The organism is Clostridioides sp. GD02404 (assembly GCF_045898275.1).
Classification (GTDB): domain Bacteria; phylum Bacillota; class Clostridia; order Peptostreptococcales; family Peptostreptococcaceae; genus Clostridioides; species Clostridioides difficile_A.
Map to the genome: position 1 here is coordinate 173,015 of NZ_JBJOCA010000002.1, position 106,800 is coordinate 279,814.

The 106,800-nt window shown below is 29.2% G+C and carries 103 protein-coding genes and 1 pseudogene (1 of these 104 running past the window's edge); 90 read left to right on the top strand and 14 right to left on the bottom strand.

Going from position 1 to position 106,800, the window contains the following annotated elements; genetic code table 11:
• From Q3287_RS02280 to Q3287_RS02380, 21 genes and pseudogenes are all read left to right on the top strand, one after another.
• A protein-coding gene (locus Q3287_RS02280; protein ID WP_054269405.1) for a calcium/sodium antiporter crosses the window boundary here: on the top strand, window positions 1-383 show its 3' end. Its footprint begins 610 nt before the window's first position; the window shows 383 of its 993 coding nt (coding positions 611-993); the start codon falls outside the window, past its left edge; it ends in the stop codon at window positions 381-383.
• Window positions 384-473: 90 nt separating this feature from the next.
• Complete coding sequence (locus tag Q3287_RS02285) at window positions 474-2,096, top strand: DEAD/DEAH box helicase (RefSeq protein WP_219674123.1); 1,623 nt, start codon at window positions 474-476, stop codon at window positions 2,094-2,096.
• A 401-nt stretch (window positions 2,097-2,497) separates the two neighbouring features.
• On the top strand, window positions 2,498-4,483 hold the full coding sequence (locus Q3287_RS02290; protein WP_074179191.1) for a BglG family transcription antiterminator: 1,986 nt from the start codon (window positions 2,498-2,500) through the stop codon (window positions 4,481-4,483).
• 4 nt (window positions 4,484-4,487) lie between these two features.
• A complete protein-coding gene (locus tag Q3287_RS02295; protein ID WP_054269408.1) occupies window positions 4,488-4,922 on the top strand; it encodes a transcriptional regulator GutM in 435 nt (144 codons plus the stop codon).
• 28 nt (window positions 4,923-4,950) lie between these two features.
• Complete coding sequence (locus Q3287_RS02300) at window positions 4,951-5,511, top strand: PTS glucitol/sorbitol transporter subunit IIC (RefSeq protein WP_054269409.1); 561 nt, start codon at window positions 4,951-4,953, stop codon at window positions 5,509-5,511.
• 258 nt (window positions 5,512-5,769) lie between these two features.
• Window positions 5,770-6,270: pseudogene (locus tag Q3287_RS02305) on the top strand (PTS sorbitol transporter subunit IIB); the annotation flags it as partial.
• Window positions 6,271-6,309: 39 nt separating this feature from the next.
• Window positions 6,310-6,729 carry a PTS sorbitol transporter subunit IIB gene (locus tag Q3287_RS02310; protein ID WP_407813854.1) on the top strand — a complete coding sequence of 140 codons (420 nt, stop codon included), beginning with the start codon at window positions 6,310-6,312 and terminating at the stop codon, window positions 6,727-6,729.
• 40 nt (window positions 6,730-6,769) lie between these two features.
• Window positions 6,770-7,135, top strand: coding sequence for a PTS glucitol/sorbitol transporter subunit IIA (locus Q3287_RS02315; RefSeq protein ID WP_054269410.1), 366 nt, complete (start codon window positions 6,770-6,772; stop codon window positions 7,133-7,135).
• A 100-nt stretch (window positions 7,136-7,235) separates the two neighbouring features.
• Window positions 7,236-8,009: a sorbitol-6-phosphate dehydrogenase gene (gene srlD, locus Q3287_RS02320; RefSeq protein WP_407963460.1), complete on the top strand. Its 774-nt coding sequence runs from the start codon at window positions 7,236-7,238 to the stop codon at window positions 8,007-8,009.
• Between the two features lie 266 nt (window positions 8,010-8,275).
• Window positions 8,276-10,363 (top strand): molybdopterin-dependent oxidoreductase, encoded by a 2,088-nt coding sequence (locus tag Q3287_RS02325; protein WP_407963461.1) that lies wholly within the window; start codon window positions 8,276-8,278, stop codon window positions 10,361-10,363.
• An 86-nt stretch (window positions 10,364-10,449) separates the two neighbouring features.
• The gene (gene spoIIAA / locus Q3287_RS02330) at window positions 10,450-10,785 is read left to right on the top strand and encodes an anti-sigma F factor antagonist (protein WP_054269412.1); all 336 of its coding nucleotides are present in this window, start codon (window positions 10,450-10,452) and stop codon (window positions 10,783-10,785) included.
• A gap of 13 nt (window positions 10,786-10,798) precedes the next feature.
• Window positions 10,799-11,227: an anti-sigma F factor gene (gene spoIIAB, locus Q3287_RS02335; RefSeq protein ID WP_407963462.1), complete on the top strand. Its 429-nt coding sequence runs from the start codon at window positions 10,799-10,801 to the stop codon at window positions 11,225-11,227.
• A gap of 22 nt (window positions 11,228-11,249) precedes the next feature.
• On the top strand, window positions 11,250-12,014 hold the full coding sequence (sigF, locus tag Q3287_RS02340; protein ID WP_054269414.1) for an RNA polymerase sporulation sigma factor SigF: 765 nt from the start codon (window positions 11,250-11,252) through the stop codon (window positions 12,012-12,014).
• Window positions 12,015-12,286: 272 nt separating this feature from the next.
• Window positions 12,287-12,724 (top strand): stage V sporulation protein AC, encoded by a 438-nt coding sequence (gene spoVAC, locus Q3287_RS02345; RefSeq protein WP_003418420.1) that lies wholly within the window; start codon window positions 12,287-12,289, stop codon window positions 12,722-12,724.
• Window positions 12,725-12,879: 155 nt separating this feature from the next.
• The gene (spoVAD, locus tag Q3287_RS02350) at window positions 12,880-13,893 is read left to right on the top strand and encodes a stage V sporulation protein AD (RefSeq protein ID WP_054269415.1); all 1,014 of its coding nucleotides are present in this window, start codon (window positions 12,880-12,882) and stop codon (window positions 13,891-13,893) included.
• A gap of 12 nt (window positions 13,894-13,905) precedes the next feature.
• The gene (spoVAE, locus tag Q3287_RS02355; protein ID WP_003418423.1) at window positions 13,906-14,268 is read left to right on the top strand and encodes a stage V sporulation protein AE; all 363 of its coding nucleotides are present in this window, start codon (window positions 13,906-13,908) and stop codon (window positions 14,266-14,268) included.
• Window positions 14,269-14,449: 181 nt separating this feature from the next.
• On the top strand, window positions 14,450-15,466 hold the full coding sequence (locus Q3287_RS02360) for a LacI family DNA-binding transcriptional regulator (protein WP_054269416.1): 1,017 nt from the start codon (window positions 14,450-14,452) through the stop codon (window positions 15,464-15,466).
• A gap of 375 nt (window positions 15,467-15,841) precedes the next feature.
• Window positions 15,842-16,681, top strand: coding sequence for a DUF3100 domain-containing protein (locus tag Q3287_RS02365; RefSeq protein ID WP_021383560.1), 840 nt, complete (start codon window positions 15,842-15,844; stop codon window positions 16,679-16,681).
• Window positions 16,682-16,695: 14 nt separating this feature from the next.
• On the top strand, window positions 16,696-17,160 hold the full coding sequence (locus Q3287_RS02370) for a hypothetical protein (RefSeq protein ID WP_407963463.1): 465 nt from the start codon (window positions 16,696-16,698) through the stop codon (window positions 17,158-17,160).
• Between the two features lie 14 nt (window positions 17,161-17,174).
• A complete protein-coding gene (locus Q3287_RS02375; protein WP_054269419.1) occupies window positions 17,175-18,314 on the top strand; it encodes a M20 family metallopeptidase in 1,140 nt (379 codons plus the stop codon).
• Between the two features lie 48 nt (window positions 18,315-18,362).
• Entirely contained in the window at window positions 18,363-19,298 is a 936-nt protein-coding gene (locus Q3287_RS02380; protein ID WP_407963464.1) for a DUF1177 domain-containing protein, read from the top strand.
• Between the two features lie 165 nt (window positions 19,299-19,463).
• Here Q3287_RS02380 and Q3287_RS02385 read toward each other — a convergent pair whose 3' ends face one another.
• Window positions 19,464-22,154 (bottom strand): transglycosylase domain-containing protein, encoded by a 2,691-nt coding sequence (locus Q3287_RS02385; RefSeq protein ID WP_407963465.1) that lies wholly within the window; start codon window positions 22,152-22,154, stop codon window positions 19,464-19,466.
• 215 nt (window positions 22,155-22,369) lie between these two features.
• Here Q3287_RS02385 and yunB point away from each other — a divergent pair, with 215 nt between their 5' ends.
• Window positions 22,370-23,068 carry a sporulation protein YunB gene (yunB, locus tag Q3287_RS02390; RefSeq protein WP_054269422.1) on the top strand — a complete coding sequence of 233 codons (699 nt, stop codon included), beginning with the start codon at window positions 22,370-22,372 and terminating at the stop codon, window positions 23,066-23,068.
• A gap of 211 nt (window positions 23,069-23,279) precedes the next feature.
• Here yunB and Q3287_RS02395 read toward each other — a convergent pair whose 3' ends face one another.
• Entirely contained in the window at window positions 23,280-24,287 is a 1,008-nt protein-coding gene (locus Q3287_RS02395) for a SpoIVB peptidase S55 domain-containing protein (protein WP_054276077.1), read from the bottom strand.
• A 227-nt stretch (window positions 24,288-24,514) separates the two neighbouring features.
• Here Q3287_RS02395 and Q3287_RS02400 point away from each other — a divergent pair, with 227 nt between their 5' ends.
• From Q3287_RS02400 to Q3287_RS02410, 3 genes are all read left to right on the top strand, one after another.
• Window positions 24,515-25,393 (top strand): N-acetylmuramoyl-L-alanine amidase, encoded by an 879-nt coding sequence (locus Q3287_RS02400; RefSeq protein WP_054269424.1) that lies wholly within the window; start codon window positions 24,515-24,517, stop codon window positions 25,391-25,393.
• A 201-nt stretch (window positions 25,394-25,594) separates the two neighbouring features.
• Window positions 25,595-27,145: an ABC-F family ATP-binding cassette domain-containing protein gene (locus Q3287_RS02405; RefSeq protein ID WP_054269425.1), complete on the top strand. Its 1,551-nt coding sequence runs from the start codon at window positions 25,595-25,597 to the stop codon at window positions 27,143-27,145.
• Between the two features lie 28 nt (window positions 27,146-27,173).
• Complete coding sequence (locus tag Q3287_RS02410; protein WP_407963466.1) at window positions 27,174-27,815, top strand: TIGR01906 family membrane protein; 642 nt, start codon at window positions 27,174-27,176, stop codon at window positions 27,813-27,815.
• A gap of 91 nt (window positions 27,816-27,906) precedes the next feature.
• On the opposite strand, the gene Q3287_RS02415 is transcribed toward Q3287_RS02410, so the two are convergent.
• Window positions 27,907-28,167, bottom strand: coding sequence for a cysteine-rich small domain-containing protein (locus tag Q3287_RS02415; protein ID WP_003418451.1), 261 nt, complete (start codon window positions 28,165-28,167; stop codon window positions 27,907-27,909).
• 207 nt (window positions 28,168-28,374) lie between these two features.
• Here Q3287_RS02415 and hflX point away from each other — a divergent pair, with 207 nt between their 5' ends.
• From hflX to Q3287_RS02435, 4 genes are all read left to right on the top strand, one after another.
• The gene (gene hflX, locus Q3287_RS02420) at window positions 28,375-29,658 is read left to right on the top strand and encodes a GTPase HflX (protein ID WP_054276078.1); all 1,284 of its coding nucleotides are present in this window, start codon (window positions 28,375-28,377) and stop codon (window positions 29,656-29,658) included.
• A gap of 7 nt (window positions 29,659-29,665) precedes the next feature.
• Window positions 29,666-30,343 carry a HEAT repeat domain-containing protein gene (locus tag Q3287_RS02425; protein WP_054276079.1) on the top strand — a complete coding sequence of 226 codons (678 nt, stop codon included), beginning with the start codon at window positions 29,666-29,668 and terminating at the stop codon, window positions 30,341-30,343.
• Between the two features lie 85 nt (window positions 30,344-30,428).
• Window positions 30,429-30,872, top strand: coding sequence for an NUDIX domain-containing protein (locus Q3287_RS02430; protein WP_003437525.1), 444 nt, complete (start codon window positions 30,429-30,431; stop codon window positions 30,870-30,872).
• Between the two features lie 308 nt (window positions 30,873-31,180).
• Window positions 31,181-31,825 (top strand): YigZ family protein, encoded by a 645-nt coding sequence (locus Q3287_RS02435; protein WP_054276080.1) that lies wholly within the window; start codon window positions 31,181-31,183, stop codon window positions 31,823-31,825.
• 97 nt (window positions 31,826-31,922) lie between these two features.
• On the opposite strand, the gene Q3287_RS02440 is transcribed toward Q3287_RS02435, so the two are convergent.
• Window positions 31,923-32,300, bottom strand: coding sequence for a sulfite exporter TauE/SafE family protein (locus Q3287_RS02440; RefSeq protein ID WP_054269430.1), 378 nt, complete (start codon window positions 32,298-32,300; stop codon window positions 31,923-31,925).
• Complete coding sequence (locus Q3287_RS02445; protein ID WP_407811897.1) at window positions 32,300-32,695, bottom strand: sulfite exporter TauE/SafE family protein; 396 nt, start codon at window positions 32,693-32,695, stop codon at window positions 32,300-32,302. Before Q3287_RS02445 ends, Q3287_RS02440 begins: the two co-directional genes overlap by 1 nt.
• A 170-nt stretch (window positions 32,696-32,865) precedes the next feature.
• On the opposite strand from Q3287_RS02445, the gene nadE reads away from it, so the two are divergent.
• Both nadE and Q3287_RS02455 read left to right on the top strand, forming a co-directional pair.
• Window positions 32,866-33,621 (top strand): NAD(+) synthase, encoded by a 756-nt coding sequence (gene nadE, locus Q3287_RS02450; protein WP_054269432.1) that lies wholly within the window; start codon window positions 32,866-32,868, stop codon window positions 33,619-33,621.
• Between the two features lie 82 nt (window positions 33,622-33,703).
• The gene (locus Q3287_RS02455) at window positions 33,704-34,426 is read left to right on the top strand and encodes a YebC/PmpR family DNA-binding transcriptional regulator (protein WP_074179199.1); all 723 of its coding nucleotides are present in this window, start codon (window positions 33,704-33,706) and stop codon (window positions 34,424-34,426) included.
• 138 nt (window positions 34,427-34,564) lie between these two features.
• On the opposite strand, the gene Q3287_RS02460 is transcribed toward Q3287_RS02455, so the two are convergent.
• A complete protein-coding gene (locus Q3287_RS02460; RefSeq protein ID WP_284181706.1) occupies window positions 34,565-35,569 on the bottom strand; it encodes a substrate-binding domain-containing protein in 1,005 nt (334 codons plus the stop codon).
• A 270-nt stretch (window positions 35,570-35,839) separates the two neighbouring features.
• On the opposite strand from Q3287_RS02460, the gene Q3287_RS02465 reads away from it, so the two are divergent.
• From Q3287_RS02465 to Q3287_RS02510, 10 genes are all read left to right on the top strand, one after another.
• Window positions 35,840-36,745 carry a hydroxymethylglutaryl-CoA lyase gene (locus tag Q3287_RS02465; RefSeq protein ID WP_284181707.1) on the top strand — a complete coding sequence of 302 codons (906 nt, stop codon included), beginning with the start codon at window positions 35,840-35,842 and terminating at the stop codon, window positions 36,743-36,745.
• A gap of 46 nt (window positions 36,746-36,791) precedes the next feature.
• Complete coding sequence (locus Q3287_RS02470) at window positions 36,792-38,054, top strand: SLC13 family permease (protein ID WP_167640438.1); 1,263 nt, start codon at window positions 36,792-36,794, stop codon at window positions 38,052-38,054.
• A 76-nt stretch (window positions 38,055-38,130) separates the two neighbouring features.
• The gene (locus Q3287_RS02475) at window positions 38,131-39,324 is read left to right on the top strand and encodes a CaiB/BaiF CoA transferase family protein (RefSeq protein WP_407963467.1); all 1,194 of its coding nucleotides are present in this window, start codon (window positions 38,131-38,133) and stop codon (window positions 39,322-39,324) included.
• Between the two features lie 557 nt (window positions 39,325-39,881).
• Window positions 39,882-40,679, top strand: coding sequence for an enoyl-CoA hydratase-related protein (locus Q3287_RS02480; protein ID WP_407811898.1), 798 nt, complete (start codon window positions 39,882-39,884; stop codon window positions 40,677-40,679).
• Between the two features lie 94 nt (window positions 40,680-40,773).
• Window positions 40,774-42,114: a GntP family permease gene (locus Q3287_RS02485; protein WP_054269435.1), complete on the top strand. Its 1,341-nt coding sequence runs from the start codon at window positions 40,774-40,776 to the stop codon at window positions 42,112-42,114.
• A gap of 137 nt (window positions 42,115-42,251) precedes the next feature.
• Window positions 42,252-43,484, top strand: coding sequence for a CaiB/BaiF CoA-transferase family protein (locus tag Q3287_RS02490; protein WP_054269436.1), 1,233 nt, complete (start codon window positions 42,252-42,254; stop codon window positions 43,482-43,484).
• An 18-nt stretch (window positions 43,485-43,502) separates the two neighbouring features.
• Window positions 43,503-44,645, top strand: a complete 1,143-nt coding sequence (acrC, locus tag Q3287_RS02495; RefSeq protein WP_407963468.1) for an acryloyl-CoA reductase — start codon at window positions 43,503-43,505, stop codon at window positions 44,643-44,645.
• Window positions 44,646-44,655: 10 nt separating this feature from the next.
• Entirely contained in the window at window positions 44,656-45,450 is a 795-nt protein-coding gene (locus Q3287_RS02500; protein ID WP_054269438.1) for an electron transfer flavoprotein subunit beta/FixA family protein, read from the top strand.
• Window positions 45,451-45,463: 13 nt separating this feature from the next.
• Window positions 45,464-46,483 (top strand): electron transfer flavoprotein subunit alpha/FixB family protein, encoded by a 1,020-nt coding sequence (locus tag Q3287_RS02505; RefSeq protein ID WP_407963492.1) that lies wholly within the window; start codon window positions 45,464-45,466, stop codon window positions 46,481-46,483.
• 98 nt (window positions 46,484-46,581) lie between these two features.
• Complete coding sequence (locus Q3287_RS02510; RefSeq protein WP_407963469.1) at window positions 46,582-47,955, top strand: sigma-54 interaction domain-containing protein; 1,374 nt, start codon at window positions 46,582-46,584, stop codon at window positions 47,953-47,955.
• Window positions 47,956-48,115: 160 nt separating this feature from the next.
• Here the strand turns inward: Q3287_RS02510 and Q3287_RS02515 are convergent, their stop codons facing one another.
• Entirely contained in the window at window positions 48,116-48,463 is a 348-nt protein-coding gene (locus Q3287_RS02515) for a hypothetical protein (protein WP_223153301.1), read from the bottom strand.
• Window positions 48,464-48,953: 490 nt separating this feature from the next.
• Here Q3287_RS02515 and Q3287_RS02520 point away from each other — a divergent pair, with 490 nt between their 5' ends.
• From Q3287_RS02520 to Q3287_RS02540, 5 genes are all read left to right on the top strand, one after another.
• Window positions 48,954-49,964: a DUF4116 domain-containing protein gene (locus tag Q3287_RS02520; RefSeq protein ID WP_407814503.1), complete on the top strand. Its 1,011-nt coding sequence runs from the start codon at window positions 48,954-48,956 to the stop codon at window positions 49,962-49,964.
• 135 nt (window positions 49,965-50,099) lie between these two features.
• The gene (locus tag Q3287_RS02525; protein WP_054276085.1) at window positions 50,100-50,588 is read left to right on the top strand and encodes a flavodoxin family protein; all 489 of its coding nucleotides are present in this window, start codon (window positions 50,100-50,102) and stop codon (window positions 50,586-50,588) included.
• A gap of 175 nt (window positions 50,589-50,763) precedes the next feature.
• Window positions 50,764-52,692, top strand: coding sequence for an EAL domain-containing protein (locus Q3287_RS02530; protein WP_407963470.1), 1,929 nt, complete (start codon window positions 50,764-50,766; stop codon window positions 52,690-52,692).
• A 198-nt stretch (window positions 52,693-52,890) separates the two neighbouring features.
• On the top strand, window positions 52,891-53,301 hold the full coding sequence (locus Q3287_RS02535; RefSeq protein ID WP_054269444.1) for a universal stress protein: 411 nt from the start codon (window positions 52,891-52,893) through the stop codon (window positions 53,299-53,301).
• A gap of 21 nt (window positions 53,302-53,322) precedes the next feature.
• Window positions 53,323-53,625 carry a PTS Lactose/Cellobiose specific IIB subunit gene (locus tag Q3287_RS02540; RefSeq protein WP_021383628.1) on the top strand — a complete coding sequence of 101 codons (303 nt, stop codon included), beginning with the start codon at window positions 53,323-53,325 and terminating at the stop codon, window positions 53,623-53,625.
• 114 nt (window positions 53,626-53,739) lie between these two features.
• Here Q3287_RS02540 and Q3287_RS02545 read toward each other — a convergent pair whose 3' ends face one another.
• Window positions 53,740-54,432 (bottom strand): FadR/GntR family transcriptional regulator, encoded by a 693-nt coding sequence (locus tag Q3287_RS02545; protein ID WP_407963471.1) that lies wholly within the window; start codon window positions 54,430-54,432, stop codon window positions 53,740-53,742.
• Between the two features lie 25 nt (window positions 54,433-54,457).
• Window positions 54,458-55,645 carry an MFS transporter gene (locus tag Q3287_RS02550; RefSeq protein ID WP_407963472.1) on the bottom strand — a complete coding sequence of 396 codons (1,188 nt, stop codon included), beginning with the start codon at window positions 55,643-55,645 and terminating at the stop codon, window positions 54,458-54,460.
• A 336-nt stretch (window positions 55,646-55,981) separates the two neighbouring features.
• Between Q3287_RS02550 and Q3287_RS02555 the strand changes: the two genes are divergently transcribed.
• From Q3287_RS02555 to Q3287_RS02600, 10 genes are all read left to right on the top strand, one after another.
• Window positions 55,982-57,859, top strand: a complete 1,878-nt coding sequence (locus Q3287_RS02555) for a beta-glucoside-specific PTS transporter subunit IIABC (RefSeq protein ID WP_054276089.1) — start codon at window positions 55,982-55,984, stop codon at window positions 57,857-57,859.
• Window positions 57,860-57,969: 110 nt separating this feature from the next.
• Window positions 57,970-59,376 (top strand): glycoside hydrolase family 1 protein, encoded by a 1,407-nt coding sequence (locus Q3287_RS02560; RefSeq protein WP_054276090.1) that lies wholly within the window; start codon window positions 57,970-57,972, stop codon window positions 59,374-59,376.
• A 27-nt stretch (window positions 59,377-59,403) separates the two neighbouring features.
• Window positions 59,404-60,252 carry a PRD domain-containing protein gene (locus Q3287_RS02565; RefSeq protein ID WP_407963473.1) on the top strand — a complete coding sequence of 283 codons (849 nt, stop codon included), beginning with the start codon at window positions 59,404-59,406 and terminating at the stop codon, window positions 60,250-60,252.
• A 380-nt stretch (window positions 60,253-60,632) separates the two neighbouring features.
• A complete protein-coding gene (rbr, locus tag Q3287_RS02570; RefSeq protein ID WP_074179207.1) occupies window positions 60,633-61,169 on the top strand; it encodes a rubrerythrin in 537 nt (178 codons plus the stop codon).
• Window positions 61,170-61,200: 31 nt separating this feature from the next.
• On the top strand, window positions 61,201-61,590 hold the full coding sequence (locus tag Q3287_RS02575; RefSeq protein ID WP_054269446.1) for a Fur family transcriptional regulator: 390 nt from the start codon (window positions 61,201-61,203) through the stop codon (window positions 61,588-61,590).
• A 37-nt stretch (window positions 61,591-61,627) separates the two neighbouring features.
• Window positions 61,628-62,014 carry a desulfoferrodoxin family protein gene (locus tag Q3287_RS02580; protein WP_054269447.1) on the top strand — a complete coding sequence of 129 codons (387 nt, stop codon included), beginning with the start codon at window positions 61,628-61,630 and terminating at the stop codon, window positions 62,012-62,014.
• Window positions 62,015-62,140: 126 nt separating this feature from the next.
• A complete protein-coding gene (locus Q3287_RS02585; protein WP_054269448.1) occupies window positions 62,141-63,583 on the top strand; it encodes a glutamate synthase-related protein in 1,443 nt (480 codons plus the stop codon).
• Between the two features lie 185 nt (window positions 63,584-63,768).
• A complete protein-coding gene (locus tag Q3287_RS02590) occupies window positions 63,769-64,584 on the top strand; it encodes an MBL fold metallo-hydrolase (RefSeq protein WP_054269449.1) in 816 nt (271 codons plus the stop codon).
• Window positions 64,585-65,191: 607 nt separating this feature from the next.
• Window positions 65,192-66,382, top strand: a complete 1,191-nt coding sequence (locus Q3287_RS02595) for a hypothetical protein (RefSeq protein ID WP_223153304.1) — start codon at window positions 65,192-65,194, stop codon at window positions 66,380-66,382.
• Between the two features lie 173 nt (window positions 66,383-66,555).
• Entirely contained in the window at window positions 66,556-66,945 is a 390-nt protein-coding gene (locus tag Q3287_RS02600) for a DUF5071 domain-containing protein (protein ID WP_223153305.1), read from the top strand.
• A gap of 222 nt (window positions 66,946-67,167) precedes the next feature.
• Here Q3287_RS02600 and Q3287_RS02605 read toward each other — a convergent pair whose 3' ends face one another.
• Window positions 67,168-68,295 (bottom strand): DEAD/DEAH box helicase, encoded by a 1,128-nt coding sequence (locus tag Q3287_RS02605; protein WP_227832446.1) that lies wholly within the window; start codon window positions 68,293-68,295, stop codon window positions 67,168-67,170.
• Window positions 68,296-68,739: 444 nt separating this feature from the next.
• Between Q3287_RS02605 and nifV the strand changes: the two genes are divergently transcribed.
• The 13 genes from nifV to Q3287_RS02670 all read left to right on the top strand — a co-directional run bounded on the left by nifV (window position 68,740) and on the right by Q3287_RS02670 (window position 81,612).
• Window positions 68,740-69,933, top strand: coding sequence for a homocitrate synthase (gene nifV / locus Q3287_RS02610; protein WP_054269452.1), 1,194 nt, complete (start codon window positions 68,740-68,742; stop codon window positions 69,931-69,933).
• A gap of 24 nt (window positions 69,934-69,957) precedes the next feature.
• Complete coding sequence (locus Q3287_RS02615) at window positions 69,958-71,883, top strand: aconitate hydratase (protein WP_407963474.1); 1,926 nt, start codon at window positions 69,958-69,960, stop codon at window positions 71,881-71,883.
• 21 nt (window positions 71,884-71,904) lie between these two features.
• Complete coding sequence (locus tag Q3287_RS02620; protein ID WP_054276095.1) at window positions 71,905-72,900, top strand: isocitrate/isopropylmalate dehydrogenase family protein; 996 nt, start codon at window positions 71,905-71,907, stop codon at window positions 72,898-72,900.
• A 215-nt stretch (window positions 72,901-73,115) separates the two neighbouring features.
• Entirely contained in the window at window positions 73,116-73,565 is a 450-nt protein-coding gene (locus tag Q3287_RS02625) for a MarR family transcriptional regulator (protein WP_054276096.1), read from the top strand.
• Between the two features lie 25 nt (window positions 73,566-73,590).
• Window positions 73,591-74,085, top strand: a complete 495-nt coding sequence (locus Q3287_RS02630; protein WP_407963475.1) for a GNAT family N-acetyltransferase — start codon at window positions 73,591-73,593, stop codon at window positions 74,083-74,085.
• Between the two features lie 96 nt (window positions 74,086-74,181).
• The gene (locus tag Q3287_RS02635) at window positions 74,182-74,703 is read left to right on the top strand and encodes a nitroreductase family protein (RefSeq protein ID WP_054276098.1); all 522 of its coding nucleotides are present in this window, start codon (window positions 74,182-74,184) and stop codon (window positions 74,701-74,703) included.
• Between the two features lie 188 nt (window positions 74,704-74,891).
• Complete coding sequence (locus tag Q3287_RS02640; RefSeq protein ID WP_054269458.1) at window positions 74,892-75,203, top strand: helix-turn-helix domain-containing protein; 312 nt, start codon at window positions 74,892-74,894, stop codon at window positions 75,201-75,203.
• Window positions 75,204-75,230: 27 nt separating this feature from the next.
• Window positions 75,231-75,926 carry a CPBP family intramembrane glutamic endopeptidase gene (locus tag Q3287_RS02645; protein ID WP_407963476.1) on the top strand — a complete coding sequence of 232 codons (696 nt, stop codon included), beginning with the start codon at window positions 75,231-75,233 and terminating at the stop codon, window positions 75,924-75,926.
• A 234-nt stretch (window positions 75,927-76,160) separates the two neighbouring features.
• A complete protein-coding gene (locus Q3287_RS02650; protein WP_054269460.1) occupies window positions 76,161-77,045 on the top strand; it encodes a fumarylacetoacetate hydrolase family protein in 885 nt (294 codons plus the stop codon).
• Between the two features lie 98 nt (window positions 77,046-77,143).
• Window positions 77,144-78,319 (top strand): phosphoribosylaminoimidazolecarboxamide formyltransferase, encoded by a 1,176-nt coding sequence (locus tag Q3287_RS02655; RefSeq protein WP_054276106.1) that lies wholly within the window; start codon window positions 77,144-77,146, stop codon window positions 78,317-78,319.
• 118 nt (window positions 78,320-78,437) lie between these two features.
• Entirely contained in the window at window positions 78,438-79,292 is an 855-nt protein-coding gene (locus Q3287_RS02660) for a hypothetical protein (protein ID WP_054276107.1), read from the top strand.
• Between the two features lie 43 nt (window positions 79,293-79,335).
• Window positions 79,336-80,571: a glycosyltransferase family 4 protein gene (locus Q3287_RS02665; RefSeq protein WP_407963477.1), complete on the top strand. Its 1,236-nt coding sequence runs from the start codon at window positions 79,336-79,338 to the stop codon at window positions 80,569-80,571.
• A gap of 99 nt (window positions 80,572-80,670) precedes the next feature.
• Entirely contained in the window at window positions 80,671-81,612 is a 942-nt protein-coding gene (locus tag Q3287_RS02670; protein ID WP_054269464.1) for a cell wall-binding repeat-containing protein, read from the top strand.
• 125 nt (window positions 81,613-81,737) lie between these two features.
• Here Q3287_RS02670 and Q3287_RS02675 read toward each other — a convergent pair whose 3' ends face one another.
• A complete protein-coding gene (locus tag Q3287_RS02675) occupies window positions 81,738-82,091 on the bottom strand; it encodes a GIY-YIG nuclease family protein (protein WP_054276110.1) in 354 nt (117 codons plus the stop codon).
• Window positions 82,092-82,370: 279 nt separating this feature from the next.
• Between Q3287_RS02675 and Q3287_RS02680 the strand changes: the two genes are divergently transcribed.
• From Q3287_RS02680 to Q3287_RS02700, 5 genes are all read left to right on the top strand, one after another.
• Window positions 82,371-83,282, top strand: coding sequence for a hypothetical protein (locus tag Q3287_RS02680; protein ID WP_054269466.1), 912 nt, complete (start codon window positions 82,371-82,373; stop codon window positions 83,280-83,282).
• A 244-nt stretch (window positions 83,283-83,526) separates the two neighbouring features.
• Window positions 83,527-83,961: a DUF6323 family protein gene (locus tag Q3287_RS02685; protein ID WP_407963478.1), complete on the top strand. Its 435-nt coding sequence runs from the start codon at window positions 83,527-83,529 to the stop codon at window positions 83,959-83,961.
• Between the two features lie 22 nt (window positions 83,962-83,983).
• Complete coding sequence (locus Q3287_RS02690) at window positions 83,984-85,495, top strand: DUF6179 domain-containing protein (RefSeq protein ID WP_407963479.1); 1,512 nt, start codon at window positions 83,984-83,986, stop codon at window positions 85,493-85,495.
• Between the two features lie 81 nt (window positions 85,496-85,576).
• Window positions 85,577-86,944: a M20 family metallopeptidase gene (locus Q3287_RS02695; protein ID WP_407963480.1), complete on the top strand. Its 1,368-nt coding sequence runs from the start codon at window positions 85,577-85,579 to the stop codon at window positions 86,942-86,944.
• A gap of 34 nt (window positions 86,945-86,978) precedes the next feature.
• The gene (locus Q3287_RS02700; protein WP_054269470.1) at window positions 86,979-87,203 is read left to right on the top strand and encodes a NifU family protein; all 225 of its coding nucleotides are present in this window, start codon (window positions 86,979-86,981) and stop codon (window positions 87,201-87,203) included.
• A gap of 117 nt (window positions 87,204-87,320) precedes the next feature.
• Here Q3287_RS02700 and Q3287_RS02705 read toward each other — a convergent pair whose 3' ends face one another.
• Both Q3287_RS02705 and Q3287_RS02710 read right to left on the bottom strand, forming a co-directional pair.
• Complete coding sequence (locus Q3287_RS02705) at window positions 87,321-87,719, bottom strand: HsmA family protein (RefSeq protein WP_054269471.1); 399 nt, start codon at window positions 87,717-87,719, stop codon at window positions 87,321-87,323.
• 2 nt (window positions 87,720-87,721) lie between these two features.
• Complete coding sequence (locus tag Q3287_RS02710; RefSeq protein WP_407812408.1) at window positions 87,722-88,165, bottom strand: MarR family winged helix-turn-helix transcriptional regulator; 444 nt, start codon at window positions 88,163-88,165, stop codon at window positions 87,722-87,724.
• A 317-nt stretch (window positions 88,166-88,482) separates the two neighbouring features.
• Here Q3287_RS02710 and Q3287_RS02715 point away from each other — a divergent pair, with 317 nt between their 5' ends.
• The 14 genes from Q3287_RS02715 to Q3287_RS02780 all read left to right on the top strand — a co-directional run bounded on the left by Q3287_RS02715 (window position 88,483) and on the right by Q3287_RS02780 (window position 104,258).
• Complete coding sequence (locus Q3287_RS02715; RefSeq protein ID WP_079740278.1) at window positions 88,483-89,469, top strand: ABC transporter permease; 987 nt, start codon at window positions 88,483-88,485, stop codon at window positions 89,467-89,469.
• The gene (locus Q3287_RS02720) at window positions 89,453-90,364 is read left to right on the top strand and encodes an ABC transporter permease (RefSeq protein WP_407814820.1); all 912 of its coding nucleotides are present in this window, start codon (window positions 89,453-89,455) and stop codon (window positions 90,362-90,364) included. Before Q3287_RS02715 ends, Q3287_RS02720 begins: the two co-directional genes overlap by 17 nt.
• A 112-nt stretch (window positions 90,365-90,476) precedes the next feature.
• The gene (locus Q3287_RS02725) at window positions 90,477-92,045 is read left to right on the top strand and encodes an ABC transporter substrate-binding protein (protein WP_407963481.1); all 1,569 of its coding nucleotides are present in this window, start codon (window positions 90,477-90,479) and stop codon (window positions 92,043-92,045) included.
• A 74-nt stretch (window positions 92,046-92,119) separates the two neighbouring features.
• A complete protein-coding gene (locus Q3287_RS02730; RefSeq protein WP_407963482.1) occupies window positions 92,120-93,145 on the top strand; it encodes an ABC transporter ATP-binding protein in 1,026 nt (341 codons plus the stop codon).
• Window positions 93,138-94,082, top strand: a complete 945-nt coding sequence (locus Q3287_RS02735) for an ABC transporter ATP-binding protein (protein WP_407963483.1) — start codon at window positions 93,138-93,140, stop codon at window positions 94,080-94,082. The genes Q3287_RS02730 and Q3287_RS02735 overlap by 8 nt, the downstream gene beginning before the upstream one ends.
• A gap of 212 nt (window positions 94,083-94,294) precedes the next feature.
• Window positions 94,295-96,904 carry a sigma 54-interacting transcriptional regulator gene (locus Q3287_RS02740; RefSeq protein ID WP_407963484.1) on the top strand — a complete coding sequence of 870 codons (2,610 nt, stop codon included), beginning with the start codon at window positions 94,295-94,297 and terminating at the stop codon, window positions 96,902-96,904.
• A 237-nt stretch (window positions 96,905-97,141) separates the two neighbouring features.
• Window positions 97,142-97,771, top strand: coding sequence for a hypothetical protein (locus Q3287_RS02745; RefSeq protein WP_054269482.1), 630 nt, complete (start codon window positions 97,142-97,144; stop codon window positions 97,769-97,771).
• Window positions 97,772-97,841: 70 nt separating this feature from the next.
• Window positions 97,842-98,168, top strand: a complete 327-nt coding sequence (locus Q3287_RS02750) for a PTS sugar transporter subunit IIB (protein WP_407963485.1) — start codon at window positions 97,842-97,844, stop codon at window positions 98,166-98,168.
• 17 nt (window positions 98,169-98,185) lie between these two features.
• Window positions 98,186-99,475 carry a PTS sugar transporter subunit IIC gene (locus Q3287_RS02755; protein ID WP_054269484.1) on the top strand — a complete coding sequence of 430 codons (1,290 nt, stop codon included), beginning with the start codon at window positions 98,186-98,188 and terminating at the stop codon, window positions 99,473-99,475.
• Window positions 99,476-99,498: 23 nt separating this feature from the next.
• Window positions 99,499-99,828, top strand: a complete 330-nt coding sequence (locus tag Q3287_RS02760; RefSeq protein ID WP_407963486.1) for a PTS lactose/cellobiose transporter subunit IIA — start codon at window positions 99,499-99,501, stop codon at window positions 99,826-99,828.
• A 147-nt stretch (window positions 99,829-99,975) separates the two neighbouring features.
• Entirely contained in the window at window positions 99,976-101,304 is a 1,329-nt protein-coding gene (locus Q3287_RS02765; RefSeq protein WP_054269486.1) for a 6-phospho-alpha-glucosidase, read from the top strand.
• A 294-nt stretch (window positions 101,305-101,598) separates the two neighbouring features.
• Window positions 101,599-102,453 (top strand): protein-ADP-ribose hydrolase, encoded by an 855-nt coding sequence (locus tag Q3287_RS02770; RefSeq protein ID WP_054269487.1) that lies wholly within the window; start codon window positions 101,599-101,601, stop codon window positions 102,451-102,453.
• A gap of 173 nt (window positions 102,454-102,626) precedes the next feature.
• The gene (locus Q3287_RS02775; RefSeq protein ID WP_407963487.1) at window positions 102,627-103,607 is read left to right on the top strand and encodes an alpha/beta hydrolase; all 981 of its coding nucleotides are present in this window, start codon (window positions 102,627-102,629) and stop codon (window positions 103,605-103,607) included.
• 201 nt (window positions 103,608-103,808) lie between these two features.
• Entirely contained in the window at window positions 103,809-104,258 is a 450-nt protein-coding gene (locus Q3287_RS02780) for a hypothetical protein (protein WP_054269489.1), read from the top strand.
• Window positions 104,259-104,424: 166 nt separating this feature from the next.
• Here the strand turns inward: Q3287_RS02780 and Q3287_RS02785 are convergent, their stop codons facing one another.
• Window positions 104,425-105,354 carry a substrate-binding domain-containing protein gene (locus tag Q3287_RS02785; protein WP_407963488.1) on the bottom strand — a complete coding sequence of 310 codons (930 nt, stop codon included), beginning with the start codon at window positions 105,352-105,354 and terminating at the stop codon, window positions 104,425-104,427.
• A 192-nt stretch (window positions 105,355-105,546) separates the two neighbouring features.
• Here Q3287_RS02785 and modA point away from each other — a divergent pair, with 192 nt between their 5' ends.
• Window positions 105,547-106,359, top strand: coding sequence for a molybdate ABC transporter substrate-binding protein (modA, locus tag Q3287_RS02790; RefSeq protein WP_407963489.1), 813 nt, complete (start codon window positions 105,547-105,549; stop codon window positions 106,357-106,359).
• Between the two features lie 147 nt (window positions 106,360-106,506).
• On the top strand, window positions 106,507-106,752 hold the full coding sequence (locus Q3287_RS02795; protein WP_407963490.1) for a hypothetical protein: 246 nt from the start codon (window positions 106,507-106,509) through the stop codon (window positions 106,750-106,752).
• The last annotated feature ends 48 nt before the right edge of the window (window positions 106,753-106,800 follow it).

The window sequence follows — 106,800 nt, forward strand, 5'->3', positions numbered from 1 at the left end:
AGAGTGGAGTAAGAATAGCTAGTTTTTTAAATATACCTCAAGGTATAGTAAGTTTAACTATAATAGCACTTGGAACTTCTCTGCCAGAGATAGTTTCGTCGATTACTGCTATAAGAAAAAATCATCATGAAATATCAGTAGGAAATATTTTAGGTGCAAACATATTGAATATAGTATCAGTAATAGCCGTATCAGCAATACCAAATAACATACCAATATTATCCCAAAATAGGCAATTGGATATACCATTTATGATATTATTATTATTAATAGTCATAGTACCAACGCTTAAATCAAACAGACTTAGCAGAATACAAGGGATATTGATGTTATTTACATATTTTCTATACATATCAATTTTGTATTTCATGTATATTATTTAACTATACTGTTAAAAATATTAATTGCAGAATATCCTAAAAAAGTATATAATGGATAGGTTAAGATTAATTGATAACGGAGAGGAATAATATATGAATATAACAAAGTTTGAAGATTTACCAATAAGTGAAGGAATAAAAAAAGCTATAGCTGAAATGGGGTTTGAAGAGCCATCTCCTATACAAGCACAGTCTATACCTGCGATTTTGTCAGGTAAAGACGTTATAGGACAAGCACAAACTGGTACGGGGAAAACAGCAGCTTTTAGTATACCTATACTAGAAACAATAGACCCAAATAATAGAAGTTTACAAGCTGTAGTACTTTGTCCAACAAGAGAGCTTGCAATACAAGTATCAACAGAAATAAGAAAGCTAGCTAAATATTCGCACGGAATAAAGACATTACCTATATATGGTGGTCAACCAATAGATAGACAAATAAAATCTCTAAAGAGTGGAGTACAAGTTGTAATAGGTACACCAGGACGTACAATAGACCATATCAATCGTAAAACATTAAAAATGGATAATGTAAAAATGATTATATTAGATGAAGCAGACGAAATGCTAGATATGGGATTTAGAGAAGATATAGAAATGATTTTAAGCAAGATTCCTGAGGAAAGACAAACAACTTTCTTTTCAGCTACTATGCCAAAAGGAATTTTGGAATTAACTAAGAGATATCAAAAAGACCCAGAACATATAAAAGTTGTTAGAAAAGAACTTACAGTTTCAAATACAAAGCAATACTATATAGAAACTAGGTCATCAAATAAATTAGAAGTATTATGTAGATTAGTTGATGTATATGACCCTAAGTTATCTGTTGTTTTCTGTAACACTAAAAGAAAAGCAGATGAATTAGTAGGAGATTTACAAGCAAGAGGATACTTTGCAGATGCTTTACATGGTGATTTAAAGCAGACTCAAAGGGATATAGTAATGGATAAGTTTAGAAATGGTACAATAGATATACTTGTTGCTACTGATGTTGCAGCTAGAGGTATAGATGTTGATGATGTTGAATGTGTATTCAATTATGATTTACCACAAGATGAAGAGTATTATGTTCATAGAATTGGTAGAACTGGTCGTGCTGGTAGAGAAGGTATGTCATTTACTTTTGTATTTGGAAAAGAAATGAGAAAGATGAAAGATATAGAAAGATATACTAAATCTAAATTGATAAAACATAACATACCAACAATAACTGATGTTGAAGAGAAAAAAGTAGGTACTTTCTTCGCACAAGTTAAGCAAACTATTGAAGAAGGACACTTAACTAAACAATTACAATGGTTAGAAAGCTTCTGTAATGATGAAGACTATGCAATGGTTGACATAGCTGCTGCACTTGTGAAGCTATCTCTAGGTGAAGAAATGAAAGAAGAAATAATAGAAGAAAAACCTAGAAGAGAGCATGGAGAACGAGGAGATAGAAAAGGTAGTACTGGAGCTAAAGATGGTATGATTAGATTATTTATCAATATTGGTAGAAATCAAAGAGTACAAGCTAAGGATATAGTTGGTGCTATAGCTGGAGAAGTTGGAATACCAGGTAAAGTAGTAGGAACTATAGATATATATGATAAGTATACTTTTGTTGAAATACCTAAAAAAGATGCTAAGACAGTAATTGAAAAGATGAAAGATATTAAGATAAAAGGTAATAAGATTAATATAGAAAAAGCGAATAAAAAGAAAAAATAATTTATAGCATGTAAAAATATAATTAGAAAATATATAAAATAATATATTGAATATTTAAAAAGCCTAATGTGTTTTCAAAACAGATGTGTAGAGTCTGTAATAGTTAACAACATAAGGCTTTTATTGTTTTATATAATATTATTATGAGGAGCATTTTAAAAATAATTTATAATTTGACTTAGTAGATGTAAAAAAAATTAAAATCTATAACAAAATAAAAATTAATATATGATTTTCATTTGAGAATACGATTTAATATGTTAATATACATTTTTCCAGTGTGTTATGAAAAAATGTATATTAGTTCCTCTTTTTCAAATCTTATTTGAAAAAGAGAATATTAATTATCTATACAGTTTGGATTATAATAAAAAATGTAAGATAACAAAGGGGAGAAAAAGATGTCAATGACTTATATGGACCCTAGGGTTTTTTTAATTTTAGAAATGGTGTTAAAAGAAGACACAAACACTCTAGAACAGTTTTCAAGTGTTCTAGGTGTCAGTACTAGGACTATCAGAAATTATATAAACCAGATTAATCGAGAATTAAAAGATGGTATTGCTAAAATAGTTAAGAATGAAAAAGGTACATATAGTATAAGAATTGAAGATGAAAGTAAATTAATTGAAATTGTAAATTTCAATAGAGGAAAAGCATCAAATTTTATAAATTTAAATTCACCTGATGAAAGGGTAAATTATGTTCTTGATATTTTAACTATGACTAGCAATCCAATTACTATAGATGATTTGGCTGAAGAGATATGTATAGGAAGAACAACATTAATAAAAGATTTAAAAAAGGCAGATAAGATTTTAGCAGATTACGACTTGGAGTTAAAGAGAAAACCAAATATAGGTATGATTTTAGTTGGCGAAGAAATGGATATAAGGTTATTAGTCCTTGATAGGTTATATGAAAATTATATTGATATACTGGAAAACGTTAATCACATAAGAGTTATTAAAAAGGGTGATATTGAATGTCTTAGAGACGAATTAAAGAAGTTATTTAATCAAGAAGAACTCTATATAACAGAGCAGGTCTTAATGGATGTTGAAAGATATATAATAATATCTGTTTTAAGAAATTTAAATGGATATAAATTTGAAAAGATAGATAAGAGATTTGAAGTCATAAGATGTTCAGATGAATATATTTTAGGATTAAAACTTAAATCTTTATTGGAAAAGATATTTAATATAGTTTTAAATGAAAAAGAAACCATATTTTTGACAATGCCATTAATAGGCAGAAAAGCTCCTAGTACAAAGTTAGCACTTAGTAGCATAAAGATAAATGATAGTGTAAAAGAAGTTGTAGATGAAGTAACTAGTTTTCTATTGGAGACATCTGGGATTGATTTTAAAGAAGATAAGAAGCTCATAGAAAACCTAGAATATCATTTGTATTTTGCACTTAATAGAATGAGGTTTAACATAAGGGTAAAAAATCCATTATTGCAAGAAATAAAGGAGAGATATACATTTCCATACAGTGTAGCAAAGATAGCTGCAATGATAATTGAAGAAAAGTTTGACTTAAAGATATGTGAACACGAAATAGGATATATAGCATTACATTTTGGAAGTTATTTCGAAAAAAGTTCAAGAAAGATTCTAAATGTAAACAGAGTTGCAGTTGTTTGTGGGACTGGTCTTGGGACTGCACAACTCATCAGGATAAAAATAGGAAAAATTCTTGGAGAAAGTGTTGAAGTAAATACTTTTTCTGATATAGAAGCTAAGGCTAATTTGGAGTTATTAAAGTACTATGACCTAGTGTTTACAACAGTAGACTTTAAGACTGACTTAGATGTTCCAATATTTAGAGTAAATGCCTTATTTAATGAAGAAAGTATAAAAAAAGAAATAGAAAATGCCATACTATTGAAAAATAGTATAAATCTTAAATCTATAAAGCATATTGAAAAGAATATTCCTTTTATAGGTAAATTAGTTGAGGAAGATAAGTTTTTTATACTGAATAATGACACATTCATGGAAAATTTAGAAGAAATGTTAGTAAAGCTAGTACATAAAGGAATTATTGATTTGGAGTTTAAGGAAAATGTATTAAAAAGGGAACAGAAATCTTCTACAGCACTAGATAATTACATAGCATTACCCCATTCAGTTAGCTCTAAAGGAGAAAATCTTTATTTGGCATTTGGTATATTAGAAAATCCAGTAATTTGGGATACAAAAGAAATTAGAATAATAATATTAATGATAATTCCAGATAAGAATGTAGAAAGTACAGATTTGATAATAAAAAGCTATGAAGAGGTACTTGAAATAGGAAGAGATAAAAAAATGGTAGAAGCACTTGCTAAAGTAAAATCATTTGATGAATTTTATAAAATAATTACCAAGAGGAGGTAATAATATGGACCCAGTAATTTTTATTATAGTATCACTTATTGCAGTTTATTTATTAAATATTTTTCTTGGATACTTACAACTTAAAGATTTTAATAAAAATTATATTGAATTAAAAAGAAAAGGTAGAGTTGCAATAGGCAGAAAAAAAGGAAGAATATCATCAGGTACAATTGTGCTAATACTCATAGATGAGGATGGTGCAATTGTTGAAACTAGGAAAATGCAAGGTGTTACAGTATTAGCAAGAGTAAAAGTATTTGAAGGGCTAGTAGGAAAAGACTTAGGGGACATAACAAAATCAGATTTAGCTGAGTATAATAAACTACTAAAAAAAGCAATACTAGATGCAGTCAAACAGTACATAACATTTGAAAAAAATAGATGTGAGAGTACAAATAGTACTAGTACTGATGAAGAATGTAATGCAGAAGTAGTTTAAAAATATATATTTATAAGGAGGAGTTAATATGACGCAATTTTTTCAAGTATTAGCAAGTGGTGCAGACAGTTTTATGAATTTATTTAGGGCAGGAGGTCAACAATTTGTAGGGTTTGTAACAGATATAGTTCCACTTTTAGTAGCTTTATTGGTTACAATGAATGCAATTATCAATTTTATAGGTACAGATAGAGTCGAGAGGCTTGCAAAAAAATGTTCTGCAAATATATTTACTAGATATTTAATATTACCAGTACTTGGTACATTTGTATTTGCAAATCCAATGACATTGTCACTTGGAAGATTTTTGCCAGAAAAGTTTAAACCTAGCTATTTTGCAGCAGCAAGTTTTTCATGCCATACAATGAATGGATTATTTCCACACATTAATCCAGGAGAGCTATTTATATATCTAGGAATTGCAAATGGTATAACAACTTTAGGATTTTCAACAGCAGATTTAGCAGTTAGATATTTACTAGTCGGTATAATTGCAAACTTTATTAAAGGTGTGGTTACTGACTATACGACAAAATTTGTAGAGAAGCAACAAGGAATATCATTAAATTCAGATATAAATATTGGATAATTATTTTAAGATATAATTAAATTTATTCTAAGTGAAAGTAAATTGTTCTATATAATAAGTAGATTGTTTTGAATAGTAATTAAATAAATTAATATAAGAAGGTTACATATAAGATAGCAGAAAGTGAACATGAGATGTAAGAAAATAAATAATAGTATTAAAGGACTTAAAATAAGATAACTAAGAAAGAAATGGATAGAATTAGGATTAAGAGAATAACTTAAATAAAAAAATAGTGTATATAGGAGGAGCATTTGTATGTCATTTAATAAAGTTAAAATAGTAAAAGGTTCTGGAGGATGGGGAGGACCATTGATAATAGAGCCAACAGAAAAGAAAAATAAGGTAGTATATGTAACTGGAGGAGCAAAACCAGAAACTGCAGTAAGAATAGCTGAACTTACAGGTTGTGAATTAATAGATGGATTTTCGCAAGGTGTTAAAGATGATGAAATAGCATGTGTAATAATAAATTGTGGTGGTACATTAAGATGTGGTATATATCCTCAAAAGAAAATACCAACTATAAATATAATGAAGACAGGTAAAAGTGGACCATTAGCAATGTTTATAAAAGAAGATATATATGTTTCAGGGGTAAAACCAAACAATGTAGAGCAATTATAATTGTGGATGTAGGAGGAAAAAAATATGGCTTATGATACTAAAAAGAAGATAAGTGAACAGAGTCAAGGAATTGTCGCAAAAATAGGTATAGCACTAGGTAATGTGACAAGTACTCTTTTTCAAGCTGGTAGAGATACTATAGATACATTAATACACACTATATTGCCTTTTATGGCTTTCGTCGCAGTCCTAATAGGTATAATAAATCAATCAGGTGTAGGAAATTGGGTAGCCAACTTGCTTACTCCATTAATAGGAAATGTTGGAGGGCTGGTTGTTTTATCAATAATATGTTCATTTCCATTGTTGTCTCCATTTCTTGGACCAGGAGCTGTTATAGCTCAGATAGTAGGGGTATTAGTTGGGACAGAAATAGGAAAAGGAAATATTCCACCAAGTTTAGCATTGCCAGCGCTATTTGCAATAAATTCACAAGCAGCATGTGACTTTATACCAGTAGGGCTTGGTCTTGCAGAAGCTGAACCTGATACAGTTCAAGTAGGAGTTCCATCAGTTTTATATTCTAGATTTTTAACAGGTGCACCAACTGTTCTACTAGCATGGTTAGCAAGCTTTGGATTATATAAATAAAAGAATACTTTATAAATAATTAGAGAAAGGTTCAGTTGATATGGAATTAATATACAGTACCCAAATAAATAAAATAGGAGACAATGCAAATGAATTTTTAGAACATAACATGTTTGTAACTTTCAAGGATAATGCTCCTCAAGAATTAGAAAATTACTGTTATATACATTCTGAAAATAATTTAGTAAAAGAAATACTTACGAATGATGTGTTATCAATAAATAATGTTGATTATAAAATTACTTCTGTTGGTGAGTTAGTAAATCAAAATCTTTCAGAATTAGGTCATATAACATTTAAGTTTACAGGTGAAAAAGATGGAGCAATTGGAGGGACCTTATATCTTGAAAAAAAAGAAATAGCACCTATTGGCGTAGGTACTATACTAAAAATAATTAGAAAATAAAATTTAAAACTAATCTAATCATATTATAAGTAAATTATAGATAAAAGTCAATTTAACTAATCAAGTTAGCTTCTAATGTGATATAAAAGGGGAAATGAAAATGAGAAAAGTAGCTTTAGTAGTTGGAGGAGGAAGAAGTCTAGGTGAATTTTTATCTAAACATCTAGCTAAAGTAGGTTATGATGTTGCTATTGCGGACTTAAATGAAGATAATGCAAAAAAAGTAGCTGAAGAAATAGAAAAAGAGTTTGATTGTAAATCCATAGGATATGGATGTAATGCCACTGATGAAGAACAGGTTATAAGTATTGTTGAAAAGATTGAAAGTGATTTTGATAGGATTGATTTATTAGTATACAATGCAGGAGTGGCTGTAAGTAAAAAAATAACTGATTTTGGATATAGAGATTTTAAATTTATTGTAGATGTAAATTTAAATGGGTATTTTCTATTTGCAAGAGAAGTATCTAAGGTCATGATATCAAAAGGCATTGAAGGTAGGATAATACAGATAAATTCAAAATCAGGTAGAGTAGGTAGCAAGCATAATTCAGGATATTCAGCAGGTAAATTTGCTGGAGTGGGTCTTACTCAAAGTTTGGCATTAGATTTAGCAGAGCATAAGATAACTGTAAATGCGTTGATGCTTGGAAATTTACTTGATTCTGACATGTTTGAAAGTTTAATTCCTCAATATGCAGTAAAATTGGGGATACCTGAATCAGAAGTTAAGCAAGTTTATATAGATAAAGTACCTCTAAAAAGAGGTTGTAGATTTATAGATGTTGCAAATATGCTTACATTTTACGCTTCTAAGGAAGCTGAATATTGTACAGGTCAATCTATAAATATTACTGGTGGACAAGTTATGTAAAGTTTTTATAACCTTTCAATTTATGTATATCAGAGATATATTAATTGAAAGGTTATTTTTATTATTAACAACTATAGTATTCAAGCAAAATTAGAAGTCAGTCAGTTTTTAGAAGTGAATTTTTCAATAATATTATATTTATGAAGTATTTTTAAATTTAATTTGATAAAATATATTTATGTTTTATATAAAGTAGTTTTGAATATATAAAATTTAATAAATTACAGGAAATATGATAGCTCTTAATAAGGAAAGAAGGATACTTTATGGATACAATAAAAAAATTAAGTCATGGCTGTACACTAGATTGCCATGATTGTTGCAAATTTAATGTTTATATTAAAGGAAATAACATAATAAAAATTGAAGGAGATAAAAACCATCCTTACACAAAAGGATTTATATGTAAAAAAGGATTGGCTCATTTAGATAGACTAAATCATAAAGAGAGGATAGAGACTCCAATGCTTAAAGTTGATGGAGTATGGAAGAAAATCTCTTTTGATGAAGCTATAGAGATAATGGCAGAAAAGCTTATAGACTATAAAGAAAAGTACACATCAAAGTCTGTTATGCACTATGACCAATATGGAAGTGGGTCTGTATTAAAATACATAGGAGATATATTTTTTAACTTTTATGGAGGAGTTAGTAGGCACAAGGGTGGTCCATGTTGGAGTGCAGGAATGCATGCTCAAAAGTATGATTTTGGAGAAGCTAAAAGTAATGCCATAGAAGACATGTTAAATAGTAAAAGCATATTTGTATGGGGAAAAAATCCAGCATATACTACAATTCATACTATGCAAATAATTAAAAAGGCTAAAGATAAAGGAATACAGATAGTAGTAATTGACCCCATGTATACAAAAACAGCTAAAATAGCAGATAAGTACATAAAAGTAAATCCTGGAACAGATGGAGCTTTAGCTATAGCTATGGCAAAAGTTATAGTAGAAGATAAATTATATGATGAAGAATATATAAATTCATATGTTATTGGTTTTGAGGAGTACAAAAAATATTTGCATTCATTGGAATTAAGTTTTTTAATTAATGAATGTGGAGTTAAAGAGAAGGATATAAGAGAACTAGTTGATTTATATACCAACAAATATTCAACTATAAATCTTGGGTATGGACTTCAGAAATATAAAAATGGAGGAAATACAATAAGAGCTATAGATGCTTTAGGAGCTATAACAGGTCAAATCGGTTTTAGTGGTGGAGGTATAAACTATGCCAATAAGGTTTATCCAAATATTCTAAACTCTGACCCCTATAATAGCCAGTCATATGGAGAAGATAGGGAGTTTTATGTAAGTAATATTAGTGAATTTATAGAGAAATCTTTAAAAGATGCATTAAATGAGTCTGATGATAAAGATAGTAAAGCAAATCTTGTATCAAGTGAATTAAATAACTTATCAAATAAATCAATAAAAACTAATGTTCCAATAAAGATGGTTGTTATAACCAAAAGTAATCTGATGAATCAATTGCCAGATTTAGTAAAGCTAGAGAAAGTATTTTCAAAGATTGAATTTAAAGTGTGTTTTGATATGTTTATGACTGATACAGCCACGTTATGCGACTTGTTTATACCTTGTACAAATACACTAGAAAGTGAAGATATAATCTATAGTTCAATGACTAATCCATATATAACTTATAATGAAATAGCAGTAAAACCAAAACATAAATTGATGGATGAATACTATTTCTTTATGGAGTTAGCTAAAAAGATGGGGATTAAAGATTATCCATTTGTTAGAAAAAGCGAATATCTAGAAAAAGTAATTGAACCACTTAGAAAATTTGATAAAAATCTAAATATAGAAAAACTTAAAAATAGCTACTTCACTATACATAATCCTGTTGCTTGGGAAGATAAGAAATTTGAGACTCCATCTGGAAAGTATGAGCTTTATTCAGAACGAATAAAAAGCTTAGGAATAAGCCCAATACCTGTGTATAAGAATCATAAATCTAAAAATACAAAAGAGAAAAATGAAAATACTTATTTTAGATTATTGACTAATCATCATGCAGATACTTTGTTTAGTCAACACTTTATGGATAAGACTTCTATATCACAAGCATATATAAATAAATGCATGGCTAAACAATTAGGTATTAAGGATAAAGACATTGTGACTTTAAACTCAAAAAAAGCAAAAATAGATGTACAAATAAATATAGACGATGGAGTGGGTGATTATATAGTAAAAATGTATGTTGGTTGGTGGAAGAAACATGGGAATCCAAACAGTTTGACAGACTCTGGCATATCAGACTTTGGCGGTCAGGTAACATACAATGAAAGCATGGTAGAAATAATACGACAAAACTAGTTAAATTTCATTGAAGGAATAAAAATACAATTATAGAATTGATTAAAAGTTACTATTTTTACAAAACTATTGAAGGAGGGATTTTGATGGTAAATTATTCCTTAGAACATAAGAATCTATACATAGAATTTATGTGCTCAGAACTAGACCACCATGTAGCCAATGAAATAAGGGAAGAAATAGATAACTTATTAAGTGTAAATCAAGTTAGAAATGTTGTATTTAATTTTGAAAATATTAATTTTATGGATTCTTCAGGTATAGGTGTCATCATAGGTAGATATAAAAAGATTTCTAATGAAGGGGGACGAGTTTCAGTAATTAATATAAGTTCACGAGTTAAGAAGATTTTTGATTTATCTGGGTTAAATAAAATTATTGGCATTTATGATACGTATGAAGAAGCTCTAAGTTCTTTGTAGGGAGGAGTATGTGATGAATAATATTATGGAAGTTAAATTTTCGGCAATATCTGAAAATGAAAGTTTAGCAAGAGTTATAGTGGCATCCTTTGCAGCTAAATTAGACCCAACAGTAGATGAATTAGTGGATATAAAAACTGCTGTCTCTGAGGCTGTTACAAATGCTATAATACATGGATATGAAGAAGATAGTTCTAAATTTGTTTTTCTAAGATGTGAGATAGAGGGAAATACTATAAAAATTACAGTTGAAGATGAAGGGTATGGAATAGAAAATGTGGAGAAGGCAATGGAACCACTTTATACATCAAAACCAGAACTTGATAGATCAGGAATGGGATTCACAGTAATGAAAAGCTTTATGGACGATGTAGAGGTAAGTTCTGTAAAAGATAATGGTACTAGAATTGAAATGTCTAAAAAAATAAATGTGCCTAAATAAAGTCCAAAAGTGAGGTTTTATTATGGAAGTAACTGTTGCCAGAGAAGAAAAAAAACCTCTTCTTAGTCATGAGGAGACTCTAGAACTTATTGACAAAGTTCAAAATGGAGATGAAGAGGCAAAAGAAATATTAATATCAAGCAATTTAGGTCTAGTTAGGAGCGTTGTATCTAGATTTTTAAATATAGGATATGATAGAGAGGATTTATTTCAGTTAGGTTCTATAGGCTTAATAAAATCAATATATAAATTTGACCCAAAATTTAATGTAAAATTCTCTACTTATGCAGTACCTATGATTTTAGGTGAAATAAAGAGGTACTTAAGAGATGATGGTATGATAAAAGTATCAAGGTCATTAAAGCAAATAGCTGTAAAGGCCAAGATGGAAAGTGAGTCATTAACCAAAAAGTTAGGTAGAGAACCAAGTATAGAAGAATTGGCTAAAGCAATTGATGTAGAAAAAGAAGATTTAGTAATGGCTATGGAAGCTAATTTCAACGTTGAGTATTTACAAGGTGTTATTCATGAAGAGGAAGGTTCTCCAATATGCCTTATTGATAAAATAAGCATGAAAGGAGAAAGTGAGGAAGAAAAAGTAGTAGATAATATACTATTAAAAGACATACTTGGAAAATTAGATAAGAGAGAACGTCAAATAATAGTTCTCAGATATTTTGAAGATATGACTCAAAGTGAAATAGGAGAAATGCTCAATATATCACAGGTTCAAGTATCTAGGATAGAGAAAAAGGTGTTGTCTAAATTAAAAGAATATATATCGTGAGAATACTTATGATATATAAAATAACAAAAGATAATAAAAATATTACTTAAATAAACTGTAATAGCTTTTGATATTAGATTTTTAAACTATGATTAAAAATTTCTCAATTAGAATAAAAAATATTAAAAAGTAAGGTGTCTTTATAAAAGAAAATAAATTATTTTCTTTATGAGACATCTTTTTTATTTTTTGATAAAACTTTAAACTGTCAAAATAAATAATAGGTTTATTTTTTTAAAATTAACAAATAATACTTTAGAGAGGTGTTTAGTATGGATAAAAATTATAAAAAATATGTAGACCAAATAAGCCCAAAACCTACATATTTAAAAAACTATACACTTGCATTTATTGTAGGTGGAATTATTTGTATGATAGGGCAAGCAATAAATGATTTATACATGAAAGTTGGAGGTCTTGATAAATTAGGTGCTAGTTCTGCAACATCAATAACACTAATATTTATAGGGGCATTTTTAACTGGACTAGGAGTTTACGACTTAATCGGAAAAAGAGCTGGAGCTGGTTCTATAATTCCAATAACAGGTTTTGCAAACTCAATAGTATCTCCAGCTATGGAGTATAAAAGAGAAGGTTATGTATTAGGTGTAGGTGCAAACTTATTTAAAATTGCAGGACCCGTTTTAGTTTATGGAATAGGTTCTTCTATTTTATGTGGGATTATTTATTATATTTTTAAGATGTTTTAGATGGTTTTTATTTAATTTAAACTCTATTAATTGCAAAATAGCTATAAAAGTTGAAAATTAACTATGAAGCTTGTTAGTTAGAAAATAGTTATGAAGATTTCAATTGATATTAAAAAATTAAATATTAAAATGTAAAATTAAAAAGGTGTGAAAATATGAAAAATAAAAGAATTGGAAAAAGAACAGTAAAGTTAGAAAATAAACCAACAATAATATCAACTGGAACTATAGTAGGCTCTAAAGAAGGTGAAGGGCCATTAAAGGACTATTTTGATATGATTATGACTGATGATTTATATGGTGAAAAAACTTGGGAATTAGCTGAAAGTAAGATGGTAGAGACTGCATCTCAAAAAGCTATACAAAAAGCAGGAAAAAAACTAACAGATGTAAATTACATGTTAGGTGGAGATTTAATAAATCAAATAGTACCAGCATCATTTGCAGCAAGGGAATTGGCAATTCCATTTTTAGGTATATATGGAGCCTGTTCTACAATGGCAGAAGGTCTTTGTATAGGCTCTATGCTTATAGATGGTGGTTTTGCAGATTTAGTACTATCAGGTACATCAAGCCATTATTGTACAGCAGAAAGACAGTTTAGATTTCCTCTAGAACTTGGAAATCAAAAACCAATGACAGCACAATGGACAGTTACAGGAGCAGGAAGTGTATTATTAGCTCCTAATGGAGATGGTCCTAAGATAAAGTATGTTACAGTTGGTAAAGTAATAGATGAAGGTATTGATGATGGTAATAATATGGGACCAGCTATGGCTCCAGCAGCAATAGATACAATATATTCTTATTTTGAAGATACTAATGATGACCCAAATAGCTTTGATATAATTGCTACTGGAGATTTGGGTACTCTTGGAAAACAGATAACAGAGGACTTTTTGAAAGAAAAAGGTCTAGACATATCAAAATGTTATACTGATTGTGGTATAGAGATGTTTAATCTTAAAGAGCAAGATGTCCACTGTGGTGGAAGTGGATGTGGATGCTCAGCTACAGTGTTTGCAGGATATATATATGATAAGTTGAGAAAAAAAGAATTTAATAAAGTAATGCTTGTATCAACTGGAGCATTACTGTCACCAACAAGTACACTACAAAAGCAGACAATACCGTGTGTTGCACATGCAGTAGTAATAGTAAATGAGTAGGAAGTGATATATATGTTAATGGACTATGTAAGAGTGTTTATTGTAGGTGGAATTATATGTTTAATAGCCCAAGTAATGATGGATTACTTTAAAATGCAAACTCCATATGTTATGGTAACATATGTAACAACTGGTGTAGTTTTAACTTTTCTAGGTCTTTACGAACCATTAGTTAAGTTTGCAGCAGCAGGTGCAACAGTTCCTATAATAGGATTTGGATATTCACTTGCTACAGGAGTAATAAAGTCAATTCAAAGTGATGGCTTTTTAGGTATTTTCTTAGGTGGTACAACTGCTACAGCTGGTGGGATAGCAGCGGCTATATTCTTTGGATATATTATGTCAGTAGTATTTACACCGAAAGCAAAGCCATAAATATTACTTAAAAGAATAATAAAATTTAAAATAGTAGCTTTTTATAAAATAGGTAGATATCTTTCAGATTCTGCCTATTTTTTATATAAAGAAACGTTTACATAATTGAAGTTGACAATTATTTACAACATAGTGTAGTATTATATTATCAAAATAAAATGAAGTGAAGTAGGGGATAAAGATGGTAACTATTAAAGATATTGCAAGGAATCTAGGTATCAGTTATTCAACCGTTTCTAGGTGCTTAAATAATAATCCTAATGTATCTGAAAAAACAAAAAAGAAGGTAGTAGAAGAGGCTAACAGACTAGGGTTCCATTTTAATGTAAATGCAAGAAATCTGGCAAAAAAAGAAACAAACAGAATTGGGGTAATCTTTTCAAATAATTTTAATCACCAAGATACTAGAAAGTTTTTTAGTGATATAATGGACAGTTCTATAAATTCTATTGAGACTAATAAATACGATTTTATAATACAACCTAATAATAACATTAGTGGTGACAGTAATGTATATAAAATGGTTAATGGACAAATGGTAGACGGATTAGTAATTGTATCTCAATCAATAAAAAAAGAAGAGTATGAATTTTTAAAAGATAATAATTTTCCACATGTATTTATATATTTTAAACCATCTTTTGTAGGAGAAGTAGACAATTTCTTTTGGGATGATAATGTATATGGTGGTTATATAGCCACTAAGCATTTAATTGACCATGGTCATAAGGATATAATAACAGTAACTTCAGATGATAAAAGCTCAAAAATGCATGAAGATAGAACAAAGGGATATTTGAATGCTATGGAAGAGGCAAATTTAAAGACTGAGGTTATTGAATCTAAAATGGACTTTGAATCTCAAGTTGAGCTATTAGAAAAGCATATTGATAAAATAAAAAAAGCATCAGCTATATTTGTACAACAAGATGTACCAGCAATTTCTATAATACAAGAATTAAAAAATACTTATGGTATAAATGTACCAGAAGATATTTCCATAATAGGATATAATAATATTGAATTAATATCATATTTTAGGTCTCATTTATCAACGATAGATGACCCAAGAGAACAAGTTATAAAAAATGGAGTAGATAGTTTAGTAAATATAATAAATAAAAAAGGAACAGAACATATTCCAAGAAAACTATATCCAAGGTTAATAATACGAAACAGTGTTAAAAGAATAAAATAGTAAATTTTAAAATATCATAAATGTACTAGAAGTATTATAGTTTGTATAAATTAATCTAAAAAATAATATGAATTGAAATTAAAAGGAGTAAGTGTATATCAGTACATTGTACTCCTTTATTTATTTAGAACGTTTTCATAAAATCAGTAAATAATTTTATTAGATTAGTTAATAATTTACTATTTAGATAATATAGTTCAATAAATTATTTGTGTTTTATATCATGAATCTTCAATGTCTTATTTTGATTCATAACTAAAAGTATATAAAAATGATGAATAATATATATTATACATTATCAATGATAGGTTATATAATAAAATCACTAACAATTATATTATAAGAAAATTATAAAAATTACAAGGAGGTATAGAAATGAAAGAAAAAGCAGGGATTAGAAATGCCATAATAGCAGCCTTTATAATCACAATATTGGCGGAATTAATCGGTCCTATTTCATTTAAAGTTATGGGTATTAATATAACTTTACTTAGTATACTATGGGCTATCTTTATAGGGATGGCTGTTTCGCCTCACTTATTAGGACGAGTTATACCAGCTCTAAAAAAATTTATAGGGGATAATGAAATAAATGTATCTCCATATTTGTTGTCTTTAACACTATATCCATTAGGAATAATGTTTGGAATCAATGCAGGTCCTAAAGTCGGTATATTACTTCAAGCAGGACCAGCACTTTTATTACAAGAATTTGGTCATATGGGTACAATGTTGATTGCATTACCTGTTGGAGTTGCATTAGGTCTTGGGAGAAGTGCATTAGGAGGTACTTTTTCATTATGTCGTGACACAGCACTAGGAATTATTGGAGATAAGTATGGGTTAAATTCACCAGAAGGTATAGGGACATTAGGAACTTACATAAGTGGTAGTATATTTGGGACATTATTATTCTCATTTTTGGCACCAGTAGGTGTACTTTTAGGATTTCATCCATATGCTTTAGCAATGGCATCAGGGATGGGAAGTGGTTCGATGATGGGAGCTGCAACGGCATCATTAATGAATACGGTTCCACAGATGTCAGAACAGATTTTAGCATATTCAGCAACTAGTGGTTTAATTACAGCTGTTACTGGAATATATATAGAGTTATTTTTATCTTTACCAGTGGCCAATTATTATTATAGTAAAGTGGCTCCGATTATTGAAAGATTCAGAGGAAGAAAAACAAAAACAAGTAATGACTTATAAAGGAGGGTGTATGTATGGAAAAGACTTTTAAGACTATTATAGAACAGGTAAAAATAGTACTGTTTATATATATTATTATTTGCTTTGGACAAATGATAGCACTTAAGACTCAGGCTAAGGATTTATTAATTGGAAGTCTATTTGGTTTTTTGTTAGTTATAGTTGCTATTATAATTAAGAACTTCGTTAAAAAACCTAATTTGCCAGGTTTTGCATGGGCTACTTTAGTTGCATTCGTTTTATCACTTCCAATATCACCAGTGGGAGATATTATAGCAACTAATGTAGGTAAAATCAATTTTATGTCTACAGTAACACCATTGTTAGCCTTTGCAGGAATTTCTGTAGGTAACCAATTGGATATATTAAAGACTTTGAGCTGGAAGTTAGTAGTTATATCATTTATAGTTATGACATCTACTTACTTTGGCTCTGCCTTTATATCTCAAACAGTTTTAAGATTAAATGGAATGCTTTAAGGAGGTAGGTAAACATGAATGAATTAAAATTAAAAATTAAAGAAGAAATAAAAGTGTTATCTGAAGAAAAGAAGACATCATTTGAAAATGTATCTGATTATTTATTTGCAAATCCAGAATTGGCATTTGAAGAACATAAGTCACAAAAAGCATTATGTGATTTATTAGAAGAAAATGGATTTGATGTAACTAAAGGTGTAGGAGGATTGGAGACATCTTTTGAAGCTGTTTATTCAAATGGTAATGGAAAAACAGTAGCTTTTTTAGCTGAGTATGATGCACTTCCAGGGATGGGACATGCATGTGGGCATAATATTATAGGTACGAGTTCTGTTGGTGCTGGTATCATATTAAAAGAAATAATGAAAAAACACAATATAGAAGGAACTGTAAAAGTGTTTGGAACACCTGCAGAAGAAAGAGTGGGTGGAAAAATAACTATGATTAAAGAAGGTGTATTCAAAGATGTAGATGCTGCATTAATTTTACACCCAAGTGATGCTTCAATGCCTGATGATATATCATTTGCTCAAGTTAATTTAAAATTTGATTTTAGTGGAAAGGCATCTCATGCTGCTGCTTATCCTTGGGAAGGAAAAAGTGCTTTAAGTGGAGTAATCGCATTGTTTAACAGTGTAAATAGCATGAGATTACACCTTAAAGATTATGCAAGAGTACATGGTATTATAACTGATGGAGGTAGCATACATAATATAATTCCTGAAAAATCTACAGCTATATTTAATGTAAGAGCTTTAAGTATAGAGTACTTAAATGAGATTTGTGATATGCTTAAAAATTGTGCCAAAGGAGCAGCAATTTCTACAGGAACTAATGTAGATATAGTTCAATTAGATGAAGTATACAAAGAAATTAAAAATGATTCAGAATTAGTGAATATAGTTAGAAGTAATTTCGAAGTGTTAGGTGAGGATTATGTTGAAAGAGATTTAAGTCAAGGTATTGGTTCAACTGATACTGGAAATTTAACTCATGAGATACCTGCAATACAAGCATATATTAAATTAAAGGAAGATACTGCAACTCATACAGATGAATTTGCTGTTGCAGCTGGTGGTGAGGAAGGCAGAGTAGCACTTATAAAAGCAATTAAGGTGTTAGCAATGTGTGGAGTAGATGTTTTATATAAGTAAATAATATATAATTTTAAAATATATATAAGAAAGGAAATTAGATTAGACATGATATTAAAACAAGTGATAGAGGTTTATGACATTTTAGATAAAGCAACTGCTAATGGAGAAGAAGTTAAGTCTTATTTACAATCTTATGGTGAAGTAGATGTAACAGTTAAAGAATTGTCTTCAAGTAAAGGTTCAACAGATTTAGTCAAACTTACAATACCTGGTAGGAATGGTAAATCAAATGGTGGAGATGCACCTACTCTTGGAATTTTAGGTAGATTAGGTGGGATTGGAGCAAGACCAGAGGTAACAGGCTTTGTATCAGATGGTGATGGAGCATTAGTAGCGATTGCAGTTGCTGCAAGACTTTTGGATATGCAACGAAAGGGAGATATGTTAGATGGAGATGTTATAATCTCAACTCATATTTGTCCAGATGCACCAACTAGAGAACATCATCCTACACCTTTTATGGATTCACCAATCGATATGATGACTATGAATGAAAATGAAGTTGATAATAGTTGCAATGCAATACTTTCAATAGATACTACTAAAGGAAATAGAATAATCAATAATAGAGGATTTGCAATATCACCAACTGTTAAAGAAGGTTACATATTAAAAACTAGTGACAATCTTTTGGATATCATGCAGACTGTGACTGGGAAGGCTCCATTTGTATTTCCACTATCAATTCAAGATATAACACCATATGGAAACAATCTATATCATTTAAATAGTATTTTACAACCAGCTGTAGCTATAGACGCACCCGTAGTAGGAGTAGCGATTACTACAGAGGTGCCTGTTGCTGGATGTGCTACAGGTGCAACTAATTTTAGTGATTTAGATTCAGCAGGTAGATTTGCAATAGAAGTTGCTAAGCTATTTGGTAGAAATAAGTGTGATTTCTATGATAAAGAAGAATGGGAAATGCTTATTAAAAGATACGGTAAATTAAATAGATTTCAGACATTTGGTATACAGTAATTAAAATCAGGTCTATAAATTTGTGATAGAACTGTATGGAATATTTTAACAACTAGGAATAAATTATATGATGTAATCATAAAAAAGGAGTGTCTTATAGATAATTTAAAAAATTATCTATAGGACACTCCTTATATTTTTATTTAAATCTTAGTTTTTGTTAACTTAAGTTGCAGGGGTACCACCACCATCAGGTGTATTGGTAGAGCCACCACCATTATTATTCCCGCCATTATCAGGAGGAGTAGAGCCACCACCATTATTATTCCCGCCATTATCAGGTGTATTGGTAGAGCCACCACCATTATTATTTCCACCATTATCAGGAGGAGTAGAGCCACCACCATTATTGTTTCCGCCATTATCAGGAGGAGTAGAGCCACCACCATTATTACCTGAATTATTGTTGTTGTTATTATCTTCTTCTTGTTGATTGTTATCTGGTTTCTTTGTATCTTCAGATGATGGTTGAGAACTTACTCTAGTAGGAGCAGTACCTTCAATAAATGCTGCTTTAGAGCCAGAAGACTGCTTTCCTCCATCATCTAAATTAATTTTTGTGAAATATACATTTTTAGGAACTTCAAATTCAGTTACTGTTAAGTTAGCATGTATCTTTGACATAATTTTTTCCCATAATTTCGCAGTACTAGTACTTCCACGAGGAACTTCTCTACGTTTTATGGTGTTACCAGAATCATCTTTTCTTCCAGCATCATCTCCGATATAAGTTGCTCCAACATAATAAGGTGTATAACCAACAAACCAAGCATCATATGCACTATTTGTAGTACCTGTTTTACCTGCTACAGGCATTCCATTTGGAAGTGCTGCTATACCACCAGTACCTTCAGTAATTACGCTTTCTAACATATCTGTAACAACATAAGCTACTTCAGGTTCTACAACTTTATGTTCTTCAGGAGCATTTTTAACTAATAATTGACCATCAAAAGTAGTTATAGTAGTGAAAATTGATGGTTCTACATAAACTCCTTGATTTGCTAATGTACCATAAGCAGCAGCCATCTGAAGTGGAGTAATACCATTTGCCATACCACCTAGTGTTAATGATGGGAATTGCCTATCAGTTGCTCCTGATTGACTATTCTTCACAGTTGTTATACCAAAGTTCTTTAAGTAGTCCATCATTATATCTATACATTCATCATAAGAATCTCCAAGCATCTCAGCAGTTTTTACAGCTATTGTATTTGAAGATTTAGCAAGAGCTCTACGTAAACTCATAGAACCATGACCAGCAGTAGTAGTTCTTGGGTTCCATTTAGTATTCTCTTCAAACTTATATCCTCCTCTAGCATCACTTAGAGAAGTTGCTTGTGTAATTTTTAAAGTATCAATAGCTGGTGTATAAATTGCCAGAGGTTTTATAGCAGAACCTGGTTGATGAGGGTTAGTAGCACGGTTTAAAGTTTTTCTACCACTTATATTTCTTCCTCCAGCTAGTGCTCTTATTTCACCATTTTTATAATCTAAGATTACCATTGCAGATTGCGGTTGACTAACTCCATCAGGACCAACCATATGTCCTGGGAAATTGCTATTTTTATCATATTCTTCTTCTAAAGCATCTTGCATTTTAGGGTCTATAGTTGTATTTACAATTAGACCTCCATTGTAGAATAGGTTTTGAGCTTCATCATTTGTATGTCCTTGTTCCATTAGAGCATTTATAACTTCACTTTCAATAAGGTCTTCTACAGATGAAGAAACTTTGTCAGATGATTTAGGTAATTTTATTTCTATTTTAGCTTTGATTGCTTCATCATATTCGCTTTGCTTTATATATCCTAATTCTAACATTTTCTTTAGAACAACTTCTTGTCTTTTCTTAGCTTCTGGATTACTTACAGCTTTTCTTACAACTAATGTACCTGCTTTTAATTGTCTATAAGTATCATTAGATATAAGTTCCCAAGAATTTATTTTCTCAATCATATCAAAGTCTACTTTTGTAGGGTCATCTAAATCATCATCAGTTGTGTTAACAAAAAATAATAATTTATTTTCTAAATCACCCTTAGTTTCACTTCCATCTAATTTAGATGTTTTATAAGCTGAAAATTTTGATGGATTTTTAGTTGAACCAGCAAGAAGTGCTGACTCAGCTATAGTAAGGTCAGATGCAGACTTATCAAAATAACCACGTGCACCAGCCTCAGCACCTGCTAGACCTCTACCAACGAAAAAGTTATTTAAATAAGTTTCTAGTATTTTATCTTTACTTACTGTTTTACTCATCTCATATGCATAGTAGATATCCTTTATTTTACGAGGTAGAGTTTGTTGTTCAGTTGTTAACAACATTTTGGATACCTGCATAGGAATAGTACTACCACCTTGTTTAGTACCTGTAAGAGTCTTTAATACTGACCTAAATAAACCTTTAATGTCGACACCTTTATGTTCATAAAAACGTTCATCTTCTATTGCAATTACAGCATGTTGAAGATGTTTTGAAATCTTATCTAATGGAACAGGTGTCTTTTTATTTACACTTGGAGCTGTAGATAATGTTTTTCCATTAGCGTATTTAATTGTAGTTGTTTGGTTTGTCTGTTTATCCAAGACAGCCTCTGTAACTGGAGAGACATCTCTCAGTGATGCAAATACTAAACCAGCAGTACCAGCAGTACCAACAACTAGTAAAACTAAAAATACTATACCAAATACTCTCAGTTTTCTAAATTTATCGCTTTTTTTAGATTTTTTCTTGTTTTTTGTTGAACGAGTTTTGTTAGCTGAACTTCTATTAATTGGTTTGTTTGTATTACTAGAGGAGCTAACTTTTTTTCTTCTAATTTTATTTCCATTTTTATCATTATCGTTATTCATAAGATTTTAACCTCCTTACTTAATGCAATATTATAACACAAATAGGAGTAGTTTTGTAATTAATAGAAAAAATGAATTTGCTATAATATTCTGTACATTGTAAATATGTATAAACATAATGTATTAAAAAGTCTATATTTTTATTTTATTTATTTTTGACAAATATTATAAAAATTATGCTAAAGCTACATATAAATAAATAGGAGGGGATAATTTTGAATAGAATAGTAGATAGAAAAAAGAAAAATGAATTTAGAAAAATTGTAGCTATTTTTTTGTTAATTCTTTTCTTGTCTGTATTTATAGGCAGTTTTATATATATAGATAAAACTTTAAGACCAACAATAACAGTGTTGGCAGAAACTAAAGCTCTTGAATTAGCAAATAGGTCCATAAATAAAGCTGTTGCTGAAATGGTAGAAGGAAAAATAAACTATGAAGATTTAATGGATATACAGCTTGATAACAATGGCAAAATAACTATGATACAAGCAAATACTATAATGATGAATGAGATTGCCTCTGCAATAGCTTTAGAAATACAGGATGAATTAAAAAAAGCTAAGACAGCAAGTTCTTACATACCTATAGGAACAGCATTAGGAAGTCCTATATTAGCCAAATACGGTCCTAGGCTTGAAGTTTCTATTGAACCTATAGGAACGGTATCAGTAAACTTTAAAACGGAATTTGAATCGTCAGGTATCAATCAAACAAGACATAGAATATATTTAGAAGCTCAGACACAAGTTAAAGTAGTAATACCACTTATAACTTCAACAAAACAAATCAAAGCACAAATACCTATTTGTGAAACTATAATAGTAGGTGATGTTCCAGAAAGTTATGTAAATATACCAGAAAAAAATCTAGGAAATGTTTTACCTAACACTGGAAAGAATGCTAATAAGTAATATAAATTTCCATATTTTTAAATAAATTTGAAAAAGTAGTTTATAAATAAAAATTTTGTAAATAATATTAATATAATTTCAATAAAAAATTATATTTTATACTATGTAAAATATTTAATATATTTGGTCTATGGTGTAAATAGATTACATTTAGACCAAATATATTATTAATCATATATTTAATATTTAAATTACTATTTATCTATATTATTTACAACATCCACTTAATAAATACACCGTAACCTACAGCTGGGTCATTCTCAATTGCATGAGAGACTGCTCCAATTATTTTATCACCCTGAATTATTGGAGTACCACTCATCCCTTGTACAATACCACCAGTCTGAGATAAAAGTTTTTTATCTGTGATTTTAATTTTAAAACTTTTACTTTCTGGATGTTTTTGGTTTTCTATATCTATAATTTCAATATTATATTTTTTACATTCATTAAAATTATCTTGTAAAATTATTTGAGCTTTTCCTGTTTTAACTTCATCTAAAGAAGCTACTTTATATTTTGTTAAATTAGCAATATCAAAGTTGTTAATTTGACCTCTTATTCCAAAATCAGTATTTTCTGTAAAACTACCAATAATATTTTCTCTTTTTGCATTTATACATCCAACACTACCTTTATAAGATTTTTCTATATTAAGATGTTTAGTTGTAGAAATTGAACCAGATTTAATAGGTATCTTTCTTGCACTACCAACACTTATTGGATGACCTACAGCACCAAATTCTGATGTTTCTGGATTAATATATGTTAAAGTGGCAAACCCAGAAAGTAAATTATTAAAACTAATTTTTTCTAATATGTGCTTAGTCGTTTTCATTGTTATAAGTTGACCACCTCTATTTAATAAAATAGATACTGGTTTTTCTTCTGGTAAAGCATTTAGGGTATTTACAAAGTCACTATATCCATCAATCTCAGCATTATTTACTTTTACTATTGCATCACCTAATCTAAGTGGAGATGCTTCACCAGGATTTCTAACAATAATGTTTTTTAGTTCTGCATCAATTTGAAGTACATTTCCAATTGGTATTAAATATTCAGGTTCACTTTTTTGTAAATTTTGTGCATAAATTAAATTATTTGAGAAAAAATATAATAAAAATAAAAAAGTTAAAACAATTGTAAATTTAGACTTAGCTAAGTTAGTTCTTTTATTTAAAGCTTTATCTTTAAAATAAAAATTTTTAAGTTGCATAAAACACCTCTTTCTTATTAAATTATTTTAATAATAGAATTGAAGTTTTCTTGCTGCTTCTGTATTATGTTGTGCAAGAATTAGTTTTTAATGCTTGGAAAACTGACTCAATAACACCTTAGTTTTCATAAAAATAAATAAAATAAAGAGTGTATATGATAAAATAGATACATATTCATATAAATTAAAATAAATAATAACTGTCTATCATTAGAAAGGAGCAAAACATGAAAAAATATAGATTGTTAGTTACTTGTATAATTGCCATGGGAATTATAATTATAGGAACATCAAATCCCGTTAGTAATTTTTACAAGACTACAAATTTAATTAGTTCAGGAACTACTACAAATGAAAAAGCAGATAAAGATAAAAACTCAAATGAAAATACAAAAGATAAAGACAAATCAAATTCAAAAAGCAATAAGGAAAAGTCATCAGAAAATAAATCATCAGATAATAAAAATGAAACTCAAAAAAATAAAAAGTTTTTAATTTGTATAGACCCAGGACATCAGGGAAAAGGAGATGGCAATTTAGAACCAGTAGCTCCAGGTTCTTCCTCTCAAAAAGCGAGAGTATCTTCAGGAACAGAGGGCATTGCTACAAAAAAACCAGAATATGTTTTAAACTTAGAAGCATCTCTTGTTTTAAAAAATATATTAGAATCTAAAGGTTATAATGTAATAATGACTAGAGAGACTCATGATATAAATATAAGTAATTCAGAAAGAGCGATACTTGCTAATGATAAAAAAGCAGATATGGTTGTAAGAATACATGCAGATAGTTTAAATAATTCTTCAAAAACTGGTGCATCCATATTAATTCCTGAAAAGGATGGAAAATATACAGCACCTATATATGAAGATAGTAATAAATGTGCTGAATTTATTAAACAAAATATGGAACAAGCCGGTATACAAATTAATGGAATCGTTCAAAGAGGAGATTTGACTGGATTCAACTGGTCAAAAGTTCCAGCTGTATTAGTAGAAATGGGATTTATGAGTAACTACAATGAAGACCAAATGATGTCAAATCCAGAATATCAAAGAAAAATGATGCAATGTGTTGCAGATGGATTAGATGAGTATTTCAAATAGAGTATAAATAGAGAAAAAGTTGGGTTGGTATTATTTTCCTAATTTTTATCTCTATTTTTTATTGTACATAATATAAAGATAAAGATTATTCTAGTTTAAATTGTTGTAAATATAACTAAAAATATTGGTAATACTTGATTTAAGTTTAAAAAGAATATATTATAGTATAGAATGTGTAAAATTTTTTTGAGAGGTGTTAGAATGCTAGTAGTAGAAAACGTGAGTCATGGATTTGGTGCTAGAACAATATTAGAAAATGTATCTTTTAGACTTAGAAAAGGTGAACATATTGCACTAGTTGGCGCTAATGGAGAAGGAAAATCAAGTTTTTTAAATATAATAACAAAAAAGCTTATGCCAGATGCTGGAAATATAAAATGGTCTTCAAGAGCTACAGTAGGTTACTTAGACCAACATACAGTTCTAAGTAAAGGTAAAACAATAAGAGAAGTGCTTAGAGAAGCTTTTAAGCATATGTTTGATTTAGAGCAAGAAATGATTGCTATGTACGACAAAATGGGAGAAGCTAATGATGATGAGATGAGTAAGCTTCTTGAAGAAACAGCAGAAATACAAACTATACTTGAAAATAGTGGTTTTTATATGATAGATGCTAAGATACAAGAGGTTGCAAATGGTCTTGGTCTTGGAGAGATTGGTCTTGACAAAGATGTAACTGACCTAAGTGGAGGACAGAGAACGAAAGTACTTCTTACTAAACTTCTACTTGAAAATCCTACTATTCTTATATTAGATGAGCCTACAAACTATTTAGATGAAGAACATATAACATGGCTTACTAGATATCTTCAAGAGTATGAAAATAGTTTTGTCCTAGTTTCTCATGATATTGAATTTATAAATAATACTTGTAACGTAATATACCATATGGAAAATGGAGAACTAAATAGATATAAAGGAAACTATGATGAATTTGTAAGACTTAATGACATAAAGAAACGTCAAGAAGAACAAGCTTACGATAAACAAGTTGAAGAAAGAAAAAGATTAGAGGACTTTGTAGCTAGAAATAAGGCTAGAGTAGCAACTAGAGGAATGGCTAACAGTAGACAAAAGCAACTTGATAAGATGGAAATATTGGAAAGACCAAAAGAAAAGATAAAGCCTACTTTTTCTTTCAAAGATGCTAGAGCAGCAAGTAAGATAATTTTTGAAACAGAAAGTTTAATTTTAGGATATGATGAAGCATTGACAAAGCCACTTAATTTCCATTTAGAAAGAGGAAAGAAGATAGCTTTAAAAGGAATGAATGGTATTGGAAAATCTACTTTATTAAAGACTTTACTTGGAATAATAAAACCATTTGAAGGAAGTGTTAAGTTAGGTGATTATCTAGAAGTTGGATATTTTGAACAAGAGAGTTCAAAAGAAAATAGTAATACACCTATGGATGAAATTTGGAGTGAATTCCCAGGACTTACAAACTTTGAAGTTAGACAAGCTCTTGCAAAATGTGGACTTACAAATGAGCATATAACTAGTCAGATGAGAGTACTAAGTGGAGGAGAAGCTGCAAAGGTTAGACTTTGTAAAGTAATGCTAAAAAATATAAATTTCTTAGTACTAGATGAGCCCACGAATCACTTAGATGTTGAAGCGAAAGATGAATTGAAGAAAGCCATAAAAGAATTTAAGGGAACAGTTCTTTTGGTATGTCATGAACCAGAATTTTATTCAGACATTGTTGATGATGTATGGAATATAGAAGATTTTACAACTAAAATAGTGTAGTGCTTTAATTTATTACTGGGGGGATTTCATGAAAAAATTTCTAAATATACTTTTTTCAATATGTATAAGTATAGTTATAATAGTAGGAGTTATTAATTTTACTGTTGGATTTAAACAACTATATTATTTTGATGTTGATTATCTAAATATATCAGAGTTATCTGGTCTATCTAAGGATGATATAAAATTAAACTACAATTATCTGATTGATTATAATCTAAATAAGAATGTGTCTGAGTTTAAGTTACCCACATTAAAATCTTCTCCACAGGGAAAGATACATTTTGAAGAAGTGAGAAATATATTTCAAAACATCAATAAACTAGCTAAAGTACTAATGATAGTATCTTTAATAGGAATTATATTTAATGCAAAAAATAAAAATATAAAAATTTTAAAAACTACATCAATAACGCTTATAATTATGCCATTATTATTGGCAGTTCCAGTTTTATTGAATTTTGAAAAATCATTTATTATTTTTCATAAATTATTATTTAGAAATGATTACTGGATATTTAGTCCAGATTTAGACCCAGTTATAAATATATTGCCAGAAGAATTCTTTTTTCATGCTGGTGTGATGATTTTAATGTTGATTTTATTAGTAAGTATATTACTTTTTGTAATATATAAGTTATGCAAATCAACTAAATTAAAAATGAGATAGACTAAAGTTATACAATAAAAATAGCTATGTAATAATATTTAGACTAAGAGTAGTTAATAAGTATTTGTGCATAGCTATTTCTAATGAGAAATTATTTTTTACTAGTAATTTTAACTAAATCTTGAAATTTCCCCATAATATAATTATAATTATCTTTTTTATGAGGGAGCATGCAACTACTGCAATCTTTGATACCTTTATCTGTATACTTGAAGTTTCCACCACAATTTTCTCCTAAAGCATACAAAGGACAATAGCAAAATAAACAATTAAATTCTTCTGGTTTATTAGTTTTATGACAAGGGAAAAATTCACAATCTTTGTGATTAAAAAACTTATAATTTTCGCCCATATTTTCCTCCTAAATTAAATAAAATTTAAATCTTTTATAACTATATAAGATTTTGGTGATAATATAATTATACTAAATATTTTTATTAATAGTTGATAATATAGTACTATTAATCATAGTATTAATGGTATAATTAGTCAACAGAAAAATAATGTAAATATATTTTGCAATTATAATATGTTTTATAACAAAAAATGAGGTGATTAAGTGAAAGAAATTCAAGAGAGAGCACTTCTTGTAGGTCTTAATTTGACGACAATAGTGAAAAAAAGTGATGATATAGACACTAGTGAATCCATGGAAGAATTAAAGGAATTAACAAAAGCTGCTGGTGCAGAAGTTGTAGGTAGCTTAATTCAAAACAAGCACTCCATAGATGCAGCTTATTATATAGGAAAAGGTAAGGTAGAAGAAATAAGAGCATATAGTGATTCACTAGATGCTACTTTAGTAATTTTCAATGATGAATTATCTGGTGCTCAAATCAGAAATATAGAGAATGTTGTTGGAAGAAAAGTAATAGATAGAACTACCTTGATTCTGGATATATTTGCTCAAAGGGCGCTTAGTAAAGAAGGTAAATTGCAGGTTGAATTAGCTCAACTAAAATACAGATTACCACGACTTTATGGAATGGGTGGTGAGATGAGTAGGACAGGTGCAGGGATTGGAACTAGAGGTCCTGGAGAACAAAAACTAGAAATAGATAAAAGACATATACTTAATAAAGCAGCAGATATAAGACGTGAACTTAGAGAAGTAAAGAAGAATAGAGAGACACAGAGAGTTAAACGTTTAAAATCAAATATACCAATTGTAGCACTTGTTGGGTATACAAATGCAGGAAAATCTACCCTATTAAACGAATTAATAAAGACACACAAGGATTATGAACAAGAAAAAGAAGTTTTTGTAAAAGATATGCTTTTTGCAACTCTAGATGTAACTTTAAGAAAGGCACTTTTACCAAATAAGAAAGAATTTTTAGTAGTAGATACTGTTGGATTTGTGAGTAAGCTTCCCCATGATTTAGTAGAGGCATTTAAAGCAACACTGGAAGAAGTACAGTATGCAGATTTAATTCTGCATGTAATTGATGCAACAAATACTAGTTATGAATTGCAAAAAAGTACAACTGAAGGTGTATTAAAAGAACTTGGTGTAAATGATAAAAAACATATACTTGTATATAATAAGGTTGATAAGCTAGAATTGGATATATATCCTAAAAGTCAAGAAGATATTGTGTATATTTCTGCTAAACAAGGCATAAATATGGATAAGCTATTAAATCTGATAGAAAGTGCTTTAATGGAAAATACTTATTCAGTAAGCTTAATGTTACCTTATGAGAGAGGTGATATATTTAGTAGAATAAAAGATAAATATAATGTGGAGAATTTTGAGTATGGGGAAAATGGTATAGCATTAGATGTAAACTTGGATGAAGAAGATTTTAATATCTATAGAGAGTACATATTAGAAAAATAGGTTGAATATGGATATTAATTGGGAAAACATAGATAATCTCGAAGATTATTTTATAACCTATCTTCTTTATAAAGAATCTAAAACAGTATCTCAAATTAGTAAGATTAGAAATATTTCAAATACTGAAGCAAGCGAGCAACTTATACAAGCAAAATTGAAAATAAAAGAATTGCAAAAAGAGGATTTTGAGGCATCTAAAGATATTTTGGATAAATTTTTAGAATTAGATAAAATCAAGAGACTTGATTTTATGGATAGCTTAGATGACGAAAAAATGGTATACTTTAAGAGAAAGGTTTTCAAAAGAATCCTTGTGGAAAAAAATGCTGAAGATTTAATTGTTTTAATCTGGGCGACAGGTGAGCTAAAAGATGATAGATTCTTAAAATTACTTCATCAGCTCACAAACCACAGACACTCAGATATTAGAAGGATAACTTATTCAGCCATCAGAAAGATTGAATCACCAATTAGTAGAGAAGTATTACAAAAAGGTCTCTATGATAAAAATGCACAAACTAGGCAGTATTGTGCAAAAGCTCTTTCAAAATTAGGAGATGAAAACAGTCTAAAGATTTTACAGCAGTTGAAAGACAAGAATAAGAATTTTGAAAAAGAGTATGTGCTTAGAGCTTATGACGAAGCCATTAAAGCATTGGAAGATGCGAAAAATTTGAAAAAGTAATTTTTTATTAAAGCAATTTGTTTACTTAACGATGTATTTCTAGAGTTTAACAAGGTAATAAATAAATTAATGGGAGGGGTTTCAAATGATAGTAAGACGTTGTGCAGGTGGAGTAGTTTTTTATGCTAATAAAGTACTTATTGTAAAAAATGATAGAGGTGAATGGACACTTCCAAAAGGAAAGATACTTGGAGGAGGACTTCCATATGAGAGTGCTGTTCAAAGAGTTAAAGTAGAAACTGGCATAGATGCTAAAATGATAGATGTAGCTGGCGATACTATGTATGAATTTTTCTCAAGAAGTAGACAACAAGAAGTTTGTAATGCAATAATGTGGTATGTTATGGAAGCTTGTAACACTGATTGTGTACTTGCTCCTGAATTCCAAGAAGGTGGATTTTATAAAGTAAAAGATGCTTTAGAAATGTTGTCACATCACAAAGAGCAAGCTTTAGTAGAAGTATCTTATAAAAAGTTTAAAGAATTAAAAAAATTAGTTTCAGAGGGCGATGATGTTCCAGCAAATTAATAGTGAATTTAGAGAATTCTGAGGAAGGGTTAGCCCCTTCCTTTTTTAATTGAAAATATTTTAAACATAAATTAGATAGTTTGCTTAGATTATAATTTATAAATCTAAATTTTTAGTAATTTATATCTAAAATTAGTGACCTATATTTGAAATAAAAATTAAAAAGTATACAATTTTATTATATAATTGTTTTATAACATTGATTAAAGAAGTGATAAAAATCTATCTATTTTTTAGTAGAATAATTTTATATATAAATACATATTTGATGTATATCTTAGAAAATGATTAAAATAGGAGGAATTATAATGAGCAATTACAGGACATTACATGAATTTGGAACTGATGAAATAACAATTGAAAAGTCTGTTTTTATTGGATATGCTAAGCCTATAAAGAGTGAAGAGGAAGCACTAGAATTTATAAATGAAATAAAGAAAAAGCATAAAGATGCAACCCATAATGTATGGGCTTATACAGTTGGGCAAAATATGAATATACAAAGATACAGTGATGATGGAGAGCCACAAGGAACCGCAGGTATACCTACATTAGAAGTTATAAAAAAAGAAGATTTAAGAGATGTAGCAGTTGTTGTTACTAGGTATTTTGGAGGAACAAAATTAGGTGCAGGTGGTCTAGTTAGAGCTTATACAAAAGGTGCTAAGTTGGGGTTAGAAGCAGGAAAGATAATTTATAAGGTAATGTATCAAGAAGTTAAGATTAAAATAGATTATACTCAACTTGGAAAAGTACAAAATGAATTAATGAATTTGGGGTATTTTATAAAAGATACAATATATGAAGATAATGTTGAGATAATAGTATATTCGAAATTAGAAGATGTGGAAAATTTATCAGAAAAAATGGTTGATATAACAAATGGAACAGGAAAAATAGCTTTAGGAGAAGAATTTTATTTATCTGAACAAAATGGAGAAATATTATTGTAATCTAAAAATATTAAAAGAATTAATTATATTAAACATTCAATTTTTATCTTAAAATGAAATCTTAAAATGAAAAGCCGTTAAATTGTTTTAATCTAAATCAATTTAATGGCTTTTTATTAGATTTTGCACAGAATCCTTTTTTTACTTCAAATAAGCCAACTAGAAGCAGAAATATACCAAATATTCTCTTTAGTATATCTGAAGATAGATAATTAGCTAATAGTGAACCAAATATAGCACCTAAGACCCCAAATACAGCTATGGGTATAACCAATTTAAAAACTACATTTTTATTTTTTATATGTATAGCCAATGCTATAAGTGTCATAGGGATAGATGAAAGTAAATTTACACTTTGAGCTATTTTAGTATCTATACCAGCAAGTAAAACTAGTGCAGGTATAAGGATGGTTCCTCCACCCATTCCCATTCCTCCGATAATCCCTGCAAAAAATCCAATTAAAGCAAATAACATTAGAACACCATCCTTAATGCTGCAATTATCATGATTATTCCAAAAGAAATCCTAAGAAACTTTCCAGTAACCTTATTTAGTAGTTTTGCTCCTATGATACCACCAAGAATACTTCCAACAGCAACCTTTATTGTCAAATTAACGTCGTAAGTACCCTTAGATACATATAAAACAGAACTTGCTGTCGTTAAGAAAATTATTATAGAAAGAGCAGTCGCATGAGATTTATGTTCTTCTACCTTAACGATGTCATTTAATATTGGAACTAAAAGAGTACCTCCTCCAGAACCAAAAACTCCATTTATAAACCCTGTAAAAACTCCAATTATCGTATTTTTCAAATTAAAATCAAGATATTTTTTCTTTAAATCATCAGTTTTTTTCATAAAAATCACCTTCTGAAATAGTTTTACCAAAATAGGCAAATTATATTTATATAAAAGTAAGATTAAATATAATATTTCATATTTACGTAATTTTGCATAAAAAAAAACATATTAAAACAACATATTAATATATGGTATAATATATTAAAACAAAGTAGCAAATTTGAGAGGAGATAACAATGTCAAATATAAAAATACAAATAGACAAAACTGTAGAATGGCTTATAAATAAGGTTAATGAGGCAAATGCAAAAGGATTAATTGTCGGTGTATCTGGGGGAATTGATTCAGCAGTAGTTGCTAATTTAATTAAAAAGGCATTTCCAGAAAACTCTATGGGAGTTATAATGAGCATAAAAAGTAATCCTCAAGATAGAGAAGATGCACTTAAGGTTATAGAAGGTTGTGATATAGAGTACCTTGATTTAGACCTTATAGAACCACAAAGTGCTATATTAGACATGGTAGTAGGAAATTTAAAAGAGAAACATTTATATAGAGAAGAATATTTAAAAATGACAGATGCAAATTTAAGAGCAAGAGTAAGAATGAGTACTATTTATACAATTGCTAACAATCTAGGATATCTAGTTGTTGGTACAGATAATGCTGCAGAAATACACACAGGATATTTTACTAAATTTGGTGATGGTGGAGTTGATATTTTACCAATTGCAAATTTAACTAAAGGCGAAGTGTATGAATGGGCAAAAGAACTTGGTGTTCATGAAGATTTAATAAATAAAGCTCCTTCTGCAGGTCTTTGGGAAGGTCAAACAGATGAAAATGAAATGGGAACTACTTACAATATGATAGATGCTGTGTTGCAAGGTAGATTAGATGAAGTTCCTCAAAGAGACCAAGAGATAATTGAAAGACTTCATAGAATAAGTGAACATAAGAGAAAAACGCCTGCACAACCTCCTAAGTTCTAATTTACTATTTTAAAGATTTGTGATAAAATTTACAGGTGATAAAAATTAGAATAACTAATTGTACGTATTAAGGAGTGGAAATATGGGACGTATAGGTAATATAATTAATAGAAAAGGTAAACAAGATGCTCAAAGAGCAAAAATATTTACTAAACATGCTAGAGCAATAGCAGTTGCTGCTAAAGAAGGTGGAGCAGACCCAGAGTATAATGCAGCTTTAAAGACAGCTATAGAAAAAGCTAAGGCAGATAATATGCCAAATGATAATATAGATAGAGCTATCGCTAAAGGTGCTGGAGCAGGTGCTGGTGATGACTATGAAACTATAGTTTATGAAGGTTATGGTCCTGGTGGAGTTGCAGTTATAGTAGAAACTTTAACTGACAACAAAAACAGAACTGCTGGTAATGTTAGATATTACTTCGATAAAAATGGAGGAAACTTAGGAACTAGTGGATGTGTGTCTTTTATGTTTGATAAAAAAGGACAGATATTAGTTGGTTCAGGAGATGGAATTTCAGAAGAAGAATTGATGGATATTGCATTAGAAGCAGGAGCTGAGGATTTTATAACAGAAGAAGACGGTTATGAAATAATAACTACACCAGAAGATTTTTCTGCTGTACGCGATGAGTTAAAAGCTAAAGGGTATGAGTTTATATCTGCTGATGTAAAGATGATACCTCAAACTACAACTGTATTAACTGAAGAAGCTCATTTAAAAATGATGAATAAATTAGTTGATATGCTTGAAGAAGATGATGATGTTCAAGATATATATCATAACTGGGAAATAGAAGAATAAATGTTCTAATATCTTAGAAATGTATACACCTCTAAATCATGTTTGCATAATAATATGTAAATATGGTTTAGAGGTGTTTTTATATTTATAAAAATTGTTCTATAAAGACTAAAAATGTGTCTTGTAAAACTAATAATATTATAGCAGATTTTGAACAGGACTTGATTGTCTATATATGATTGATGGATATATTACTTGATGTTGAATACCACTTATTCTTCCAGTAACAATATCTATAATCATTCGAAGGCTACGTTCTGCTATTTCCTCCATTTTCAAGTCTATGACTGTTAAAGGTGGTATACTTCTTGCCATTAGTCTTGAAGGACCATTACTTGCTGCAAATATCTGAACATCATTTCCAATAGCAATTCCTGACTCATTAAATGCATTCATCATACCAAGAGCTACTACATCGTGGTTACAAAAGATTACTTTTTTTATAGAGTTTTTTGCAATCATTTTTTGAGCAATATCGTACCCGCTATCTATTTTGTTAGAACAATAATATATAGAATCTGGTAAAGATACTCCATGTTCCTCACATGTCTTTAAAAAAGATTTCCCTCGTAAAGTCATACATGTAAATGAAGATGGATTAAATACGACAGCTATGTCATTTTTGCCATTTTGAATAGCATGTAAGGCAGCTATACGACCAGTCTCTTCATTATCAATAGATACACTTGAAAAACCTTCTATTTCACGATTTACAACAACTACGGGAATTTTGGGTTTGTTTTTTAATAGGTATTCTATATCATTCGCATTGATACCTGTCAAAACAACACCATCATAATAATTATTTGAAAAAAGATATTCATCATCGCATAAATGTCCAACAGTATAAGGTCGTATGATAATATTTACATCTAAATGCTCTAAAGAAATAACATGGTTTATTGCTTGAAATATATTGGTTGATGCCAATTCAAAACCAGCGTCTTGCCAATAAAATGCTATTTGAATATGATTATGTACTCTAGGGGTAGAGCGTTTATATCCAAGCTTATCTGCTGAATTTAAAACCATATCTTGTGTATGTAGTGGAATTCTTCTTTCATTTCCTTTACCACTTAAAACATAGGAGACTGTTGCTGAAGAAAGACCACAATCTTTTGCAATATCTTTGATTGTTGCCATGATAAAAATCCTCCTTTAATAGTTGCTTAAACTTGCTTACATTTATTATCTTAACATATATCCAATCAAAGAACAATATTCTACAATATGCAAATCCTAATGAGTAAAAATAAATAAGTGCTAAAATTTGTTTATTGTGTTGACAAAACTTAACAGATAAGATTATAATGTGCTTAAATAAGCTTATTAATGAGTTAAAATTAAGCAATATTAAGCAATAACATAACAATGCTAGCTTGTTATGTTGCTGTAAATAAAGGGGGCAAAGAGATGAGTAAGATAAATATACTTGAAGTTGGTCCAAGAGATGGATTTCAAAATCTGAAAGAATTCCTAGATACAGATAAAAAACTAGAAATTATTGATGGTCTTATTGATTCTGGTATTAAAGAATTAGAAATTAGTTCATTTGTAAGTCCAAAGGCCATTCCTCAGATGAAAGATGCAAAAGAAATAGCAACTTACTGTATAAAAAATTATCCTGGGGTAAAGCTTTATGCATTAGTTCCAAATTTATATGGTGCTAAGCTTGCGTGGGATAGTGGAATAAGAGATATATCTTATGTTATTTCCTTAAGTGAAACTCACAATAAGAAAAATATAAATAGAACTCATAAAGAATCCATTACAGAACTTAAAAAAATAATAGATTCTTATCCTGAAATGAATATATGTGTTGGAATAGCTACAGTATTTGGATGTCCTTTTGAAGGAATACCAAAGATAGAGGAGGTAGTAGCATTTAGTAAATGTCTTTGGGAAAACGGTGTCAGAAAGATAAACTTAGCAGATACAATAGGTATTGCTGACCCTAAACAAGTTAGAGATACTATTAGTGCACTAATTGAAGCATTACCAGAGTGTAGATGGCAGGTACATATACATGATACTCGAAATATGGGGATGGTTAATACTCTTGCAGCAATTGAGTCTGGCATTACTACTGTTCAATCTACACTTGGAGGTTTAGGAGGATGCCCTTTTGCACCTGGTGCATCTGGTAATACTGCAACTGAGGATTTAGTGTATATGCTTGAACGTATGGGATATGATACAGGAGTAAATTTTAATAAACTTCTCGAATTATCTAAGTATCAAAAGAGTTTTGTAGAAGGGGTATATAGTGGGCATCATGTAAATATAAAATCCGAGATTTCTAATTGTCAATTATCTTGATTAATAAAAATGAGTATTAAAAAATAAATGATTTAGGGAGGATAATATGGATATTATAGCTTTAATTTTGTTTTTAGGTGTTATTGTACTAGCCTTTGTACGTAAGAATAATGCAGGTATTTTAGCTTTAGCTGTTGGTGTCATAGCTGTTAGAATATTTGGTATGGATGAAAAAGAGCTCTATGGAGCTATAAGTAACTCAATGTTTACAACACTTGTTGGAATAACACTACTTTTTGCAATAGTAAATTCAACTGGAGCATTAAAATTAGTTGCAGAGAAAATAGTAGCTGTTTCTGGTAAGCGAGTTTGGCTTATTCCAATAGCAGTTTTTATTGCAGGATTTATTGTTGCAGGTGTCGGTCCAGGTGCAATTCCAGCACTTGCTATAATTCCAGCGATGGCTGTTCCTGTAGCAATAACTGTTGGTTATAATCCTGTAATGCTTGCACTTATAGGCGAATGTGGATTAATGGCAGGTCGTATGACACCTATTACTCCTGAAGGTCAAATCATAACAACTGTTGCAGAAAGTGTTGGAATTGAAAATGTTATGCCTGCTATTTTAGCATGTCAAACCTTATCAACGATTGTATTTTCAATAGTATTGTTCATAATTTTCAAAGGATATAAACTTAAAAAACCTATAAATATTATAGATAGTAAGAGTATAGAAAAGTTTAATGTAAAGCAAATAATTTCTCTTATAAGTATAGTAGTCATGATTGCTTTTATTATATTTTTCGATATGAATGTTGGGCTTGCTGCTTTTTCAGTTTCAGCTGTACTTCTTCTTTTCAATATCGCTGAAGATGGAGAATGCATCAAGGCAATTCCGTGGAGTACAATAGTAATGGTGCTTGGAGTGGGAGCAATGATGACAATTGTAGATGCAGCGGGAGGTATTGATTTGATGAGTAATGCATTATCATCACTAATGAATAGTAAAACTGCTACTCCAATTATGAGTATTTCAGCAGGACTCATGTCTATGGTAAGTTCAGCATTAGCAGTAGTGTATCCAACTATGATGCCTATGTGTGTTGATATAGCTAAATCAGTTGGAGGAGTAGACCCACTAGCACTTATTGCAGCAGTTGGTGTAGGAGGTTCTCTTGCTGGGGTAAGTCCACTTTCTACTGGTGGTGCATTGATTTTGGCAGCAATGGGGTCAAGCAAGAAAGATTTCAATAAAGAAGAACAAAACAAGGTGTTTGTTCAACTTTTCATTATGAGTGCAGTTGGACTACTGGTTATTGCAGTGGTGTCAGTTTTATTCTTTAATGGAATAGCACATATAATGCATTAATTTCGATAATGGGGGAATTTGTTATTAAACTTAACTTTTAATATTGATTAATATAATATAAATTGGAGGTATAGTTATGAAAAAAGGAGCATTAAGCAATATAAAAGTACTTGACCTTACTAGAGTTCTTGCAGGACCATATTGTACAATGATGTTAGCTGATTTTGGGGCACAGGTCATAAAAATAGAAGTACCAAAAAAAGGTGATGATACAAGAAAATTTGGACCTTTTGTAAATGGAGAAAGTTTATATTACGCAAATATAAATAGAAATAAGAAAGGTGTGACTTTAAATCTTAAATCAGAAGAAGGTAAAAATATATTCTTAAAAATGGTAAAAGAGGCTGATGTCGTGGTAGAAAATTATAGACCAGGTGTAATGGAAAAGCTAGGGCTTGGTTATGATGAATTATCTAAAGTTAATAATCAAATAATATATGGAGCTGTGTCAGGTTTTGGATGTTATGGACCATATTCAGAGCGTCCAGGATATGATATTATTGCACAAGCAATGGGTGGACTTATGAGTATAACAGGAAATGAAGGCGGTGAACCAACAAGAGTAGGAAATGCTATGGGAGATGTATTGGGAGGTATGAATTTAACTATTGGTATACTTATGGCACTTAATGCTAGAGCGATATTTGGAAAAGGACAAAGAGTAGACATTTCCCTCGTTGATTCAGTTGTATCATCTCTTGAAACTGGTATACAGAGATATTTTGATTCAGGTCAGCCTGAACTTATGGGAAATAGATATGCTTCTGCTTATCCTTATGATTCTTTTAAGGCAAGTGATGGTAATTTCGTAATAGGTTGTGGTAATGACAAGTTGTTTGAAAGATTGTGTAAAAAGGTACTTTTTAGAGAGGAGCTTTTAACAGATGAAAGATTTAAAACAAATCTTAATCGTTGTGAATACCATAAGGCTCTTAAATCAGAAATAGAAAAATGGTCTATTAAGCACACCATAAAAGAAGCAGTTGATTTAATATCAGAGGCTGGAGTTCCTGCAGCACCTATTTATAGTCTTGGAAATGTCACAACAGATGAACATATTGCAAAAGCGAGAGAAATGATTGTAGATATGAAACATCCTATTATAGGAGATATGAGAGTTAATGGAAATCCAGTTAAGTTGATGACAACAAAATCTCAAATTAATGTACCAGCACCATCTTTAGGAGAAAATAATGAAGAGATTTATAGCAGTTGGCTCGGTTTTGATAGTGAAAAAATAAATGATTTAAAAGAGAATGGAGTTATCTAACTTTAGAGAAAAGTATAGAGATAATATTAATAAAATTAGAAAACAATTCAATACATCCATTGTTAAGGCATTTATGAATATACATAAAGGTTTTAGAATAATATCAAAAAAATGATTAAATAAATATTGCAAGTCAAATCTAAAATTATCAGTAGCATTTAAGATAGAAAAAGCTATTTGGACATTAAGTCTTTGTAGCTTTTTTTATTTTTGTTAAGAAATCTATACTATTGAGACAAATACGTAGTAAAGTATCAAAAATGAGACTGTATTCTCAAAAATGAGACTGGATTTTTTTAGTATTTTCTCGAAAATGAGACAAAAATATGATTTTATGGATTTTATTGTAGAAAAATTCTTTAATAAATTATGATTTAATCAGTTTTAAAGGTAAAACCTATTAAAAATTTAGTGAAATTTATGTATATTTTGTTTATTTCATTAAAAAAAACAATTTTTTAACAAAAATAATGGAATTTAATAGAAGTTGGCGTAGAACTTGCTAATATATATCAACAAGAAATGTAGAAAAAATAACAATGTATAATAGGGGGAATATGATGGGATTTGAAATGGAAAATTTGAAAAATCTTAAGGTAGAACTTAAGGATAAAGTCTGTGTTATTACTATAAATAGACCTAAGGCTTTAAATGCTCTTAATAATGACACTCTTAGAGAGTTATCTCAAGTTATTGATGTAATATCAGAAAACGAGGAAATATTAGGAGTTATTATTACTGGAGAAGGTAAAGTTTTTGTAGCTGGGGCTGATATACGTCAGATGCAAAACTATAAAAGTGAAGAAGGCAGAAGATATGCAGGTTATGCACAAGGGATTTTTGACAAAATTGAAGCTCTTGAGAAAACAGTAATAGCAGCAGTTAATGGATATGCATTAGGTGGTGGATGTGAACTTGCTATGAGTTGTGACATTAGAATTGCATCAGAAAAGGCTATATTTGGACAGCCTGAAGTTAATTTAGGAGTAATTCCGTGTTTTGGTGGAACTCAAAGATTATCAAGACTTGTTGGAACTGGGATAGCCAAAGAATTAATTTTTACAGGAAGGCAAGTAAATGCAGAAGAAGCTAAATCTATTGGTCTTATTAATAAAGTAGTTCCAAGTGATGTGCTTTTAGAAGAGGCAATGAAGATGATGAATCAAATAGTTGAAAAAGCACCAATAGCAATAAGATATGCAAAAGTAGTTATTAATAAAGGAATAGATATGGATTTAAAAAATGCTCTTGAACTAGAGAAAGATATTGCAGGTTTAACTTTTGCTACAAGAGATAAACAAGAGGGTATGGATGCATTTATAGAGAAGAGAAAGCCAGTTTTTGAGAATAAGTAGCTATTATAACCAAATTGGAATAAATGTAGAAAATATTCAAAATCTAAATTTCGTGAAGAAACACACAGAGTTTAATTTTAAAAGGAGTTAATTTATGAATGCGGGAGTAATTATAAGTTTAGTAGGGATTATTATAGCCCTATCCCTTCTAGTTGTAATGGTTATGAAGGGAGTAAATATTTTTATAATAGCAATTGTATGTTCACTACTAGTTGCTATAACAGGAAATCTAAATGTATATAATGCACTCAAGGTGGATTATATGGCAGGTTTTGTTGGATTTCTCCAGGCGAATTTCTTTATTTTCCTAACAGGTACTTTAATGGGAAAAATAATGGAGATTACTGGTGGAGCGAAATCTATTGCTAAGATGATTGTAAGATGGATTGGTAAGGATAAAGCATTACTTTCTATTCCAATAGCTTGTGGAATATTAGCCTATGGAGGAGTAAGTGTTTTCGTTGTAAGTTTTGCAGTGTTTCCGATAGCCTTGGAAATCTTTAAAGAAGCTGATTTGCCACGTCGATTTATACCAGCAGCCTTGACTTTTGGATGTTCGACTTTTGCAATGGTTGCACCAGGAGCACCACAGATTCATAATATTGTTCCAGCGTCAACATTAGGGACAGACATTATGGCTGGTGCAGTAAATGGATTTATATCATGTGCAGTAATGTTTGTTGTTGGAAGCATCATTTTATATAGAATGGTTTCAAAAGAAAAAGCCAATGGTGGGCATTTTATAGCACATGAATCAGATATATTTGATGAAGTAGCAGCAACTAATTCGAAGAGAGGAAATGGTCCTAATGGTCTAATTGCGTTAATTCCATTAATAGTATCAATATTAATAATTAATGTAAAAATTAATGGACAAGCAATAGTACCAATTGAGGTAGGAGTGTTTATTGGAGCGTTATTAGTGTATTTATTGTTAAATAAATATCAAGATAATTCCAAAATAGTTGGACATGTTGGTGATGCATGTAAAACTACAGTAGTAGCAATATGTAATACTTGTGCTGTAGTTGCATTTGGCTCAGTTGTAAAATCAGCAGTTGGTTTTGACTTTATAGTTAATGCTATGACTAATATTCCTGGACCTCCTATTGCAGGAGCTGCCGTTGGAACTACAGTTATTGCAGGTATATGTGGGTCAGCTTCAGGTGGACTTGGAATCGCGGCTCCACTTCTTGGACCAGTATTTTTAGCTAAGGGTGTTTCTGCAGCCGCATTAACTAGAACTATGGCAATTTCATCAGCAGCATTAGATTCACTTCCTCATAACGGATATATCGTTACTGTAACAAATGGTCTATGTAAAGAATCACATAAAGATGCTTATATGCCAATATTCTGGGTGACTGTTTTGACCCCAATTATTGGAACCGTAGTAGCAGTTCTTATGTTTACGATGTTCCCAGGATTACCATAAAAGAAAAGATGAAAAATATACATTATATTTTGATATTGTAAAACTAATTTTCAAAATATGTACAATAAATTTTATGATTTAATACTATAAATAAAATATTTAAAATACCAAATCGACAGTATAAGGAGGAATTAAAAGTGTTAAATAAACCATTAGAAGGTGTTAAGGTAATTGACTTAACATATTTTGTAGCAGGTCCAGGAACTTCTAAAATATTAGCTGACTGGGGTGCGGATGTAATTAAGGTAGAGCCAAGCTTTGGAGACCCGGGAAGAAAGACAGGGGCAACAATGACAATGCCAATAGATGATTATAATAATCCTTTTTACAGTACATATAATTCAAATAAAAGAGGTTTGTCTATAAATCTTAAGAGTGAAGCTGGAATTGAAATTATGGATAAGCTTTTAAGTGAAGCAAACGTGTTTGTTTCAAGCTATAGAACAGGAGCATTAAAAAGGCTAGGTCTTGACTATGAATCATTAAGTAAAAAACACCCACATCTTATCTGGGGACAAATAAATGGTTTTGGTGATTTTGGACCTGCTAAGGACAATGCAGGATTTGATACAGTTGCCTTTTGGGCAAGAAGTGGAGCTATGCTTGATATAGCAGAGAAGGATACAAGTCCAATAAACCCACCTATAGCCTTTGGAGATGCGACAACTTCTTGTAGCTTATCTGGAGGTATATGTGCAGCTTTATACCAACAAGCTAAGACTGGAAAAGGTCAAAAGGTAATGGCATCTTTGTTTGGACAAGCAATATGGAATGCATCATCTTTATTGGCATCTACACAGTTTAGTGATGAGTATCCAAAAACTAGAAAGAATGCCATTTCTCCAGTAATAAATTCTTATCGTTGTAAGGATGGAAAGTGGATATTCTTAAGTATCCTAGAACATGAAAGATATTTTGAGGCACTTTGCAGATTATTTGGAAGAGAAGATTTGATAAAAGAAGAGAGATTTGCATCTTCAGTAGAAAGTAAGAAAAATGCTACAGAGCTTATTAATATTTTAGATGGTGAGTTTGCAAAATTTACTCAAAATGAGATGGTTGAAAAGCTTACTACTGCGGATATAGCCCATGAAAGAATTCAGCATGTTAATGATGTAGTAACTGATGAACAGGCTATTGCTAATAACTATATATATGAACATACAAGTAAAAATGGAAATAAAACAATGCTTGCATCCACTCCAGTTAAGTTTGGAAATATTGAAGTTAATATGACTTGTGATGCCCCACTTATAGGAGAACATTCAGATGAGATATTGAGAGAACTTGGATACAGTGATTCTGATATAGAAGCTCTAATTGAATCTGGAATTGTAGCAATGAATAAAGAAACATGTGAACTATGTTAATAAATAGGAGGAAATTTTATGGATTTTAGATTAACAGAAGCCCAAGTAATGCTTCAAAGAGTAGCAAGAGAATTTGCAGAGAAGGAAATAGCACCAATAGCTGCAGAAACAGATAAAACTGGTATTTTCCCAAGAGAACTTTTTAGCAAAATGGCTAAAATAGGATTTAATGGTATTGGGACACCTGTTGAATATGGAGGTTCTGGTGGAGCAGATATAGAAAAGGTAATTGTTGTTAATGAGGTTGCCAAAAAATGTGCAGCATCTGCAGCAATACTATCAATACACACAATATATGCTCAAGCTATTTTGAAATTTGGTACTGAGGAACAAAAGAAGAAATACCTTCCGATGATGGCTGAAGGTGGGTGTGTAGGAGCTTTTGCTTTAACTGAGCCTAATGCTGGTTCAGATGCTGCAAGAGCTGCAACAACTGCAATTATTGATGAAGCAACTGATGAATATGTTTTAAATGGAACTAAGTGTTTTATTTCTGGTGGAGGTCAAGCAGAATCATTAGTAATATTTGCATTGACAGAACCATCAAAGGGAATAAAGGGGATGTCTGCTATTATAGTTGACAAAGGTACTCCAGGTTTCTCAATAGGAAAAATTGAAGAAAAAATGGGTATACATGGTTCAGAAACTGCAGAGTTAATATTTGATAACTGTAGAGTTCCAAAGTGTAACCTATTAGGAAAAGAAGGAAAAGGCTTCAACATAGCTATGACTTGTCTAGATGGTGCAAGAATTGGAGTTGGAGCTCAAGCTGTAGGAATTGCTGAAGGGGCCTTAGAAGAAAGTATCAAATATTCTAAAGAAAGAGTTCAATTTGGCAAGCCAATTTCAGCTTTGCAAGGTATTCAATGGTATATTGCAGATATGGCTACTATGGTGGAATCAGCAAAATTGTTAGTATATTATGCTGCGGATTTGAAAACTAGAGGCGAAAAACACACTAAAGAAGCTGCCATGGCAAAATACAATGCATCACGTACTGCAAGAGAAGTTACAAATCTAGCTCTCCAAATCCATGGAGGATATGGATATATGAAAGATTATCCATTAGAGAGAATGTACAGAGATGCTAAGATAACAGAAATTTATGAAGGTACTTCAGAAATACACAAGGTTGTTATTTCAAGAGCAGTACTAGGATAGGAGGAAGATTATGAATATAGTTGTTTGCTTAAAGCAAGTTCCAGACACTAATGAAGTTAAAATAAATAAAGAGACAGGTACCCTAATAAGAGATGGTGTACCAAGTATAATCAATCCAGATGATAGAAATGCTTTAGAAGAAGCTTTAAAAATAAAAGATGAACTGGGAGCAGTGATTAAGGTTATAAGCATGGGACCTCCTCAAGCTAAAAACGCTTTAAAAGAAGCTTTGGCGATGGGTGCTGATGAGGCATATTTAATTTCAGATAGAGCTTTTGGTGGCTCAGATACTTGGGCTACATCTACAATTATTGCTGCTGCTATAGAGAAGGTCGGAAAGTATGATGTAATATTCTGTGGAAGACAAGCTATAGATGGAGATACAGCTCAGGTTGGACCAGAGGTTGCAGAATTTTTGGGAGTTCCACAGGTTACCTATGCAAAAGAAGTAAAGGTTCAAGGTGATAAACTACTAGTAACTCGTTATACAGAAACTGGAGATTACTTAATAGAAGCAAAGATGCCAGTTTTATTAACTGCTATAAAAGAGTTAAATAATCCAAGATATCCAAGTGTTAAAGGAATCTTAGAAGCTTACAATAATGGAGATGCAAAAATTACTGTGTTAACACTTTCAGACTTAGATGTTGATACAACTCAAATTGGATTAAAGGGTTCACCTACAAATGTTTACAAGTCGTTTGTACCAGTTAAAGACAAACATAATGAAATAATCGAAGGTATAAATAAGAAAGAAAAAGCTGAAAAGTTAATAGAAATACTATTCGATTTGAAACTAGTATAGGAGTGTTAAGATGATGAGAGCAAAAGTTAATCAAAGTATAAATTTAAATGACTATAATGGAGTTTGGGTAATAGGAGAGCAAAGGGAAGGAAAAATTAATCCAGTTACTATAGAACTTATTGGTGAGGGAAGAAAGCTTGCTGACCAATTAGGAAAAGAGCTTTCAGTTGTAATAGCTGGATATGAAGTAGATAAAGAAGTGAAGGAATTACTTCACTATAGTGTCGATAAAGCATATTATATCAATGACCCTCTTCTTAAAGATTTCACAACTGATGGATATGCAATTTCAATTGCAGATTTAATTGAAGTGAAAAAGCCAGAGGTGGTACTAGTTGGAGCTACTTCTATAGGAAGAGATATTGCACCTAGAATTGCAGGTAAAATTGGAACAGGTCTAACTGCCGACTGTACAAAACTTGAAATAGATTTAACAGACAATAAATTATTACAAACGAGACCAGCCTTTGGTGGAAATTTAATGGCTACTATCGTTTGTCCTAAAAATAGACCACAGATGTCAACTGTTCGTCCAGGGGTTATGGCAAAAGCTATAAGAACTGAATCAGAGAATGGAGTTTTAGAGGTTGTTAATCCAGGACTTACTGAGAAAATGATTAGAACTAGATTAGTAGAAATGCTTCCACAAGAAAAGAAAGCTATAAATCTAACTGATGCTAGAATAATAGTTTCTGCAGGAAGAGGATTAAAGAGGGCAGAAGGATTTGAATTAATAAAGGAATTGGCTGATAAATTAGGGGCAGAGATTGGTGCTTCAAGAGCCGCAGTAGATTCAGGGTGGATAGAGCATTCCCATCAAGTTGGACAAACAGGAACTACTGTTAGACCAGAGTTATATATTGCATGTGGTATATCTGGAGCAATACAACATTTAGCAGGTATGAGTGATTCTAAGTATATAGTTGCTATAAATAAAGATTCAAAAGCACCTATTTTCAATATATGTGACTATGGAATTGTAGGGGATTTATATGAAATCCTACCTGAAATGATAGAGTCATTAAATAGGTAACTTTTAGAAAACATTGAATATATAGAATGGTAAGTCTTATAATATTGTATTGTAAGACTTATTATTTTTGCTGAAGGTTATAGTGGAGGGATGAAACAATGAAAGAGCACTGGTATAAGGATATATTTGCAAGAGTATTATCCATGACTGATGATGGTTTTATTGTTGTAGATAAAGATGGAGTAATCATAGATATTAATGATAAATATTGTGATTTCTTAGGGAAAGCAAAAGAAGATATAATAGGACATAATATACAAATTATTATACCAAATACAAAAATGTTGGATGTTATGAGAGATAAATATTGTGAAGAAGGAGCTATACACCATTACTCAGGTGGAGAAACAAAAGAAAAAAGTGTAATAGTAAGTAGATCTTATGTGGAAAATGACAGTGGAGAAGTGGTTGCAGGTGTAGCTCAAGTTAAATTTAGATTACAATCATTTGATGTAGCTAAAAAGTTAATGTCAGAATATATGGAACTCCAATATTATAAAGAACAGTTTAAGGATAAATGTAGTTTTGATAAGCTCATAGGTGAAAATAAAGATTTCATAGAGCTTAAGAAAACAGGTATGAAAGCTTCTAAAACGAACTTCTCAGTACTTTTGACAGGGGAAACAGGTACAGGTAAAGAAGTATTTGCTAGAGCAATTCATAATAATAGCAGTAGAGCAGACAAACCTATGGTTAGTATAAACTGTGCTGCAATACCAGAAGAACTATTAGAATCGGAGCTATTTGGATATGACGAAGGAGCTTTTACAGGAGCAAAAAAGGGAGGCAAAAAAGGTAAGTTTTTAGTTGCAAATAATGGCACTATCTTCTTAGACGAAATAGGTGATATGCCTTTGACGATGCAAGCAAAACTTTTAAGAGTTCTTCAGGAAAATGAGATAGAACCAGTTGGGGGTCTTAAAACGATAAAGATAGATGTAAGAGTAATCTCTGCTACAAGAAAGAATTTAAGTAAAATGGTTGAAGAGGGATTATTTAGAGAAGATTTATACTATAGGTTAAATGTAATAAATATTCATATGCTGGAATTAAAGGACAGACAAGATGATATTTTGTTGTTAGCAAATTACATATTAAACAAATTAAATTCTGAATATAAGGAATTGAAGGTTTTAAGTGATAAGGTTAAAAATTGTTTTATTAACTATATTTGGCCAGGAAATATAAGAGAACTACAGAATGTAATAAAAAGTGCTTATGCTGTAAGTGATGATATGGTCATTATGATGTGTGACCTTCCATCTAAAATGGATAATATCAGTAGAGTGGCTCAATGTAACGTGGACAGTAATTGCTCAATTCATGAAATGGTGGAAAATTATGAAAAGAGTTTAATTATTGATGTGTTAACGAAGTATAATTGGAAATGTTCCAAGGCAGCAGAAGTTATGGGAATACATAAAAGTCTTTTATATAAGAAAATAAAAAAGTACAAAATTGAATTAAAGTAATTTCAGCATTTAAATATGATTTAATTGTTTTGGGCATAACAAAACCCTCCTAGTTTTAGACAGATTTACGTATTTTAACTGTCTTCTAAGAGGGTTATAGTCCAAATTCAAAGTGAATTTTATCTAGTCTTTACAAAAGCTGTTTTGAATAGGTTGTTATTTAATCATAATTTTCTACTTCTTTATCAAGTTCTTTTCCACAAGAATCACATTTATATATAGCATTATATCCGTAATCATATTCATCAACTATTTTCTTTTGTCTAAATACACCGCCACACTCACATAAGAAACCGATTTTTATAAGTGTAACAATAAATTGTGACTTTATAAATTTTATATCATTACACTTGTCATTAGTATAAAATGTATAAATGTAAGAGTTATCACATTCATCTCTTAATTCAAATTTTTCAATATATGTGCTGTTTTTTAATTCCTCAAATTCTTCTTTAGTCAAGTATGATTTTTGTTGCAATTCCTGTAAGCGTTTAATTTGGTCCATCATTTATATCCTCCCAATAATTTTAGTGTTTTAAGCTTAGACAAGGATTCTAAGTTTTATTAAATTTATCTCAAGGAATTATTTAAATCATATTTAGTTTTATTAATGATAAGATATATAAATTAGATAAAATAAAACTAATTGTAAAAATAATATCCTATGAAAACCTAAATTACTAACCCCTTACTAACCCGAAAACTAAAAAAGAAAAAAGAAAAATATATCCAAACATAAGTGATATATAAATAAAAATATTCTATATAAATTTAACTTTAAATATTCTGACAATAATATATAAAAATATATTATAGTTAAAATATACCACATATTTTGGGTATTGTATACTGGAATTAAGGTAATTAATTTATTTTTTAACATGCAAATGATTGTGTAAAAAAAAACAAGACTCAAAAATTTTTATATTCTTTGATAGAATAAAAATGAGAGTAAATTTATTGAATTTTATAAAATTTATAAGGGGTGAGTTTGGGGTATGCAAGAAAATAAAAATGATATATTTGAATCAATAGATAATGATGATTTTGATAATAAGACAGAAGATGAATATTTAGAAATAGTAAGAAAAAATGGATTGAATTTAATATACATAAAAAATCAAACAGAAGAGATATGTTTAGAGGCTGTTAGACAAAATTGTAATGCAATAAAATGTGTTCAGAATCAAACAGAAAAAATATGTTTAGAAGCAGTTAAACAAGATTGGAGAATGTTAGAATTTGTGGAAGAACCAACAGAAGAAATTTGTATGTTAGCCATTAATCAAGATGGAACAGCATTAAAATACATAGAAAACCAAACAGAGGAATTGTGCTTAAGGGCTGTTGAAAAAAATGGTGCTGCATTGGAATATGTAAAAGAACAAACAGAAGAAATATGTATAGAAGCAGTAAGAAATAGTGAATTTGGGTTAGCTAGGGTAAAAAAACAAACAGAAAAAATATGTATGGAAGCAGTTAAGCATTGCAGTTACAATCTAAAATGGGTAGAAAATCAAACAGAAGAAATATGTATGGAAGCAGTGAGACAGAATGGGCTTGACTTGAAATTTGTAAAAGAGCAAACAGAAACAATCTGTTTAAGAGCAGTAAGACAAAATGGAATGGCGCTAGAATTTGTAAAGGAACAAACTATTGGTATATGTTTAAAGGCAGTGAGACAATACGGAATGGCATTAAAATTTGTAAAAGAGCAAACAGAAGAAATTTGTACAGAAGCTATAAAACAAGATAAAAGAGCACTTAGTTTTGTAAAAGAAAATAAAGAAAAATATAAAGCTTTATGTGATAATAATGAGCCATTTGCAAAACGCTATGTTAGAAATGTAATAGAAAAAGAAAACAGAGCATTGATTAAAAAGGGAGAAGAAAATGCAAAAATCAAAATTGCAGGAAAACTTTACGATAGAGGAATGTCATTTCAAGATATATCAGACATAGTAGAGATTGAAATAAGCAAGTTAAAAGTGAGTTTAGGTATCTTTTAAAGCAATAAATTTAGGTATTTTTTTAATTGAATAGTTAATAAAAAAATAATCAACTAGTTCTTTGTAGTATAGTAAAATTAGTGCTATAATTTGACATATAATAAATTATTTTTATTGAATAAGGGGGAGTTAAAGTTGAAGATTACCATATTATATCAAACAAGAAGTGGAAACACAGAAAAGGTAGCTAAGATGATAGAAGATGGAGCTAAAAAAGTAGATGGTGTAGAAGTTAAACTCATGAGATTTGACAATATTGACTCAGATTATTTAAGTGAAAGTAAGGCAGTGATATTTGGAACACCAACTTATTTAGCAAATACAACTTGGGAAGTAAAAAAATGGTTTGATGAAGATTCAAGAAAAGTCAACTTAGCTGGAAAATTGGGGGCAGTTTTTGCTACATGTGACTATGTATGTGGAGGTCCAGATGTTGCGATACTTACTATAGTAGGTCACTTGATGGTAAAAGGTATGCTTGTGTACTCTGGAGGAGGCTCTTTAGGGAAACCATTCATACATTTGGGACATGTACATTCAGTTGAAGGACCAGAAGTACAAAATGAGAAGGCCATAATATTTGGCGAAAGAATTGCTACTAAAGCAAAAGAACTATTTGCTTAATTTCTATATGCATAATAAGAATTATAATAAATTTAAATTTTTAGTGGGGATTTGGTGTAAAAGTTATAAAATAAAAATTTTTCCATAAAATTACTCAAGATAAATTATGATATAATTATAAATTAATTATATTATTAAAATAATTAAAATTAAACATTAATAGTGAGGGAAGTTTATGGTATGGCATATAGAATATGAAATTTTTTCTGCAATTATAGTTATTTTTTTAATGGTATATTTTTTTAGAAGTAAATTTATACCTACGTTACAAAACAAAATATATTGTGCACTTTTAGTATTCTCATTTTTATTTATAATTTCAAATATTTTAGGCTCATTTTGCCTAAATAATGTAGATGAAATTCCAATTTTTATTACTGCTTTATTGAATCAAGTATATTTATTATTATTGCCAATACCAGCAGCGCTTGTATCGTTTTATGTTATGGCTATTATTTATCAAGATATAAGGTATATGAAAAAAAGATTATTATTTTTATCTATACCACTCATAATTTGTATAATCTTATCTATCACAAATCCTTTTACACATATTCTATTTGGATTGTCAAAAGAAACAGGTTATATACGAGGTTATGGATATGTTGCAACTTTTGCATCGTTTTTCTTTTATGCAATATATTCAGCATTTTTGTCTTTTAAATATAGAAAAGCGATGCATGAATCAAAAATATGGGCTATTAGAGGTTTTCTTATAGTTTCAGTTGTAGCAATTATATTACAGGCAATATTTTTACAGTATCTTCTTACAGGAGCTGCATGTGCATGTAGTTTACTTTTGACATATCTTTCTATGCAGAATCGAGGTCTTATTATTGATGACCTTACTGGTGTACTCAATAGACAATCTTTTATTCAAGAGTTAGATTTAAATATCAATACTGAACAATCAGGATTTATTATTACAATTGCACTTGATGACTTTAAATTTATGAATGAAACTTTTGGGACTAAAAATGGAGATATTGCATTAAAAGAAGTCGGAAAATATTTGATTCACATACATGATGTAAATCATGTATACCGAATAGGTGGAGATATATTTTCTATTGTTGTAAATAGTCAACTAGGTATACAGCCAGAGGAGATTATTAAAAAAATAGAAGAAAGATTCAAAAAACCTTGGTTAGTAGAAGAGATAAATTTTAATTTGGCAACTAGTATTGCTGTTGTTTATTATCCCGAAAATGCTGAAACAACAGAAGATGTCATAGTTGCTATAGATTTTTCTATACATGAGGCAAAGCGTTCTGAGTCAAAGCATGTTATTTATGCAGATGCATCTATAAGTGAGAAGATAAAGAAGAAACATGTGATTAAAAATTGTTTAAAAGAGGCATTAGAAAATGATGGATTTGAAGTGTACTATCAACCAATATTCTCTAATAGTAAAGGTAGGTTTACTTCAGCTGAAGCATTACTTAGGATGGAACATAAAGACTTGGGATTTATACCTCCAGATGAATTTATAACAATTGCAGAACAAACAGGGTTGATTAACTCAATTGGGTTAGTGGTTTTTGAGAAAGTATGTAAATTTATAGCTAGTGATGATTTTAAAGATTTGAAATTAGATAATATAGCTGTTAATCTTTCTGTAGTGCAGTGCATGCAAAAAAACTTGGCTGATGATTTACTTTATCTTATGGATAAATACAATGTATCACCAACTAAGTTTAAACTTGAAATTACAGAAACTGTGGCATTAGGTTCTTTTAATATAATTAAAGAAACGATGGAAAGATTGATTGATTTAGGAGCTAAGTTTTCACTTGATGACTTTGGAATTGCTTATTCTGGAGTTACTAATATGCTTTCTTTGCCATTCTCAATAATTAAGTTAGATAAGAGTTTGATTTGGTCTATGAATGAAGATGACAGGCACAAACTTACAGTTGAAACTATTATAGCTCTTATAAATAAATTGAATATGAAAGCTGTAGCAGAGGGTGTTGAGACTGCTGAATGTGCTGAAGACTTGGCAACTATGGAGTGTGAATATTTACAAGGTTATTATTTTTCTAAGCCAGTTCCAGAAGATATTTTGAAAAATCTATTGAGAGGAAACGTACTTGTAGACTAATATCCTTTATTTTTTTAATTACAATTTTGTTCATTGACACTGTCAGTTATATATTATAAAATTAACACAATAACAAATATTAAAATTATTATACATATTATTAATATTAATTCCTAAAGTAAAGATTTATTATATATTTTTATAACTTAGAATATATATTTTACTTAATTATTCTAAAGTAAGAAAGGAAGATGTGACATGAATAAAAAGAAAATATTAGTACCAATTGATGGGACAGAGAGAAGTATGCATTCTTTGGAATTTATACAAGGAATATTCAAAAAAGATGAAGTCGAAGTAGAAATAATGAATGTAAAAGAACTAGTATTTATTGATGGCATATCCCTGGCTGAAGAAATAAAGAATTCTGAGAACTTAGGAAGAAGAATCCTGGATAAAGCAGCAGAGATAATGGGTGAGTATGATGTTAAAGTACACTTTACTTTTGGATATCCAGGAGATGAAATAATTAGAAAAGCAAAAGAAGATAATGTAGATTTTATAGTTATGACAAAATCTACTAAAAAAGGTCTTACAAGAATTATAGGTTCAGTAACAGCGAGTGTAGTTAAACAAGCAAAGTGCATAGTAATGATTGTACCGGAGTAGAATTAGTGAGGTATTTGAAATATGAATAAAAAGATAGTAGCAGTTTGTGAAAGTGAAAGAAGTTTAAATTCTCTTAAGGAAGCTGCAAATGATTTAGGATTTGATTTAGTTTATGAAATTCAAGAGAATGATAATATAAAAAATGAACTTTCAATTTATGATATAGAAGATGCATCTATTGTATTATTTGTTACAAGCGATTCTATAGAAAGTATAGATAAGATTGACAGATTCATAGATAGAGAATTTTATGAAGTTGATCCAAAATATATAATAGAAGATGCAAAATCTATAGTAAGTGAAATTTTAATAGACTTAAATTAATCGTGGGTGTCGCACTAAAAATAGGGCGACACCTTTTTATGTATTTTATAAGAAAATCCCAACTTATTTAAAATTGAGATTTTCTAAAAAATAGAGTTAAAATAAAGTATAAGCTTAATCATGTTGAAATAACTGAATAACATCTTCTAAATGATTGTACATTGATGTGTAACCTAAGTCAGAATCTTTATTGTCAAATGCTATTATTATATTATTATGATGGCTAATCATATCCTGTAAAGAGTTTCTATATTTAAACCCAAAGTATTGGTTAGAAGACACTGTTTTAGGTATTAACTCATAATATTTTATAAAAATTGGATTATGAGAGGCCAATATTATTTCCTTATGAAATTGTAAGTCAGCATCATAACATTCTTCTATAAAACCTTGAGAAACCTTATCTAGTTCTTCTACTGACTTCAAATAGGCATGTCTTATTTTTTGAAGTTCTTTAGTAGTAGCATTTAAAATTGCCAATCTTGTAGCTTCACTTTCTATAAGTTGTCTTGACCTTAAAGATTCAACATAAAATTCTTGTATGTTGTGATTTTTATATACTTCATTATCATCAAACAGGTCAATTTTTTTGAATCCTTCAACTATAGGGCTTGAGTAAGGTATAGCTCTAAGTATTCCTTCTTTACAGAGTATGTCTATGGCTTTTCTTACAGGGATTCTACTTATATTAAACAAGTCAGCAATCTTTCTCTCACTTGGTAATTTACTATTAATTTTAAAAGTTCCATTTAAAATATTTAATTTAATATAATCAATAATTTTTTCAGTGGCATTTAAGTTTTTCATAAGAACTCCTAAACATATAATTTTTTTATGATTGTATTATATCATAGTTAAGAGTTAAATCTAGTTTTTTATAATATGTATAAGATAAGATAGAAGCCATTATAGCTATAATAGCTAAGGTAAAATAACCATATTGCATTGAAATATAATCTGATATTTTACCAACTAACATTGGAAATATAGACATTCCTATAGCATAAATTGCTTGAAAGAATCCCATTGCAGTAGATTTCTGATGTTTTGGTACATTTTTCATAGACTCACTAGTAAGGTAAGAAAGGAGTATACCTGTAGACATACCTGGGAGTAATTGTAATATAAAAATTATAGTAATATTTTTTACTGTTGGAACTAGAAAACAATAAACTGAAATAAAAAGAAATACTAGAGGAATCCAAAACTTAGGCCCATACTTTGTACAAAATTTAGTAGATGCAAATCCAGAAAAGGCAACAGCACACAACATATAAAATATAGAGGATAGACCTATAAGGGTAGAGCTAGAACCTAAGTCTTTAAGAATTTGAGTAGTAAATGACATCGTTGTAGACATTTGAATACCTTGTTGAATCAATGCCATAAAAGAAAAAAATATAAGTCTTTTATCCATACATATATATATAGAGTCTTTAATAGATATTTTTTTTAGTATATTATTTGAGTTGTGTTCTTTTATATTTAAAGCTAGGATTGTTCCAATAGCTGAAGATGATACACTCATAATACATAGAGTTGTCATTCCAAATTTTTCATAAAATAAAGTGCTCATAACAAATCCAATTAACATCCCTAGATTGTTTACTAATATTATTATGCTTGTAGATTTTTGTTGATGTTTTACAGAAAAAAAGTTGGTGTAGTGGACCATGTAAGAAATCCAAGTTGATGATGATATTCCAGATAGAATATTAGCTATAAGAAAACCACTACCTCCAGGAGAAAAGATTCTTATAAGAGAGGCTAAACCAGCAAAGAAAATTCCTGATAGTATAAATATTTTATGTTTATTTATTGAGTCAGCAAAGACTCCAACAGGAAGTCTTAGTAAACATTGTGAGATTCCATAGGCACCTATTATTATACCTATCATGTTTGTAGACACATTACAGGCATTCAAATATGTATTTTGAAAAGGTATGTATACATATTGCGAAAACCAGAAAAAAGCAACAATAATAAGTAAAAGTAGTTTTTGATTAGATATTTTTTTCATATTATCCTCCAAATGGTATTTTTATAATGCAAATAATATACCATTTAGAATTTTTAATCAAGTATTTTATGATTAAAAAATAAATTAAATATATAATTATTATTTACTAAAAAATTATATTTTATAGTTGAATTAAGAAAACGCTTGTGTTAATATTAAGTTAACAAATTTGAATATTATAACAGTAGACGTGTTACTGGTAATGCAGGCAAGATCGAATCAATTTTTATAGATTATCTATAGGGTACTATGGGTATAATCTATTTATTTGGTTCGATTTTTTTGTTTAAATGGCCATAAAACAAAAAGCCTATAATTTAAAATGGAGGATTTTTTATGGATTATAAAAATATAGCTCAAGAAATTCTACTAAACGTAGGAGGAAAAGAGAATATAAATGAAGTGACTCACTGTATGACAAGGCTTCGATTTAAGGTTAGGAATTCTTCTAAAGTGGATAAAGAGAAGTTATCCAAGACAGAAGGAGTAATAACTGTTGTTGAGAGTATGGGTCAAATACAAGTTGTAATTGGTAATAAAGTAAAAAAAGTATACGACGAGGTCATAAAAATGGTGCCTCAAACAAATGAAGTAAGTAAAAGAAATGAAAATCAGGAAAAACAAGGTATAATGAATTCGATATTATCTGCAGTAGCTGGTATATTCACACCAACAATACCTGCTATAGCAGGAGTTGGTATGATTAAAGGTATTTTATCAGTCCTTGCAATGTATTATATGAATAAAAATGGAGTGGATATAAAAGAAACTCAAAGTTATATCATTTTAAATGCTATGGCTGATTCCATATTTTACTTTATGCCAATTATACTAGGATATACTGCGGCTAAGGTATTTAATGCAAATAAAATAATATCAATGGTACTAGGGGCTACACTTTGTTATCCTGCTTTTACAACTTTGATGGCAGGTGAAGAGACAGTTAGATTTTTAGGTCTGGTAGTAACTAAAGCTACATATACATCATCTGTTATTCCAATAATTATTGCTATATGGGCTCTTTCATATGTTGAAAAAGTATTAGAAAGGTATATCCCTGAAGTAATCAAAATAATAATGGTTCCTACACTATCATTAGTTATAATGCTACCTGCAACATTATTTCTATTTGGACCAATTGGGATATATGTAGGAAATGTAATAAACTTTTCTTATAAGTATATTTATGAACTAAGCCCTGCATTGTGTGGAGCTTTTGTAGGTGGTTTATGGTGTGTGTTGGTTATATTTGGTGCACATAGAGCGCTGTTGCCAATAGGTATAAGTGATGTTGCTCAGACAGGAAGACAAAATTTATTGGCATTTGCAGGAGCTGCTAACTTTTCACAAGCAGGAGCTGCCCTAGGGGTATTCTTCAAAACCAAAAATCAAGGTCTAAAAACAATTTCTATGTCTGCAACTATAACAGCTCTATTTGGTATAACTGAACCTGCAATATACGGTGCTAATCTTAGGCTGAAAAAACCTATGGTATGTGCTGTAATATGTGGTGCAATTGGAGGTGCCATAATGGGAATGGGTGGAGCTTATGGTAACGCATTTGCAAACCAAGGTGTTTTAACTATACCTGTATATGCTGAAGCAGGTACATTAGGATTTTTAAGTTATTTAGGAGGTTGTGCTATAGCATTTTTTGGGTCAGCTATTTCAACTTATATAGTTGGATTTGAAGATTTAGAAGAAGTTTCAAAAGAAGAGAGTTCAGTTATAAAAATAGAAACACAAGATGGTGTTATTGATATAACTTCTCCTGTTGAGGGCGAATGTATAGAGTTATCAGAAGTAAAGGATGATGTATTTGCATCAAAAGCTATGGGAGAAGGTATAGCTGTATTACCTACAAAAGGAGTAATAACAGCACCTACTGACTGTGAAGTAGCTTCCTTATTTCCAACATTACATGCAATAGGATTAAAGCTAGATAATGGAGCAGAAATGTTAATACATGTTGGAATTAATACAGTAGAGTTAAATGGTAAATACTTTACAAAACATGTCAATCAAGGAGATTTAGTGAAGAGAGGCGATAAACTTATATCCTTTGATATAGATAAAATAAAAAAGGCTGGTTATGATGTAACTACACCAGTTATAGTAAATAATACATTTGATTTTGGACAAGTAGTTTCTTGTAAGCCTAGTTATGTATCTACTAATGATAATATTATTTCATTAGTACTAGCTAATAACTAAGTTAATTTAACTAGAAATAAGTAAAAAATGAATAATCAAGTATATTAAAAAAGTGAGCTTACTGCAATGAATTAATAAAGAAAATAATTAATGTAAAAGGAGAAATATTTATGAGTACAGGATTTCCAAAAAATTTTTTATGGGGAGCATCATCTTCTGCATTTCAAGTAGAAGGAGCTTGGGATGAAGATAATAAAGGCAAAACCGTAGCTGACTACAATTCTTTTAAAAAATCTCATTTACAAGCAGATACTAAGATAGCATCAGATTTTTATCATAACTATGAAGAAGATATTGAATTAATGAAAGATTTAGGGATGAAGACCTATCGTTTTTCAATTTCATGGGCTAGAATAATTCCAGATGGTGAAGGAGAGATAAATCAAAAGGGTATAGATTTTTATAACAAGATAATAGATAAACTAATAGAGTGTGATATTGAACCATTTGTAACTTTATACCATTTTGACCTTCCATTTGCACTAGTAGAGAAATACAATGGATGGGAAAGTAGAAAAACTGTTTATGCTTTTGAAAAGTTTGCTAAAATATGTTTTAAGTATTTTGGAGATAGAGTAAAGTATTGGCAACCTCATAATGAACAGAATCTAATTGTTAGAGTAGAGGAGCGAATTAATATATATGATGAAACAGACCCATGGAAGATAGATAAGATGCGTGCTCAGATGGATTACAACCTTTGTCTAGCACATGCATTAGCAGTTAATGCATGCCATGAAATGATAGAAGGAAGTAAAATTGGAGCAGCTGTATCATCATCTGTAACATATCCTCTTACATCCAAGCCAGAAGATGTGTATGCTGCTAGAATGAATGATAACTTTAAAGTGTACTATATGCTTGATATGCATCATTATGGAGAATATCCAGGATATTATATGAATTACCTTGAAAAAAGAAATATAATTCCTCATATGGAAGAAGGGGACAAAGAAATACTTAGAAAATCTAAAATGGATTTTATAGCTGTAAATTACTATAGAACAAATTGTGCAGAAGCCTTACCTGAGGATTCGCAACATCCATTTGGCTTAAGAGAAGGAACTGTTGATTTTAGTATGTATGGATTATTTAAAATGTCGATGAATCCTAATCTGAAAGCTTCAGAATATGGAGCATCAATAGACCCATCAGGTCTTAGGGTAGCTTTAAATGAATATTGGCAAAGATACCACTTACCTGTTATAATAACTGAAAATGGACTTGGAGCTAAAGATGTATTAGAAAAAGGAAAAATTCACGATGACTATCGTATAGATTATTTAAGAAGTCACATAAATGCATGTAAATTAGCTATTGAAGATGGTGTAGAGATGATTGGATATTGTCCATGGTCATTTACAGACCTTTTAAGTTCTTCACAAGGTTTTAATAAGCGTTATGGACTTGTTTATATAAATAGAACAGACCATGAAGTTTTAGACTTACAAAGAATAAAGAAAGATAGTTTTTACTGGTATAAAGAAGTTATAGAGAACAATGGAATAACAAAATAAACATAAATATATATTGAGGGTTTTAGTATGTATATTACAAAGGTATTAAACAATTCATTGCTACTTGCAAAGGATGATAATGGCGAAGAAATAATATTGATGGGTAAAGGTATTGGTCACAATTATAAGGTTGGGTCTGAGTTGAATAAAGAAGATATAGAAAAGACCTTTGTTCTTCATGATGAAAATACAAAAAAGAGTATTATACAACTTGCATCAGAAATAGATGCAGAATACTTTGGTATAGCTCAGATGATAATCGCATATGGAATAGAAAAATATAACTTAAAACTTATGAACCATATATATTTGGCTTTAACTGACCACATCGCCTTTGCAGTGAGACGCTTTAAAGAAGGTATAATGATTGAAAATAACTATTTGTTTGAAATAAAAGAGTTTAACCCAAAAGAATATGATATAGGAAGATATGCAATTACTGTTTTTAAAGAGGTTCTTGGCTTAGAGTTACCAGAAGAGGAAATTAGTAATATAGCAGGTCATTTTATAAATGCACAACAGGATAATCCCTATAGTGATAGAAATAAGAGAAGTGCTAAGATTGTAAATGCTATTTTGCAGATAGTTCATTATCACTTTTCTATTGTATATAATAAAGAGTCATTTTATTATAGGAGATTTGTAATGCATCTAAAGGCATTTTCACAAAGATTTCTAGCCAATGAACCATCAAAAGAAAAGATAGATTTTATTTATGAGCAAGTTCAAAAAAATTGTAAGGAAGAGTATGAATGTGTAAAAAAGATAGGAGCTTATATATACAAGGAGTATTCTAGAGAATTGCCTAAACAAGAGGAATTATATTTAATGATTCATGTTCATAAGATTTTAGGAGAATTAGATGAAAATTGTTAGAATATCTTAGTATATTAGTAATCTGATAACAAAAACAAGAATTAATTAAATTTTAATAAGGAAATTACTTAAAGAGATAGTGAATATTCACTCTCTCTTTGTTTTTATATAAAAGTAGGCAAGGTGAGTAGTTCGTCAAATATATATAACATAATTTTCAAAAGTATTTACATCAGAAAAGAAATAAAAATTGTAGCTAAAAAATATTTCATGGACTGAGAATAAATCTAAAATATATTTTTTTAATAATATGTTAGAAAATGAGAATATTTAAATAAAAAAAAGAATATTATATATAGTTGACAAAATGTGGAAATTAATATATTATATAAATATAGAAATAGTAATCATTACTATTATTGAAAAGGGAGGAATTAATTATGAATTTAAAAGGAACTAAAACAGAAAAAAATTTAATGGCAGGATTTGCAGGAGAATCAGAAGCAAGAAACAAATATACATACTATGCTTCAAAAGCTAAAAAAGAAGGTTATAATCAAATAGCTGCTATATTTGAAGAAACTGCTAACAATGAAAAAGAACATGCTAAGTTATGGTTTAAGCTTTTACATGATGGCATGCCTTCAACAGAAGAAAATTTAAAAGATGCAGCAGCAGGTGAAAACTATGAGTGGACTGATATGTATGCAAAATTTGCTAAAGAAGCTAAAGAAGAAGGATTTGACAAAATAGCTTATTTATTTGAGGCTGTTGGAAAAATAGAGAAAGAGCATGAAGAAAGATACTTAAAGCTTTTAGAAAACTTAAATGAAGGAAAAATATTTAAAAGAGATGAAGAGGTTGTTTGGCAATGTCAAAACTGTGGTCATGTTTATGTAGGTACTGAAGCACCAGAAAAATGCCCAGTATGTGACCATCCAAAGGCTTACTTCAATATAAAAGCTGAAAACTATTAAAAATTATTATAATTAAAAAGGAATGTTAACTATGAAATTTTCTAAACAAAGAGAACTGATTTTAAATGAAATATTAAATAATCCGGTTCACCCTACTGCGGATTACCTATATGAAAATTTAAAAAAAGATAATCCAAATTTAAGCTTAGGAACTGTGTATAGAAATTTAGCCCAGCTGACAGAACATGGCTTTATAAGAAAGGTTAGTATTCCAGGAAATCCAGATAGATTTGATGGTAGAATAGATAATCACTATCATATCATATGTGAAGTATGTGGAGAGGTGTACGATTTAGAATCTGATGTTCTTAATAATTTAAAAGAATCAATAGCAGAGGAAACAGACATAAAAATAACATCTTATAACATAAGTTTTAAAGGGATTTGTAATAATTGTGAAAAGTGTAGCCAAGTAGGTTAACTTTCAAATTCTAAAAAATAATTAATGAGGTGAGTTTATGTGTAGTGAACAAAAATTTTTTATATGTGAGACTTGTGGAAATATTGTAGGAATGATACAAAATAGTGGCGTACCTGTTTTCTGTTGTGGAAAGCCTATGAAAGAGCTTGTTCCTAATACAACAGATGCAGCAGTTGAAAAACATGTACCTGTGATTGAAGTAGAAGGAAATAATGTTACTGTAAAAATAAGTAGTGTTGCTCATCCAATGACTAAAGAACATCATATAGCATGGGTATATCTTATGACTGAGCAAGGTGGTCAACGTAAATGTCTAACAGTAGATGGAGAACCTATAGTTAAATTTGCTTTGAATGATGATGATAAAGTGATTTCTGCATATGCTTACTGTAATTTACATGGATTATGGAAGGCTGAACTGTAATATTTAAATAAATTGAATTTAAAGGGGAGGCTATAAATGTATTTTATACAAATAGCCTCCTATAAATTTATATAAATTCAATTTTTAGTTTTATTTAATGTCAATATAACATAAGGAGAAAATAATATGTCAATTTATAAATGTAGTGTTTGTGGATATATTTATGATGAATCTAAGAATGATAAAACTTGGGATGAATTGAGTGAAGACTGGGAATGCCCTGTATGTACAAAAGGTCGTAGTTATTTTGGAAAGATAAGTACTGTTTACTATGAAGAAGATGAAAAGGGAGCAGAAGATATTGCTGAAAATGAAACTGAGGTAACTAGTGAAAAAACAGGTGATTTAAACTACATAAATACATATTTAAGAAGAGATGATGAAGTTGAGAAACATATGGACATAATCCATGAAATGGCTGTTACAGGGAAGTCTATAATAGAACCTATGAGAACTAAACTACCAGTAATTTCTTGGGATGATATTTTAATTATGGGTGCTCAATTAAATCCATTACCTTTAAATGAGCATGATGAAGTAAATACAACAACAATAATAGGAAAAAAAGCAAAGAAACCTATGATTATAGAAAATCCAGTTTATATTTCCCATATGTCATTTGGAGCTTTGTCTAAAGAACTAAAAATAGCTTTAGCAAAGGGAGCAGCTAAAAGTAAGACAGCTATGTGTAGTGGAGAAGGTGGTATATTACCAGAAGAAAAAGAAGCTTCATACAAGTATATTTTTGAATATGTACCAAATAAGTACAGTGTCACTGAAGAAAATCTTAAAAATTCTGATGCTATAGAGATAAAAATTGGTCAAGGAACAAAACCTGGTATGGGAGGTCATCTTCCTGGCGAAAAGGTTACTGAAGAAATAGCAAAGGTGAGAAATAAGCCTGTAGGTCAAGATGTAATAAGCCCATCTTGTTTTGAGGAAATACAGTCTAAAGAAGACTTAAAGAAACTTGTAGATGAGCTTAGAGAAGTTTCAGAAGGGCGTCCAATTGGTGTTAAAATTTCAGCAGGACATATTGAAAAGGACATGGAATTTATAGCTTATGCGAAACCTGACTTTGTAACTATTGATGGTCGTGGTGGAGCTACTGGCGCAAGTCCAAAATTGCTTAAAGATGCAACTTCAATTCCAACAATATTTGCTCTTCATCGTGCTAGAAAATATATAGATACACATGAATTAGATATAGATTTAGTTATAACAGGTGGACTTCGTGTATCTACTGATTTTGTTAAGGCATTAGCTATGGGTGCTGATGCAATTGCTATTGCAAGTTCTGCTCTTATGGCAGCTGCATGTCAACAGTATCGTATATGTGGTTCTGGTAAGTGTCCTGTAGGAGTAGCTACTCAAGATGAAGAATTAAGAAAAAGATTACATATAGAAAATAGTGCTAATAGAGTGGCAAACTTCTTAAATGTAAGTTTAGAAGAACTTAAGACTTTTGCTAGGGTTTCTGGGCATAAGGATATACATGATTTAAGTGTTGATGATTTGTATACAGTTAACTCTGAAATATCAAATTATACAAATATACAACATGTATAGGTTTTAAGTTTAGAACTATTAATAGATATATATATTTATAAAAATAAGAGTGAATATAGTTTATGTAAGGAGAATTTTACTTTGTAAAGTTCTCTTTATTATTGTGAAAATTAAAAATATTAAATTGTAAAATATTCTGTGATATCGTACTATTAAACTAAATAATATTTTAAGGAGTGATTATCATGGAAAGGTTAAAGATACAAGTTCTTGTTGATAATAATACATACATTGATAGATATTTTGTTGGAGAACCAGCAGTAAGCTATTATATTGAAATTGATGGTAATAAAGTTTTATTTGATTCAGGATATTCAGATGTATTTATATCAAATGCTGAAAAGCTAGATATAGATTTAGGCGACTTAACTCATGTTGTTTTTTCTCATGGGCATAATGACCATACAAGAGGTATTAAGTTTCTGAAAGATAAGTATGATTTATCTAAAGTTGAGCTTGTCGCACATCCCAATTGTTTTATACCTAAAAAAGAAGGCAATGAGAATATAGGTGCTCCATTTTCTGTTGATGAAATTAAACAAATTTTTATATATAATCCTCAAGAAAAACCTTTTAATATAAGTGAGAATTGCATATTTTTAGGTGAAATACCTACTGTACATAATTTTGAAAAAAGAGCTAAAATGGGCAAATATAAAGTAGGAGATTTGTGGGAAGATGATTGTGTTTTAGATGATTCTGCTATAGTCTGTAAAACTGATAAAGGTCTTTTTATTATTACAGGATGTTCTCATAGTGGAATTTGTAATATAGTAGAGTATGCTAAAAAGGTATGCAGAGATGACAGAATCATTGGTATATTAGGAGGTTTTCATCTTTTTGAATTGGATGATAGGTTGGATAGTACAATTCAATATTTAGAGAAAGAAGGAATAAAAATGTTGTACCCTTGTCATTGTGTTTCTTTTAAAGTGAAAGCTAAGATGAATGAAACTTTAAGTGTAAATGAAGTTGGAGTAGGGTTGACTTTAAACATATAAAATTTAAGTTGCTATTTAAAAGGAGTTGAACTTAAAATTTGATTAGAAAAAATCATTTTTAAGATAGCTCCTTTTATTATATTTATTTTTAAAAAAATTAATATAGTATTATATGAAATATTGTAAAAAAATTATTTTTAATGAGATTATATTTTCATTAATAAACAATTTTATCATGTATTAATAATGAGAAAATAAGTAGTAAATAAATTGAATTATTTATATCTATGAATTATTTTAGAAATTATATTGATTATTCTTATTGAATCCAATAGTTTCAATAAAGATGATACTATATCAAACTCAATCTAATATAATAATTATTATATTATTATTAAATAATAATTATGTAATAATAAAAAATAATTTGTATAAAATTTAACATCAAAAAAGACATTTCATAAGAATAAAAAACAAAAAGATTTAAATATAAGTTAAAAAACAAAATAAATATATCAAAAATATTTAATATAAGGTGAAAGATAAACTATAAATGCTAATTTATTGGAAAAATTAGGTTGAATTTAAGAAACAAAAATGTTATTGTTTTATCAAGAAAGTGTTAAAAAATAAACTTTCGTTATAATTTTTAGGGGAGGATGGTTTCATGCAAAAAAATGTAAAAAAAGCAAAAGCAACAGGCTCTATTTTAGCTATTTTTGGAGTTGCAAGTGTTCTTTTTAGCTCTCATGCTGGAGGAGGATTTGCTACAGGGAATCAAGAAACTCAGTATTATGTGCAGTATGGATGGACAGCACCACTCATGGCAGTTTTAGCAATGATTATACTTACTGCTACTATGAGAGAAGTTATTATAATGTATAATAATAATAATTGTAGGAATTATAAGGATTTATTTTGTGAACTTTGGAGTCCATATCCAAAACTTGAAATAATATGGGAAATATATTACTATCTAATGGTTTTAATAGCCGTAAGTGCTGTCATAGCAGGTGCAGCAGCAGTATTCCAAAGTATAGGTATGAATTATTTTGTATCTGTATTTATTATAGGAATCGTACTTCTTGCCTTTACTATATTTGGAGCTATGCTTGTATCTAAAGCAGCTACAGCAATGACAATAGCTATACTAATATGTACACTTACTATTTTTATTGTAGGGATAAAAGCTAAGGTACCAGAAATAACAGGAATATTATCAAATAGAACTAGTTTCACACCAGGATATATCAAGCCAATAATCAATACCTTTATTTATGCAGGTTTTCAGTCAGTTGTTATACCTACACTTGCAGGATGTTCAAGACCACTTCTTAAAAACTCAAAAGAAGCGACTAAAGCAATGGTAGTTTCATTTATTATGAATGCAGTTGCGTTAGGGCTTGCTGTAACTATGTTAATGGGATGGTATAAAGAATTTACTGCTGCTGGTCAAACAACACTTCCTACTCTTTATGTTGCAAGTCAATCTGGAAATAATACTATATATATAATTTATAATGTTGCATTATTCCTTTGCTTAATGTCTACAGGAGTAACTACCATATTTGGTCTTGTAAATAGATTTGAAGACCATAAAGCACTTTCTTTCCTTTCTTCAAAAATGAAAAGAAGGGTATTTACAGCCTGTGCAATAATGATAGTGTCAATGCTTATATCTCTTACAGGATTAAGTAATATAGTTAAATACGGATATGGATATTGTGGTTATTTGGGTCTATTCACTATAGTAATTCCTTTCCTTACATTAGGTCATTATAAGAATAAGAAATTTGCAAAGGAACATCCAGAAGCTAAATGGCCAGCCGAATTAAACGAAAATATTGAAAATTTATAAGGTGAGTAGCACTTTAAATAAAAGAGATAGTTTAATTAATAAGTCGAAAATATAGTCAAAAAAATAGAGTATATTACTATTTAAATATGATAAAATAGGGTTGAAAAATAAATTGATAAATTAAAATTTGGAAAATATAATGAACATAATATATTTATTAGGAGAATTAAGTTATGGAAAATATTGAAGAATTGCTCCCTAAAGATAAATTTGATAATAGTAATATCGAAAAATTAAAATTATTATCTGATGAAGACATAAGGCCGATTTGTTATAGATTATTGGAATGGATGCAAGATTATAACTGGCCTGTTGCAAAAAAAATTTTACCTGTTTTGGCTCTACATCAAGAGTTAATTACTCCATTAATAATGGATGTTCTTTCAGAAGACGATGATGACTGGAAATATTGGATAATTTCATGTCTTTTGCCACTGTTTGTAGATAAAAATCTTGAACCTATAATTCCACTTGTTAAGAGAATTGCTGAGAAGCCAACTAAATGGGAATGTGAAGCAGAGGTAGATGAAATATCAAAAGTATTCTTAAAAAGAATATTATAAATAATAGTTGAGTATATTTATTTAGATTATTTGTAAAATTTAATATTAAACAACTTGGAAATGGGTAATATAAAATTAATAATAGATAGAAAAAGCTGTAATCATAAAGGTTACAGCTTTTTTATACAATATAAAATAGTATTATAATAAAGAAAAAGTTGATACCTACTTTCTGTATATTATAGTGTTTATATACTATTGGCATTTTAAGTAGTCTATATATTACAATTCTATAATTCTTCTACTAATTTTAGATTCTATAGCTGTTTCTATTTCACTTAGCATTCGTTCATTTTTAGGGTCAATAAAAGCACATGTATAGCCTTCTTCGCCAGCTCTACCAGTTCTACCAATACGATGGATATAGTCCTCTGATGTTTCTGGCAAATCGTAATTATATATATGACTAACTCCAGATATATCAAGACCACGAGAAGCAACATCTGTAGCTATTAAGTATTGTATATCTAAATTTCTAAATGATTTCATTATTCTTTCACGTTTTGATTGAGCAATATCACTGTGCAGTTTTTGACAATTGTATCCTCTTATAGCAAGTGCTTCTTCAAGATTGTCAACTCTTCTTTTAGTTCTACAAAATATTATTGCCATAAAAGGATTATCTTCATCTAAAACTTTACATAAAGCATCCAGTTTTTTTCTATCTGTAGTTTCTACTACTTCTTGTTTTATATTATTAAGAGTAATTTCTTCTTTTTGAATAGAAACTATAACTGGGTTTTTCGTATATCTATAAGCTAATTTTTTTACTTGAGAATTCATAGTTGCAGAAAAGCATAATGTTTGCTTTTTGTTTGAAGTTTCTTTTAAAATAGCTTCAACTTCATTTTTAAATCCCATAAGCAACATTTGGTCTGCTTCATCTAAAACAAAAGTTTTTAACTTACTAAGGTCAATCGTTTTTCTATTTAGATGGTCTAAAAGTCTACCTGGTGTAGCTATAATCATATGGATATTTCCTTTTAGTTTCTTTATTTGAGAACCAATATCCTTTCCTCCGTAAGCTGCTAGAATATTTACGTCTTTAGATTCTTTAAGTTTTATAGCTTCTTCTGTTATTTGAATAGCTAGTTCTCTTGTTGGAGAGAGTATAAGTACTTGTATATCATCTATATCTAATGATATATTTTCAAATATTGGAAGCAAAAAAGCAAGTGTTTTTCCTGTACCAGTTTGAGCCTCTGCTATAACATCTTTTCCTTCTTTTATCAATTGAATACTTTCTTTTTGTATAGGTGTAGGTGCTGTTATTCCTGATTTTCCTAGAATATTTATTGTATTTTCACTAATCCCTAAGCTTTTGAAATCCATTATTATCTTACCTTTCATGAAAAATTTTCTTTTTTATTAATCAATTAATAATATCATATTTGTAAGTATTTTTAGTAATTTTTTTGATTATTATTTATATAGTTTAGAAATACATGAAGATACTTTAAAATGGAATGTATCTTAAATTAAATTTTAGTAGGAATTTTATAGGTTTATTTTTAAAGGTTTTTTGAAAATAAACCTATTTAAAAATTAAATTAAAATGCAAGAAAAACATAATAACTTTCATTTTTAAGAAGTTTTCACAAAAAAGAAAAAATATAGTGCAATAAATGATATAAAGTAATATAATAGATTACAAGATATGAAAAGGCAAAAAAATAAATTGCAAATGAAATTAAAATGAATAAAAAATAAAAAAATAATCATAAGTTAGAGGTATCAATGAAAAATAAAAGCGAATGTTTTTAAAATTAAAAGTATACTAAGGGGGGCATTAATATGTGCATTATATCAAAAGATAGAGCAAAGGAAATAAAAATAGTAGATACTACTTTAAGAGACGGAGAGCAAACAGCTGGGGTTGTATTTGCAAATAGAGAAAAAATAATGATTGCTGAAATGTTAAGTGACCTAGGTGTTGACCAAATCGAAGTTGGTATACCTACTATGGGTGGAGATGAAAAAAATGTAATAAAGCACATATGTAGTAGAAACTTAAAATCAGATATAATGGCTTGGAATAGAGCAGTAATAAAAGATGTTGAAGAATCTATTTCTTGTGGCGTTGATGCAGTAGCTATATCAATATCAGTATCTGACATTCATATAGAAAATAAATTGAGAACTTCTAGAGGTTGGGTTTTAGAAAATATGGCTAAAACAGTTGAATTTGCAAAGCAAAATGGATTATATGTTTCAGTAAATGGAGAAGATGCTTCAAGAGCAGATATAGACTTCTTAACTGAATTTATAAAAGTTGGAAAACAAGCAGGAGCAGATAGATTTAGATACTGTGATACAGTAGGAGTTATGAATCCTTTTTCTATAAAGAATACAATAGAAACTCTTTATGAAAGAACTAATTTTGACATAGAAATGCATACACATAATGACTTTGGAATGGCAACTGCAAATGCACTTGCAGGAATAGCAGCAGGAGCAAATTATGTTGGAGTTACAGTAAATGGATTAGGTGAAAGAGCAGGAAATGCAGCATTAGAAGAAGTTTTAATGGCACTTAAGTGTATTTATAAATGTGATTTAAATAACATAGATACTAGAAAATTTAGAGGAATATGTGAGTATGTGTCACAGGCATCAGGAAGAATTCTTCCTACATGGAAACCAGTAGTTGGAGATAACATGTTTATACATGAATCTGGTATACATGCAGATGGAGCATTAAAAGACCCACATAACTATGAGCCATTTGACCCAAGTGAAGTAAATCTTGAAAGAAAAATAGTAATAGGTAAACATTCAGGAAGAGCTGCAGTTGTAAATAAGTTGAGTGAATACGAAATGTATATTTCTCCAGAAAACGCTACCAAACTATTAAATGCTATAAGAGCTACATCAATAAGATTAAAAAGAAGTTTAATGGACAAAGAAATTCTTCAATTATATTGTGATATACTAGCACATGAGAAGGAAACAACAGAAGAAGAAGCAGTTAGAGGTTCATACATTTAAGATATAATTGTTTAGGAGGAAAATATGGGAGATAATATAGTTTATAAAATAATTAAAAAACATATAGTAGATGGAGAAGCTGTTGCTGGTAACTCAATTGGTATAAAGATAGACCAAACTTTGACACAAGATTCTACTGGAACAATGACATATCTTCAATTAGAAGCTATGGGGATAGATAAAGTAAAAACTAAAAGAAGTGTTGCATTTGTAGACCATAATATGTTACAACAAGGATTTGAAAATGCAGATGACCATAAATATATACAAACAGTGGCAGATAGATATGGAGTTTATTTCTCTAAACCAGGAAATGGTATTTGCCATCAAGTATTTTTAGAAAGATTTTCAACACCAGGAGATACACTTTTAGGTTCTGATAGCCACACACCTACTGCTGGAGGTGTGGGCATGATGGCAATTGGAGCTGGTGGGTTAGATGTTGCTCTTGCCATGGCAGGAGGAGCATACTATATAAAAGCACCAAAAGTCTGTAAAGTGAATCTAGTTGGAAAATTAAACAATATGGTATCTTCAAAAGATATAATATTAGAGGTATTGAGAAAACAAACTGTAAAAGGTGGAGTAGGTAAAGTTTATGAGTATGGTGGAGAAGGTGTAAAAAGTTTATCTGTTCCACAAAGAGCTACAATAACAAATATGGGAGCTGAACTTGGAGCAACTACTTCAATCTTCCCAAGCGATGAAAAAACGCTAGAATTCTTCAAAAGTCAAGGAAGAGGAGATGCATGGATAGAGCTAAAACCAGATGCAGATGCAGTTTATGATGAAGAGATTACTATAAACTTGGATGAATTAAAACCATTAGCTTCAAAACCTCATAGCCCAGATAATGTAGATGAAGTTGAAAACATAGGAAAAATTAAAATAGACCAAGTTGCAATAGGAAGTTGTACAAATTCTTCTTATGAAGACTTAATGAAAGTAGCTCAAATCTTAAAAGGAAATAAGGTACATAAGAATGTGAGTTTGGTAATAGCACCAGGTTCAAGACAAGTTATGGAGATGATTGCTAGAAATGGAGCTTTGGCAGATATAATAAGTTCTGGAGCTAGAATATTAGAAAATTCTTGTGGTCCATGTATAGGAATGGGGCAATCTCCAGGTACTGATTCTGTGTCTTTAAGAACTTTCAATAGAAACTTCTATGGAAGAAGTGGAACTTTATCAGCACAAGTATACTTAGTGAGCCCAGAAGTGGCGGCAGTAAGTGCAATAAAAGGAGAACTTACAGACCCAAGAGAATTTGATATTAAATTTACAGACTTAGATGTAAATGAGTTTTTAATAGATGATAGCATGATAATAAAACCTGCTGATGTGGGTAGTGATGTAGAAGTAGTTAGAGGTCCTAATATAAAACCTTTCCCTCTTAATACAGAGTTAAGTCAGTCTATAGATGGAAAAATTATACTAAAGACAGAAGATAATATAACTACTGACCATATAATGCCATCAAATGCTAAATTACTTCCTTTCAGAAGTAATATACCATATCTTGCAAACTATTGTTTTAATACTGTAGATACAGAATTTCCTCAAAGAGCAAAAGACCATAATGGTGGATTTATAGTTGGTGGAGATAATTATGGGCAAGGTTCAAGTAGAGAGCATGCAGCTTTAGCACCATTATATTTGGGTGTAAAAGGGGTAATAGTAAAGAGCTTTGCAAGAATCCATAAAGCTAATTTAATAAATAGTGGTATAATTCCAATGGAGTTCTGTGATGAGAAAGATTATGAAAACTTATCTCTTTTAGATAATCTTGAGATACCAAATATTTTGGATAATTTAGATAGTGGAATTTTGGAAGTTAAAAACACAACTAAAGGAACTTCTTTTAAAGTTAAGGCAGAATTATCAGCAAAAGAAGTTGATGTATTAAAAGCTGGTGGAAAATTAAATTACACTAAAAATCAATCTAATTAGTATGAAAAGAGGGAATATTTAATGTATAAAGTGACACTTATACCAGGAGATGGAATAGGACCAGAAGTTGCGAAAGCTATGAAAAAGGTAGTAGAAGCTACTGGGGTAGAAATAGAATGGGAAGAAGTTAATGCAGGAGAGGCAGTTATTGAAGAATATGGTACTCCACTTCCTGAATATATTATAGATAGTATAAAAAAGAACAAAATAGCTATAAAAGGTCCAATCACTACTCCTGTAGGGAAAGGATTTAGAAGTGTAAATGTAACTCTAAGACAGGCATTAGATTTATATGTTAATTTAAGACCAATTAAAAGTTTTAAAGGCATCAAATCAAGATATGAAGATGTTGATTTAGTAGTTGTAAGAGAAAATACAGAAGACTTGTATGCTGGAATAGAGCATAAAATAGGTGATTACGCAGCTGAAAGTATAAAGATAATAACAAGAGGTGCAAGTGAAAGAATAGTTGATTTCGCATGTAACTATGTTAAAGATAATAAAAGAAAAAAAGTTACAGCTATACATAAGGCAAATATAATGAAAATGTCTGATGGATTGTTCTTAGATGTATTTAGAGAAGTAGCATCAAAACATGATGTAGAGTATGATGATTTGATTGTAGATGCAGCAGCTATGAACTTAGTTTTGAATCCAGAAAATTATGATGTAATGGTAATGCCGAATCTTTATGGAGATATACTATCTGATTTAGGTGCTGGGCTTGTTGGAGGTCTAGGTATAATTCCAAGTGCAAATATTGGTAAAGATTGTGCTATATTTGAAGCTGTTCATGGAAGTGCTCCACAAATAGCTGGTCAAAATAAAGCTAACCCAACAGCGCTTATTCAATCATCAGTAATGATGCTTAGATACTTAGGTGAGTATGAAAGTGCACAAAAGATAGAAACAGCTTTAGAAAAGGTATTTCTTGATGGAAGTAAATTAACTGTGGATTTAGGCGGTTCAGCCTCAACTACAGAGTTTGCAGATGAAGTGTGTAAATACATTGGATAGATGATGTTTATAATAAAAATATAATGTGTATTAAAAGAGAGCTGTTAATTGTTTTAGAGACGATTAACAGCTTTTAAGTTTGTCATTATTTAATAAATAGAAATAGTAATATTAAAAAATTTATTTTTTTTAATTGAACTTTCAACCAATATATGGTAATATTTAAATAAAGTTGAACTTTCAACTAAAAATAAATACATTTATTGGAGGTGTGTTTGATTAAGCATTTAGAAAGTAATATATTAAGAGAAGTAGGGGCTTTATCTAGAGCTGTAAATTCTATAAATGATATAAAGTACAAGGAATTAAAGTTGCAAAAAGGACAATTTACATTTTTGACACGAATCTGTGAAAATCCTGGTATGAACCTTGTTGAATTATCAAATATGTTGAAGGTAGATAAGGCTACAACAACCAAAGCAATACAAAAACTAATAAAAGCAGGATATGTAGATAAAAAGCAGGATGAGTTTGACAAAAGAGGGTATAATTTAACTCCTACTGATAAATCTTTAGAAGTTTATGAGCTGATAATTGAAGAAGAAAATAGAAGTATAGAGATGTGTTTTGAAAATTTTACAGAAGAAGAAAAACAAATAGCAACTAAAGTATTAGAAAAAATGAGCAAGAATGTGGAAAAAGAATGGTTTAAAGTAAAGAGATAGCAAATTAATATAAGGAGATATTTTTATGATTAGAAAAGCTAATATGAATGATTTAGAAAAAATTATGAAAATTATAAAAGCAACAGTAGAAGAAATGAAAGATTATAATAATACACAATGGGATGAAAATTATCCATCAGATAAAGACTTTGTTTCAGATATTAAGAAACAAGATTTATATGTAGATGAAATAGATGGAGATGTAGCTGGATTTATATGTCTTAACTATGAGGAGCCAGAGGAATATGTAGATTTAAATTGGTCTTCTAATAAAAAAGCTATGGTAATACATAGAATGGCCGTAAATCCAAGTTTTAGAAAGAAAGGAATAGCATCTAAATTAGTTGACTTTGCAGAAAAATTAGCTGAGGAAAATAGTGTATCATATTTAAAAAGCGATACATATTCAATAAATTCAAAAATGAATGCATTTCTTGTAAAGTGTGGTTTTATTAAAATTGGAGAAATGAGTTTCTTAGGAAAGGAGAAATCTTTCTATTGTTATGATAAAATATTATAAAAGGATTTATCAAATAAGGAATAGAGGATATATTTTCAATGCCAATGGGCATGTTATATAGACTTAGTGTATGATATTATGAAAGGGATGGTTTAGATGATAGAACTTCTAAAGAGAAGAAGAAGCATTAGAAAGTATAAAAATATCGAAGTAGAAAAAGAAAAACTAGATAAAATATTAAAAGCTGCTCTTTTAGCGCCATCATCAAAAGGTCTTAGAACGTGGGAATTTATAGTGGTAAATGATAAAGAGAAGTTAATTAACTTATCTCAATGCAGAACTAAAGGTGGTGGATTTTTCTTAAAAAATGCACCTTTAGCTATTGCAATTATTGGAGATAAAGAAAAAAATGATGTTTGGATAGAGGATGCAAGTATTGCTGCATCATATATACAACTTCAAGCTCATGAATTAGGATTAGGTTCTTGTTGGGTACAAGTTAGAAACAGGATGCATGATGATGATATAGAAGCTGATAAGTATATTAGAGAAGAACTTAAAGTACCTGATAAGTACAGTGTAGAATGTATAATTTCTATAGGATACCCTGATGAAGAAAAGAAAGCATATAGTGACTCTGATTTGGAGTATGAAAAGGTTCATTTTAATAAGTTTTAATGTATAATGTGTTGTATTAAGACATTATATTTTTTGATATTGTTAATATATACTTAAAATTGTAAAAATATATCTGAATTTTACTAACTTATCTAGTGGTTATGTACAAGGATTTTAGAGATAAATATAGAAATTAATGTTTATAATCGATACATAACTTGAGTAACAAAATCTAAGGAGGTTAAAATATGGGTATATTTAAAACAAAAATTGATGAGGACTGGAAAGTAAACTACATTAAAGAATTTAATGAAATGAGAGATTCTTATGAGAGTAAACTTCAAAAAAAACAGTTTGAGGTAGAAAGTTTAAAATCCGAATTGGATAGACTAAGAAGTTACAAAAATAGTCTTAAGCCAAAAGAAAAGCAAATTACTGATGATGATATAAACAATATAAAGAATTTAAGAAGAGATGGCTTAAGTTATAAAGAAATTTCAAATGAAACAAGTTGGAGTAAAGCAACTGTAAGTAGAGTATTAAATGGACTTTACGATTAGCATATACATGGGGTGATTTAAATTGGGATGAAGTATAGTTATAAAAAATGTATAATAGATTCTATTTTATTGATGTTTATAGTTCAAATATTGAGGATGATTTTGAATTATATACTTCTAAGTCAATTTGAATTTACTCTTGAAAATTTTAATATTATAAACTTAATTTCTTTTACATTAGTTGGTTTATCATTAATTCTATTTTTGAATGATAATTCTTTGTATAACAAAATAAGAAATAGAAAAATAACAGAAGCTTTTAAAGAAAATAAAAATAATCTACTTATTAAAAAATTTAAGCTAATATTTTTTATAGTAGTTTTGTCTTTAGCAATAGTATCAACCTATTGCAGAGAAGGCTATTTATTCTTTAACATAACTATGATGATTTTGTCTGTATTGATAGTTCCTGTATTTGAAGAGTTGTTTTTTAGAGAGTATCTGTGGAACTATCTAAGTAATTTTATAAGGTCAAAGAGTAAAATTATATGCATAACATCTATATTATCAGGGATTTATAATATAGGATATATGGATGTTATAAGAAATTATATAATTTTGTATAATAATTCTAGTTATACATTTGAAGTAATTATCTCAAAAATTATGATAGGTACCGTTTTTGGTATTATACTTGGGATTGTTAAATCAAGATTCAAAGATGTAGGTCTTTGTGTACTATTGAGAAGTCTATTTGCTATATTTATTAGACAGATAATTTAATTAAATAGAGTGGATGTTTTATAAGGTTGATTTAAAATTAATTTTAAATCAACCTTATTTTATTTATCTTTTATAGAGAAATTGTGTAAAAATATTTAATAAATCTCATGAAATTATTTGAATATTTTTAAAATACATAAATATATATTGACATATAAATATTATCTATTACAATTTATATAAACTGATAAAAATTAAATAATATTAATCAACTTATTGAATGGAGGAATAAAAATGAAATTTGTGACTTTTTGTAGTAGTAATGAAGAAAAAATAGGTGTATTTAATTCAGAAACAAATAGTATATATGAAATAAATAGTTTAGGGTTAAGTAGAATCTATATGGATATGAATGATTTTATTGAAAATGTATCTACAGAAGAGTTAGAAACAATAAAGAAGAATTCATTTGAAAATGTTAAGTGTTATAAATTAGAAGAAGTGAAATTATGTTCTCCAATTGTAAGCCCTAAAAAAGATATAATATGTCTAGGTCTTAACTATAGAGACCATGTCAACGAAATCCCAGATGGAGTTATAAAAAATGTAGTTATGCCAGATTATCCAATTTATTTTTCTAAGAGAGCAGATAAAATAATTGGAGTGGATGATAAGATAAGCTTACATGGAGATTTGGTTGAAAAGTTGGATTATGAATCAGAACTTGCAGTAATTATAGGCAAAGAGGGTATAAACATATCAAAAGAAGATGCCTATGAATATATATTTGGATATACAATAGTGAATGATATAAGTGAAAGAGCACTTCAAGATAAACATGTTCAATGGTTTAGAGGTAAAAGTTTAGATACACATACATCTATGGGACCTTGCATAGTACATAAAGAAGAATTTGAACATCCTTTAAAATTGGATATAAGCAGTGTAGTAAATGGAGAAGTAAGACAAAATTCTAATACAGAATACTTTATATTTGATATACCTACTGTAATAAGTGACTTATCAAGAGGTATGACTTTAAAACCAGGAGATATAATTTCAACTGGGACTCCAGCTGGTGTAGCTATGGGGATGAATCCTCAAGTATATCTAAAACATGGTGATGTAGTTGAATGTAAAGTCGAAGGGATAGGTGTTTTAAAAAATATAGTTGATTAATGGATAAATATGCCATATAATTTTATTAGTACGAATAATTTAATTAATATGGAATTAATCAAATTTATGATTAATTTATTATAGAGAGGGATGAGTATATGGCAAGAGAACTAGAACTAAAGTATGGCTGTAATCCAAATCAAAAACCATCAAAGATTTATATGAAAAATGGAGAACTTCCTATAGAAGTGTTAAATGGGAAGCCTGGGTACATAAACTTTTTAGATGCATTTAATAGTTGGCAACTTGTAAAGGAATTAAAAGAAGCTACAGGTCTTCCAGCAGCAACTTCATTTAAACATGTTAGTCCAGCAGGTGCAGCAGTAGGAGTACCTTTATCAGATACTTTAAAGCAAATATATTTTGTTGATGATTTAGAGCTTTCTCCATTAGCTTGTGCTTATGCAATGGCAAGAGGAGCAGATAGAATGTCTTCTTATGGTGATTTTATAGCACTTTCAGATATATGTGATAAAGAAACTGCAACTATTATAGCAAGAGAAGTTTCTGATGGTGTTATAGCTCCAGGGTATACAGATGAAGCTCTTGAGATATTAAAAGGAAAACGTAAAGGAAACTATAATATTGTAAAAATAGATGAAAATTATACTCCTGAGCCTATTGAGACAAAGGATGTTTATGGAATTACTTTTGAACAAGGTAGAAACGAAATATTAATAAATGAAGACCTATTAAAAGACATTCCAACTGATAACAAAATTTTTACAGATAGTGCAAAACGTGATTTAATTATAGCTTTAATAACACTTAAATATACACAATCAAATTCTGTTTGTTATGCTAAAGATGGACAAGTAATAGGGGTAGGCGCAGGTCAACAATCACGTATTCATTGTACTAGACTTGCGGGCAATAAAGCTGATATTTGGTATCTTCGTCAACATCCTAAAGTATTAAATTTAAAATTTAAAAAGAACATAGGTCGTCCAGATAGAGACAATACTATTGATGTATATCTTTCTGACGATTATATGGATGTGCTTGCTGATGGTATATGGCAAACTTTATTTGAAGAAAAACCAGAGCCTTTAACTGGAGAAGGAAAAAGAGCATGGCTTAAAACTTTAACAGGAGTAGCACTTGGTTCAGATGCATTTTTCCCATTTGGAGATAATATAGAAAGAGCAAAAAGAAGTGGAGTAAGCTTTATAGCACAACCTGGTGGTTCTATTCGTGATGACAATGTTATATTAACTTGTAATAAATATAATATAGTTATGGCTTTTACTAAAAATAGATTATTCCATCATTAAAATATAAAGCAAATATAGATTAAATTAAAATCTACAACAAGTTTTGTTGTAGATTTTTTTATTTACTGTATAATTTTAAATAGAACTTTATTTTTAGATATTCAATTTGGAGGTTGATATGGCTTTAAATATAAGAGACTATAGCCTATTATGTAGTCAAGGAACAGCTAAATTTAATGAAGATGTGGTTGGCATAAATCCATTTGGAGCATGGGTTTTAGATGGTGCTACAGGACTTAATGGAAAAAACTTAATATCGAATGAAAGTGATGCGAGATGGTATGTTCAGTGGTGGAATAGGTACCTATATAAAAACATAAGCAGAGAAGAATCATTAAAGAGCATTGTTAATAGTGGAATAATAGAGGTAAAAAAAGAGTATGAGCTAAGATTAAATGGGATAAAGGTAGAAAAATTAGATTTGCCATCGAGTTCTATAGCTATCGTAAAATTCCATGAAAATAAGGTAGAGTATTTTTTATTAGGGGATTGTGCATTGTTCATTAAAAATGGTGATTCAAAAGTTATAAAGGATAGAAGTATTTGTAAGTTTGATAATATCGTATTTGATGAGATGAGTAAACTTTCTAACTTGGAAGAAATGACATTTGATGAGATTAAAGCTAGTGTTATGGATACAATAGTAAGTAATAGATTGAAGAAAAATACAAAAGATGGATATTGGATATTGGATTTTGATGAGGAAGCTGTAAAAAATTCTATATATGGATACCTTGAAATAAAAAAAGATTTTCAATTGATGCTGACAAGTGATGGTTTTACAAGTGCATGTGATAGATATAATCTCATAAAAGAAGAAGAATTAATACGTATAGCAGAAAAATTTGGTATAGGATATATACACAATAAGGTAAGAGATTTTGAGGATAACGATTATAAAGCAGTTAAAGTTCCACGATTTAAAGTAAAAGATGATTCGTCTTGCTTATATTTAGATATATATAATGATTAAACTTTATGAAACTATCTAATTTTAGAAGGGAGGTAGATAAAAAATGAAAATTCTTCATATAATAACACAAAAACCAAATAGTACAGGTAGTGGTATATACTTATCTGGCATGATAAAAGGTTTTGAAAAGGTAGGTTACAGGCAAGCTGTAATTGCAGGGATAGATGTGAATGATGATGTAAATTGTTTTCCAGATGATGTAAGCTTTTATCCAGTAAAGTATAATTGCGGAGAATTAAATTTTCCTGTTGTAGGCATGAGTGACTCCATGCCATATGAAAGTACAAGATATAGAGATTTAAATATAGACATGATAAACAGATTAAAACATCAATTTAAAGTGAATATAGATAGGGTTATGAATGATTTTAAGCCAGATATTATAATATGCCACCATTTATATCTCTTAACTGCATTTGTTAGAGAGATTGTAAAAGATATAAAAGTAATGTCTATCTGTCATGGGACCTGTTTACGACAACTAAATACTATTGATTTAGAAAAAGAATATATAATATCAAATATTAGGAAACTGGACTTAATATTTGCTCTTCATGAAAATCAAAAATATGATATTATAAGGACTTTTGGCATAAGTGAAAGTAAAGTAGTTGTAATTGGTAGTGGTTATAATGATGATATATTTTATAACAAACACTATAAAAGAAAAGATGATAAAATAAAAATAGTATTTGCAGGTAAGATATGCAAATCAAAGGGACTAATTCCATTTATAAAAGCTATATCTAAATTAAAATATCATGAAGATTTAATAGAAGTTAATTTTGCAGGTACTGGAAGTGATATCGAATCATATAATGAGATAGTTAAACTTGCAAGCAAGTCTCCATTCAAGATGAATTTTCTAGGAAAATTGGAGCAGATAGACTTAGCTGAACTATTTAATAGGTCACAGATATTTGTGTTGCCATCGTTTTATGAAGGATTACCAGTTGTTGTTTTAGAAGCTTTATCTTGTGGTACAGATGTGATTACTACTGATATTCTTGGTGTTAAAGAATGGATTGGAAGCGAGATTAATAACTCTGGAAAGATAAATTATGTTCCTCTACCTTTTATGCAAAATGAAGGTATACCAAAAGAGGAAGAGTTGTATATATTTGAGAATAATCTGTCTAATTCTATAGATACTAAAATACAATATTTGTTAAATGACTCAAATAAGAGAGCATCTATAGATATGTCGAAAAAAACTTGGGATGGTTTAGTATATAGGATGAATGAAGTTATTTTAATGGATGAAATGTGTTTGATTTAATATTATTTAATTTATAAAAAATGTAACTATTTTTATACTATTTTTAGGTGATTTTATATTATACTAGTACTAACTATATTTGTTTTAGGGAGGTAATTTATGAGGTTTAGTAAAAAGATATTAGCGTTAGGTATTTCAGCATTATTGTTAAGTGCTAGTTTTCCAGTATCAATAAATGCGCTAGATAAGATTGAAAATATTCAAGGGGTAGATAAATATGAGACAGCTGGGCTTATTTCAGATAAGCAAGATTTTACAACAGCAGTTTTAATTAACTCTGATTCTACGATGGTAGATGGTATCGCTGCTAGCGGTCTTGCAGGAGTAAACAATGCAGCCATTTTATTAACTAACAAGAATGATATACCAGAGGCAACATTGCAAAGATTAAATAGAGTTACTAAGATATATGTAATAGGTGGAGAGAATACTATAAGTAAAGATGTAGAAAAAATGTTACTTATGAGAAGAATGCAAGTTATAAGAATTGATGGAGTAGATAGAGTAGATACAAGTTATAAAATTGCAGGTGAAATAGAAAAAATCAAGAGTAGTGATAAGATGTTTTTAGTAAATGGATTTAAAGATGAAGCTGATGCAGTGAATGTTGCATCTGTTGCGTATAGAGATGGTTCTCCTATAATATTGACAAAAGATATAGCTTCAGCAGAAGAAGATACAGATTTAGACCCATTATTTGGTGTTTCTCCTGTTCCAGTGTATGCTATTGGAGGAGAGTCTACATTAAGCGATTACATAGTGAATAGATATAGAGCAACTAGAATTGGTGGTGTTGATAGATATCAAACTAATAAAAATGTAATTGAAAAGTTCTATAATGGAGCAAAAGAATTTTATGTAACAAGTGGAGATGATTTGGTTTATACACTAGTTGCATCACCACTTGCAAAAAATGTTCCTGTTGTATTGGTTTCAAATAAAAGTGATAAGAGTGTATTAAAGGGAGCTAATAAAGTAACAGCAATAGGTATAAGCGATAAGAATATTATAGAGCAGTGTCTGAATGCTGTAAAAAAGTAATATAATGTTATCAGTAAAGTGAATATATATTACAAAATTAGTATATTATTTATAGTGGTATAGGGTATTTAAGAAACGCATTTTATTTAAAAGAAATGCGTTTCTTTACTTATATTACATAGTTTTTATATAGAATAAATTTCATAAGAATTATCTTCTTTTAACTTTTCCAACCAAACCATCTCTAAAATATCTAGTTCTTCTAAGTAGTCTTTCTCAGTTTTGTTATCATCATGTTTTATAAGTTCTAAGATTTCGAATGTAAAAGCTTTTTCTCCATGTTTTTTCCAATCATTATTTAAATCTTTTATCATACAGGACCCAGCACTAAGCTGAAATTTGAGGGAGTTAAATTTGCTTTTTATGTCATTGCTCTTTCCTAGGTAAATCTTCTTGGTAATATCGCTTTTTATTATAAATACTCCAGTGTCAAATTTCATTTCTTTATATAGTTGTTTTAATTCACGTTTTCTATCCATATTTTAGATTCCTCTTTTCATAATTTGTTTGTAATATGTAAATATAAAAATATATTACATATTAATTATAAAGAGATTGATTTCAGATGTAAATAGTTTTTATAAATTTAATTATGAGTTAATTGATATAAACAAAGTATTTTAGCCTGATAAGTTTAGTATATATTTTATATTATATAAATATAAAAGAATAGTTGACATAGTAAAAATTATAGAATACACTTAGAATGTAATAGTAAATTATAATTAAGTATTACATTGAGAGGAGGCACACTTATTATGAATAAAAAAATAGAATTAATAGGAAATTTTGCAAGTGACTGGATTAAATATAGTGATTATGAATATAAAATTACTGAAGAAGATGAATTATATATAGCTCCAACTGAAGATGCTATATTTACTATGTATAATCCGTTTGATGTCGCAGATGACATAATAGTAGATATAATTTGTATAGGACAAGAAGCATTGCAAGACATACCAAAAGAGACAAAAGAAATGAGATTAAAAAAAGAAGTACTTGAATTTGTAAAGAAATATGGATTGTTGGGATTAATTTATTCAAGTGTATATAATAGAGACATAGTTGGAGAAGAAAGAGTACTAATGATTGAAAAGAATTATATTACAAAGGATAATATATTGAGTACTGATGAATATGTAAATATGTTTATACCATTTGCAAGTGATGATGATGTGTATTTTAAGAAATACAGAAGAGGTATAGATGTATCAAAAAGAGAAGAGTCACCTAAGTTTTTTGGAAAGAGACCATTAATTTTAGATTTAGTATTTTCAAAGTTTTATACTGAACAATTAGACTGGATTGTAAGTTTTGCTAAGGATATGTGTAGACACTTTAATCAAGTTTGTGTATATAAAAACACATCCAATCTATTAACTGAAAGTGTTACTATCATGTCTGGAGGGTTTAATCCTCAAAAGATAGGTTTTTCTATAAGTCAATTGGATAAACCAACTATTGCGTGGGAATTTGATTCTTTGAAGACTGCAATTGAGACTATATATGCGTTTGCAATTACAAGTGAGCCTCCTTCTTTAAATAAATGTAAGTATTGTGGTAAAATTTATATTCCTACAAATTCCAAATCTCAATATTGTTCACCTTCTTGTAGAAATTGTTCAAATGTAAAGAAAAGTAGAAGTAGAGCTAAAAAAGATAAATAAATTAATAAAGATATCATTGCTTAGAGTTTAATTATAAATAACTGTAAAAAGGTAGTTATAGAAAATTATATATCTGAGTGATGGTATTTTTTTTGAAAAATTTGATTGAGATGTTAATTTTGAATTGACAAAAACTACTTATAATAATACTATTATAAGTAGTGAATAAAATAATTTATACCAATTTAAATATAACATGAAAACATGAAAAAGTCAATAGAAAAATAAAAAAGGAGAATTTTAAATGATATCACCTATTATTTTGAGTTCTATGCACCAAGGCTTAAAAGAGATAGAAAGGAATGAATTGCTTGAAACTAATGAAGAATCTAAGGAGTATGGCTTAACACTTTCAGAATCTGATGTAAAAGATATAATAACTTCAAGAAATTATACTTTAAAGGGATATGGCAGAATAGAGTTAGATATAAAAACTACAAAACAATTGATAGAAAACATATACAAATCACAGTTTACAAACATAAACGATTATTTAGAAACTATTAATGATATGCAAGAAATTTTTTATTATTTAAAAAATGAAACTGATGATAAGATATGTGATGATGAAATTATAGAACTACTAGATGAACTTTATGAAAAATTTTCAGGAAATCTAGATAATGTAAGAGGAGAAGCAGATGAATTTGCAAAAGCGTTTAAGTTTGGAAAAGTTTAATATATTATAGGAGAGAGTAGCTATGTCAAATAATCTAAGCAATATTAATATAAATGAAAAAAATTTAATAAAAAATCAATATTCAATATCTTTGCTTAAGGAATGTCTAGATTGTAAATTAATAGACGAAAGAGAAGTATATAGCATACAGCAAGAAATATCTCTAATACTCATAGATTTGATTAAAAAATATACAAATGGTCAAAGTACATCAGTAAGGACAGAAGTTGCTGAAAAGTTGTTGATTTCATTATGGTATGCTATTGATGCATATATAAATAAGCTAGAAAATTTAGAAAAGAGAGTTGTAGAGCTGACTGCTAAAAATATAAAAAACATGTATCTAGAAGGTATTAAAATATTAGAAAATGATTTAATTGAGTTAGAGAGTTTTTATGAATTAATGATAAATAGAAAGTTAGATACCAACTCAATAGCCTATAATGATACTTTGGTAGAATTATCAAGTTTCTTTAAAAATTATGTTATAAAATTTGAAGCTCATGACATTCCAGTGAGTATAGATTATCCATTGGCATTAGACGATATGGATGTTCAAGGTATCTATTATGTGAAGAATTATATCGAGAGTATAGACATAGAAAATAGGTTTTGTAATTTATTTAAGAAGAAAGATAGAGAAAAATTATTTTATGATTATGGAATGACTTATAAAATAGATTGTGATGTTATACTTATAAATTTATTTGAACTTATTATAAACAATTGTATTTTTTCTACGATTTTAGGCAATGAACCAACTAATTTAGAGATTTCAGAATATGAATATGAGTTTTTAGAAAGACAATTTAAAAGCATGTACAATAATAATGTTGAAGATGAAGTTATAGATTATGAAGAAAATAATATAATTGAATTGATTCAGGTGGATAATAATTTAAATTATAATGATTTTGAAGAAATTAATAGAGAAATTAGGAAAAATAAAAAGATAACATCATTACTTATGAAAGCAATTGAAGTGCTGATAAAAAGATTAAACATAGAAGATGAAGTAATGATAAGATATATTAAAAGATATGAAAATATATTTATTGAATCTGTGCTGGGGTCAATAAGGGATGATATTTTTAAAGGTATGATAACTGTAAGTAGTAGTAAAAATGAGTCTTTAGAGAATTATATTATTGATGATGAAAGTAAATTAGATGATGAATCATTTAGAGAGGTATTCAATAAAATATTAGATAGTACATCTATAGTTGAAAAAATAAAGATAATAAAGGAAAATATTAATGCAAAAAAAGATTTTATTGATATCCTAGAAGCTGAATGCTTATTTGAAGAAGAGTATTTAATGTTATTTTCAGAATTAAGCGAATTGGAATTGGCAATATTGGGTAGTGTTGTATTTTATGAAGATATAAGAATGAAAGAAATCAATTTATTAGAGTTTTTAGTAAGTAAGAAATCTGAAACTACATTATGGAAAATTGAATATATTGATTTTATGAAGAAACAAAATGAAACTAGGATACATTCTATAGAAGAATATATGAAACAAATTAATTAACAAAAAATTATGGATAAATAGAATGTTAGTATATAATATAATCTGTAAAGTATATCAAAATACATATATCTGGAGGGAATTATGAAAGAGTATATCATAAATAACATTGAAGAAATAAGAGAAGAGCTAATAGATTTGTCTAAAAAAATATGGGAAAATCCAGAACTAGCTTTTGAAGAAAAGTATGCAAGTAACATTCAAAAAGAATACCTAAAATCAAAGGGGTTTGAAATTGAAGAAGTAGAAAATTTACCTACTGGATTTATAGCGAGCTTTGGAAAATGTAAGCCAGTGATTGGAATACTTGGAGAATATGATGCTTTACCAGAGTTATCACAATCTGTAAGTACAGAAAGAAATCCATTGGTAGAAGGTGAAGCAGGTCATGGATGTGGTCATAATCTATTAGGTGTAGCAGGGGTAGGAGCTGTTGTTTCTATAAAAAAATTAATAGAAGAAAATAAGTTTAATGGAACAATAAAATATTTTGGTTGTCCTGCCGAAGAAGAAGGTGGAGGAAAGACTTTCATGTGTGTAAATGGATGTTTTGATGATGTAGATTGTGCATTTACATGGCATCCTTTTGATATAAATGCACCTTGGCGAGGAGGAAGTCTAGCAAACTTATCTATCAAATTCAAGTTTAAAGGAATAACAGCACATGCAGCACAAGCTCCACATAATGGTAGAAGTGCACTTGATGCTGTTGAAATTATGAATGTTGGAGCAAATTATTTGAGAGAGCATGTGATTGATTCTATAAGAATGCACTATGTTATAACTAATGGTGGTGGAAGACCTAATGTAGTTCCTGGTTTTGCGGAAAGCTGGTATTTTATTAGAGGTAAAAAAGCAAAGGATGCAGAGCATGTTCTTGATAGATTAGTAAAAGTAGCACAAGGAGCAGCTATGATGACAGAAACTGAAATGGAGTATACAGTTACAGATGGAATATATGATTATATACCAAATCAATGTCTGACTGATTTAGTTTACAATAATATGGTTTTTGTTGGTTGTCCTAAAGCTACTCCTGAAGAAGAAGAATTTGCAAAAAAATTATGCGATACTCTTACTAGGGAGGAAAGACTAGGCGTAGCAACATCATTCCAAAATGATAAATCTATTGTAGATAGTTATATACATCAGAGGATAGCTGATGGAGATAAAGATAAAGGACTAGCAGGTTCTACTGATGTTGGAGATGTAAGTTATGTTATACCAGTGGCTCAGTTTGCAATGGCAGCATGGCCTGTTGGAATTGCAAGTCATACATGGCAGTCATGTTCATCAGCAGGTTCAAGTATGGGATTTTCTGCTATGATAAATTCAGCTAAAGTGTTGGCTTGTAGTGCTTATGATGTATTTATGAATACTGAAATTATTGATGAAGCAAAAATAGAATTTGATAAATCATTGGATGGACAAAAATTTAAACCATTGGTATAATCTTGATAATAAAATATTTCTGGGGGGAATAATTATGAGAGAAAAAATTGAAAAAGTACTTGAAGAAAAGATAAAACCAGTATTACAAAGAGATGGTGGGGATGTAGAGCTTATAGATGTAAATGAAAATGGAGTAGTTTTAGTTAAACTACAAGGTGCATGTAGTGGATGTCCAGGAGCAACTATGACAATAAAAGCTATTATTGAAAATGTTTTAGTTAGTGAAGTTCCAGGAGTAACTCAAGTATTAGGTGTTTAATAAATAGATTTTATATATAAGTGTACATAAATCAATTTAAAAAGTGATGTATAAAAAGTGTGTAAGTGTATATTTAATTTCTTACACACTTTTTTTTAATATTCTATTATACATCCATTATCCAGCCATGCCAATAAACATACCTATAAAGTATGGAATTAACCATATAGCCCACACGACTATACTAAACTTATGGAAGAATTTTTTCTTTTCTTCATCATCTTTGTATAGAACAAAAGTAGCCCAACCTGCATGAAAAAGCATAAGCACGATTGCAAGAAGACCTGTTATACTATGAAGGCTTTGAGATAAAGCGGATTTTACATAGAATGTGTTACTATTAGCTATGTTACTCATGGTAAAGGTTCCTAATGTATCAAATATCAAACCAAGCCAAAATATGATTACATGTTTCTTCTTTAAAATTTTAGCCTTTCTTTCTCCAAATACACCTATAGTGTAGAAAATTAATGCTGATGTTATAAATACTATTGCAAGTATTAATTTAGAATTCATAATTATCTCTCCTTTATCTTTGTTAATATATTTCTAAGATTTTTTACTAAGTCATTTAGTTCTTGTTCATCACAGTTTTTAAATATATCATTAAAACTTTCTTGCATTTTAGTTTTAAAGTTTGTTGCAAATTCAAGCCCTGTCTTCGTGAACTTAACATATGTATTTCTTTTATCCTCAGATTTCTTGAATTTTTCTATATAGCCAATATGTTCTAGTCTGCTGATTATACCTGAAACTGTACCTTTAGCTAGAGACATTTCATCACATAATTGTGATATTGTAAGTTCTTGATTATGAGCTATCAGCTTTATAACTATAATCTGTTGATGTGTTAATCCATTTTCTTTAAAATTTTCTTCTACTGTGTACATAGTTTTAGAATAGAGTTCTTTTAAAAGCATAGCTATTCTAAAACAATCATAATTAGTTTTCAATAAAATCACCTCTTAAATGGTTTGCATAGAAACTAATATAATATAATTTATCAATATAGTCAACCTAAAAATTTATAATTTCATAATAAACGCTAGAAAATAGAGCATAAAAATTTTATTTTAGGTATAAATAAAACAATTTGATGAAATTTTAACAATTTTTAAAAAGTTTGTTTACACAGTTAATAAATGATGCTAAAATTAATTCATAGATAAATATTGAAAATTTAATTTGTTTAATGATAATAGAACCACGAAGGTTTTAACGTTACTTGACGTTTACTTTTATGTGGTTTTTTTTATTGCAACAAAGGGGGAATAGGGGTTTGTTAAAGGATATACTTAAAAAGTTGTTGCAGTTTATTTTAGTAATGTTTTTATTATCTTTTGTTGTTTTTTACATGGCAAGACTTGCTCCAGGAGACCCATTAATCTCTTACTATGGAGATGGTGTAGAAAGAATGAGCATTCAGGAAAAAGAAAATGCTATGAAAAAACTTGGTTTGGATGAACCAATATATAGCCAATATATAAAATGGATTTCGGATGCATCAAAAGGAGAATTTGGAATTTCATTTAAATATAAACAAAATGTTACTTCTGTTATAAATGATGTCTATATAAATACCATAATATTAGGTGGTTCAGGGTATATACTTACCTTTGTGCTAGCCTTATTGTTAGGAATATTTTGTACACTACATGAAGATAAGCTCATTGATAGAATTATATGTAAGCTAGGAACAATAACCAACTGTATTCCATCATTTTGGGTTGCTTTAGTACTTATACTTATATTTAGTATAAACTTAAGTGTACTTCCAAGCAGTGGTGCTTATGCAATGGGAGAAGAAAGCAACATATTAAGTAGGATATCACATCTAATCTTACCTCTTACAGTACTTATATTAAGTCATTTATGGTATTACACATATATGATAAGAAATAAATTGCTAGAAGAAATAAGAGAAGATTATGTACTGTTATGTAAGGCAAAAGGTTTAAATAATAGAACCATTGTTTTTAAGCATTGCCTGAGAAATATAATGCCATCGTATATCAGTATAATGGCCATTTCAATACCTCACATATTGGGAGGAACTTATGTAGTTGAAAAAGTTTTTTCTTACCCAGGGTTAGGAACTCTTTGTTTTGAAAGTGCAAAGTATCATGATTATAATATGTTATTAGTTTTATGTTTAATAACAGGGGCTTTAGTAGTATTTGGTAATATGTTAGCTCAAATTATAAACAATAAAATAGACCCTAGAATGAAATATGATAGAGGTGATACTAATGAAGCCACAATGTAGTGATTTTGAAATTGTAGGAGAAAATTATATTTTAGTAGAAGAAGATGAACATATAGAAAAAAGGAAAACCTTATTTGAAAAAATTAAAGAATTACCATATATATCAATTATAATTTTGTCAATTATAGTTATTGGAAGTGTATTTTCATCTTTCATAATGACACATGAACCAACATACATGGATTTAGTAAGCTCCAACTTAGCTCCAAATAAAACTTTTTTATTTGGAACAGACTCAATGGGTAGAGATATATATTCTATGATATGGTATGGAGGAAAAATATCTTTATTTATAGGATTGTTTTCTACCATAATATCAACTGCTATAGGAATTATTTATGGCAGTCTAAGTGGTTTAGCATCCGAACTTGTAGATGATGCAATGATGAGGTTTACAGAGATTATACTTAGTATACCTTCAATATTAATCATAATATTTGTACAGGCTATACTTGGAAACTCAAATCCAATATCTATGTCTATAGTAATAGGTATAACGAGCTGGATGAATATATCTAAGATTGTAAGAACAGAGGTTAGACAAATAAGAAATAGCGAATATATATTAGCAGCTAAAAGTATGGGAGGAGGATTCTTCTATACATTAAAACAGCACTTACTTCCAAACTTTGTAGCATCAATAATGTTTATGGTTGTAACAAACATAGGTGCAGCTATTGGGACTGAATCAACACTTAGTTTTTTAGGTATAGGTCTTCCAATAGAAATTGTTTCTTGGGGAAGTATGTTATCTTTATCAGAAGAAGCACTACTTTCAAATAGATGGTGGATTATACTTATTCCAGGTATATTTTTGGTTACTACATTAGTGTGTATAACTAATATAGGGAATTATATAAGAAAAAATAATAATAAAAAATCTAGTAATTTATAAATCAGCATCTGAGCACTAAATAAACAAATACTGAGGTATTTGAAATATCTATTTAAATAAATGGGGTCAAAGCTTTGAAAAATACTTTATAAAAAGCAAAAGGGGGAGCATCATGAAATTAAAGAAGTTAAAAGTTTTAAGTTTAGTAATGATACTTAGTCTAATGGCAGGTTGTTCTAGTGGAGGAGACAAAGATAAAAAAGAAGATACATCTAAAGATGGAAAGGTACTTGTTTATGGAAGTAATGACTATACAAGTATAAATCCTGCACTATATGAACATGGAGAAATAAATTCATTAATATTTAATGGATTAACAGCTCATGATGAAAACAACAAAGTAGTTCCTTGTCTAGCAAAGGACTGGAAATTTGATGAGGCAACAAATACATATACTTTTAATTTAAGAGATGATGTTAAGTGGCATGATGGAGAGAAATTTACAGCAAATGATGTTAAGTTTACAATAGAAACTATAATGAAGCCAGACAATGCTTCTGAAATAGCATCAAATTATGAAGATATAACAAAAACTGATGTAGTTAATGATACTACTATAAAAATTACTTTAAAAGCTCCAAATACAGCAATGCTTGATTATTTGACAGTAGGAATATTACCAAAACATGTATTAGAAGGTAAAGATATAACTACTGATGAATTTAATCAAAAACCAATAGGAACTGGACCATTTAAACTTGAAAAATGGGATAAAGGTCAAAGTATAACACTTGTTAAAAATAGTGATTATTTTGTAAAAGAGCCAGGTTTAGATAAAGTAGTATTTAAAATCGTTCCAGATGACAAGGCTAAAGCGATGCAATTGAAATCAGGAGAATTAGACTTAGCTCAAGTAACTCCTAAAGACATGTCTAACTTTGAAAAAGATGAAAAGAACTTTAAAGTAAATATAATGAAAACAGCAGACTATAGAGGTATATTGTACAATTTTAACTCTAAGTTCTTTAAAGATGAAAAAACTAAAGGATTACCAAATGCTTTAAGTTATGCAATAGATAGAAAAGCAATAGTTGATAGTGTGTTATTAGGGCATGGTGTTCCAGCGTATTCACCTTTACAAATGGGACCATATAACAACCCTGATATAGAAAAGTTTGAATATAATCCAGAAAAAGCTAAACAAGAAATTGAAAAGCTAGGATGGAAGTTAGGTTCTGATGGAATTTATGAAAAAGAAGGTACTAAACTAGCTTTTGAAATAACAGCAGGTGAGAGTGACCAAGTTAGAGTTGATATGGCTAAAATATGTGCGCAACAGTTAAAAGAAATAGGCGTGGATGCTAAAGCTGTGGTTGTAACTGAAACAGATTGGGCTAATCAAGATGCTCATTTAATCGGTTGGGGAAGTCCATTTGACCCAGATGACCACACATATAAAGTATTTGGAACAGATAAAGGTGCAAATTACAGTGCTTACTCTAATCCTGCCATAGACAAAATACTTCAAAAAGCAAGAGAAACAGAAAATAAAGATGAAAAATTAAAATTATATAAACAATTCCAAGAAGAAATGACTAAAGATATGCCTTATACATTTATTGCTTATATAGATGCAATCTATGTTGGAAAACCAAATATCAAAGGGCTAACACCTGATACAGTTCTAGGTCATCATGGTGTAGGTATATTCTGGAACATAGCTGATTGGACAATTGAATAACATTTAAATTAATTAGAAACCTTAGGGATATAAATACATCCCTAGGGTTTGAATAGCATAGGGGTTGATGGTTTTTGGAACATTTATTGGAGGTTAATAATCTATCTGTAAGTTTTAAAGTAGAAGAAGGAGAAGTGCAGGCTGTAAGAAATGTATCTTTTAATCTAAAAAAAGGTGAAACACTTGCTATAGTTGGAGAATCTGGTTGTGGGAAATCAGTATTATGTAAGAGTTTGATGAGGATACTCCCATATAATGGATATATTAAAAATGGAGAAATTTTACTTAAATCAAATGACTTGGTTAAAATCTCTGAAAAAGAGATGGAGTCTATCAGAGGGAAGAATATATCAATGATATTTCAAGACCCTATGACATCTCTTAATCCAACTATATCAATAGGAAAGCAAATATCAGAAACTATAGTGATTCATCAAGGTATAAGTAAAAGTGAGGCTAAAAAAAGGGCTTTGGAACTTATTGAATTGGTTGGAATAGATAATCCAGAAAAAAGATTTAAACAATTTCCACATCATTTTTCTGGTGGAATGAGACAACGTATAGTAATAGCTATAGCACTTGCTTGTAATCCAGAAGTATTGATTGCTGATGAACCTACAACAGCTCTAGATGTAACTATACAAGCTCAAATAATTGACCTAATAAAAGATTTACAAGATAAGATAGGTCTATCAATAATATTTATAACTCATGATTTAGGTGTAGTTGCAACTATAGCTAATAGAATAGCAGTCATGTATGCAGGAAAGATTGTAGAAACTGGAACAGTAGAAGATATATTTTATGACCCTAGGCATCCATATACTTGGGGTTTGTTAGGCTCATTACCTACTTTAGACTCACAGGATGATTATTTATATAATATACCTGGAATGCCCCCAAACTTATTGAATCCTCCAAAAGGAGATGCATTTGCAGTAAGGAATAAAAATGCTCTTAAAATAGATTATGAAAAAGAACCACCAATGTTTAAAATTAATGATACACATAGTGCAGCAACTTGGTTATTGCATCCAGATGCACCTAAAGTAGATATACCAGTTAGAGTAAATTGTGGAAGGGTGATTTCTAATGAATAGAGAAAAAATACTAGAAATAAAAAACTTAAAACAATATTTTCATTTGGATAAAAGTACTACTGTAAAAGCTGTTGATGATATAAGTTTTGATATATATAAAGGCGAGATATTTGGATTAGTAGGAGAGTCAGGTTCAGGAAAATCCACAACTGGCAAAACTATAATAAGATTACATGAATCTACTGGTGGAGAAGTAATTTACAAAGGAAATTGTATCTCAGATAAAAAAACGTATAAATTTATAAAAAAAGATGTAAATAAAAGCATGCAGATTATTTTTCAAGATTCTACTTCATCATTAAATCCACGTATGACAATTGCAGATATAATTTCAGAACCACTAAAAATTCAAGGTGTCTGTAAAAATAAAACAGAGAGAATGAATAAAGTATATGAGATGTTAAATCTAGTTGGACTTGATAGAAGTTATGCAAATAAGTATCCTTCTGATTTTTCAGGTGGACAAAGACAGCGTATTGGCATAGCACGAGCTCTTTCAGTAGACCCAGAATTTATAATAGCTGATGAACCTATAGCTTCCTTAGATGTATCTATACAAGCACAAATTGTAAATTTATTTAAGAAATTACAACAAGAAAAGAATTTAACTTGTTTATTTATAGCTCATGATTTATCTATGGTGAGACATATTAGTGACCGTATAGGAGTTATGTATAATGGAAAATTAGTGGAACTAGCAAGTTCAAATGAATTATATAATAATCCTATTCATCCATATACAAAATCTTTACTTTCTGCGATTCCTATTCCTGACCCTAAATATGCTAAGTCAAGAAATAGAGTAGAGTATAATTCTAATGTATGCGACTGTTCAAATGAGAAGTCATTGAGTTGGATTGAAGTTTCAGATGGTCATTTTGTATATTCTTCTAAATCAGAGATAAATAAATATCAAGAAAATTTAAAAGTTGTTTAGTATAAAGTCATTCTAAGTAATGACTAGTTGTTTTAACTATGAATTAAAAGCCTGTTTTTGGATAAATTTTAAAACCATTCCAAAAATAGGTTTTTTTATTCCCGTTTTTCAAATATAATAAAATTAAAAACAAAGAAAATATATTATTCATAAGATAAAATAAAATTTAAGAATAGATTAATAAGAGATTACAAATGCGGGGGGAGGTTGTAATGATATATAAAAAAGATAAAGTAATGGAAGTTTTAAAGGTATTATATAGGGAAAATGGAAAAGGAATTACAGCTAATCGATTATCAGAAAAAACTGGAATTGCAAGAAACAATATAAGTACATATTTGAACCAATTGTTCAATGAAGGTATGGTTACAAAGATAAAAGGAAAACCAGTATATTATGTTCCTGCAAATGTTAGTATTAATGAAGAAGAGTTGCTTGATATAGAAAAAGAAATAAAAATAGAAACTAAAATAAAAAAAGATAGTTTTGAAACCTTAATAGGTAAAACGCAAAGTTTAAGACCTATAATAGAAAAATGTAAAGTTGCAATGCTCTATCCTACAAATGGACTCCATACCATTATCTATGGAGAAACAGGAGTAGGAAAAAGTATGATTGCTAGGTACATGTATGATTATTCTATAGATAGTGGAATTAGAGAAGATAAAGCACCCTTTATAACATTTAACTGTGCAGATTATGCAAATAACCCACAATTACTTATGGGACATGTTTTTGGAGTGGAACAAGGTGCTTACACAGGAGCAGAATCTTCAAGAAAGGGACTTTTAGAAATTGCAAATGGAGGGATATTATTTTTAGATGAAATTCATAGGTTACCAGCAGAAGGTCAAGAGATGTTGTTTACTTTTATAGATAAGGGAACATTTAAAAGGTTAGGAGATGCAACTAAGGAAAGAGAGTTCAAGGTATTAATAATATGTGCTACTACAGAAAATCCAACATCAACACTGTTAGATACATTTAATAGAAGAATACCTATGAAAATAGAAATACCTTCATTGAGAAATAGAACCATGATTGAAAGAATGGAATTAGTTAAAAACTTTTTTAAGCAAGAATCAAAAAGTATTTCTATTTCTATAAAAGTACATAGGGAAATAATTAAATCATTACTACTTTATGATTGTAAAAATAATGTAGGTCAACTTCAAAATGATATAAAGTTAGCTGTTGCAAATGGATACTTAAGATATAAAATAAACAATAAAGAGCCAATTTATATAGAGAAAAAATACTTTGATAAGTCGATAAATGAAGTGAATGATGATTATAGAGATAAGTCTATTAAAGCAGATGAAGTTATAACACATGGAATAGAATTCTTTTTATTTACACCATTTGGGGAAGAAGAAATTATTAACTATAATATGAACATTATTAATACAGTAAATTCCAATCTTAATGAGTCTGTAGAAATGAATATAGCAGATAACTCATTATTTAATGATGTTAAATTTAAAAATATGTGTAAAGTAATAAGACAAATTATTAAGGAAGATGAAGAAATAAATATAAACGAATCAATATTTAGGTCAATGGCAATATACATAAAAAATGTATTAGATAAAAATAATTCTACAAACAATATAGACTTAAATCAAATTAGAAGAAATAATAGAAGTGAATTTAGGACAGCCTTGAAAATAGTTGGAATAATTGAGAATGAATTTGATTTATTTTTATCTATAGAAACTGTAGCATATATTACATTATTTATAGTACAAGCTAAAAAAGATGAACAAAATAAAATAATGAATAACTTTAATATCATAGTTACAATGCATGGGGAAACTACAGCAAGTAGTATGGTGAAAGCAGTTAGTGATATTATTGGAGAATGTAATGCTATTTCGTTTGATATGAAGTTGGATAAAAGTTATGAAAGAGTAATTATAGATTTTAAAAGATTGATTAATAACATAGACAATAAAGATATACTACTATTTACAGATATGGGCTCATTAAATTCTTTTGATGAAATTATAAAAAATGAAAAAAAGTGTGATGTAAGAGTAGTTCCTATGGTGACCACATTAACTGTGTTAGAAGCAGTTCAAAAAGCTAACATGGGACTATCATTAAATGATGTATATAATTCCATTGTCAATACAAGAAAGTACTATTTTGGAGCTAATGAAATTCAAAATAAAGAAAACTTATCTAAAACAATTATTATAGCATCGCATGTTTCAGAAGGTGTAGATAACAAGACAAGAAAAATACTAGAAGAAAAAATGAATAGGTATTTAGATGGAATAGATATTATATCTGTACCATATAAAACAGAAAAAGATTTAAGTTTAAATATTGCAAAACTAAAAGAAAGCAGTAATGTTGTAGCATTAATCAATGAACAAAGAATTAATGTTAAAGGGATTGACTATGTCAGCAAAAAAGATATAGATAAAGATGAAAATATAAATAAATTAAAAAATATTATAAAGATAAGTATTGGTTATGATGATGTAGTTGAAGGACTAAGAACATCTTTAAAAAATTCTAATTATAATAGAATATTTAAGGATATAAAATCTGTGTCTGATGAGCTATTTTTGATATTTAATGTAGAAAAAAAATATGACAAAGTAATTGGGCTTATGATGCATTTGGCTTTCATGGTAGATGGATTAATTGGAAATACTAGAGCAATTGAACAGCTTGATAAAGAAAAAGTACTTAATTGTGATAAGGACTTAAGTAAAATAAAAAATATATTATCTCAATTAGATAAAAAATATAATATAGAAATTAATAAAAAAGAATGTTATCAAATATTATTAATATTAGAATATGTATAAATAATAAAAAAGATTACCAATAAGTATAAAAACTTATTTGGTAGTCTTTTTTAGTCTAAAATGACATTAATATTAGACACATACAAGTAAATTTAGACAAAGTATCTGAGTATTGGCAATAAATATGATTGAAATAATCGCATTTAGAAGTGTCTAAAAAAACTGGCACAATACTTGCTTTGTATTATTTATAAATAATATAAAGAATTAAAATTTAAATCAAAAGGAGTAAATAATATGCAGGAGAAAATATTAAGAGATAAAAAGGCAAATGACCCATGGGCAAGAATGACTACAAGAAACGGATTTAGTGCAGATGAAATAATATCATCATTTCAAAAGGCTATAAGAAGAAATATGGTAGAAGAAGCATGTGAATTTGCTTATGAACTATATATATCATCACCAGAATTAGAAGATAAGTTGTGGAGAAGAATACTTACAATATCAGTTGAGGATATAGGAATGGGAGACCCATCAGCTATAATAATCATAAATAATTTAAATCAAGTAAGAAAGGAATATTCATATGCAGATGGAGATAGACCTTTATTTTTCATACATGCAATAAGATATCTTTGTGCATGTGAAAAAGATAGATCAAGTGACTTATTAAAAAATATAATTATAAAAGGATTTGCAATGGGTAAAGTCCCAGAAATTATGGATGTGGCACTTGATAAACATACATATAGAGGATTAGAAATGGGAAGAGATTCATTCCACTTCTTAAATGAAGCTAGCATAGTAATACCAGAAAAAAAGGTAGATAATGATTATAAAGAAAGATACTTAAAAATATTAGAAGAATATAAGCCAGAAGAAGCTATAGATACAGCTTTTAAATTTAATCACTGGCAGTACTAAGAATTAAAGCAAGAATTAAAGTATAAAACTATAAAATAAAAGAAATTAAATATTGCAGGAGGAATTTATTATGAATATTTTATTAGTATGTGCAAATGGAGCTTCAACAGGAGTACTTGTAGAAAAAATGAAAAGTTTTTGCAGTGAGCATGTAAAGCTAAAAACAAAAACTATAAATATAGATGCAACATCATTTGAAAATTTAAAATCATATATTCAAGTTAATGATATAGATGTAGTTCTTGTAGCTCCTCAAATTAGATTTAAGGAGGAGGATGTAGTTGAAGCTTGTAAAAATTATAAAATAGTAGTTGGTGTAATAGATACTAAACATTATGGTCGTATGGATGCCTCTTCTGTTATGAAGTCGGCAATCGAGCTATATAAAAATAGATAATTAGGGAGAGGATAAACATGGAAGCACTTCAAAATAATTTGAGAAAATTTCTTCTTCCAATAGCACAAAAGATTGAAAAGCAGAGGCATCTCCAAGCTATAAAAGAAGGTATGATAAGCATCACCCCAATAATAATTGTTGGTTCTTTAAGTATGCTATTTGTAGCTCTAAATAATATGTTACCTGAAGGAAGTGTAAAAACGTTATTATCTGAGAATATGGATACATTACTTATTCCAAATAAATTTACTATGAGCTTATTATCTATATACTCAGCCTTTTTTATAGCTCAAGCATTGGCTAAAAAATATAATCTTAATCATGTGGAAATAGGTATGACAGCCGTTATAGCACAACTTGTTGTATGTGGGCAAATAGTAGATGGTGCATTAGATACAAGTTATTTAGATGCTCAAGGTTTATTTGTAAGTATACTAATAGCACTTTTAGTAGTTGATATTACTAAGTTTATGAATGATAAAAATCTTGTAATTAGATTTCCAAAAGAAGTACCAAGTGTAGTAAATAAAAGTTTTAGAAATTTAACACCAATGATAGTATGTATAATGTTATTTACAGCAATAGCAGCAGTAACTAAAAATATACTAGGTCAGCCATTACCAGCTATTATAATGAATTTCTTAGCACCAGCTATAAGCAGTTTAGACAATGTCTTTGCAGTAATTATAATACTTTTTATAACTCAATTGTTATGGTTCTTTGGGCTTCATGGAGCAGCAATAACTTCAAGTATATGGATGCCAATAGCAGCTACATATATGGCAGAAAATGCGACACTAATAGCAGCTGGAGGAGACCCAAAACATGTGTTTACAATAGGGTTTTACTATGGTTTCTTACAAGTAACTGGGTCAGGAATAACTTTAGGACTAGTATATCTTATGTCGAGAAGTAAGAGTAAGAGTCTAAATAGTATGGGAAAAGTTGTGCTATTACCATCATTATTTGGGATAAATGAGCCAGTAATATTTGGAACGCCAATAGTTATGAATCCATATATGTTTGTACCATTTGTATTTGGACCTGTGCTAGTTGGAGCACTTAACTTTATGGCTTTAAAATTAGGATTAGTAGGATTACCTATTGCAGAACCTCCAGGATTTTTGCCTCCAGGAGTTGCAGCTTTTTTAATGACATTAGACTGGAAGGCTATAGTATTAGTATTTGCAAGTATAATACTTATGACCTTGATATATTATCCATTCTTTAAGATAATGGAGAAAGAGGAATTAAACAAAAATGCAGAATTAGCTACGGAATTAAGTGACGATAGCTTTGATTTTTAACTAGTCATTAGAAGGAGAAGGATATGATACCTGAAATAGAAGAAAAAGTATTTAGCATAATATCAGAATCAGGAGATGCTAAAAGTGATGTGATGATGTCCCTTAAAGAAATAAAAAAAGGTGACTATGATAAAGCTAAAAGACTTTTAGACTCAGCATCAGAAAAAATACAAACAGCATCAAAGAATCATTTAGAATTACTATCAAATGCTATGAACAGTGAAGATAGTGGAACTAATTTTTTAGTTGTACATTCTGAAGACCATTATTCAAATGCATTATTTGCTCACTCTTTAGTATCTGAGCTTGTAGACATATTTGAAATAATGGACCCAAGAAATGATAAGAATTAATTTTCATATAAATAGTGCTTGAAGTTTGGCTATAGTTTATTAATTTGGCAAATTTAATAAATGAACTCCCTTTTGCTTTAAAGTACTAGTATTTATAAAGTTATTTATAAATATAGTAAATTTTTAAATAGAAAAGGAGAAATTGTTATGGAGAAGTTTTCAGTAGTAATAGCTGGTGGAGGAAGTACATATACTCCAGAAATCATATTAATGTTGTTAGATAATCTAGATAGGTTACCATTAAGAGCTATTAAATTGTATGACAACGATGAAGAAAGACAAAATAAAGTAGCTAAAGCCTGTGAAATATTAATAAAAGAAAAGGACCCTACTATAGAGTATTTAGCAACAACATCCCCTGAAGAAGCTTATACAGATGTAGACTTTTGTTTGGCTCATATAAGAGTGGGAAAACTTGAAATGAGAGAATTAGATGAAAAAATACCTCTAAGACATGGGATAGTTGGTCAAGAAACATGTGGACCAGGTGGAATAGCTTATGGTATGAGGTCCATAGAAGGTGTGCTTGAAAATATAGACTATATGGAAAAGTATTCTCCAAATTGCTGGATGTTAAATTATTCTAATCCAGCATCCATAATAGCAGAAGCTGTTAGAAGGTTAAGACCTACTTCTAGAGTAATAAATATCTGTGATATGCCAATAGGTATGGAGCATAGTATAGCAAAGATTGCAGGGCTTGAATCTAGAAAAGATATGGATATAAGATATTTTGGATTAAATCATTTTGGTTGGTATACTTCAATTAAAGACAAAGAAGGAAATGAACTTTTGCCAAAATTAGTAGAGCATATAAAAGAGTATGGATTTATAAATGGTGAAGAAGGAATGAAAAATGATAAGAAGGATAGCTGGTTTGAAACTAATTTATTTACTAGAGAAATAGTAAAAACAGATTTGACTACAATACCAAGTAGTTACTTAAAGTACTATCTATTCCCAGATTATGTTGTAAATCATTCTGACGTAAATTACACTCGTGCTAATGAAGTAATTAATGGAAGAGAAAAAGAAGTATTTAGCTCATGTGCATTAATAGAAAAGCAAGGGCATTCTAATGGCAGTGGACTTGAGATAGGAATACATGCAGAGTTTATAGTTGATTTAGCTACAGCTCTAGCTTTTAATACTCATGAGCGTATGTTATTAATAGTTCAAAATAATGGAGCTATAGAAAATATACAATCTGATGCGATGGTTGAGATTCCATGTATAGTTGGAAAAGATGGGTATGAACCATTATCAATAGGAAAAATACCAACGTTTCAAAAGGGCTTAATGGAACAACAATTAGCAGTTGAAAAGTTAGTGGTTGATGCTTGGATTGAAAAATCATATAATAAACTGTGGCAAGCACTTATGCTATCTAAAACAGTTCCAAGTGCAACAGTAGCAAAAGAACTATTAGATGATTTAATAAAAGCAAATAAAAATTATTGGCCAGAACTTAACTAAGAATAATATATGGTTTTTTAGAATATTTAATTTATAAAGGTGTTAGCTTTAGAAGCTTTCACCTTTATTATTATTTAAAAATTTTACTGTTAAAGTAATAACAAATTGCATATTATTTTTATAAAGGTTTCTATAAAATACTTAAAATAATTCTATATTTTGTCTTTAAATATAATAATATTAAAAAATTTACACTTTTAACAGGATTTATGTAAGTGTTTATAGAAATAAATAAACATGTACATAATACATAATTATTTTACAATCCTAAAATATGAGAATGGAGAGATGGCTATGAAGTGGAGAGATTATGCTGCTGATGTAAATTTATTTGAGGATTTTGATAAGAGTATCAGGCCTCTAACTGACGAACAAAGAAAGAAAAATATAAACACTTTAATTGCATATTTTTCAAAAGAAGTTCCTTCTAAAATATACAATTTATCAAATGACGAAATTAAGCCTAGAGATATACTTAGAGGACTTTTGAATGTATATCCACCAAAAGAAATTGCTCCAGAAATACTTAATATGTTACATAATTTATTGTTAATTGAATGTGAAGAAAGAGAGTTAGTAGATGTAAATGATATAGAAGAAGTAGAGGAAGGTATTGCTATATGGAGAGGTAATATAACAAGTTTAAAAGCAGATGCAATAGTGAATGCTGCAAATAATAAGCTATTAGGATGCTTACAACCATTACATTTATGTGTAGATAATGAGATACATTCATGCGCAGGTCCTAGACTTAGAGAAGATTGTGATAAAATAATAAAAAAACAAGGTCATTTAGAATATACTGGAGATGCTAAAATAACAAGAGGTTATTGCCTACCTTCAAAATTTGTAGTACATACTGTTGGTCCTATTGTATCTGGTGGTCAACCAAGTAAAGAACAAGAAAAGCAACTACTTCATTGCTACAAATCATGTTTAAACACAATAAAAGAAATTGATGAAATAAAAAATATTGTTTTTTGTGGAATTTCTACAGGAGTATTTGGGTATCCAAAAAAAGAAGCAGCTAATCTTGCTGTAAGCAGAGTTAGATTATGGTTAAAAGAAAATCCTGAGAAAAACTTAAAAGTTGTATTTAATGTGTTTACTGAAGAGGAAGAAGAAAAATACAGAAGAATATTTAAATAATATTATATAATAAAATTCTAAAAATCTTTATTATATAATATAATAATTTATTAATACTAAATAAAATTTGTAATTTTAGTACATTAATGGGTATAATAGAAATCATAAGGGTAATATAAGTAATTGTTCTATTACTTAAAAATATAATATAGGAAATTGTATGGTAAATAAATATGAAAAATAATTTTAAAAATTATATTAATTTAAGCGATAAAGTTATAATTATATCAGTTGTGTTTCTGTTAATTCTATTAATTGTATCTTATATATTTGGTAAATTAGTTTATAATAGCTCAGTTGGTTCAGAACAACTAATAAAAAAAGAAGATGTGATAAAAGTATTTTCTAAGAGAAAAGATAAACCTCTAGAGAAATTAAAAAGCTATAAGACAGATGAATTAATGATACAAAGTTCTAATAATTACAAACTTGAAAGTATTTTTATAACTTCAAATATAAAGACAAAAGATACTATTATACTTGTTCATGGAATAGGAAGTTGCCACTATGAAATGCTAAAGGTAGCATATGGATACTTAGATAAAGGTTATAATGTATTAATTTATAATCAAAGAAACACAGGTAATAGTGGAGGCGATAATTATACATTTGGCCTTTATGAAAGGTATGATTTAGATAGTTTAGTTAAATTTATAAAAAATAAATTTCCAGATGGAAGATTAGGAATACATGGATTTTCTATGGGCGCAGGAACAGCTGCTATGCATACAGAGATAAACTCTAGAAATAGAGATGTGGATTTTTATATATTGGATTCTCCTTATTCTGAAATGAGAGAAGCGATTAGAATGGGAGTAATAGAAAAGCGCATACCAAAGGTATTAGTCGATTATGTAATAACATGTGGAGATTTATACAATAAGTTTAAATCTGGATTTTGGTACAGTGATGTAAGACCAGATGAGGCAGTTAAAAAATCTAATGTCCCTATACTATTTATACATGGAACAGAAGATAATGTCTGTGATTATAGAAATAGCCAAAAAATGTATGATTTAGTTAAACACGATAAAAAAGAGATATGGATTATAGAAGGTGTTGGTCATGTTGATGGATATGAGCATGATAAAACAGTATATTTCAATAAAATTTTTAAATTTATAGATAGTAATGTTGTTAATGATAAAAATTAATTGCATATTAATAGCTTATTTATTTTGGTATTTATCAAAAATAGATAAGCTATTTTTATGTTGAAATATAAATAATATTTAGTAATGTGAATTAATTTCTAGTAAAAATGAAAATAACTACCAATTAAATTCATTTATACCTCAAATGAAAGAGTTAGTATTATATTACAATAAAATCTAAAGAAAAGAGAGGTAGTATATATGAAAAACAAAGATAATAAAGATAAAGACATGTTGAATATGAAAGTGTTAAGGGGGTTAGGATTACTATTAATACTTTTTGATTATACAGGAGATACTTTAAACTTTTATAATTTCTTTGCGAAACCATTGGTATCGGGGAGTTTATATCAGATAGGAGGTACTGATTATATTGTATTTTTGTTATTTATTGTAGAATGTATATACCTAGTGGGAAGATATATCTTAAAAGTTAAAATAAATTGGTGTAAAGTTATTGAAAATGAAAAGGATACTTTTATAAATAATTTATTAGTTGAAAAAATACAAGAAGAAAGCAATATTGTATATAATGTATTAAATTCATACATATTGCCACATATATATAATAAAGGAAGAGTGTTGCTTGTTAGAATACATCATATGCTAATCTATGTTAAGGAAAAGTACTATTATGTGAATATCTATTAAATATAATAGTACTATGAAATTTACTATATTGAAATTTGTATTAACTGCTAAATTTAATAAGGTAAACATTTTTAAAAATGCACAAAAAATCGCAATTTATTTTGACCTTAAGTTATAAGTTCTGTGAAAAATTATAAGTCTTATGAAATAGATTGCGATTTTGATTCTATACTTCTGCTATGATTTTACCTGTATCAGTTAAGTCATATCCACCAAGACCTTGAAGTTCAGCCTTAAATTCAGCTGAGTTTATTATGTTAATTATGGTTTGGTAAACTGGATTTTGTAAGTCTTCTTTTTTGATGACTAAATCATAACGTTCCTTGTGAAGAGGAATAAAGTCAATATTATTTACTTGTAATGCTGCTTTTTCATTCCCTAAACCAACATCAGCTATTCCACGAGAAACAGTACTTGCAACCCCAAGGTGTGATAATTCTTCATTGTCATAACCTTTTATATGGTTACCATTAAAATTTAGAAGTCTAAGTTTACCATCAAGTAGAACTCTAGTACCAGCACCCTTTTCTCTGTTGACAAGAGTTATGTTTGGTCTAATTAAATCTTCCCAAGTTTTTATTTCTTTAGGATTACCTTTAGCAACATAAAAACCTTGCATTCTGTAAGCTAAATTTATAAGAACACATGGGATTCCTGGCAATAGTTTTTTAACAAAAGTACTATTATATTCATCTGTTTCAAAATCCCATAGATGAGATGATGCTATAGAAACCCTACCATTATACAATTCATATAAAGCATTATAACTACCTATATAAGAGCGAAATGTATTTACTCCATCTAATTTTTTTTCAACAGACCTAGCTAAAATATCTAATATTACATCTTGACCAGAAATAATAACTTTAAAATTATTATTTATAGATATATTTTTATTGTTAAATTGTGTATCTTTTATTTTACCAGTCTTTTGACTATTGATATATTCTTCAACATCTTTAATATCAACTCTTATTTTTTTCCCTACTTTATAAGAAGGAAGTTCACCTCTTTTGATTAATTCATATACAGTATTTTTTGTTATCTTTAATAATTCAGCTACCTCGACAGGCGTCAAAGATGATAATGAGTCCATAATACACCTCCATATAAGGTTATTTTAACATTAAAAAAAGAAAAATGTAGGAAAATATTTAAAAGTAATATAAATAATTTACTTGAAAATTTATTAGTAGGTATATATAATTAAGTTATACGTAACAAAACATGATAAAACATGATAAAACATATTGAAATGTGTATCAAATTTACAAAAAGGGAGATTGTTATGAAAAAAATATTGGGAATATTAGGGCTAGTTGCATGCTTAACTTTGGGGACAGTTGGATGCAATAGTAATGAAAGCAAGAAAGATGATGAAAAACAAGAAAAAACAAATAAAAGTAGTGAGACAGTAGAGTTAAACATATCGGCTGCGGCAAGTTTAAAAGAAGCAATGGCAAAGCTTGAAGAAGAATACAAAAAAGTTGATTCAGATGTAAAACTTATAGTTAACTATGGAGCATCAGGTTCATTACAACAACAGATAGAACAAGGAGCACCATGTGATTTATTCATTTCAGCAGGACAAAAACAAATGAAGGCATTGGATGAAGAAAAGTTATTAGTTTCTGATACAACGAAAGACTTAGTAAAAAATGATTTAGTTCTTATTTCTTCTACTGATAGTGATGTGTCTAGTATGAAAGATTTGACATCGGATAAAGTAAAGAAAATTGCTGTTGGTGAAGCTGAAAGTGTTCCAGCAGGGAAATATGCAGATGAAGTATTAACTAATTTAGATTTAAAAGATAAATTAAAAGACAAGTTAGTATTTGCAAAGGATGTAAAAGAAGTTTTAGCATGGGTACAATCAGGAAATGCTGACATTGGATTCGTTTACTTTAGTGATACTGTTAATAATGATAAGATAAAAGTAGTTGAAAAAACAGATGAAAAAACTCATTCACCTATTACATATCCAGTTTCAGTAATTAAAGCTAGTAAAAATGTAGATGCTGCTAAGAAATTTGAAGAGTTTTTGTTAAGTGATGCAGGTCAAAAGATTTTTGAAGAATTTGGGTACAAAAAAGTAGAATAAGTTTACAAATAAGTTATGTATATTAAGTATAAATTATATATAAATAAATGAAAATTGAAAATAATTGTATATTATAATAAAATGGAAATAGTGAAGTTAATAGACATATTAATTTCACTATTTCCATTTAAAATTAAGGAGGGAAAAATGGGAACAGATTGGTCACCTTTATGGATATCACTTAAGACATCTTTTTTGTCAACAGTGATAACTTTTATAATAGGAATATTTGTGTCATATATTATGGCTAATTATAGAGGCAAGTGGAAGGGTCTTATAGATGGGTTATTTACACTCCCATTGATTTTGCCACCAACAGTTGTAGGCTTCTTTTTATTATTGCTATGTGGGAAAAATGGTTTTGTAGGTAAGTTTTTGTTAAGTTTTGATTAAAAAATAGCTACGCACACTTGTGACTTTAGTCGTGAGTTAGTAGCTAAA

Coding starts and splice junctions, on each gene's coding strand:
- Q3287_RS02285 (WP_219674123.1), top strand. CDS start 474: ATGAATATAACAAAGTTTGAAGATTTACCAATAAGTGAAGGAATAAAA.
- Q3287_RS02290 (WP_074179191.1), top strand. CDS start 2,498: ATGTCAATGACTTATATGGACCCTAGGGTTTTTTTAATTTTAGAAATG.
- Q3287_RS02295 (WP_054269408.1), top strand. CDS start 4,488: ATGGACCCAGTAATTTTTATTATAGTATCACTTATTGCAGTTTATTTA.
- Q3287_RS02300 (WP_054269409.1), top strand. CDS start 4,951: ATGACGCAATTTTTTCAAGTATTAGCAAGTGGTGCAGACAGTTTTATG.
- Q3287_RS02310 (WP_407813854.1), top strand. CDS start 6,310: ATGGCTTTCGTCGCAGTCCTAATAGGTATAATAAATCAATCAGGTGTA.
- Q3287_RS02315 (WP_054269410.1), top strand. CDS start 6,770: ATGGAATTAATATACAGTACCCAAATAAATAAAATAGGAGACAATGCA.
- srlD (WP_407963460.1), top strand. CDS start 7,236: ATGAGAAAAGTAGCTTTAGTAGTTGGAGGAGGAAGAAGTCTAGGTGAA.
- Q3287_RS02325 (WP_407963461.1), top strand. CDS start 8,276: ATGGATACAATAAAAAAATTAAGTCATGGCTGTACACTAGATTGCCAT.
- spoIIAA (WP_054269412.1), top strand. CDS start 10,450: ATGGTAAATTATTCCTTAGAACATAAGAATCTATACATAGAATTTATG.
- spoIIAB (WP_407963462.1), top strand. CDS start 10,799: ATGAATAATATTATGGAAGTTAAATTTTCGGCAATATCTGAAAATGAA.
- sigF (WP_054269414.1), top strand. CDS start 11,250: ATGGAAGTAACTGTTGCCAGAGAAGAAAAAAAACCTCTTCTTAGTCAT.
- spoVAC (WP_003418420.1), top strand. CDS start 12,287: ATGGATAAAAATTATAAAAAATATGTAGACCAAATAAGCCCAAAACCT.
- spoVAD (WP_054269415.1), top strand. CDS start 12,880: ATGAAAAATAAAAGAATTGGAAAAAGAACAGTAAAGTTAGAAAATAAA.
- spoVAE (WP_003418423.1), top strand. CDS start 13,906: ATGTTAATGGACTATGTAAGAGTGTTTATTGTAGGTGGAATTATATGT.
- Q3287_RS02360 (WP_054269416.1), top strand. CDS start 14,450: ATGGTAACTATTAAAGATATTGCAAGGAATCTAGGTATCAGTTATTCA.
- Q3287_RS02365 (WP_021383560.1), top strand. CDS start 15,842: ATGAAAGAAAAAGCAGGGATTAGAAATGCCATAATAGCAGCCTTTATA.
- Q3287_RS02370 (WP_407963463.1), top strand. CDS start 16,696: ATGGAAAAGACTTTTAAGACTATTATAGAACAGGTAAAAATAGTACTG.
- Q3287_RS02375 (WP_054269419.1), top strand. CDS start 17,175: ATGAATGAATTAAAATTAAAAATTAAAGAAGAAATAAAAGTGTTATCT.
- Q3287_RS02380 (WP_407963464.1), top strand. CDS start 18,363: ATGATATTAAAACAAGTGATAGAGGTTTATGACATTTTAGATAAAGCA.
- Q3287_RS02385 (WP_407963465.1), bottom strand. CDS start 22,154: ATGAATAACGATAATGATAAAAATGGAAATAAAATTAGAAGAAAAAAA.
- Q3287_RS02395 (WP_054276077.1), bottom strand. CDS start 24,287: ATGCAACTTAAAAATTTTTATTTTAAAGATAAAGCTTTAAATAAAAGA.
- Q3287_RS02400 (WP_054269424.1), top strand. CDS start 24,515: ATGAAAAAATATAGATTGTTAGTTACTTGTATAATTGCCATGGGAATT.
- Q3287_RS02405 (WP_054269425.1), top strand. CDS start 25,595: ATGCTAGTAGTAGAAAACGTGAGTCATGGATTTGGTGCTAGAACAATA.
- Q3287_RS02410 (WP_407963466.1), top strand. CDS start 27,174: ATGAAAAAATTTCTAAATATACTTTTTTCAATATGTATAAGTATAGTT.
- Q3287_RS02415 (WP_003418451.1), bottom strand. CDS start 28,167: ATGGGCGAAAATTATAAGTTTTTTAATCACAAAGATTGTGAATTTTTC.
- Q3287_RS02425 (WP_054276079.1), top strand. CDS start 29,666: ATGGATATTAATTGGGAAAACATAGATAATCTCGAAGATTATTTTATA.
- Q3287_RS02430 (WP_003437525.1), top strand. CDS start 30,429: ATGATAGTAAGACGTTGTGCAGGTGGAGTAGTTTTTTATGCTAATAAA.
- Q3287_RS02435 (WP_054276080.1), top strand. CDS start 31,181: ATGAGCAATTACAGGACATTACATGAATTTGGAACTGATGAAATAACA.
- Q3287_RS02440 (WP_054269430.1), bottom strand. CDS start 32,300: ATGTTATTTGCTTTAATTGGATTTTTTGCAGGGATTATCGGAGGAATG.
- nadE (WP_054269432.1), top strand. CDS start 32,866: ATGTCAAATATAAAAATACAAATAGACAAAACTGTAGAATGGCTTATA.
- Q3287_RS02455 (WP_074179199.1), top strand. CDS start 33,704: ATGGGACGTATAGGTAATATAATTAATAGAAAAGGTAAACAAGATGCT.
- Q3287_RS02460 (WP_284181706.1), bottom strand. CDS start 35,569: ATGGCAACAATCAAAGATATTGCAAAAGATTGTGGTCTTTCTTCAGCA.
- Q3287_RS02465 (WP_284181707.1), top strand. CDS start 35,840: ATGAGTAAGATAAATATACTTGAAGTTGGTCCAAGAGATGGATTTCAA.
- Q3287_RS02470 (WP_167640438.1), top strand. CDS start 36,792: ATGGATATTATAGCTTTAATTTTGTTTTTAGGTGTTATTGTACTAGCC.
- Q3287_RS02475 (WP_407963467.1), top strand. CDS start 38,131: ATGAAAAAAGGAGCATTAAGCAATATAAAAGTACTTGACCTTACTAGA.
- Q3287_RS02480 (WP_407811898.1), top strand. CDS start 39,882: ATGATGGGATTTGAAATGGAAAATTTGAAAAATCTTAAGGTAGAACTT.
- Q3287_RS02485 (WP_054269435.1), top strand. CDS start 40,774: ATGAATGCGGGAGTAATTATAAGTTTAGTAGGGATTATTATAGCCCTA.
- acrC (WP_407963468.1), top strand. CDS start 43,503: ATGGATTTTAGATTAACAGAAGCCCAAGTAATGCTTCAAAGAGTAGCA.
- Q3287_RS02500 (WP_054269438.1), top strand. CDS start 44,656: ATGAATATAGTTGTTTGCTTAAAGCAAGTTCCAGACACTAATGAAGTT.
- Q3287_RS02505 (WP_407963492.1), top strand. CDS start 45,464: ATGAGAGCAAAAGTTAATCAAAGTATAAATTTAAATGACTATAATGGA.
- Q3287_RS02510 (WP_407963469.1), top strand. CDS start 46,582: ATGAAAGAGCACTGGTATAAGGATATATTTGCAAGAGTATTATCCATG.
- Q3287_RS02515 (WP_223153301.1), bottom strand. CDS start 48,463: ATGATGGACCAAATTAAACGCTTACAGGAATTGCAACAAAAATCATAC.
- Q3287_RS02520 (WP_407814503.1), top strand. CDS start 48,954: ATGCAAGAAAATAAAAATGATATATTTGAATCAATAGATAATGATGAT.
- Q3287_RS02530 (WP_407963470.1), top strand. CDS start 50,764: ATGGTATGGCATATAGAATATGAAATTTTTTCTGCAATTATAGTTATT.
- Q3287_RS02535 (WP_054269444.1), top strand. CDS start 52,891: ATGAATAAAAAGAAAATATTAGTACCAATTGATGGGACAGAGAGAAGT.
- Q3287_RS02540 (WP_021383628.1), top strand. CDS start 53,323: ATGAATAAAAAGATAGTAGCAGTTTGTGAAAGTGAAAGAAGTTTAAAT.
- Q3287_RS02545 (WP_407963471.1), bottom strand. CDS start 54,432: ATGAAAAACTTAAATGCCACTGAAAAAATTATTGATTATATTAAATTA.
- Q3287_RS02550 (WP_407963472.1), bottom strand. CDS start 55,645: ATGAAAAAAATATCTAATCAAAAACTACTTTTACTTATTATTGTTGCT.
- Q3287_RS02555 (WP_054276089.1), top strand. CDS start 55,982: ATGGATTATAAAAATATAGCTCAAGAAATTCTACTAAACGTAGGAGGA.
- Q3287_RS02560 (WP_054276090.1), top strand. CDS start 57,970: ATGAGTACAGGATTTCCAAAAAATTTTTTATGGGGAGCATCATCTTCT.
- Q3287_RS02565 (WP_407963473.1), top strand. CDS start 59,404: ATGTATATTACAAAGGTATTAAACAATTCATTGCTACTTGCAAAGGAT.
- rbr (WP_074179207.1), top strand. CDS start 60,633: ATGAATTTAAAAGGAACTAAAACAGAAAAAAATTTAATGGCAGGATTT.
- Q3287_RS02575 (WP_054269446.1), top strand. CDS start 61,201: ATGAAATTTTCTAAACAAAGAGAACTGATTTTAAATGAAATATTAAAT.
- Q3287_RS02580 (WP_054269447.1), top strand. CDS start 61,628: ATGTGTAGTGAACAAAAATTTTTTATATGTGAGACTTGTGGAAATATT.
- Q3287_RS02585 (WP_054269448.1), top strand. CDS start 62,141: ATGTCAATTTATAAATGTAGTGTTTGTGGATATATTTATGATGAATCT.
- Q3287_RS02590 (WP_054269449.1), top strand. CDS start 63,769: ATGGAAAGGTTAAAGATACAAGTTCTTGTTGATAATAATACATACATT.
- Q3287_RS02595 (WP_223153304.1), top strand. CDS start 65,192: ATGCAAAAAAATGTAAAAAAAGCAAAAGCAACAGGCTCTATTTTAGCT.
- Q3287_RS02600 (WP_223153305.1), top strand. CDS start 66,556: ATGGAAAATATTGAAGAATTGCTCCCTAAAGATAAATTTGATAATAGT.
- Q3287_RS02605 (WP_227832446.1), bottom strand. CDS start 68,295: ATGAAAGGTAAGATAATAATGGATTTCAAAAGCTTAGGGATTAGTGAA.
- nifV (WP_054269452.1), top strand. CDS start 68,740: ATGTGCATTATATCAAAAGATAGAGCAAAGGAAATAAAAATAGTAGAT.
- Q3287_RS02615 (WP_407963474.1), top strand. CDS start 69,958: ATGGGAGATAATATAGTTTATAAAATAATTAAAAAACATATAGTAGAT.
- Q3287_RS02620 (WP_054276095.1), top strand. CDS start 71,905: ATGTATAAAGTGACACTTATACCAGGAGATGGAATAGGACCAGAAGTT.
- Q3287_RS02630 (WP_407963475.1), top strand. CDS start 73,591: ATGATTAGAAAAGCTAATATGAATGATTTAGAAAAAATTATGAAAATT.
- Q3287_RS02635 (WP_054276098.1), top strand. CDS start 74,182: ATGATAGAACTTCTAAAGAGAAGAAGAAGCATTAGAAAGTATAAAAAT.
- Q3287_RS02640 (WP_054269458.1), top strand. CDS start 74,892: ATGGGTATATTTAAAACAAAAATTGATGAGGACTGGAAAGTAAACTAC.
- Q3287_RS02645 (WP_407963476.1), top strand. CDS start 75,231: ATGAAGTATAGTTATAAAAAATGTATAATAGATTCTATTTTATTGATG.
- Q3287_RS02650 (WP_054269460.1), top strand. CDS start 76,161: ATGAAATTTGTGACTTTTTGTAGTAGTAATGAAGAAAAAATAGGTGTA.
- Q3287_RS02655 (WP_054276106.1), top strand. CDS start 77,144: ATGGCAAGAGAACTAGAACTAAAGTATGGCTGTAATCCAAATCAAAAA.
- Q3287_RS02660 (WP_054276107.1), top strand. CDS start 78,438: ATGGCTTTAAATATAAGAGACTATAGCCTATTATGTAGTCAAGGAACA.
- Q3287_RS02665 (WP_407963477.1), top strand. CDS start 79,336: ATGAAAATTCTTCATATAATAACACAAAAACCAAATAGTACAGGTAGT.
- Q3287_RS02670 (WP_054269464.1), top strand. CDS start 80,671: ATGAGGTTTAGTAAAAAGATATTAGCGTTAGGTATTTCAGCATTATTG.
- Q3287_RS02675 (WP_054276110.1), bottom strand. CDS start 82,091: ATGGATAGAAAACGTGAATTAAAACAACTATATAAAGAAATGAAATTT.
- Q3287_RS02680 (WP_054269466.1), top strand. CDS start 82,371: ATGAATAAAAAAATAGAATTAATAGGAAATTTTGCAAGTGACTGGATT.
- Q3287_RS02685 (WP_407963478.1), top strand. CDS start 83,527: ATGATATCACCTATTATTTTGAGTTCTATGCACCAAGGCTTAAAAGAG.
- Q3287_RS02690 (WP_407963479.1), top strand. CDS start 83,984: ATGTCAAATAATCTAAGCAATATTAATATAAATGAAAAAAATTTAATA.
- Q3287_RS02695 (WP_407963480.1), top strand. CDS start 85,577: ATGAAAGAGTATATCATAAATAACATTGAAGAAATAAGAGAAGAGCTA.
- Q3287_RS02700 (WP_054269470.1), top strand. CDS start 86,979: ATGAGAGAAAAAATTGAAAAAGTACTTGAAGAAAAGATAAAACCAGTA.
- Q3287_RS02705 (WP_054269471.1), bottom strand. CDS start 87,719: ATGAATTCTAAATTAATACTTGCAATAGTATTTATAACATCAGCATTA.
- Q3287_RS02720 (WP_407814820.1), top strand. CDS start 89,453: ATGAAGCCACAATGTAGTGATTTTGAAATTGTAGGAGAAAATTATATT.
- Q3287_RS02725 (WP_407963481.1), top strand. CDS start 90,477: ATGAAATTAAAGAAGTTAAAAGTTTTAAGTTTAGTAATGATACTTAGT.
- Q3287_RS02735 (WP_407963483.1), top strand. CDS start 93,138: ATGAATAGAGAAAAAATACTAGAAATAAAAAACTTAAAACAATATTTT.
- Q3287_RS02740 (WP_407963484.1), top strand. CDS start 94,295: ATGATATATAAAAAAGATAAAGTAATGGAAGTTTTAAAGGTATTATAT.
- Q3287_RS02745 (WP_054269482.1), top strand. CDS start 97,142: ATGCAGGAGAAAATATTAAGAGATAAAAAGGCAAATGACCCATGGGCA.
- Q3287_RS02750 (WP_407963485.1), top strand. CDS start 97,842: ATGAATATTTTATTAGTATGTGCAAATGGAGCTTCAACAGGAGTACTT.
- Q3287_RS02755 (WP_054269484.1), top strand. CDS start 98,186: ATGGAAGCACTTCAAAATAATTTGAGAAAATTTCTTCTTCCAATAGCA.
- Q3287_RS02760 (WP_407963486.1), top strand. CDS start 99,499: ATGATACCTGAAATAGAAGAAAAAGTATTTAGCATAATATCAGAATCA.
- Q3287_RS02765 (WP_054269486.1), top strand. CDS start 99,976: ATGGAGAAGTTTTCAGTAGTAATAGCTGGTGGAGGAAGTACATATACT.
- Q3287_RS02770 (WP_054269487.1), top strand. CDS start 101,599: ATGAAGTGGAGAGATTATGCTGCTGATGTAAATTTATTTGAGGATTTT.
- Q3287_RS02775 (WP_407963487.1), top strand. CDS start 102,627: ATGAAAAATAATTTTAAAAATTATATTAATTTAAGCGATAAAGTTATA.
- Q3287_RS02780 (WP_054269489.1), top strand. CDS start 103,809: ATGAAAAACAAAGATAATAAAGATAAAGACATGTTGAATATGAAAGTG.
- Q3287_RS02785 (WP_407963488.1), bottom strand. CDS start 105,354: ATGGACTCATTATCATCTTTGACGCCTGTCGAGGTAGCTGAATTATTA.
- modA (WP_407963489.1), top strand. CDS start 105,547: ATGAAAAAAATATTGGGAATATTAGGGCTAGTTGCATGCTTAACTTTG.
- Q3287_RS02795 (WP_407963490.1), top strand. CDS start 106,507: ATGGGAACAGATTGGTCACCTTTATGGATATCACTTAAGACATCTTTT.